Consider the following 115,343-nt stretch of genomic DNA (forward strand, 5'->3'; position numbering starts at 1 on the left):
CCGCCCGGTCGAGCATCCCGCCGACGAGCGTCCGCATGGCCCGGCGGACCCGGTCGAAGGCCTGCTCGGCGTCGGCCTCGATGTCGCCGAAGAGCGTCCACCACCACCAGGCGTTCGTGCACGAGTTCACGACCACGTCGGGCAGCACGGTCACTCCGCGGGCGGCGAGCGCCTCCTCGGCCTCCGGCAGGACCGGCATGTTGGCGGCCTCGGCGATCCAGCGGGCCGTGATCAGCCCCTGGTTCCCGGCGTCGACCGCGTACGAGACGGCCGCGGGGACCAGTACCTCCGCCTCCGCCGTGAGCCAGGCGTCCCCCGGCTCCTCCCGGTCGCCGGGGCGCAGCGCGGAGCGGTCGACGGTGCCGTGGGCGTCGCGGGACGCGAGCAGAGCCTCGACGTCGAGTCCGCCGGGGTTCACGATCGTGCCCAGGACGTCGGCGACGGCCACCACGCGCAGTCCGGCCCGCGCCAGGAAGCGGGCCGTCGCCGCGCCCATCGTGCCGAGCCCCTGCATCGACACCCGGGTCCCGGCGTACTCCCGGCCGGCCCGGTCGAGGGCGACGAGCACGGACTCGGCGACCCCGAGGCCACCGACCAGCTCGTCGAGGCCGATGCCGTCGACCTCGATCGCGAAGGCGTCGGCGAGCCGCTTCCGGGCGGACGCCTCGTCGTCGAGCAGCGGGTACACGGCCTGGATCGAGGAGACGAGCCCCGCCTCGGCCACGGCCCGGTCCACCAGGTCCTGGGTGAGCCCCAGGTCCTCGCCGGTGGTCCAGAAGCGCTCCACGTACGGGCGCATCGCCCGCAGATAGCGCACCAGGACGCCGTACGCCTCGGGGGAGCGGGGATCGCAGTCGATGCCGCCCTTGGCGCCGCCCAGCGGGACGTACCGGGCCCGCGGGTCGTAGTGCAGGGCCTCCTTCATGGTCATGCCCCGCGCGAGCCCGGCCACCTCCTCCGCCGTGCAGCCCTCCCGCATCCGGAGGCCGCCGCTGGCCACCCCGCGGACCAGCCGGTCGACCACCAGGTGGCCCCGGTGACCGGTCACGTGGTCGGTCCAGCCGACGGCGAGCAGGGGTGCGGCAGCAGTCATCGTGCGTCTCCTCGGAAAGGGCGGCGGACCCGTGAAAAGGCCGGGCGGACCGGCGGTCGTACTGAACGGCGGTTCAGTATGGCCGACCGTCCCGACCGTTCGGGGCGCGGGCCGCCCATAATGGAACGACCCCCAGAGATCAGGAGGTCCTGTGACCGGTACCGGCTCCGACCGATCGCCGCGGGCCCGGCTGCGCGAACTGCGCCCCGAGTCCTTCGGCGCGGATCCCACGGGCGAGCGCCTCGCCCGCATCCACCGCTCGCCGAACTTCGCGGACGGGATCTTCCAGAACCCCGAACCGGCGCGACGCGGCCCCTCGGGCTCCGGCATGGAGTTCGCCAAGATCTACTTCGACAAGGAAGGGCGGTCGCGCCGAGCCCCCACCGGCACGATCCCCGTCCACCCCACCACCGTCGCCGATCTGGCCAGGCCCCCGGCCACCGGGCTGCGGCTGACCTGGATGGGGCACTCCGGCGTCCTGGCCGAGATCGACGGCCACCGGGTGCTCTTCGACCCTGTGTGGGGCGAGCGCTGCTCCCCGTTCCCCTTCGTGGGGCCCAAGCGCCTCCACCCCGTACCGGTGTCGCTCGCCGCCCTCGGCCCGGTCGACGTCGTCGTGATCTCGCACGACCACTACGACCACCTCGACCTGCCGACGATCAAGGCGCTCGCCACCACCGACACCGTCTTCGCGGTGCCGCTGGGCGTCGGGGCGCACCTGGAGCGCTGGGGCGTACCCGCGTCCCGGCTGCGCGAGCTGGACTGGAACGAGTCCACCGAGATCGGCGACCTGCGGCTCACCGCGACCCCGGCCCGGCACTTCTGCGGCCGCGGCCTGCGCAACCGGCAGATGACCCTGTGGGCCTCCTGGGTGGTGACGGGACCCGCCCACCGGATCTTCCACAGCGGTGACACCGGCTATTTCTCCGGCTTCAAGGACATCGGCGCGGCCCACGGGCCCTTCGACGCCACGATGATCCAGATCGGCGCGTACTCGGAGTTCTGGACCGATATCCACATGACGCCGGCGGAGGGCCTGCAGTCCCATCTCGACCTGCAGGGCGGCGGTCCCGGCGGGGTCCTGCTGCCGATCCACTGGGGCACCTTCAACCTGGCTCCTCACGCGTGGGCGGAGCCGGGGGAGTGGACGAAGGACGCGGCGGAGGAGGCGGGCCAGGCGGTGGCGTTCCCCCGTCCCGGTGAGCCGTTCGAACCCGCGGGCAAGCTGCCTGGAGAGCCGTGGTGGCAGCGGGTGTCCCACCCGGCCGCACGCCCGTGGCGCCGCCCCCGGGGCGGCGAGGTCGCGGCCGAGGAGACGCGCAGCGACGATCTCGACCTGGCGGGCGAGCGGTGACGTCGGTCGGGAGGTCGCCGCTCAGCGGGTTCGGACCGTTGCCGCCTCCGAAGGGATCGTCGCGAGTAGTGCTCGGAGCGCACATCGCCGGTTGCTGATCCGAGGTTGGCGGGGTCTCCCCCGCCAACCCACGCGCTCCCTGGCCGGGCACCGCAAGATGCGGTTCATTCGTCTTCTCGGGTCAGGTCTTCGTGGCGCCGTGCTGCCATTCTGTTCGGGGTGGTCGCGGCCGCCGGCCGCCGGCTCGACGACGTGGTCCACCTCCAAGACCGGCTGTCCGCCGCCCCAACTCGACAGCGCGGGCCGGGGCACGTTCCACCGCTCCGAGTACTCTCTCCGCCCTCGACACGTCCGCCGAGCGGGGGCGATCGGGCCGTTCAGTAAATCGGGGTCGGCATCAGGACCCACGTGGACGCAGGCGGCGATCAGTCCGAGGCGCGTGTGCCGGTCCAGCAGATCCGCTGCACGCGCCAAAGAGCCCGCCTCCCACCAGGAATCGTCGTCGCTGAACGCCACGTACGGCGTACGCGCGTGGCGTACGCCCAGATTCCGGCCCGGAGCGCCGAGATTGCGGCCGGGCACCAGGAGGGTGACCTCCGGCCACAGCCGGGCCACGCCGGAGTGGGCTCCGTTCCAGTTCGTCGCCTTCTAGTGCTCAATGCGACTGAATGTCACCCCAGTTGACAGATGATCATCTGAACGATCACTATCCGTGCGCCGTTGCTGTCAGCTCGTACTCACGTGGGTACGGGCCTGTCCGCACGGCACTGTTCCAGGCGCGTCGGAATCCTCCGGCGGGCTCATTCGGCGTGCCGTTTTCCGTGCGGAGGGACCTTTCGCATACGCGGGATCCGGCCTGCCGCACGGAAAGGCATTGAGGTGCAGAGCTCCTACAGGAGGTACGTCTCCTGTCTCGTGGTGTCGGCGGTGGCGGGAACGCTACTGCCGCAGGTCGCGTATGCGGCACCACCCCCCGGGCCGCCCGGTCAGGACGACGGCAAGGGCGTCTTCGAAACGGCTCTGGGCTGGTTCTCGGACGACGACGAACGGCAGGACGCGAAGCCGCCGTCGGACGACAGGCCGGAGATAGCCAGCCGGGAGAAGCTGCCGGCCGGTAAGGCGGCGGCGAAGCCGAAGCGGGTTGCCGAGCTGACGGGGAAGCGTTCGGCGAACGCGCGGTACTGGATGCTGTCCGACGGGCGGGTGCAGGCCGAGGTGTCGGCCGTGCCGACCGGTTACCGGGCGGGGAAGTCCTGGAAGGACATCGACCCGACGGTCGTCACCTCCGATGCCGAGGGTTTCGCGTTCTCCAACACGACGAACGCTGCCCGTAGTTCCTTCGGTGCGGATGCCGGTCGGTTGCTGCGGTTCGAGGCCGGCGGTCACACGGTGACTCTGGGTCTGGTGGGTGCGGGGAAGCTCGCTCCGGTGGCCAAGGGTGACACGGTCACGTACAAGGACGCGGTCCGCGGTGCGGATCTGTCGTATGTGGTCGGGCCTGGGCGTGTGAAGGAGAACATCGTCCTGGACGCGAAGCCGTCCGGTCCGGTGTCCTTTACCTTCACCCTTGATGCCGGTGGGCTGACGCCGAAGGCGAACAAGGACGGTTCCATATCGTTCTTCGGTGAGGGTGCGGATCCGGTCCTTGTGATTCCTGCGGCGTTCATGACGGACGCGAGGAAGGACGCCTCCTTGCCGTTCGGTTCCGGTTACAGCTCGGCCGTGCGGCAGAAGCTGGCGAAGGCCGGTGGGGGCTGGACGCTGACGGTGACTCCGGACGCGAAGTGGCTTGCGGCGCCTGAGCGGCAATATCCGGTCACGATCGATCCGACGATCTCGATCGCTCCGACGCCGTCGACGGCGCAGGACGTGATGATCTCGTCGGACGGTCCGACGACGAATTACAAGGACAACTGGCGTCTGTCGGTCGGTAACACCAGCACGGGTGCTTCGCGTGCGCTGCTGCGGTTCCCTGTGGGCGGTATTCCGGCCGGGACGAAGATCGATTCGGCTGATCTGAAGCTGTACTTCGATCAGTTCCATACGACGGGTGACTCCGAGGTCCAGCTGGAGGCGCACCGTGCCACCAGTGCGTGGACCGAGGAGAGCGCGACGTGGAACAGCGCGAGCACGTTCACCGGTGAGCTGTCGGGTACGTCGGTCGTCGTGGACAACGGTGAGGCCGGGCGTACGGCGGCGGTGGGTGCGTGGCCGGCGTCGGGGAACACGGCGTACACGCAGTACGCGGTGAACCAGACGTACATGTACAACAAGGACGCGGTCGCGGGCGACACGTACTCCTGGCAGCCGAGCCTGCCCGAGGACGGCACGTACCAGGTCGAGACGCATTACATCCCGGCGTCCGACCGTGCGGCGAACGCTCCGTACACCGTGACGTATGACGGTGGGTCGAAGGCGTACACGGTCAACCAGCAGGCCGGTACGGGCGGTGTGTGGAAGACGCTCGGTTCGCATCCGTTCAAGGCGGGCACGCTCGGCAAGGTCGTCCTGGGTGACGGGCCCGTCACGACCGCCACGTCCGTGATCGCGGATGCGGTGCGGTTCACCAAGGGCGGTGTGGTCACCAAGCAGCCCGGCGAGCTGAACGCCTGGCACTCCTTCCCGGTGACCAAGACGGTCCAGCAGTGGATCGACGGCACTTACGCCAACAACGGTTTCGTCATCAAGGCCGGTGACGAGTCCGCGGGCGGCCCCAAGGGCGGACCCCGTTACGAGGGCAGTGAGTTCGGGTACGGCGGCGAGGTCGCCAACTACCCGCGACTTGTTCTGACGTATGGCCGTCAGGGTGTCGAGCTTGCCGCTCCGACCACCATTCATGACACGGGCGCGGAGCTGAACTGGTCCACGTACCAGGACAAGGACCCGGTCGCCACCGGTGACGATCTGGTCGAGTACCAGGTCCACCGCTCCATCAGCCAGACCTTCACCCCGTCGGCCGCGACTCTGGTCGCGCCGGTCGCGCCGGGGACGACGGCGTTCACCGACTCCTCCGCCACGCCGACGAAGGGTGACGACCCCGATCCGTTCGGCCGCGCGTACTACTACATGGTCGCGGTCAAGACGAAGGACGGCCAGGTCGTCGCCGCCCCGACGCAGCTCGTGCGTCTACCGAAGGCCGGCCGTACGACGAAGGTCCTGGACGCGACGCAGGACACCACCCTGTCCTCCGCCCGCACCACCACCACGCACGACACCATCGACGACGGCGGCCCCAAGAACTGGCTGAGCGTCGGCAACAACTCCGCCACCTACGGCGACACCCGCGCGGTCCTGAAGTTCCCCGCCCTCGGCATCCCCACCACCGCCCGGGTCCTGGACGCCAAGGTACGCCTCTGGTCCACCCAGACCGCCCAGGACACCACGGGTGCGGTCTACGAACTCCGGCCGCTGAGCCGTGACTTCGACGAGGCCGCGGCCACGTGGGTGAAGGCCGACGCCACCACCAACTGGACGGCCGCGGGCGGCGACTTCGGTGCTGTCGCGGGCGACACCGGGGCCAAGACCAACGACCCCGCCCGCCACGACTGGAGCGTCACCTCCCTCGCCCAGTCCTGGGTGAGCGCCCCCGCCACCCAGCAGGGCGTGCTCCTCAAGATGGCGGACGAGGCCGCTTCGCAGGAGCGGACGCTGTTCCTGTCCTCCGAGGGCACCGAGCAGCGGCTGCGTCCGCGCATCGTGGTCACGTACATCGATTCGACGACCGAGTCGACGTACTTCGCGCCGCAGACCCCTGCGCGGATGACGCCGAACACCGACTACACGGTCGACTTCACCCTCACCAACACCACCACGGGCGCGTGGAACGCGACGGATCACGTCCTCAGCTACAAGTGGACGCTGCCCGACGGCACGGACGTGACGACCGGGGGCAACCAGGTCCAGACGGCTCTGCCGTCGACCGTCGCGCCCGGTGACAGCGTCGATCTGCGGGCCGTGGTGAAGACCCCGATCAACTCGGACAACGGCAACAAGCGGACCGACTACGTCCTGACCTGGGACGTCTACAACAAGACCACCGGCACCTGGACGTCCGGCACCTCCGGCATCCCCGGCCTGAAGCAGAACGTGGCCGTGGAGGACCCCACCTCCAACCAGCTCGGCCTGGAGAAGTTCTACTCCTACACGGGCAAGAACACCGGCGCCGGTTCCGCCGTCATGAACAACCTGGCCGCCGGTAACGCCGTCTGGCAGTACAACGCCTTCACCAACCCGGGACGCGGTCTCAACACCTTCTTCCGGTTCGCCTACAACTCGCTGGACACGTCCGACACGGTGCTGGGCCACGGCTGGTCCGGTCAGGCGGCCGGACCCATCCGCCTCGGGGCGCCGCTGGAGTTCCACCCGAAGCCGCACCCGACGGAGATCCGCCTCCCGGACGGCGACGGCACCACCCACGTCTTCCGCCAGCAGGCGGACGGCTCCTGGAAGGCCCCCGCGGGCGTCCACTACAAGCTGGCCGCCAAGCCCGGTCTCGACTGCACGCCGCTGAAGGACCCGGTCCCCGACGCCTGGACGATGACCCGGCCCGACGGCACCCGGTTCGTGTTCGGCTGTGACGGCTACATGACGTCGGCGGTCGACCAGAACGGCAACACGCAGACGTACACCTACGTCGAGCGCAAGTCCAACAACAAGCCGACGAAGTTCCTGCGCTACATCACGGACCCCGCCGGCCGTCAGTCGCTCACCGTCGACTACTACAACAAGGGCGACGCCACCTACGAGTACATCAACGACTCGGGCGTCAAGGTCAGCGGTACCAACCTGACCAACTCCAAGATCTACGACCACATCAAGTCCGTCACGGACATCTCCGGGCGGAAGCTCGCCTTCTTCTACACGTCGAAGGGCCTGCTGGGCCAGTTCACCGACGGCGCGGGTTCCGGCCGGCAGAAGGACTTCCGGTTCACCTACGACGCCACGCAGGGCAACAAGAACGTCAAGCTGGTCGCGATCACCGACCCGCGCGGCAACGCCACCGGCATGGCGTACAACGCGCCGCAGACCGGTGACGACCCGAAGTACCACTGGTGGACCAAGACGATCACCGACCGTCTCGACGGCACCACCGGCTTCACGTACGCGGCCGACGCGACGAACCCCGCGTTCACCGCGACCCGGGTCACCGACGCCGAGAACCGGGCCACCGCCCATGTAACGGACGACTTCGGCCGCCCGGTGCAGACCACCAACGCCAAGTCCCAGACGACCAGGATGAGCTGGGACGCGGACAACAACGTCACGTACCTGGAGGAGGCCAACGGCGCCAAGAGCGCCTACTGCTACGACCAGAAGACGGGCTTCCCGCTCTGGCAGCGCAGCGCGGAGAACAACAAGGCGGGCGTCCCGCCGGCGTCCGAGTGCGCTCCCGGCCGGTATCCGGCGAACGCGGCGACGTACACGTACCAGACCCGCGCCGACGGATACGCCGCCGACCTGGTCGCCAAGGCCTCCCCGGAGGGCCGCACGTGGCAGTTCGGCTACGACGGCTTCGGCAACCTCAAGACCGTCACCGACCCCAAGGGCGTCGCCACCGCGACGGCGGGTGACTACACCACGTCGTACGAGTACGACACCCACGGTTTGCTGACCAGGGCGGTCGACGCCAACGGGAACCCGACGTCGAACAGCGACTTCGGGCCGACCGGCTACCCGGCCACGATCACCGACGCCCTGAACAAGTCGACGGCCTTCCTCTACGACGAGCGCGGGCAGGTCACCCAGGTGACCGACGCGCTGGGCAAGAAGACCACGCAGTCGTACGACACGTTCGGCCGCCCGCTGTCCAGGACCGTGCCGAAGGACCAGGCCGCCGGTGACCTGATCACCATCCCGGCGCCGGAGTACGACGCCAACGACAACGTCACGAGGACGAGCTCCCCCGACGGCGCCGTGTCCACCGCGGTGTACGACGACACGGACCAGATCACCTCGGCGACCGCGCCGGCCAACAACCAGACCGCTCCCCGCACGACGTCCTACACGTACGACAAGGTGGGCAATCTCAAGACGCTCACCGAGCCCAAGGGCACGCTGACGACCTCCGTCGCGACCGACTACGTCACGACGAGCCACTACGACGAGATCGACCAGCTCACCTCCGTGGTCAACGCGGAGGGCGCCAAGCTCTCGTACGAGTACGACAACGTCGGCAACGTCACCAAAGTCATCGACCCCAAGAAGAACCAGACCGCCGACACCACCGACTACACGAGCAGGTCGACCTACGACCTCAACCACCGGGTCACCGCCGCCTCGGACGCGGCGGGCAAGACGGCGACGCGGGCCTACGACAAGGACTCGCTGGTCGTCTCGACCACCGACCCCGAGAACAACGTCACCACCATCACCTACGACGAGCGCGGCAAGCAGACCGAGGTGAAGGTCCCGCACACGGGCACCACGTCGATCACGTACCGCACGACGAAGTACGAGTACGACCAGGTCGGCAACGTCACCAAGGTCCTCACTCCCCGGACGACGGCGGCCGGCAGCACGGAGGCCTTCGCCTCGCGCACGACGTACGACGCGCTGAACAGGCCGGTCCGGCAGTACCAGCCGTACGACCCGAACGACGCCCGCTACAACAAGGCGGACGTGTACCGGGAGACCTCGTACGACGCGGTGGGCAGGGTCGCGAAGACCTCGCTGCCGCCGTCGAACGGTGAGACGGTCCGCAACGACACCACCTACGGCTACTTCGACCACGGCCTGGTGAAGTCGGCGACGGACCCCTGGGACATCGTCACCACCTACGACTACGACAAGCTGGGTCAACAGACCGCGCGCACCCTCACCTCGGCGGGCGGTTCCTCGAACCGCACCATGTCGTGGTCGTACTACCCGGACGGCGCGCTGAAGTCCCGCTCGGACGACGGCGTCCCGGTCGGCAGGTCCGTCGTCCTGGCGGACAACTCCGACACCCAGAACACCTCCTCGACCGGCACCTGGACGAAGGGCGACGTCACCGGCCAGCAGGGCTACGACCACTCCCGCCACGCGGCGGGCACGGGTACGGACGCCTTCACCTGGACGCTGAACATTCCGGCGGACGGTACGTACGCCGTGTACGTGCGCTACCCGAAGGTCACGGGCGCGGCGACCACGGCGAAGTACACGCTCACCCACGCGAGCGGCACGTCCGACAAGACGGTCGACCAGGCGTCGAACGCCGGCACCTGGGTCGCGCTGGGCTCCCACGCCTTCCAGCGGGGCAACGCCGGCAAGCTGCGGCTGTTCCAGAACAGCGGCGGGATCGCGGTCGCCGACGGCGTGAAGCTCGTCCGCGACACGACGGGCGAGCCGGCGGACACGGAGAAGAAGACGCTCGTCTACTCCTACGACGTCAACGGCAACATGACCAAGGTGGACGACACGTCGTCCGGAGCGTCGGTCGACGGCTACACCGTCACCTACACCGGCCTCAACCAGATCGAGAAGGTCACCGAGGCGCTGTCCGGCCAGGAGCAGAAGTCGACGTCGTACACGTACGACGCCAACGGCCAGGCGGAGACGGTGGCGCACCCCGCCCAGTTCTCGAAGTACACGTACGACCTGCGTGACCTGGTGAAGACGGTGTCCGTCGGCAAGACGTCCACGGACCCGTCGCCCAAGGTGACGTCGTACACGTACGACGACCGGGGCCTGCCGCTGCGGGAGACGAAGGCCAACGGGAACACCGTCGACCACACGTACTACCTCGACGCGGCGCTGAAGTCGGTCACGGAGAAGAAGGCCAACGGCACGCTGGTCTCCTCTCACGCCTACGCCTACGACCCGAACGGCAGCAAGGCGCAGGACGTCGCGAAGAAGATGAATGCCGACAACCACGCGGCATACCTCGAATCGACCACCGACTACACCTACGACCCGGCCGGACGGCTGGCGAAGTCGGTGAAGACGGGCAACGGCGCCGGCACGGACACCTACGTCCACGACGACAACGCCAACGTCGTCAGCCAGACCGTCGACAACGTCACCAGCACCTACGGGTACGACCGCAACCGTCTGCTGTCCATGGCGACGCCGAACGCCTCCTTCTCGTACAACTACGATCCCTTCGGCCGGCAGGAGTCCGTCACCTCGGACGGACAGGTCATCGAGCGGAGCGTGTACGACGGCTTCGACCGTCTCGTCGAGTCCCAGAAGATGGGCGACACGGGCGCGCTGAAGTCCACCACGTACACGTTCGACCCGCTCGACCGGACCACCTCCAAGACGGCCGACGGCAAGACGACGGACTTCGCCTACCGGGGTCTGTCGTCCGAGGTCCTGGACGAGAAGGTCGCGGACGTCGTGACCAAGTCGTACCAGTACGGCCCCGGGGGCAAGCGCCTGTCGCAGGTCAAGCACAACAGCGACGGCACGACGGAGGACGGCTACTACGGATACAACAGCCACACCGACGTCGAGACCCTGACCGACAGCGGCGGCGACACGAAGGCGACGTACGGATACACCGCGTACGGAAAGGACGACGAGGCCGAGTTCACCGGCATCGACAAGCCGTCCGCGGCCGATCCCACGAAGGAGGCGTACAACGCGTACCGCTACAACTCCAAGCGCTGGGACGCCCAGTCCGGCACGTACGACATGGGATTCCGGAACTACGACCCGGGCCTGAACCGCTTCACCAGCCGGGACATGTACAGCGGCGCCCTCGCCGACATGAACCTCGGCATGGACCCCTTCACCGGCAACCGGTACGCCTTCGCGGGCGGCAACCCGACGAGCTTCGTGGAGATCGACGGGCACGCCCCGTGCGCCGAGGGGATCATGGACGTCTGCGGCGGGGGTGCGACCGGGGCAGGTGCCTGGTGCTCCGTCTGCCTGCAGAACGCCAACCCGGGTATGGACAAGCCCCGGGCGCATATGCCCGCGGTGGAGAACGGTGACCTGAAGAACATCGTCACGGAGCTCTACGCGCGGGACATCGTCGAGGACTCCGACGTCAAGGGCGACGGGCGGACCGCCACGGCACTGATCCACGAATACAACACCGGCAAGCCAGTGGGCAAATGGCACGCGGAGAAGGCCTCCAACAAGCTCAAGGGCCTCGCGGGCCTGCTGGAGCGGGACAGGAAGGCCCGGGTGGGCGGCGGCAACGGCCTGCTCTCGGACTCCGACCTCAAGGTGGCCAAGGCGGAGGCGGCCGACCTGTGGAACGCGCTCAACGCGCGGGACGTCGCGGGTGCGGCGACCGCGCACGTGCAGTCCCACCCGGAGACGCTGAAGGCCATCACGAAGAACCGTGAGGAGATCATCAAGTCCGTCGCCATGGCGGATCTCACGGGCCAGTCCTTCCAGCAGAACCATCCCAAGGCCGCTCCGAGGCCGGTCGGCGAGCCGACGAAGCTGAGCGGCGGGTACAAGGCCTTCGGTGTCGCCGGAGGCGTGGCGAGCGTCGCGCAGACGCCCAGTTACGTGCGCCAGTACGGCTGGAAGCGAGGCGCCTGGGAGTTGTTCAAGGACGTCTTCGACCCCCTCGGCGGGACGGACGACATGGTCGATCCGTTCTATCCTGAGGACACCGGGCCCTGCGGCCCGCGCGGCATCTACTGCCAGGCGTAGACAGGGACGCGGACACATCGAGTGGGGCCCATCACGTATCCGGCGTGGTGGGCCCCGCCCCTTGCGGCCCCGTTCCCCGCGCCATCAGACGATCAGCACCTGTGGAGAGATTCAGTTGGAGAAGATCGAGTTCGCGGACGTCGTGCAGGCGTATCTCCGGACGGTGCCGCACGCCGGCGAGGTGCTGCGGGACGTTCCCGAGCCGCAGCGATCGAGTTTCGAGGCATGGCCCGAGGAGGAGACGGATCTCTTCGACTTCCTCCCCATGGCGTTCATGCGCCCGGTCCTGCTCCCCGCCCTGAGAGAGGAGACGCCCGACCCGGAACTCCTCGGCCACTGCTTCGACTTCGTCGAAGGACTGGCCCGGAACTCGAACGCGTACCTGCAGAACGCGCTGCACTTCGAGGTGTACGAGCAGTTCCTCGAGAGCCGCGAGATCCTGCTGAGGGCGCGGCGGTTCTGCGGTCCGGTCTCGGGCGCGGCCCTGCTCCAGATGCTCAGGGAGAACTACCCGGCGACGCTGGAGAAGCTGACGGGGGAGTCCGAGCCCGACCGACCCTGAGCGAGAGGGCGGTTCGCCCCGGTATGTACGGCGCACGGTGTGGCGGTCCTGAGCGCCCATGGGATCTCCGCGCGCCCTACCGGCGTCCACGGGGGCGGGAAATGATGAGCGCACCGAGCATCTGCACCCCGCGTGCACCACACAAGGCAACGCACCTGCGCCACACAGGCAACGCACCTGCGCCATACCTGCACCGCACATGAACCAGGCGATCCGCATCCCCGTCCCCCGGGCAGGGCACGCGGCGGAAGGAGCTCATGGTGTTGCTTCTCATCTCCCCGGACAGCGTCGAGGAAGCCCGCGACTGCGCGAAGGCGGCGGAGCACCTCGACATCGTCGACGTCAAGAAGCCCGACGAGGGCTCGCTCGGCGCCAACTTCCCCTGGGTGATCAGGGAGATCCGCGACGCCGTACCGGCGGACAAGCCGGTGTCCGCCACCGTGGGTGACGTCCCGTACAAGCCCGGCACGGTGGCCCAGGCCGCGCTCGGCGCGGTCGTCTCCGGCGCCACGTACATCAAGGTCGGCCTCTACGGCTGCACGACGCCCGACCAGGCCATCGAGGTCATGAGCGGAGTCGTCCGCGCGGTGAAGGACCACCGCCCCGACGCGCTCGTCGTCGCCTCCGGTTACGCCGACGCCCACCGCATCGGCTGCGTCAACCCGCTCGCCGTGCCCGACATCGCCGCCCGCTCCGGTGCCGACGCGGCCATGCTGGACACCGCCGTCAAGGACGGGACGCGGCTGTTCGACCACGTTCCTCCGGAGGTCTGCGCCGAGTTCGTGCGGCTGGCCCACGCCTCCGGTCTGCTCGCGGCCCTCGCGGGCAGCGTCACCCAGGCCGACCTCGGTCCGCTGACCCGCATGGGCACGGACATCGTGGGCGTGCGGGGAGCGGTCTGCGAGGGCGGCGACCGCAACGCCGGCCGGATCCAGCCGCACCTGGTGGCCGCCTTCCGGGCGGAGATGGACCGGCAGGCCAGGGAGCACGCCGCCGGCGCCCCCGTCGTGAACTGACCGCCGGCATGCCGACGCCCGAGGCCGACGGCGTCCCCGGACGCCGGTCCTCACGCTTCCCCGTCGTCGACCCGGCCACCGGGGAGACCTTCGACGAGTCCCCCGACCAGCAGCCGGACGAGCTGGACGAGGTGGTCGCCCGCGCCCGGCGGGCCTGGGGCGGCTGGCGCGCCGAGCCGGCCGCCCGCACCAGCGCCCTGCTCGCCGCGGCCGACGCCGTGGACGCGGCCGGCGACGACCTCGCCCGGCTGCTCACCCGCGAACAGGGCAAGCCCCTCGCCGAGTCGTACGCGGAGGTCGCCCGTACGACGGCCCGCCTGCGCTACTTCGCCGAGCTGGCCCCCCGGACCCGCCGGATCGACGACGGCCGGCCCGTGCGCAGCGAGATCCGCTGGCGCTCCCTCGGCCCCGTCGCCGCCATCGTGCCGTGGAACTTCCCCCTCCAGCTCGCGGCGGCGAAGTTCGCCCCCGCGCTCGCGGCGGGCAACACCATGGTCCTGAAACCGTCGCCGTTCACCCCGCTCGCCACCCGGTTGCTCGGCTCCGTCCTCGCCACCGCCCTGCCGGAGGACGTACTGACCGTCGTCACCGGCCGCGAACCCCTCGGTGCCCGGCTCGCGTCGCACCCGGGCATCCGCCACGTCACCTTCACCGGCTCGGTGCCCACCGGGCGGGCCGTCGCCGGAGCGGCGGCGGCCTCGCTCGCCCGGGTCACCCTGGAGCTGGGCGGCAACGACGCCGCCGTCCTCCTCGACGACGTCGACGTGGACGGGATCGCGGACCGGCTCTTCTGGGCGGCCTTCCGCAACTGCGGGCAGGTCTGCATGGCGGTCAAACGCGTCTACGCCCCGGCCCGGCTCCACGCCCAGGTCGTCGAAGCCCTCGCCCAGCGCGCGAAGGCCGTCGCCGTCGGGCCCGGCCTCGACCCCGGAACCCGCCTTGGGCCGGTCAACAACGCCCCCCAGCTGGCCAGGGTCGAACAGATCACGGAGCAGGCCCTGGCGGCCGGCGCCCGGGCGGCGTCCGGCGGCCACCGGCTGGACGGGCCCGGATACTTCTTCGCCCCCACGATCCTCACCGACGTCCCGCCCGGCAGCCCTGTGGTGACCGGGGAACAGTTCGGACCGGTGCTGCCGGTGCTGCCGTACCGCGGCCTCGACGAGGCCGTCGACGCGGCCAACGGGACCGGCTTCGGCCTCGGCGGCTCCGTGTGGGGCACCGATCTCGACCGGGCGGAGGAGGTGGCCGACCGGCTGGAATGCGGAACGGCCTGGATCAACCACCACGCCGAACTCTCCCTCCACCAGCCCTTCGCAGGCGTCAAGGACAGCGGGGTCGGTGTCGCGGGCGGACCGTGGGGGCTCTACGGCAACCTCCGGCCGTTCGTCGTCCACCGCCCGGAGGAGGAGTGACGATGAGGTTCCAGGCGGCCGTACTGCGCTCGTACGACAGTCCGTTCGCGGTCGAGGAGGTGGCCCTGCGGACGGAACCCACCGACGGCGAGATCCTGGTCGAGATAGCGGGCGCGGGCATGTGCCGGACCGATCTCGCGGTCCGGCGCTCCGCCGGCCGCAGCCCGCTGCCGGCCGTCCTCGGTCACGAGGGCGCCGGGGTCGTGGTGCGGACGGGCGGCGGCCCCGACGCCGCGATCGACGTGGGTGACCACGTCGTGCTGAGCTTCGACTCCTGCGGGCACTGCCGGAACTGCCTCGGCGCGGCCCCCGCCTACTGCGACTCCTTCGCCTCCCTCAACCTCTTCGGAGGACGCGAGGAGGAGGAGCCGCGGCTCACCGACGCGGCGGGGAAGGCGCTGGCCCCCCGGTGGTTCGGCCAGTCCTCGTTCGCCGAGTACGCGCTCGTCCCGGCCCGTAACGCCGTCCGGGTCGACCCGGCACTTCCGCTCGACCTGCTCGGGCCCCTCGGCTGCGGCTTCCTCACCGGCGCCGGAGCCGTGCTGAACACCTTCGGAGCGGGCCCCGGCGACACCCTGGCGGTCCTCGGCGCCGGAGCCGTGGGCCTGGCCGCGGTGATGGCGGCCACCGCCGCCGGCGTCCTGACCGTGGCCGTCGACCGGCATCCCCAGCGGCTCGCCCTGGCCGAACGGTTCGGCGCGATCCCGCTGCCCGCAGGAACGGCCGGGCTGCCCGAACGGATCCGACGGCTGACGGACGGCGGCGCGCAGTACGCCCTGGACACCACGGCCTCGGCCCCGCTCATCAACGACGCGCTCCTGGCGCTGCGCCCCACCGGCAGCCTCGGCCTGGTGGCCCGCCTCCACACCGCGCTGTCGTTCGAACCCGGCACGCTCGACCGGGGCCGCAGCATCCGCCACATCTGCGAGGGGGACGCCGTACCGGGGCTCCTGATACCCCGGCTGACCCGGCTGTGGCAGGCCGGCCGCTTCCCCTTCGACCAGCTGATCCGCACCTACCCGCTGGCCGACATCAACGAGGCCGAACGCGACTGCGGCGCCGGCCGCGTGGTCAAGCCCGTCCTGCTGCCGGAGAGGAAGAGCCGATGAGCGAGGCGCGCGACAGCACCGGACCACCCCGTCCGACCAGCGGACACCCCGACATTCTCACTCCCGCCCACGGAGGACACATGGCCGGCACGGCGCCTGAGCAGACGGACGTGGAAGGTGTGGACGGAGGCGTGGGACTCACCGCCCTCCTGGTCGCCGCCGCACGGGCGATCGAGACCCACCGCCACGACAGCCTCGCCCAGGACCTCTACGCGGAACACTTCGTGCGCGCCGCCCCGGCGTGCGCGGGCTGGCCGGTACGCATCGAGCAGGTCCCGGAGGGCGACGGCAACCCGCTGTGGGGCAGGTTCGCCCGCTACTTCGGCCTGCGGACCAGGGTCCTCGACGACTTCCTCCTCCGGGCGGTGCGTACGGACGCCCGGCAGGTGGTCCTCCTCGGCGCGGGCCTGGACACGCGCGCGTTCCGGCTGGACTGGCCGTCCGACCTGGTGGTCTTCGAGATCGACAGGGCGGGCGTGCTGGCCTTCAAACAGCGGGTGCTCACCGGTCTGCCGGCCGCCCCGAAGGTGAAGCGCGTCCCCGTGCCGGTCGACCTGCGCGCGGACTGGGTCACCGCGCTGACCACCGCCGGCTTCGACCCGGCCGTGCCCAGCGTCTGGCTGGCCGAGGGGCTCCTCTTCTACCTGCCGGGCGCCGCCGAGACGTACCTCGTCGACACGGTGGACCGACTGACGACCGGAGGCAGCGCGCTGGCCTTCGAGGCCAAGCTGGAGAAGGACCTGCTGGCGTACCGTGACAGCCCGCTCTACACGGCGACGCGCGAGCAGATCGGCATCGACCTGCTCGACCTCTTCGACCTGGGCCCACGACCCGACTCCGCCGGCGCCCTGGCGGCCAGGGGTTGGTCCACCTCGATGCGTACGCCCTTCGACTTCAGCCGCCTGCACCGACGCGGCCCCCTCCCCGAGCCGAACGACGCGCTGGAGGGGAACCGGTGGGTGTTCGCGCACAAGCCGCGGCCGTGACGGCCGCGGCGCGTCAGACGGCCCGGGCGGTCACCAGCCGGTCGCCCGGGATCCCGGCCATGTCCGGCGCGTAGTAGTCCTGGATGCCGGTGGCCCACGTGGTGACGAGGATGCGGTCCTCGGCGTCCGGTTCGAAGGCGTCGAAGAGCGCGTGGATGTTCTCCACCTCGAAGCCGATCGCCGTCATCAGCGACACGAAGAGCGGGCGCTCGATCAGACCGTCCCCGTCGGGGTCGCCGAGTGCGGCGAGCGCCTCGGCGAACTGGGTGATCGTGGGGCCGAAGCGCTCGGGGTCGAGCACGAACGGACGGAACTCGTCGAGGGTGATCACGCCGTCGCCGTCGGTGTCCAGTTCCATGGCCAGCGTCGTCCACCAGCGGCGGAACGCGGCCCGGATGGCGGCCTTGGCACCGTCGTCCGACGCGACGGCCGCCTCCAGAACACGGCCCGTCATGAGGTCGAAGTCATCGGAGTCGATGACTCCGTTGCCGTTGGCGTCGAAGAGGGAGAAGACCAGCTCGACCCGCTTGGCGGCCTCGGTTCGCATGTCTGTCACCTGTCGTTCACGGCCCGGTGGTCCCGGGCCTGGCTGAATGAGTGCCCCTGCCTAACGGTGCGGGGAGGCAGGCGTGACGGTGAGGCGGTTCCCGTCAACCGGAAGGAGTAAGTCCGCCTCGCTGTGGTGCTCAGGCGTCCGACTGGACTGGTCCGCGCGTCTATTGACGGGCAATCACTTAATCGCACAGTGATACGATCTGCGCGCAAGCGGGGCGGGCGGATGAGCGCAGGACGACACCTCGGACTTCAGGGGTGTCCCGGGCACGCGTCCCGATGCGGGCGATCCGCCGGTGCACCCAATTGACGGGAATTCAGCAACTGACCGTCGGTCGCCTGAAGAGAGTCTTATGACGGAATACATACAGAACCCGGTGCTCTGGGCTCTGTCGCTTCTCGTTCTCGCCGCCATCGCCGTCATCGTCCGCCAGCGCAAGGCGGCCCAGGCGTTGAAGCGGCAGATCGGTGGGCTCCGGAGCCATTACTCCGACCTGGAGAACCACTACACACAGTCCGTCGAGACGGCGCAGGAACAGGCCGAAGAGGCGACGAAGACCGTCCTGAAGTCCGCGATGCGGACGCTTCAGGGCCTCGCCGCCGAACAGCAGCTGGTCGTCTCCCGGCTGCAGAGCAAGTACGGCGAGTCCGCCATGCTCCAGGACCTGCTCGAGATCGACCACACCAACTCCCAGTTCGGCCGGCGCGCGCAGTCCATCGCCGTGCTCTGCGACGGCTGGCTCGGCCGACACCGCGACGCGGCGTCCGTGTACGACGTGGTCCGCAGCGCCCAGGGCCGGATCCGCCACTTCGGTCGCGTGGAGATCCTCTCCCGCGTCGACTTCGGCATCACCAGCCGCGCCGTGGAACCCGTGGCACTGGCGCTCGCCGAGCTCCTCGACAACGCCACCAGCTACTCCAGCCCGGACACCGTCGTCGAGATCAACACCCGCACCGTGCCCAAGGGTGTGTGCATCGTCGTCGACGACGCGGGTGTCGGCATGAGCGACGAGGAGCGGACCCGCGCCGAGGGCCTGCTCGCCAGCAACCGCGTCACCGGCGTCTCCGGACTCGGCAACCCGCCGCAGTTCGGCTTCGCCGTGATCGGCGTACTGTGCGAGCGCTTCGGCTTCGAGGTGTCCGTGGACTCCTCCTCCCCCTACGGCGGCGTCCGCGCGGTCGTCCTGCTGCCGCACGAGCTGCTCACCAGCGTGCCGGTGCAGAAGCCGGCGGCGCCGCCGGTGACCACTCCCGCCGTACCGCACCCGGCCGGGCCCGAAGCCGTGCCCGTGCCCGCCTCGACCAGCGACGGCCTGCCGAAGCGGCGCCGCAAGCGGCCGATGGCCATCGTTCCCAGCGATACGCCCGCACAGGCTCCGAGCCGCTCCGACGCCGAAGCGGCGGCGATCATGGGTGCCTTCCAGCGAGGCACGCAGTCCGGCCGCGCCTCCTACCCGGAGGCACCGGACCGGACGAGCAGCACATCTCGTGCAAGCAGCGAAGGACATGAGGTCTCGTGAACGACGATCTGTCATGGATGCTCGACAGCGCCCTGGAGATTCCCGGGGCGCTGCACGCGGTCCTGATATCCGCCGACGGCCTTCTGATGGCCCGGTCGAACGACTACGACAAGGACAACGCCGACCGCGTCGCGGCCGCGATGAGCGGCGTGCAGTCGCTGAGCCGCTCCCTCGCCTTCTTCTGCGAGGACCCGCGCGCGCAGTGGCGGCAGACCCTGGTCGAGTTCGACGGTGGCTGGGTCTTCCTGATCTCCGCCGGTGAGGGCGCCTACCTCGGCGTCTCCGCCTCCCCGGACGTGGACATGGCGGACATCACCTTCCGGATGCAGCAGCTCGTCGGCCAGCTCGGCAAGGTGCTCATGACGCCGCCGCGCGAGAACCTCGGCACGCGCTCATGACGGGACGCGAGGACTGGGAGCCGGAGGCCGCCGAGCTGGTCCGGCCGTACGTCATCACCAAGGGACGCGGCCTGCCCGACGAGGAGCAGCTCTCCCTGATCACGCTGGTGACGGTGGCGCCGGAGGAGGGCCAGCGGCCCACCCGGCTCTCCCCCGAGGAGCAGCGGCTCCTCGACATCTGCGCCGCCGGCTACCTGTCGGTCGCCGAGATCGCGGGCCACACCCGGCTGCCGCTCGGCGTGGTGAAGATCCTCCTCGCCGCCCTCGCCGAGGGCGGCTACCTCGTCACCCGTTCGCCGGTGCGCCGGGCCGTCCTCGCCGACCGGGAAATCCTGGAGGAGGTGCTGAATGGTCTCCGCTCCAAGTTTGGGTGAGCAGGACTACGTACGCGGTGGGGCTTCGCAGATCCCGGTGAAGATCCTCGTCGTCGGGCACTTCGCGGTGGGCAAGACCACGTTCATCGGCTCGATCTCCGAGATCGAGCCGCTGACCACCGAGGAGCGGATGACGCAGGCCGCCGAGCACGTCGACGACCTCAAGGGCGTCCGCAGCAAGACCACCACCACGGTGGCCATGGACTTCGGCCGGCTGACCATCAGCGACCGCATCGTGCTGTACCTGTTCGGCACCCCCGGCCAGCAGCGGTTCGTGCAGATGTGGCAGGACCTCGCGCGCGGGGCCCTCGGCGCGCTGGTCCTCGTCGACCCCGAGCGGCTCGCGGACTCCTTCGGGGTCATCGACCTGATCGAGCAGTACGGCCTCGAATACGCCATCGCCGTCAACCACTTCGACGGCTCGCCCCTGCGGGACGAGGCGGCGCTGCGCGAGGCGCTGGACCTGCTCGACGACACCCCCGTCGTCACCTGCGACGCGCGCGACGAGAAGTCGTCCGCCGCCGCACTGACCACCCTGGTCCGCTTCTTGCTGGACCGCGCCCGACAGGAGCAGTAAGCCGACATGGACACCCAGACCCCCGCCCCGGTGCCCCCGCCCGGCTGCCCCGCCCACGCCTCGGGCGCCCGCGTCCCGCTGCACGGACCGGAGTTCGCCGCGGACCCCCAGGCGTACTACAGCTACCTGCGCCACTTCGGGCCCACCGCGCCCGTGGAGCTCGCCCCCGGCGTGGAGGCCACCCTCGTCACCGACTACGCGACGGCCCTCCACCTGCTCCAGGACTCCGCGTCCTTCCGCAAGGACGCGCGCCTGTGGCGGGACTTCAACGAGGGCCGGGTCCCTCGGGACAGCCCCGTCGTACCCCTCCTCGCATACCGCCAGAACTGCATGTTCAGTGACGGCGGTGAACACCTGCGGCTGCGCCAGGCGATCACGGACAGCATGGCCCGGGTCGACTCGCACCGGCTGGCCCGGAGCACCGAGCGGATCTCGGAGTACCTGATCTCCCAGTTCGGCTCCCGCGGCTCGGCCGACCTGCTCGGCGACTACGCCAAGCAGCTCCCGCTGTTCGTCTTCAACGAACTCTTCGGCTGCCCGGCCGGCGTCGGCGACCGGGTGCTGTTCGGCATCACCGGGATGTTCGACGGCGTGAACGCCGAGAAGGCGACCGCCGTACTGTTCGGCGCCGTGCAGGAACTGGTCACGCTCAAGCGGAGCCGGCCGGGCGACGACGTCACCTCGTGGTTGATGCAGCATCACGCCAACCTCAGCGACCAGGAGATGGTCGACCAGCTCTCCCTGCTCCTCGGGGCGGGCGCGGAACCCCTGCGCAACCTCCTCGGCAACACCCTGCACCGGCTGCTCACCGACGACCGCTACGCCGACGGCGGCGGACTCATCGGGGAGGCGCTCGACGACACGCTGTGGGGCAACCCGCCGATGTCGAACTACGCGCCCCACTACGCGGCGTCGGACATGGAGTTCGCGGGCGAGAAGGTGCGGGCGGGGGACCTGATGCTGGTGAGCTTCGCCGCCGCCAACTCGGGCCTCGCGCTCACGGCCGCCCGTACGGCCGGCAACAACCGGTCCCACCTGGCGTGGAGCGCCGGACCGCACGGCTGCCCGTCCAAGGAGCCGGCCCGGCACATCACCGTCACGGCCATCGAGCACCTGCTCAACCGGCTGCCGGACGTCGAACTCGCCGTTCCCGAAGACAGTCTGAGCTGGCGTCCGGGTCCCTTCAACCGGGCCCTGGCCGCGCTGCCCGCCAAGTTCACCCCCGTACCCTCCTCGGTACGCGGCGAGGCGAGGACCGGCCCGGCCGGCCCGGCGTCCGGCGCGTTCGCCGACCAGGCGGACGGGGACGGCAAGGGCGAACGGAAGGGCCGATGGAGCCAGTTCCTGTCCTGGCTCACCAACTGATCCACAAAACCTCCATCGCCTCCTTCTCCTCTGCATACCTGTTCGATCACGCGGGTAGTGATCTCCGCGGTATCAGTGTTGCGTAAGAGGCAGAGGAGCTGTCGTGGACCACATATCCACCGACACCGCTTGGTCAGAGCCACCATCCGGCGTCGACGCGCACCGGGATACCCGCCCTTGCCGGCGGGTATCTTCATGCGCACCCCGATTTCTGGCGGGGAGCCGGTGACCGGCTTGCTGCCCGACATCACCCCGGATCCGCCGGCCGGCACGCTCGGCGCCTTCACCCGCGCTCAGCTGGTACGCCTCTGCGAGGTCGTGGGGCTTTCTCCGGCCGACACGGAGGCGTACGCGCGGACGCTGGTGGAGGCGCTCGGCCCGGCCGCCGAGCGGTCGTTGACCCTGCCGCCCCCGACGCGGACCTTCCTGTCCGACGACCACACCCCCGTCGAGTACTCGCTCTCCTTCAGCCCCGGCCGGGCCCCGGTGCTGCGCGTGCTCGTGGAACCGGGCTGCGGCGCGGACACCCGGGTGGAGAACGGCCGGATCGGTCTGGACGTCGTCCGGGCGATGGCCCGGCGCTGGGACTTCTCCACCGAGCGGCTCGACGAGATCGAGGACCTGTTCTTCCCGGCCCGGCCGAAAGGTCCGCTGGCCCTCTGGATCGCGCTGGAGCTGGTGCCCGGCGGCGTGCCCAAGGTCAAGGTGTACCTGAATCCGGCCGCGTCAGGGGCGAAACGTTCCGCCAAGACCGTGAGGAAGGCCCTGCGCCGACTCGGTCACAAGCGGGCGTACGCGGCGCTGCCCAAGGCCGACGGCCACCCCTTCCTCGCCCTGGACCTGGGCCGGTGGGAGACGCCGCGGGTGAAGGTCTACGCCCGGCACCTCGACCTGTCGGCCGCCGAGGCGGGCGGCCTGTCCCGTACGGGCTCCGGCCCGGGGCCTGCGGAGATCCAGGAGTTCTTCCGGGCCACCGCCGCCACCGACGACCTCGACCGGCGGCCGGGCCTGTCCTGCCACTCCTTCACCGAGACGGAGACCGGCCGCCCCAGCGGCTTCACCGTCCACATCCCGGTGCGCGACTACGCCCGCGACGACGGTGAGGTCCTCGAACGGGCGGTGGACGTCCTGCGGACCCACGGCATGGACCCCGCCCCGCTGGTCGGCTCGCTGTCCGCGCTCACCACGCGGCGGCCCGAGGACGGGGTGGGCCTCATCGCCTACCTCGCGCTCGCCCACCAGCAGGGCCATCCGCCCCGGGTGACCGCGTACCTCTCGTCGGAGGCCTACGCCGTCCGGCCGCCTGCGGAGCAGGGGCGCCGCGCGGCGGCGGAGGTCGGGGCGGAGCGCTGACGCCACCCCGACGGTGAAGCCCTGATGGTGAAGCCCCCGGCGGACATCCGCCGGGGGCTTCACCATCAGGGCTTCACCGTCGGGGCCGCCGGGCCGGGAGTCCGGTGCCGCGCCCCTCAGACGCTCTGGAGCCCGCGCATCTCCTGGAGGTAGGGACCGACGTCGACCTGGATGGAGGTGCCGCCCTCCGCCGTCCCGTAACGCGCGGAGATGCCGCCCAGGTACGTGTCGATCTCCTCGCGCATCGCGTCCGCGTCCGGCAGGGCGACCTCGCCGCCGATGATGCGCGCGACCCAGTGCGTCTGGCCCTCCACGAGCCGGGTGATCGCGCCCATCGGGCGGACCAGGCCGACGAAGTACAGCCCCGGCCGGCCGGGAGCGACGACCCGCCGGTACAGCTCGACCGACCCGCCGGGTCCGACCGGGCATCCCTGGGGCAGGAACGGGAAGTCCATGCGGTAGCCGGTGCAGTAGACGATCGCGTCGGCCTCCTCGGAGGTCCCGTCGGTGAAGACCACCCGCCTGCCGTCGAGGTGGTCGATCGCCGGCCTGGGCGTCACCGCGCCGTGCCGTATGCGGCTGAGGATCTCGTCCGAGATGGTCACGGGGGAGGAGAAGAGCGGGTGGTCCGGCTCGGGCAGGCCGTAGTCGGACAGCTTGCCCCGCGCGACCCGCAGGGCGTTCTCGGCGAACTCGACCTGCTCGGGCAGGGACATGGCGGTGAACCACGGCACCTCGGCCATCTCGTCGACCGACATGCCGTAGAGCTGCTTGGGGACGATATGGAGCCCCCGGCGCACCGAGAGCACGGTGCGCGCGGCATGCCGGGAGAGGTCCGTGGAGATGTCCACCGCCGACGCTCCGAGGCCCACGACGACGACGCGCTGCCCGGCGAAGTCGGAGCCCTTCTGGTAGTCGACGGCATGCAGGATCCTGCCGCCGAACCCGTCCGCACCGGCCGGCGCGGGCTTCGGCAGCGTCGGCACCGTGTTGTGCCCCGAGGCGACGACGACATGGGCGAACCGCCGCGACCGCAGGGCCCCGTCCGCCCCCCGGCTGACGACCGTCCAGGACGCGTCGTCGCCCTCCTCGCCCGCCGGCTCCCGCACCGACACGACCTCGACGCCGAACTCGACGCGGTCCAGCACCCCCGCCCATTCGGCGAAGGAGCGCAGATAGGCCGCGACCTCGCTGTGCCGCGGGTAGAGGGGGTACGCGTCGGGCATCGGGAACTCGGTGTACCCCGTCAGCTGCTTCGCGGTGTTGAGGTGCAGCGACTGATATCCGGGCCCCGGCTCACCGGCCCCCGGCTGCCGCCAGATCCCGCCGACGTCGGCCGCCCGCTCAAGGCAGACGAAGTCGATCCCCCTGGCCGCCAGAGCGTGTGCGGCCGCCAGTCCCGACAGCCCCGCACCGATCACGCACACACTCAAGGTTTCTCCCACGGAACAGACACTCTTCACTCGAACGATCATTCACTGCCCACGTGCCCTGCGCCTCACACGCGCAACACGGCGAGGAACCTGTCACGCCTGTCACACCCGCCACACTGGTCACGCCGTCGCGTACGGCGGCAGGCTACCGGGTCGCACGAACGACCGACCTCGCCGCGTATGCTGACGCCACGTCAATCGCTGGGGGGCGGTATGCGACGGGGTGAGGTCCTGGCGGGTCGGTACCGCCTGGAGGAACGGATCGGCGCCGGGGGATTCGGAGTGGTCTGGCGGGCGTACGACCCGCAGGTCCAGCGCGACGTCGCCGTGAAGCTGGGCGTGCCGCGGTCGTCCGCCGAGGGCCTGCGGATGGTCCGGGAGGCCAGGCTCAACGGCAACCTCCCGCATCCGAACATCGCGACGGTGTACGACTTCGGCGAGACGGACCGCGACGGGGAGCGCACGCTCTACCTGGTCATGGAGCTGATCGAAGGAGCGCCGCTGTCCGGCGTCCTCGAGCAGGGGCCGCCGCCGCTGGACACCGCGCTGGCGTGGGCCGCGCAGGTCTGCGACGCACTGGCCACCGCGCACGACGCGGGGGTGATCCACCGGGACATCAAGCCGGCGAACGTGATGATCACGCCGTCCGACGTCGCCAAGGTCCTCGACTTCGGCATCGCCCGCGAGCAGGTCGAGCAGCCCGGTGCGCCGCGGTTGACCAGCGAGCACACGATCATCGGCTCGCTGCACTACATGGCGCCCGAGCGCTGGACCGACAAGGGGGTCGACGGACGGGCCGACCTGTACGCGCTGGGCTGCATGCTCCTTGAACTGTGCACGGGGCACCTGCCCTTCCCGGGGGAGGAGTGGCAGGAGCTGTGCGTACGGCACACCACGGCCGAACCGCCGGTCCCGAGCGCGCTCAGGCCCGGGCTTCCGGCGGCACTGGACACGCTGGTCGCGGAGCTGCTGGCCAAGGCCCCCGCGGACCGGCCGGACCACGCGCGGGAGGTCGCCCGCCGGCTGCGGTCTATCCGCGCCACGGCGGCGGCCGCGACGGTGACCGGCACGGCCGCGTCGGACGCGGTCGCTCCGACTCCGCCCCGGCGAAGACGCAGGACCCTCGTGTCCGGTGCGGTGGCGGCGCTCGCCGTGCCCGTGATCGCCGTCTCGGTCTGGCAGCTGGCGCCGTTCGCCGGGGCCGGTGCGGGCCATGCGGCCAGGACGCCGGACAGCGCCACGACCGGCACGAACGCGCCATCCTCCGTCGCACCGCCCCCGGCCGGACCGTCCTCCGCCGCGCCGTCCTCCACCGGGCCCGGCGTCACCGCCTCGCCGTCGGCGAGCGCGAGCACCGGCGCACCGCCGGCGCCCTCGGAGCGGCCGGCCACCTCGGCGCCGCGACCGAAGCCCACGCCCACGCCCACGCCGGAGCCCGTGCCCACTCCGACTCGGACGGCGGCACCCCAGCCGCCTCCGCTGCCGACCGGATGGATCCGGCTCACGAACGCGGCGAGCCGCATGTGCCTGGCCGTGCCCGACGGCAGCACGCAGGCGGCCGAGGGCCTTGTCCAGGCCCGGTGCAACGGCGGACCCGAGCAGTTCTGGGAGCTCACGAAGGAGAGCGGCGGCAGCGGGACGGTCTACTCGCTCCGCAACGGCGCCAGCGGTCAGTGCATGTCCGTCGACGCGGCCCGCAAGCAGGAGGGCGCGCTGGTCACCCAGTACCTGTGCGGGAACGAGAACGGACTCTTCGCCGACCAGTTCTGGACGTTCCGCTACGACGGTTCCCACCGCGCCTGGCAGTTGGTCAGCCGCAACAGCGCCAAGTGCGTAGCGGTGCGTGAGGGCGGCGGCGACATGGAACAGGCACTGCAGCTCGCCTGCGGAAGCGCCGGATGGGGGCTGTGGCGTACCTGACCGGCTCTCTCACCGACGGTCACGAGGAGCCCGCGAGGCATCGTGGAAGCCGTGGCGTCATGAGCGGGCCGCGCGATCGGCACCCCTCCGGGGGATTCCGGTCGGGGACCGTTTCTCTGGAGGACGGAGGCGTGGAGACGCCTCCGCCTTCTTCCGTTCCGGAGGTCCGAGTACCCTCCCACGTCCTGACATCGGGTTTCGGCCAAAGCCTCTCGGCCTGCCGTACGAGGGCAATACCAGACCGGGCCGATCTCCGGGTAAGTTTGCCAACTGCGCGCCGCACATGAACGGTTGACGACTACAGTGTGTGGTTGCTGATCATCGGTAGGCTCATCGCACCCTCATCGCACCCTCGTCGTCCACACCCCCCGAACGCACCGCAGTACGCCGATTCCTGGGCACGTACCAAGGACACTCATGTCTCAACTTCGCGCACCCGCCTCGCGGCCAGATCGACGCGAGGGCGGGCGGCACGGCCGGTCAGGCACCCGCTCCGCTCCCGGCGGCGGAACCAAACCCCCGGCGCAGTCCTCCGCGCAGCACACGACGGAAGCCCGCATACGCCCCCAACTCCTGCGCACCTCCGTGCTCCCCGCCGTCGCGGTGGCACTGGGCGGGGCCGCGGCCGTCCTCTTCACCATCCGCTCCACCGGCGCCACCCCCACCCCCGGCCTCTGGGCCGCGCTCACCGGCGCCGCGGCCCTGACCGTCGCCTCGGTGACGGCCGCGACGCTCGGCGCGGACCGGGCCGCGAAGGCGGTGCTCGACCGCTGCAACGCCCTGCGCCGCACCAGCGCCCGCGGCCAGAGCGAACTGCGTACGGTCGTCGAACAGTTGCGCAGGGGAGAGGGGCTGCCGCCCCGCCCCGCGCTGCCGGCCGGCGCCGCCTCCGGCGACGAGTTCGACCTGCTCTCCCACGAGCTGACGCGCTCGCACGAGGCCGCCGTCGCGGCCGTCGTGCAGGCCTCCCGGCTCTCCAGCAGCGTCGGCAACGAACAGAAGGTCGAGGTCTTCGTCAACCTCGCCCGGCGCCTGCAGTCCCTCGTCCACCGCGAGATCCAGCTCCTCGACGAGCTGGAGAACGAGGTCGAGGACCCGGAGCTGCTCAAGGGCCTGTTCCACGTCGACCACCTGGCCACCCGCATCCGCCGGCACGCCGAGAACCTCGCCGTGCTCGGCGGCGCCATCTCCCGCCGCCAGTGGTCCAACCCGGTCACCATGACGGAGGTGCTGCGCTCCTCCATCGCCGAGGTCGAGCAGTACCCGCGCGTGAAACTCGTACCGCCGATCGACGGTACGCTCCGGGGTCATGCCGTGGCCGACGTCATCCACCTCCTCGCCGAACTCGTCGAGAACGCGACGCTGTTCTCCGCGCCGCACACCACGGTGCTGCTCCGCGCGCAGTACGTCACGGCAGGCCTCGCCATCGAGGTCGAGGACCGCGGTCTCGGCATGCCCGTCACCGAGCAGAACAAGATGAACGCCCTGCTCGCCGACCCCGACCAGGTCAACGTCGCGCACCTGCTCCAGGACGGCCGCATCGGCCTCTTCGTCGTCTCGGCGCTCGCCCGACGGCACGGCATCGCCGTACGACTGCAGTCGAACATCTACGGCGGAGTCCAGGCCGTCCTCGTGCTCCCGCAGGGCCTCCTGGGCGCCGACCCCGAGGGTCTCGCCCAGCACGAGCGCCAGGCCGCCGCGACCGCGGGTTCCGCCGCGGTACCGCCGAACCAGGTACAGATGCAGCCCCAGCAGACCGGGCAGCCGCAGCACCACACGCCGCCGCAGCCCGCACCCGCGGTCACCGCCCCCGTCACCGCCCCGGCCCCCATGCCGGCCCCCACGACGGCACCCGCCCACCCCCAGCCGCCCGTGCCCGCCGCCATGAGCGCGGTCGCCCCCGCGTTCGTACCGCAGCCCGCGCCCTCCCCGGAGCGGGCCGCCGTCCGTCACGAGGAGACCCCCGCCTCCGGCCCGTACGCCCCTCCCCGTACGAGCGAGCGGTCGGACGGGTACGCGGACTCCGGTCGCACCCCCGCGATACCGGCCCGGTCGGCCGGCGCCGAACACACGGGCCCGCCGGCCTCCCTCATGACGCCGCTCCCCCCGGCGCCCGAGGCCAACGGCAGGCCCCTGCTTCCCAAACGGCGCGCCCAGGAGCACCTCGTCCCGCAGCTGCGCGACGAGCCCGCGGCCCGCAGGCCCGAGGAGCACACCCTGCACGACCCCGGCTTGATGGCCGCCTTCCAGCGCGGCATCGGTCTCGCCGAGTCCCAGCCCGCCCCCCATGAATCGCTGCGTCCAGGCGACGCGCACAAGGAGTAGATGCACCATGGCGAGCAATGTGCCGACCGGCCATTCCTCGGATCTCGACTGGCTGCTGAGCGGTCTGGTCCAGCGGGTCCCGTACACCCGCAACGCGGTTCTGCTCTCCTCCGACGGCCTCGTCAAGTCCGTCCACGGCCTCGACCCCGACGCGGCCGACCACATGGCGGCCCTCGCCTCCGGGCTCTACTCGCTCGGCCGCAGCGCGGGCGCCCGGTTCGGCGACGGCGGTGAGGTCCGGCAGGTGGTCGTCGAGCTCGACTCGACGCTCCTCTTCGTCTCCACCGCCGGATCCGGCACCTGTCTGGCGGTCCTCGCCGGACGCGAGGCGGACGCCGCGGTCCTCGGGTACGAGATGGCGATGCTCGTGAAGAGCGTCCGCCCGTACCTGGTCACCCCCGCCCGGCAGGCCGCCGGCGCGGTCGGTGGCACTGGGCAGTGACCGTGACGTCCTCCCAGGAAGGGCCCTGGCTCGACGACGCCGCCGGCCGGCTGATCCGCCCGTACACCGTCAGCGGTGGCAGGACCAAGCCGACCACCGCCCTCGACCTGCTGTCCATGGTGATGGCGACCGGGTCGTCGCCCCAGGCGCACATGGGTCCCGAACACAGCCTGGCCCTCGGGCTGTGCGACGGCCCCACCTCGGTGGCCGAGATCGCGGCACACTTACGGCTCCCGGCCGTGGTCACCAAGGTCCTGCTCTCCGACCTCGTGGACTGCGGGGCGCTCACCGCCCGCGCTCCCCGGTTCCACGCCAATCCAACCGACCGTTCCTTGCTGGAGGCAGTGCTCGATGGCCTACGACAACGGCTCTGAGCGCAACGACAGTTTCGCCACCGACCCGTTCCCCACCGCGCTCAAGATCCTGGTGGCGGGGGGATTCGGCGTGGGCAAGACGACCCTGGTGGGCGCGGTCAGCGAGATCGAGCCGCTGAGCACCGAAGAGCTGCTGACCTCGGTCAGCGCGGGCACCGACAGCCTCGTGGGAGTGGAGTCCAAGACCACGACCACCGTCGCCATGGACTTCGGCCGCATCACGCTCGACGACCGCCATGTGCTCTATCTCTTCGGCACCCCGGGCCAGGAACGCTTCTGGTTCATGTGGGACGAACTCTCCGAGGGCGCGCTCGGGGCGGTCGTCCTCGCCGACACCCGCAGGCTCCAGGAGTGCTTCTCCGCCGTGGACTTCTTCGAGCGGCGGGGCATCCGGTTCGTCGTGGCGGTCAACGAGTTCGACGGTGCCTACCGCTACGAACCGGACGAGGTACGGGCAGCGCTCGACCTCAAGCCGGAGGTACCGGTCGTCCTCTGCGACGCCCGGATCTCCAGCTCCGGCATCCGCACCCTGCTGACCCTCGTACAGCATCTGATCACCACCATCCCGGCCACCGTGCCGAGCTACGGAGCCACGCCATGACGTACGACCCCACCGGTCACCTCCTGCTCACCCCCGTCGACAAGGACGCGCCCGCCCGCGTGGAGCGGCTGCGTGAACTCGGTCTCGGGGAGCGGCCGGAGCCGGCGTTCGACGAGTTCGCGCACCGCCTCGCCGACGTGACCGGGGCCCCGTTCTCGATGGTCAACTTCATCGACGAGAACCGGCAGTTCTTCGCGGGGCTGCACACCCCCGAGGGCACCCACTCGGGCAGCGACCTGGGCGCGGCCGCCGCGGGCGCGGGCGGCGTGAGCCGTTTCATGGCCCGTGACCACGGCTACTGCCCGCACGTGGTGGTGCGGCGCAAGGCGCTCGTCCTGGAGGACGTCTGCGACTACCCGCGGTTCGCGGGCAACCCGGTCGTGGACGAGATCGGCATCCGCTCCTACATGGGCGCTCCGCTGATCGACCGTACGGGAGTGGCCCTCGGCACCATCTGCGTGGTCGACACCGACGTCCGGCCGTGGGGACGCGCGGGCCTGGAGACGATCAAGGCGATGGCGGCCCAGCTGATGGAGCAGATCAACCGTCGTGAGGACGGCAGGTTCTGACCGCCGCCACCCGCAGGAACGCCGGGAGCCCCGGTACGGCCGACAGCCGTACCGGGGCTCCCGGCGTCCGGGGCGTCAGGCGTGCACCGGCTCGGTTTCGGGCGTGCGGACCAGTTCGGACAGGCGTTCCGACCAGCTGCCCTTGTCCTGGCCGAGGGCGACCTCGGCCAGCCGCAGGAGCTGGATGTCGGAGGTGCCAGCCGGGGCGAAGATGTGGTGGGCGTCCCGGAGGTACCGCTCGATGGCCCGGTCCGTGAAGAGACCGGCGGCGGCGTGGATCTCCATGGCGTTGCGCCCGGAGTCGATCGCCGACTCGACGTTGACGAGCTTGGCGTTCATCAGCTCGGCGTCGCAGGACAGGCCCTGGTCGAGCAGGTGCACCGCGTGGTACGCGGCCAGCCGGGCGGTCATCAGCCGGGACTGCATCTGCCCCAGCTTCAGCTTGACCGTGGGCAGGTCGTGGAGCGGCTTGCCGTACCGGATGCGCTCGGATGCGAACCGGGTGGTCTCCTCCAGGATCGCCTGGTGGATGCCGAGCGAGACGGCGGTGAGGTTGGCCCGTCCGTAGAGCACGCTGGAGGAGTACGCGACGGAGAGGCCGTCGCCCTCGTCACCGAGCCGGTTGGAGGCCGGCACCCGGCAGTTCTCGAAGATGAGCTCGCCGAAGCTGAAGCCGTGGAGACCCATGGCCTGCTGCTGAGGACCGGTCCTGAACCCCGGGCGATCGGATTCGACCAGCAACGCGGTGAGCCCCTTCGACCCGGGACCGGTCCTGACCACGACGCCGTGCAGATCGCCGACATGGCTGTTGCCGACGAAGACCTTGCTCCCGTTGAGGATGTAGTCGTCGCCGTCGCGTACCGCGCTGGCGCTCATCCCCAGGACGTGGCCACCGGATTCGGGTTCTGTGACCGCGATGGTCGGCAGGCACTCGCCGGCCGCGATGGCCGGAAGCCAGGTCTTCCGCTGCTCGTCACTGCCGAAGTGCACGATCTTGGCGGTGCCCAGCTGCGAGGCCTGGACCATGGCGCCCATGGCGCCGGAGACCCGGGAGAGCTCCTCGATGATGATGGTCTTGGCCAGATGACCTGCGCCCATGCCGCCGTATTCCTGGCCGATGGTCGCGCCGAGCCAGCCCTGCACGGCGATCAGCCGGGACAGCTCGTGGTGGACCGTGCGGGATGCCTCCATCTCGGCTATCCGTGGCCGGACCTCACGCTCTGCGAAGTCACGGACCGTCTCCCTGAGCTGATGATGCAGCCGGCTGCTGAAATAGCCGTCCATACGAGTCCTCCCCTGCGAAACGCCTGATCGGTTGTCCGGTCAGGTGGTGCATCGGCAGTGGTCCCGTCCCGAACAGGCCGACCACTTCATGGTGTTGATCTTTCCGGGACGGAGCAATATCGCCACCAACTTTGTCCGAAATTCGAGCGGTTGACGATTGAATCTGTCTGTGTTTCGTGTGGTCTTGCCCTGCTCGGCCCGATCCGCAGGACATTCCCCCTGTGCATCTTTCTGCCACATGCCAACGGCAACGAAGTCGTGGGCATATGGCTATGAGGTGGCCTGGTTCACCACATGCGCACCTTCCTCCCCAAAGGGTCGGCATGCCGGAAGCTCTCCGGTCCCGTTCCTGCCCAGGTGGAGCCGCGCTGCGCCCCCGGAACGCTCCGTTCGGGCTCCCGGGGGAGGCGCGCGGGCGCACCCACCGGCGCGCAGGCGCATCACACAGAGTGAGCGACCCGCTGCGGGAGCACGCCCCCTCCCGGGCGCGGGGAAAGGGTTCGTGACCATCAGGGAAAGTGCGGTATTGTTCTCATGCGCGTCCAGCCAGGGGAAACCCCAGGTCAGACGGGCAGCGGGACGTGGCGCAGCTTGGTAGCGCACTTGACTGGGGGTCAAGGGGTCGCAGGTTCAAATCCTGTCGTCCCGACTCGAAAGAGTCGTTGACAAGGGGCCGTTTCAGAGTGATCTGAAACGGCCCCTTGTCCGTTCTCGGGGCCGGCCGAACGGGCGGCCGACCGGCTGTCGGCGAGCGGCCGTCAACGGGTGGTTGTCACCGGACGGGGCGCTTCCTGCCCAGGATGATCTCCGTGGCGATCGAGCCGAGGACGAGGGCCGACCCGAGCAGTGCCGTCAGCCCGGCCCCGAGAAGGCCGGAGCGGTCGTCGAGGGCGCGCGCCAGGACCGCGCCCTCCGCGACGGTGCCCGACCGGTCGTCGAGGAAGTACCGGGAGTCGTTGGAGTTCGCCCGGTGGTCGCCCAGGAGGAAGAGCCGTCCCTCAGGGACCACCACGTCATAGGCGGGGGCCGGCCCCGACGGGTCGCCGCCGTTCAGGTACGGCTCGGTCAGCGGCTCCCCGTTCACGGTCACCGGCCCCCCGGGCCGCTGTGCGACCCGGTCACCGCCGACGCCGACCACCCGCTGGAGCACGGCCAGGCCGCCGTAACGCCCGGCGGTCCGCTGGAGCACCACATCGCCCCGCCGGACCGATCCGGCCTCGGTGCGCTCCAGGAGGACACGGTCGCCGGGCGTGTACGTCGGCCGCATGGCGTCGCTCGACACCTTGGCGGTCGTGTACCCGGCGCCGACGTGCACGACCGCTCCCACCGCCAGGACCAGCCCCGACGCCCCCAGTATCCGGAAGACCGTTCTCACAGTTCTCGCTGTTCTCACAGTTCTTGCTGTTCTCACTGTTCCGCCCGGTCGATCGCCTCGATCATGCCGCCCAGGACCCCGTGGTAGGCGTTCTTCCGGAATGCGGGATACCGCTCCGCGACGCTGTGGAGCGCGTCGAGGGAGAAGCGGTACGCGCTCTCCAGGAACTCGGCCGTTCCGCACACACCGGGAACGGGGTCCCATGACCGCAGGACCTCCAGTCCTGCGCCCGCCGGAACGAATTCGATGAGCATGCTGCTGTCGGTGAAACCGATACGGCCCGGCCGCCCGTCCGAGACGGCTCGTGCCGCCAGGAGCACGCAGTGCGCGAAGTCGAGCAGCGGAACCCTCAGCCGCTCGGGTTCAAAACCCGCTGCCGTCATGGACACCCGCGTCCCGAAATAGGCGTAGCGCAGGTTCATCTCACTCGTTTCCGCCAATTCGGCGGCCTCCTTCTCGGAAGGCTCCCGGACCGAGTCGGGATCGAATTCAAGGAGGAACATGGAATGAAGAAACCTTTCGCCTCTGTGGACTCCGCAGGTCGCCGAGCGGTCGTCGTGGACTCGGCGGCACCGGGATTATCGACCTGTCGAATGATCATCTGTCAAATGGCCGGACAATACGCCTCAGACGTCTCGTCGCTCTCGTGAAACCACTCGGGGGGAGAGGCCGGAAAAAACCCTTGGACGGCTCGCGTTCCCGGGCGGAACACTGTCGACCCTGTCCCCGTTCGATACGACAAGACAGGGTTGGGATGGGAACGCCTGAATCGCGCGAACGTTCACCTGGCAGGGGTCCCGTACTCCTCGCCCTCCGCTACTACGCACGGGAGTTGGCCCGGCTCAAACGACTGACCGTGCCGGCGATGCTGCTTCCGGCACTGGGCAACATCGGAATCTTCTACATCGTGCCGCTGGTCGTGGCGAAGCTCGTCGGGCACATCGCCGGGGACCCGGGCGGCGGCTTCGGCCCGATGCTGCCCTACGTCCTCGGCTTCGCGGGAGTGCTGCTCCTCGCCGAGGCGCTGTGGCGCGTCGGACTGCACTGTCTGAACCGCCTCGACGCCCTCGGCATCGAGCACCTGTACGTGATCGGCATGGACGAGCTGTTCGCCAAGGACGCCGCCTTCTTCCAGGACAACTTCGCCGGCTCGCTGACCAAGCGGGTCCTGAGCTTCGCCTCCCGGTTCGAGGAGTTCGTCGACACGCTCACCTTCTCGGTCATGGGCAGCTTCGTCCCCCTGGTGTTCGCGTCGGTGGTCCTCTGGACGTACGAACCCCTGCTCGTCGTCGGGCTGCTGGTGATGATCGCGGTGACGGGCCTGTGCGTAGGGCCCCTGATCCGTCGCCGCCAGAAGCTCGTCGGGCAGCGGGAGGAGGCGATCGCCCGGGTGTCGGGCCATGTCGCCGACAGCCTGATGAACATGGACACGGTCCGCTCGTTCGCCGCCGAGGAACGCGAGGCCGCCGAACACCGGGCCCGCGTCGCGGAGTCGCGCCGCCTCACGCTGCGGTCCTGGGACTACGGCAACCTGCGCATCGACACCCTCGTCGCGCCGATGTCCGTGCTCACCAACGTCCTCGGACTGCTGCTCGCCCTCTCGCTCGGCGCGGGGGAACGCGGAGTCGAGGCCGTCGTCGTCGCCTTCACCTACTACTCCAACGCCACCCGGATCATGTTCGAGTTCAACCAGATCTACCGGCGTCTGGAGAGCTCGATGACCGAGGCCGCGCAGTTCACCGAATTGCTCCGCACCCCGCCGACCGTACGGGATCCGGCCGTGCCGGAGCCGCTCCGGTCCCGGGACGCGGACGTGCGCTTCGAGAAGGTGACCTTCGCCCACGCGGGCGCGAAGCCCCTCTTCGAAGGTCTCGACCTGACCGTGTCCAGCGGGGCGAAGGTGGGATTCGTCGGCAGGTCCGGCGGCGGCAAGACCACCCTCACCCGCCTGCTGCTGCGGATGACGGACATCGACGGCGGCCGGATCACGATCGGCGGACAGGACATCAGCCGACTGCGCCAGGCCGAACTGCGCAGCCTCATCGCCTACGTGCCGCAGGACCCGGCGATGTTCCACCGCACGCTGCGGGAGAACATCGCCTTCGCCCGGCCGGACGCCACCGACGCCGACATCCGGCGGGCGGCCGAGGCCGCGCACGTCACGGAGTTCGTCGAGACGCTACCCCGAGGCTTCGACACGATGGTGGGCGAGCGCGGAGTGAAGCTGTCCGGCGGCCAGCGGCAGCGGGTCGCCCTCGCACGGGCGATCCTGCGCGACGCGCCGATCCTGCTGCTCGACGAGGCGACCAGCGCGCTGGACTCCGAGAGCGAGATCCTCGTACAGGACGCGCTCTGGCGCCTCATGGACGGGCGGACGGCCCTCGTCGTGGCCCACCGGCTCAGCACGGTCGCCACCATGGACCAGCTCGTCGTCCTCGACAGCGGGCGCATCGTCGAACAGGGCACCCACCACGAGCTGCTCGCCGCGGAAGGCGCCTACGCCAAGCTGTGGCAGCACCAGTCGGGCGGCTTCCTCGACGGCGCCCCCGACGTGTCCGCGCCTACGGCCGACGGGCCCTCGGTCATGGCCCGCGGCGGGCTGCCCCGTCAGGAGTAGCCCTTCGTCCCGTCGAGGAGCTCCCTGACGATGTCCGCGTGACCCGCGTGCCGGCCGGTCTCCTCGACGAGGTGGACCAGCATCCAGCGGAGACTGGCTCCGCCCGACCGGAACTCGGTGTCACGTCCGACGTCGTCCAGGCTCGCGGCGGCGACGATCTCGTCGCTCCGTTCGCACTGCGTCTCGTACTCGGCGAGCAGCTCCGCCAGGGACCGGCCCCCGACCCGCCAGTCGGCGTCCCTGTCCTCCTCGTCGAAGGAGGGGTTCTTCGTCTTGTCCCCGCCCAGGAACAGCACCTCCAGCCAGGTGTGTTCGACCCACCGCATGTGCGATATGAGCCCGGCCATCGTCATCAGGGGCGAGGTCGGCAGTACGACCCGGTGCGCGTCCTGATCGCTCAGTCCCTCGCACTTCCACCGGAGGATCCGGCGCTGGAGCTCCAGCCAGCCGAGCAGGGTGGTGCGTTCGTCCCCGACGAGGGGAGGTCGTTCCAGTTCAGCGCTCATGCGTCGGCACGTTAGCCGAGCGCCTTCCGCGGGCGCGAGGCCGCGCGGCCCTCAGCTCTTCCGCACCGAGAAGCGGAGCAGCCTGCCCGACCACGTGGCGTAGAGGTGATCACCGGCGATGTGGGTCGACCAGGAGCCGGAGCCGCCGTCGACCGCGTGATGCCAGACCTGTTCGCCGGTCTCGGCACGGAACGCGTACAGGCCCTTCTCGCCCGAGACGAGGAAGAAGCCGCCCAGGGCGCCCAGGAGTTCCGGGTCGCCGAGACCGGAGCCGGCCGTCCAGCGCTCCGCGCCGGTCCCGGCGTCGACGCCGTGCAGGACCTTCTCGTCCAGAAGGCAGACGGTCGCCCCGGAGCGTGCGAAGCCGCGGTTGCCGCGGGCGGCGGTCCGTACGGTCCACAGGGTCTTGCCGTTCTCCGGGTCGAACGCGACGAGCAGGCCGCGCGTCGAGCCGTTGGCCCCCGTGCCCGGGTAGCAGAACAGGGTTCCTTCGAGCAGGCTCAAAGAGTGTCCCCAGAGGAGGATCTCGCTGTTCGTCGGCGGAAGCTTCGTGGGCGCGCTCCACAGCGTCCCGCCGTCCACCGGGTCGAGGGCGAGCAGGTTCATCCTGCCGTCGACGGCGTAGAGCACCTTGCCGTCGTCCGGCGGGTAGAGCATGACGAGGTCCTTCGCCCACACGCGCTCGCCCGATTCCGCGGCGAGGACGGCGTACCCGCTGGTGCTCGCGGCCGGATCCGTCGTCGAGGAACTGCCCCAGGCGATCACGGCACCCTCCCGGGTGCTGCCGATGACCGACAGGGCGTTCTTCACGGCGGACGACGTCCAGCGCACCGTGCCGGTCGGCGCGTCGAGCGCCTGGAGACGGCCGCCGCTCGTCGTGACGACCAGCGTGCCGTCGCTGAACTCGAGCCGGGGCGCGTCGTTCTCGTCGGGGGCCGCGCTCCACAGCTCCTTTCCGGTCCTGCCGTCGAAGGCGTGCACCTTGCCGTCGGTACGTACCGTGTAGACGCGTTCGTCGTCGGTGAGCGCGTCGGTGTTCTGCCCGCCGGAGTCCTGCCACAGCAGCGCGCCCGTGGCCCGGTCGAACGCGGCCCCGGAGGTCTGCCGGGTGCACAGCAGCGTGGTCCGGGTCACCGCGCCGAGGGACATGCCGGGACCAGGAAGGTCACGGGTCCAGTCGAGTACGGGGAGGGCACCCGTGCCCCGGCCGCCGTCCGGGCGCAGGAACCAGGCCGAGCCGGCGCCCGCCGCGGCCACGGCGAGCACCCCGCCGCCGATCAGCAGCCGACGGCGGCTGAGCAGCGGGGGGCGTACCGCGTCGCGCAGGGTGCGTTCGTCCTCGGTCACCTGGAGCTCGACCGCGCCGAGCCAGCCCGCCGTGGTCTCCGGCCGGAGCCACGACTGCAGTTGTCCGACGCTGGGGCGACGGGCCGGGTCCTTGGCGAGGCACGCCGTGACGATCCCGAGCAGGCCCTGCGGAACGCCGTGCAGCTGCGGTTCCTCGTAGGCGACCCGGTAGAGCAGGGCATGGGCCGCACCGGTGCCGAACGGCGGTATGCCGGTGGCGGCGAAGGCGAGCACGGCGCCGAACGCGAACACGTCGCTGGCGCCCGTGAGGGGGGCGCCCTGCGACTGCTCGGGCGACATGAAGCCGGGCGAGCCGGCGACCTGGCCCTCGGCGGTGAGGACGGTGCCGTCGACGGCCCGGCTGATGCCGAAGTCGATCACCCGGGGCCCGTCGAGGGTGAGCAGGATGTTGGACGGCTTCAGGTCGCGGTGGACGAGCCCCGCGCGGTGGATCGCGGCCAGCGCCTCGGCCAGTCCGCCGCCGAGCACGCGCAGCGTGGCCTCGGGCATGGGACCGTGGGCGGCCAGGGCGTCGGACAGCGACGGGCCGGGGATGTAGGCGGTGGCCAGCCAGGGCTGCGCCCCCTCGGGATCGGCGTCGACGACCGGCGCGGTGAAGGCACCCGAGACCGCGCGGGCGGCGTCCACCTCTGCCCTGAAGCGCCTCCGGAAGTCCGGGTCGGCCGCCAGCTCCTGGCGTACGACCTTGACGGCCACCGCACGGCCGCTGCGCGAGGCGGCGAGGTGGACGCGCCCCATCCCGCCCGCACCCAGTTCGCGGATGATCCGGTACGGACCGATGTACGCGCCGGTGGAGCCGGCGTGCGGGGGTGGCGGGGCCGAGGGCGGCGGTGGCGGGGTGGGGGGCGTGGGCTGCGTGGTCACGACGTGGTGCTCCGGAAGGCGTAGAGGGTGGTCTCGGACGCGGCGAAGAGGGTCTCGCCGGAGGTCTGCAGGTGCCAGCTGTCCTTGCGCCCGCTCTCGCTGCCGCCGGGCTGGTGCGCCCAGAGCAGCTTGCCGTCCGAGGCGCGCAGGACGACGAAGCCGGGGACCTCGCCGGTGGCGAACGTGGGGACGGCCACCACGGACGAGGAGACGACAGGGCCTGGGGACATCGCACCGCCGGAGGTCGTCAGGTTCAGCGGGCTCGCGGTGTGCCACTTCTGCTCGCCGCTCTTCATGTCCAGGGCGAACACCGTGTCCTGACCGTCGAACACATAGGCCCGTCCGCCGCGGACCGTGGCCGGGCTGATGTTGGTCGTCTCGTTGACGGCGGTCCACAGTTTCGCGCCGTCGGAGGCGCTGAAGGCCTGCACCTTGACGCTGACGACGAGCAGCGTCGTCCCGTCGGAGGCCAGGCGCGGGTAGGCGCCCGGTTCGATGACGTCCGGGACGCTCCACCGCTCGGCGCCGGAGCGCAGGTCGAGGCCCCGGAGGGTGCCGTTGTCCTGCAGGAAGCAGTGGCGTCCGACGGCGTGTGCCTGGAAGTCGCTGCCGCGGATCCCGCGACGCGACCACAGGACCCTGCCCGAGGTCAGGTCGACCGCGACGATTCCGTAGCCGTCGTCACCACTGAAGGCGAGGACGGCGATCGAACCGGCCACGGACTGGACGCTCTGGACGTAGGGCACGCGGCCGTCGGCGCCCGCCCGGGTGACCGCGTACGCGAACTTCTGCCTGCCCGTGGCGTCGACACCGAACAGATAGCCGCTCTCACCGCTCCAGCCCTCGGCGAACAGCGTCGAACCCTGGACGCCCAGCCACTTCGGCGTACTCGTGACCTCGGAGGGCGGCCGGAGCGAACCCGTCCAGCGCTGCTTCCCGGTCGCCGCGTCGTAACCGAAGGCGTGGGTCGTGTCCCAGTGCACCAAGGTGTTTCCGACAAGCCGGAGTTGCCCGCTCTCCAGCTTCTTGAGCGGGGCCGTCCAACGTGGCTTCGGTCCCGCCGGGACCTTGGGCTCGGCGAGTCCGGTGGTGCCCGCCCCGCCGCCCGTGCCCGTGCCGCCGCCGGACCGGGCCGGGTCCTCGCCGGTCCGGGACCGCCATGCGGTCAGCGCTGCGGAGCCCCCCGCCGCCACGGCGGTGGTGCCGCCCGCGGCGATCCACAGGAAGGCCCGGCGGCTCGGCCCCTTCGCCCCGGCGGGGACGGGGGTCGCCGCCAGGGGTGCCTCGGGGACGGGCGGTGCGGTCACCAGGACGGCGGCGTGCGCCGCCCGCCGCGCCAGGTCCTGCCGCAGGCCCTCGGTGAGCAGCGCGGCCGGATCGGCGGCCCCCAGCGTGGCGAGGACCGAGGCGGCGGGCGGCCGGCGGGCGGGGTCCTTGTCCAGGCAGGCGCCGATCAGCGGGCCCAACGCCGGGGGGAGGCCTCCGAGTCGAGGAGGATGGTGGACGGCCCGGTAGAGGATCTCGGCCGTCCCTCCGGCGCCGAAGGGGCCCTGCCCCGTGGCCGCGAAGACCAGGACACAGCCGAGGGAGAAGACGTCGGCCGCCGGTCCCGCCTCGCGGCTCGACACGATCTGCTCGGGCGCCATGAAGCCCGGCGTCCCCATCACCGAGCCCGTCCGGGTCACCTGGGTCGCGTCCACGGCCCTGCTGATGCCGAAGTCGATGACGCGGGGCCCGTCCTCGGCCACGAGCACGTTGCCCGGCTTGAGGTCGCGGTGGACGATGCCCGCCTCGTGGATGGCGAGCAGTGCCTCGGCGAGGCCGGTGCCGAGGGCGCGAAGGGCGGGCTCGGGCAGCACGCCGAAGCGGCGGACGACCTCGTGCAGCGAGGGCGCGGGGACGTAGGCGGTGGCCAGCCAGGGCTGGGGGGCGTCGGCGTCCGCGTCGAGCACCGGCGGGGTGAAGAACCCGCTCACGCTGCGGGCGGCTTCGGCCTCGCGCCTGAAACGCCCACGGAAGTCCGGCGTCTCGGCGTACTCGGGCCGGATCACCTTCAGGGCGACCAGACGCGATCCCGGAGACCTGGCGAGGAAGACCCTGCCCATGCCGCCCTCGCCCAGGAGCTGGAAGATCTCGTAGGGGCCGATACGGGCAGGGCCCGGCTGCTGGGGGACCTGGCCGTGCGAAGGCGCGGGGACGGCGGTGAACGGTCGGGTGGCCGGGTCCGGCGCCCGCCGCACCGTGGTGAACGGAGGCTGCCCGGCCGTGGGCTCGGCGCCCCCGGAGGAGGGTGTACGCACGTCGTCGGGGCGGTTCAGCTCAGCGAACCGAGGACGTCACGGGCGACGGCGACGGCGGCGTCCTCGGCCTGCTTCTGCGTCGTGGTGGAGTCCTTCCGGCTGAAGGTGTACTCCGAGGTGACCACGGCGTTGCCCTCGCGGACGATCACCTGCGCCTGGGTGAGGGACCCGTCGGAGTCCCCCGCGTACACGACGAAGGCCTCCTGGCCGAGCCCGCTGACGGGCTTGGAGTCCATCACCTTGCGCAGGGTGCCCATGTCCTTGAGGGCGACTTCCTTCTTCATGTCGTAGTTGCCCTTGGCCGCCACCCCGACCGTCAGGTGCACGTCCAGGTTCTGGAACGGACCGTCATGGCCCGGCCTCTCCCAGCTCGGGCCCCTGGTGATCATCGACGCCAGGTCCTTGTCGTCGAACAGCCCCGGCGTGCACGCGGCACCCGGGATGATCGCCTCGACCGTGGACGCCTTGACCAGCTCGCACCCCTTGGGCACGTTGGTGAACGCCTTCTCCGCCGGCTCCTCGGCCTTTCCCGCGCCGCCCGGCTTGCCTGCGGACGGCGGTCCGGACGCCGTGCCCTTGTCGTCGCCACCCGACAGGGCAACGACCACACCGACGGTCACGGCCACGGCGAGCGCCGCCGCGCCGGCGATCAGCCACACCCGCGCACCGCCGCGCGGCCCTGCGCCGGGACCCGCGGGAACCGGCTGCGCCCAGGCCGAGGGCGCCTGCGGCGGCACCGGCGGCGGGGCGTGCGGCGGGACCGGCGGCGGGGCCTGGCCGGGCACTGGGGCCGGGCCCTCGCCGGGGCCCTGGGCCGCGGGGCGCCAGCTCGGATCGGCCTGTCCGAAAGGCTGGGTGGGACGGTCGCCGAAGCCCTGCCGGGGGTCCACGGGCGGGGTCTCGCTCACGGGGCAGCCCTCTCTTCTTCTCGTACGGTTCTCGCTCGCGGGCGACGAGGTTGGCCGGATCCCGGCATGACTTGGCAGACTCTGTCGCGTGGTGCTGCGATGCCGATGAAATCCTGCTGAAGCAAGCTGTTGAGAACCGCGCGGTCACGGGGCACGCGCGGGGGACGTGGGGACTTCGACGTGGGCATGGATCCGGCGGATACGGACACGGATGCGAATACCGGGCGGCTGACGATCGACCTGCTCGGTCCGGTCCGGGCACGCAGGGACGAAGCGCCGCTGTCTCTCGGTCCGGTGCGACGGCAGGCGTTCCTCGCGGCCCTCGTCCTGCGCGGTCCCGACCTGGTGACGTACGGGCAACTCCTGGACGACGTATGGGGAAGCGAACTCCCGGGCACCGGCCACCGCGTCCTGCCGAGCTACGTCTACCCGCTGCGCAAGGCGCTCGACACGGCGGGCGCGGGGCCCGCCCGGTCGGTGATCGTCGGCGGGCGCGGCGGCTACCGCTTCGCGGCCGGCTCCGCCGCCACCGACCTCGACGACCTCGCGGACGCGGCCCTGCTCGCCCGGCGGGCGAAGGCCGCCGGTGACCACGACGCCGCGCTGGGGCACGCCGGCCGGGCCCTCGGCCTGTTCCGCGGCGAGCCGCTGACCGGCCTGCCCGGGCCGCTCGCCGACTCCGAACGCCGACGGCTCTCACGGCAGCGGCGCGCCCTGCACCAGGACCGGGTCGAGTGCCTCGTCCTGCTCGGGCGCCACTCGGAGGCCCTGGACGAGCTCATGGCGGTGCCCCTGGCCCGGCCGCACGACGAGCCCCTCGCCGCACTGCGGATGCGCGCGCTGTACGGCAGCGGCCGGCAGGCGGAGGCGCTCGCCGTGTACGGGGAGACGCGCGGGCGACTCCTCGACGAGCTGGGCGTGGAGCCCGGTGAGGAACTGCGCCGGATCCATCAGGCCGTCCTGCGCCGCGACGACCGGGTGCTCCTGGGCCGGCCGGGCGGACCGGGCGCACCGCGCGGACCGCGCGCGGCCAGGGCCGCCGTGACCGCTCCACGAGACGCCGGGAACGTGCACGCCGGGAACGCGGACGCCAGGAACGAGGTCACGGGGAACGAGGTCACGGGGAACGAGGGCGCCCTGCGCCGGGACCAGCTGGATTCCCCGCCCCGCGGCCTCACCCCCCGATCCGGCCGTCCCCGCCACAACGAACTCCCCGGCGACACCGCCTGTCTCGTCGGCCGCGAAGCCGAACTCGCCCTGCTCACGGCCCCCGTGCCGCCCGGGGCGGTGTCCGTGGCGGTCGTCGACGGCACCGCCGGCGTCGGCAAGAGCGCCCTGGTGGTGCGCGCCGCCTGGACGCTCGGCGACGCCTATCCCGACGGCTCCCTGTACGTGGACCTGCGCGCGCACGGAGCCGGCCACGAGCGCGTCGACCCGCGGCGGGCCCTGCGCCGGCTTCTGCGCGCGGTCCGCGGCACCGGCGACGGCCTGCCGGAACACGGCCCCGACGAACTGGCCGAGCTCGTGACGGCCTGGCGGGCGGCCACCAGCGCCCTCCGGCTGCTCCTGGTGGTGGACGACGCCCGCAGCGCCGAACAGGTACGGCCGCTGCTGCCCGCCGGCCCGGGGAGCCGGGTCCTGGTCGCGGGCCGGCAGCGGCTGCCCGGTCTCGACGCCGATGTGCGGCTCACCGTGGAGCCCCTGGACACGGTCGGTTCCGTCGGCCTGCTGCGCACGCTGCTCGGCCCGGAGCGGGCGGACCGCGAGCCCGAGGCCGCCCGCGCACTCGCCCGGCGCTGCGGCGGTCTGCCCCTTGCGCTGCGCATCGTGGGCGCCCGGCTGCAGAACCGCCCGTCCTGGACGCTGGAGCACCTGGCCGCCCGGATGTCCGACGACGCGCGCGGCCTCGGCGGGCTGAAGGCCGAGGACCGCAGCATGGCGGCCGCGTTCCGGATGTCGTACGACCAGCTCGCCCCCGAACTGAGGCGTGGCTTCCGGGCCGTGGGCCAGTCCCCGACGGCCCGTTTCGACGGCCTGACCCTCGCCGTCATGCTGGGCCGTTCCCGTGAAGACGCCGACGACCTCCTGGAGGACCTGGTCGACGCGAGCCTGCTGAACCAGCCGCAGCCCGGCCGCTACCGGCTGCACGACCTCGTACGGGCCCACGCGCGGCACCTCGCCGCCGAGTCCCCCGCGCAGGCCGCCGCGGACCGGGCCGCCGTCCTGGGCCTCTACACGGCGGCGGGCCGCATCGCGGGCGGCTGGGGCTCCGAGGCCTTCCCGACGGGCCCCGAGGTCACCGCGGCGCCCTTCGCCGACTGGCGGGAGGCCACCGCGTGGCTGGACGCCGCGGGCGGCGAACTCGTCGACGTGGTGGCGTACGCGGCCGAGGCCGGGGAGTACGACCACGCCTGCTGGATCGCCGAGGCCCTGGCCGACCACCTGGTCCGCCAGGGCCATCACCAGGAGGCCCGTACCGCCCTGGAGACGGCCCTGAGCTGCGCGGACATGGCCGGTGACAGGCGGATGCCCGCTTCACTGCGCAACTGCGTCGGTCTCGTCGACGTCCACCGGGGCAGGTTCCGTCAGGCGCACGCCTGGTTCGCCGACGCGCTGCGCCTGAGCCGCGTTCAGGGGGAGCCGTGGGACCGGGCCCGGGCCATGGCCGGGATGGGTGTCGCCCGGTGGCCGCTGGGACACGTCGACGAAGCGGTCGCCCACCTGAGCGAAGCCCTTGAGCTGGCGGGCCGGCTCGACGACGGCTGGCTGGTGGCCACCGTGACCTGCAACCTCGGCGCCATCCACGCCACGGACGGACGGCACGAGGAGGCCCTGGGGCACTACCGCACCGCGCTCTCCGTGGCGGAGAAGAACGGCCGGCCGGGGACGATCAGCGCTGCCCTGTGCTTCGTGGCCGACGCCCACCTGACCCTCGGCCGCCCCGAGGAGGCCACGAGCCTGCTGCGACGGGCGGTGGACCTGGCCCAGGAGGCGGGCGACGCGGCCCTGCGCGCCAACGCCCTGTCCCGCCTCGGCGCCGCCGAACACGCCCAGGGCGACCCGCGCGCGGCCGTCGACACCCACCACGAGGCCCTGTCGGCCCTCACCGAGCGCACGAGCACCTGGCTGGAGATGCAGATCCGCACCCGCCTCGGCCAGAGCTACGCGGCGGTCGGCCGCCGCACCGAGGCGCGGCGGGAGTTCCGTACGGCTCAGTCCCTGTCGGGGGCCACCGACCATCCCCACGCCTTCGGTCTGGCGCGCGACGGACTGGACAGCTGCTGAGGCGGGGGAGACGGCCGCGCCGCCGACTTCCACTGACCGTTCCAGTGACCGGTACAGGTGAGTGAGCGTGTCCGTCCGGGCCGCGGCCCGTTGTGAGGGTGTGACCTCAACCCGACGCATCTCCTCACTCCTCGCCGTCGCCGCCGCGTTCTCGTGCCTCGGCGGCACCGCGGCGCAGGCCGCCGCCCCCGTCGGCCCGCTCGGACCGCCGGTGAACCCGGTCAGCGAGCTCGACGCCCTCACCATGACCGGGATTCCCGAGGAGTCCCGCGCGCAGTTCCCCGGCATCGCCGGTCAGCTGGGCGGCCTCAACCGTGTGAACGACCTGAACCAGATCCACCAGCTCACCGACCTGGCCGCGCCGGCCACCGGGCTGCTGCCGGAGATCTCCACCTGACCGACACCGCCTGACCGATCCACCGCCAGGACGAGCCGGCAGCGTGCGACCGACCGCACCCTGCCGGCTCCGTCATGCACGGCGGCCGCAGTCACCGGCCGAGCCGGGCCCCATGGCACCGGCTCCTGCCGGGGCGCGCGTCACCAGCCGAAGCGCCGGTCCACGACGGTGGCGAACTCCTCGAACGACAGGACGCGGTCGCCGTTCTGGTCGGCCGCGTCGAACAGGGCGGAGGCCTCGTCGGCGGTTCCCACGGCCCAGAAGGGGATCACTCCCCGGGCTGCGAGGGTCGGTCCCTTCTCCCGCAGGGCGTTGATGACCTCGACCCGTGTCAGGGTCCCGTCGTGGTCCAGGTCGAGCGCGTCGAAGAGAGTGCGGGCCTTGTCGCTCATGCTGTGTCCTGTTCCCTGTTCCCTGTGGCCGGGGCCGTCGTGTCGGCCGCTGCGTCCCTGTACGGAAGGACGCCGGGTTCGCCCCGCACGTTGCCTCCGGCCTGTCACCGCGCACTCTCCTCCGGGGCGGGGCGGAGCCGCCAGGGGGTTGTCCACAGGTTCCACCGGACGCGACCGGGGTGTCCGTGGGGCCCGATAGGGTGGGTGAATGGTCCTTTCCGACGGTTCCGCCGTGATCTCCGACGCGGCGGAAGTCCTCCACCGCGTCTTCGGCTACAGCTCCTTCCGAGGGGAGCAGCGGGAGATCATCGAGCAGGTCGTCGACGGCGGCGACGCCCTCGTACTGATGCCCACGGGTGGCGGCAAGTCGCTCTGCTACCAGATCCCGGCCCTGGTCAGAGAGGGCACGGGCGTGGTGATCTCGCCGCTCATCGCCCTGATGCAGGACCAGGTGGACGCGCTCAGGGCCCTCGGGGTGCGGGCCGGATTCCTCAATTCGACCCAGGACACGTACGAGCGGCAGGCCGTGGAGCAGGCCTTCCTCGCCGACGAGCTCGACCTGCTCTACCTGGCTCCGGAGCGCCTGCGCACCGAGGGCACCCAGCGGCTCCTCGACCGGGGCAAGGTGTCGCTCTTCGCGATCGACGAGGCGCACTGCGTGGCCCAGTGGGGCCACGACTTCCGGCCCGACTACCTCGCCCTGTCCATGCTGCACGAGCGCTGGCCCAAGGTGCCGCGGATCGCGCTGACGGCGACGGCCACGGAGGCCACGCACAAGGAGATCGCGGCACGGCTAGGTCTGGAGGACGCCCGGCACTTCGTCGCGGGCTTCGACCGGCCGAACATCCAGTACCGCATCGTCCCGAAGAACAGCCCGCACAAGCAGCTGCTGGAACTCATCAGGACCGAGCACGAAGGCGACGCCGGAGTCGTCTACTGCCTCTCACGGGCCTCGGTGGAGAAGACCGCGGCCCTCCTCGCGGAGAACGGCATCGACGCCGTGCCGTACCACGCCGGCATGGACGCCCGCACGCGCGCCGCGAACCAGGCCCGCTTCCTGCGGGAGGACGGGGTCGTCGTGGTGGCGACGATCGCCTTCGGCATGGGCATCGACAAGCCGGACGTGCGCTTCGTGGCCCACCTCGACCTGCCGAAGTCGGTCGAGGGCTACTACCAGGAGACCGGCCGCGCGGGCCGCGACGGGGAGCCGGCCACGGCATGGCTGGCGTACGGACTCCAGGACGTCGTCCAGCAGCGCAAGATGATCGACGGCTCCGAGGGCGACGAGCAGCACCGGCGCTCCCTCGCGATGCACCTGGAAGCCATGCTGGCGCTCTGCGAGACGGTCGACTGTCGTCGGGTGCGGCTGCTCGCCTACTTCGGGCAGAAGGGCGAGCCCTGCGGCAACTGCGACACGTGCCTGACCCCGGCGGAGTCGTGGGACGGCACGGTCCCGGCGCAGAAGCTGCTGTCCACCGTGTGGCGGCTGGCCAAGGAGCGGCGCCAGAAGTTCGGTGCCGGGCAGATCATCGACATCCTCCAGGGCAAGAGGACGGCCAAGGTCATCCAGTTCGACCACGACGGGCTGTCGGTGTTCGGCGTCGGCGCGGACCTGGGGACCGCGGAGTGGCGCGGCGTCGTCCGTCAGCTCCTCGCACTGGGGCTCCTCGCGGTGGAGGGCGACTACGGCACGCTCGTGCTCACGGAGGACAGCGGCGAGGTGCTCGGTGGGCGCCGCACCGTCACGATGCGCAAGGAGAAGGCGCCGGCCGCCCCGTCCCGCAAGGAGTCCGGGGGTCGCTCGGCGAAGGGCGCCCGCGTGCCGGTCGACCTTCCGGCCGCCGCCGTGCCGGTCTTCGAGGCGCTCCGCGCCTGGCGTGCCGCGACGGCCAAGGAACAGGGCGTACCGGCGTACGTCGTCTTCCACGACGCCACCCTGCGGGAGATCGCGACGCGGCTCCCCACGACGGTCGCGGAGCTGGGCACCGTCGGCGGCGTCGGCGAGGCCAAGCTCACCAAGTACGCCGAGGGGGTCCTGGAGACGCTGGCCGAGTCCGGCGGCGCCGGTACGGGTGCCGGTTCAGGAGCCGGACCGGCTCCCGCGGCGGCCGGTGCGGTCGCCGCGGGAGCCCGCGTGCCCGCCGCCCCGGCGCCCGACGCTCCGCCGTCGTACGACGAGGAGCCGCCCTTCGACATGGACGAGTCCGAGCCGCCGTGGGACGAGGACGAGTAGACCGGATCGCTCCGCGGGTCTCTTCCGGGCCGTCGTCACGACGGCCCGGCTCACCGCCCGGTCACGGCCGGCGGTCGGGGAGGTCGATCCGTTCGTCGCCGCAGTAGACGTTCATCGACGCCCCGCGCAGGAAGCCGACGAGGGTGAGTCCGCTCTCGGCGGCGAGGTCGACGGCGAGCGACGAGGGGGCGGAGACCGCGGCGAGCACGGGGACGCCGGCCATGACGGCCTTCTGCACGAGCTCGAAGGAGGCCCGGCCGCTGACCATCAGTACGGTGCCCCGCAGCGGGAGCAGCCCTTCGCGCAGGGCGTGGCCGACGACCTTGTCGACGGCGTTGTGCCGGCCGACGTCCTCGCGGACGACCAGGAGCTCGCCGTCGGGGCCGAAGAGGCCGGCGGCGTGCAGGCCACCGGTCGAGTCGAACACCCGCTGGGCCGCACGCAGCCTGTCCGGCAGACCGGCGAGGGTGTCCGTCCCGATGCGCAGCGGGTCCTCGGCCACGGTCCAGGCGGCCGTCGTACGCACCGCGTCGAGGCTGGCCTTGCCGCACAGCCCGCAGGAGGACGTGGTGTAGAAGTTCCGCTCCAGGGAGGCGTCCGGGGCGGCCACGTGAGGGGCCAGACCGACGTCGACCACGTTGTACGTGTTGCCTCCGTCGGCGGTGGCGCCCGCGCAGTAACGGATGCCCGCCACGTCGTCGGCGGTGTGGACGACGCCTTCGCTGACCAGGAAGCCGACCGCGAGGTCGAAATCGTCGCCGGGGGTACGCATGGTCACCGTCAGCGGGCGCCCGCCGACCCGGATCTCCATCGGCTCCTCGGCGGCCAGCGTGTCCGGACGGTAGGACGAGTCCCCCTCGCGTACGCGCAGGACGCGCCGCCGCGCGGTCACTCGCCCCATGTTCACTCCTCTGACGTTCGGCCTCACCCCAGACTCTGCCACGGGGTGGGTGCCGGGCTGCGCATCGGATCATGCCCGCCTAGGCTGGCGCTGTCCTTTTCGCGCTTTCTATCCGTAAAGGTTCTCGCGGGAGTCCCATGGTCGTCGTCCAGCCCGTCGTCGTGCCCCCCGAGCGGGCGGCCCTCTTTCTGGTGGCCACCGTCAACCCCGGCGGTGAGGCCACGGTGGCGGAGGCCCTCCAGGAGCTGACGGGGCTGACCCGGTCGGTGTCCTTCCGCTACCCCGACGACGGGCTCAGCTGCGTCGTCGGCATCGGCTCCGAGGGCTGGGACCGGCTCGTCGGCGGCCCGCGCCCCCGCGAACTCCACCCCTTCCCTGCCCTGCGAGGGCCCCGCCACCGCGCCCCGGCGACCCCCGGTGACCTGCTCTTCCACCTGCGCGCCCGCCGTATGGACCTCTGCTTCGAGCTGGGCCGGCTGATCGTGGAACAGCTCGCGGGCGCGGTGACCGTCGTCGACGAGGTGCACGGCTTCGCGTACTTCGACGAGCGCGACCTCCTCGGCTTCGTCGACGGCAGCGAGAACCCGGCGGGCCAGGTGGCCTCCGAGGCGGTCCACGTCGGCGACGAGGACCCCCCGTTCCGCGGCGGCAGCTACGTCGTCGTGCAGAAGTACCTCCACGACATGGCGGCCTGGGACGCGCTCACCGTCGAGCAGCAGGAGCACGTCATCGGGCGGGCCAAGGCGTCCAACGTCGAGATGTCCGACGACGTCCAGCCGGCGGACTCGCACGTCGCACTGACCACCGTCGTCGACGAGGACGGTGTCCAGCGGCAGATCCTCCGCGCGAACATGCCGTTCGGGCGGGTGGGCAGCGGAGAGATCGGCACGTACTTCATCGGCTACGCGCGCACCCCGGCCGTGACCGAGCTCATGCTGCGCAACATGTTCCTGGGGGACCCGCCGGGCAACACCGACCGCATCCTCGACTTCTCCCGGGCCGTCACCGGCGGCCTCTTCTTCGTGCCGACCGCCGACTTCCTCGACGACCCGCCCACCGCGCCGCCGCCCGCCGCCGGCCGGGGGGACTCCCTGGGCATCGGCGGCCTGAAAGGAGCCTGATTCCATGACGACCCCCGACGCCCCGAGCGATCCGTACCGCGGCACCGACACGAACAACCTGCACCGCGAACTCGCCCCGATCACCCCGGCGGCCTGGGCCGAGATCGAGGAGGAGGCCCGCCGCACGTTCCGGCGCAACGTCGCGGGCCGCCGCGTCGTCGACGTCCCCGACCCGGTGGGACCGGAACTCGCCGCCGTCGGTACGGGCCACCTCACCGACATGAGCCCGCCCGCCCCCGGGGTCTCGGCCCGACTGCGCGAGGCCACACCCCTGGTCGAACTCCGGGTGCCGTTCACCGTGGACCGGGCCGCCGTCGACGACGTCGAGCGGGGCGCGAAGGACTCCGACTGGCAGCCGGTGAAGGACGCGGCACGCGCCATGGCCTTCGTCGAGGACCGGACGATCTTCGACGGGTACGGGGCGGCGGGCGTCGACGGGCTGCGCGCCCGGTCCTCGAACCCGGTGGTCCGGCTGCCCGCCGAACCGCGCGACTACCCCGACGCGGTCAGCAGGGCGCTGACCTCCCTGCGGCTCGCGGGCGTCGACGGCCCGTACGCGCTGCTCCTCGGAGCCGAGGAGTACCGGGCGGTCAGCGAGACCTCCGACCACGGGTACCCGATCGCGGCGCACCTCGGGCGCATGCTCGACGGCTCCCCGATCTGGGCGCCCGCGCTGAGCGGCGGCTTCGTCCTGTCCACCCGTGGCGGCGACTTCGAGCTGCGCCTCGGCCAGGACCTGGCGATCGGCTACACGTCACACGACGCGACCAGCGTGCAGCTGTACTTCCAGGAGACCCTGACCTTCCGTACGTACACGGACGAGGCCGTCGTCGTACTGGAGGCCTGACCGGAGTCAGTTCGCGCCGGGGCTCGTCGCGGGCGGCGGGGCGGGGATGTCGTAGACGTGGTCCGGGGTCACGATGCGCGTGATGGCCCGGCCGAAGTGGGTGCTGGGCGCGCTGTTCTCGTGGACGATGTCCGTGTTGAGCAGCACCACCAGGGTGGCCTCGGCCTCCGGCAGGTAGATCGTCAGGGACTGGTAGCCCGGCAGGGAGCCGTTGTGGCCGATCCAGCCCTGGATGTTGAAGAGCCCCAGGCCGTAGCCGCTGCCGGGGGCGCCCGACGGGTAGACCTTGAGGCGTTCGGCCTGGGTCTCCGGGGTCAGCAGGGTGCCGGTGGCGAGCACCCGGGCCCAGGTGCGCATGTCCCGGAGGTCGGAGATCATCGCGCCGGCGGCCCAGCCCCAGGAGGGGTTCCAGTTCGTGGCGTCCTCGACGCCGCCCGACGCGGTCTGGTCGGTGTAGCCGTGGGCGTGCGGGCTCGGGAAGGAGGCGTCGGTAGGGAAGAGGGTGTGCCGCAGGCCCGCGGGCTCGACCACGTTCTTCTGGACGAACTCGTCCAGCGGCATGCCGCCGGCCTTCTCCACGACGAGCCCGAGCAGGATCGTGTTCGTGTTGCAGTAGTCGAACCTGGACCCCGGCGGGAACTGCACCGGGTGGCTGAACGCGTAGTCGAGCAGCTCCTGAGGGGTGAACTGCCGGTCGGGGTCGGACGTGAGGGCCTCGTAGAAGTCCTCGTCCGCCGAGTAGTTGAACAGGCCGCTGCGCATGGCGGCGAGGTCGCGCAGGGTGATCTTGTCGCCGTTCGGAACGTCGTCGACGTACTGGGAGATCGGGTCGTCGAGTTCCACCTTGCCCTGGTCGACGAGTTCGAGCAGGGCCGTCACCGTGAAGGTCTTGGTCTCGCTGCCGATCCGCATGTACAGGCCGGGGTTCATGGGCCGGCCCGTGGCCTTGTCGGCGACGCCGAAGGAGCGGATGTACGTGCCCTTGTCGGGCGCCGAGAGGGCGACCGTGACTCCGGGGACGCCCGCCTCCTTCATCACGTCCTTGATCGCCTTGTCCAGGCGGGCGGCGACGGCCGGGGTCAGCTCGGGGAAGTCGGCCTGCGCCGGGGCCGCCGCCAAGTACGGTGCCGGGAAAGGCGGTTCGGCGGCGAACCCGGCGCCCGCGCCCAACGGGGCCGCGCTGATGACGAGAGCGGCCAGGGCCGCGCGGACACGTCGGTTCCGTGTGTGCCGGTTGATCACGGCGGGCCTCCTGCCGGCCGGCGGACAACACTCCGTCTTCAGGCTAGGCCGGGCGGCACCGGCTCGCACGGTGGCCCGAGGGACGGTCTGTTACGTTGCCGGGGCCCGGACCACGGACGAGAGGGAGACCCGCGCGATGGCCGTCATCCACCACACGCCCATGAAGCCCACCAAGCTGGAGCTGATCGCGGAGTGGCTTCCCACGCGGGAGTGGTCCTCCGGCGCGGAGGCCGCGCCGGAGAAGGCCGGGGGCTTCCGGCTCGACGACCCGGCGGGCGAGGTCGGCATCGAGTTCATGGCGGTGGCCGACGGCGAGGGCGACGAGGCCGTCACGTACCTCGTCCCCATGACGTACCGCTCCGGTCCGGTAGAAGGGGCGGGGAACGCCCTCATCGGGACCATGGAGCACAGCGTCCTCGGCAAGCGCTGGGTCCACGACGGCGCCCATGACCCCGTGCTGATCGCCCAGTTGTACGCGTTCCTCACCGGTCGCGCCCAGGCGCAGTCCCAGTCCCTGACCGACACCCCCGACCCCACCGTCGTCGTCTCGCCCCTCGCGGCGGGCGGCGCGGCCGACGTGGACCTGGTGCGGGTCACGGAAGGCCCCGACCACACCGACGTGGTGGTACGGACGCCCGGCGGGGCCGCCCCGCTGACGCTGCGGCTGCAGCGCGTCCTGCGTGCCGGAACGGACCGGGCCGCGGGCGGCGCGAACGAGGACACGAACCAGGACGCGGACCAGGTCTCCGGTCAGGTCGACGGCCGGATCGTCGGGCAGGTCACCGGAGAGTGGCGGCTCCCCGACGGAACCACCGCCCGCGGCGTGTACGTCGTCGCCTTCACCGACCACGGATAGCCCTTCGCCCGTCCGAGAGGTCCCGCTCTAGACCCAGTTGACTCCCGCCGCCGCGAGCAGCGGGTCGTCGACCAGCTCCCAGAGCGGGACGGCGAAGTTGCCCGTGCGGTAGCGGCCGCCGAAGTGGAGGCCGAGGACGCGGTGGTCGGTGAGGTCGAAGACCGGCGAGCCGCTGTTGCCGCCGAGCGTCGAGCAGTCGTGCTTCATCACCAGACCGCCCGGGGTGAACTCGGTCGCCGCCCCCGGCTGGAGCCGCTTCACGTTGTAGACGTCCATGAAGATCCGGCGCATCGACTCGGGTTCGTTGCGCCGGCCGTCCCAGGCCGGATACCCGACCACGTACACCGGGCGGCCGGGAACGCTCGCGGGCGCGTCCGCCGCGACCGCCAGCGGGGTGGGCAGGCCGCCGTCCGCCGAGGGCTCGACCCGCAGCAGGGCCATGTCGACGTCCGGGTGGATGCCGATGATCTCCGTGACCTCGTACGGGACGGAGGCCCCCGGCGGATCGCCGTCGACCGGCAGCTCCTCCGCCGGGTCGACCCGCGCCGACATCCCGTACTCGAAGGTCCAGTCGACGCCCTCGCCCTGGAGACGGCTGAACTCCACCGCCACATGACGGTTCGTCATCACGACGCCGGGCCCGACGACGAAGGCCGTGCCGACCCAGTCGAGACGCGGGTGGCCGGTGACCTCGACCCGGCCGACCCGCGCCAAGGACTCACGGATCGCCACCCGTTGGGAGTCCAGGACCGCCCACTCGTCGCGCTGCGGGGCGAAGTCCTGGCGCTGGACCAGGATCGCGGGACGGCCCTCCAGGAGGACGATCGCCTCCACGCCGAAGCTCTCGTCCCCGTCGAGCTCGTCCTCCCGGTGCGCGGCCAGCTTCTCCAGACCGCTGACACCGGCCTCCAGGACACGGGCCCGCTCCTCGCGGGCGAAGCGCGAGATCTCGGCCGCCGGGGCCGCGTCGGCAGGCAGCTCGAAGGTGGACTCGGCGATCTCCGCCTCCAGGTCCCCCCGCACCCGCGCGGCGACCTCCCGCAGATCCCCGAAGATCCGCTCCGTCGCGGTCGCGACCGGCGACACGCTCCCTGGTCCGTTCGGCATGGTCACTCACCTCGGCCTTCCGTTCGTCACGTTCCCCGGGGCGGGCCGCCCCGACTGGGCCGCCATGATCTCCCCGTACAACTCCGGCCTGAACTCACTGAGATGGGCCAGGATGCCGCTCATCTGCGTCCCGACGTTCACGAACCTGGTCCTGGCACCCTGGAACTCGACCTCGTCCACCTTCCGTGTCCCGCGGTGCAGCCCCACCACCGTCCAGTCGTCGAGGCAGACCGGTGAGCCGGACGAGCCGCCGCGGGTGTCGGTGAAGTACAGGAGGTCGTGCTCGTCCGCCCGGTAGACCAGGTTGTTGCGCAGCGCGACCCGCTTCGGCAGGCCTCCCGGGTGCTGGATGATGTTGACGGGAACGCGCTGCCGTTCCCGGACGAGGAGCGGCCGGGTGGAGACCCGGAGCGTCGGGCGCCGCTCCTGGTCGGAGGAGAGCCGCACTATGGCGTAGTCGAGCGTCGCGTCCCAGGCGGCGAGTTCACCGGCCGTCGCCTCCGGCGCGGCCGCCGTGTTCTCGACGAAGTCGAAGCGGGAACGGGACATGCGCGCCTGCAGCATCAGGTCCTCGTCGCTCACGTACGGCCGGACGCCCGACTCCCACGAACGGGCCATCACCACATGGTGGTTGGTGATCAGCAGGCCGGGAGCGATCATCCAGCCCGTGCCGCCGTGCGGATAGGACGGCAGCAGCGGGGCGCCCGACTCGTACGGCGGGATCCTCAGCAGGGCGACCGAGGACCCGGCCCGGATGCCGCCGTGCAGGAACTCGTACGGCACGGTGTCGTCCTGGAGGATGACCTCCTCCTTCATCTCCCCGGGCATCATGTCCGCGGGCAGCTCCGCCTCGCCCGTGATCGCGCGGGCCACGGTGTCGAGGGCGCCCTGCAGGACGGCGCGCGGGCCCGGTTCACGGGTCAGTTCGATCGCGTTGTGCAGCCAGATCTCCAGCGGCACCAGACCGTCGATCAGCCGCTCGACCTGGTTCATCGCGTTGAGGTCGGCGTGCACCTGCTCCCGGGGGTCGTCCAGCGCTTCGAGCGTGGACGTGAAGTGCCCGGGGACGCCGTCGAGCAGGGCGGGGCGCAGGGACCGGTCCGCGAGACCGGCCTCCATGGCGGCGTTGCGGAGCCTGACGAGCTCGGGCTGCGGCAGGAACGGCTCCTTGCGGAGCGCGGCCCCTGCGGCGGTCGGCGGCGGGCGCGTCCACAGCCCCGTACCGCCGTGGCGGGGGCGGGGGCCCGCCCAGACGTCGGGCTCCCCGCTCCCGGGCGCGCGAGCGCGCGACGACGCGCCACGTGCGGCTCCGGCCAGGCGTGCCGCGCCGCGCGGCAGCGGGCCCGCGTCCATCGCGGAGGCGACCCCGAGCAGCAGGTCGCCGCTGCCGTCCCGGAGCGTCAGCGCCTGCCGCGCGACGCTGTCCAGGGTGCCGCGCCGCCGTGCCTCCCGCAGGTCCCGCTCGATCCGGGCACGGTCGAGACGGTCGTCCCCGGGGTACGGCTCACCGGCCGCCGCCTCCAGGATGCGGGCCAGCGGCCCGCGGAGCCCCGGCTCGTCGCCGAGGGTGGTGTCGATCCAGTGGGCCAGCTCCGTCACCACCGCCTCCTCGTCCGCCGGCAGCCCCACGAGCCGCAGCGTGTGCTCCAGGAGCCGGGGGTCCGCCGGGCAGGCCGCGGCCGCCGCCGTACGGGCGAGGGACGGCTGCCTGGCCAGGTCGGCGTCCGGCATGCCGCGCAGCGTCCGGGCGAGCCGCTCCCGCGCCGGAGCGGCGTCGACGTCCGCGAGCGACGCGAGCCGCGAGCGGGCGACGAGCACGCCCAGGGACTCGTACCGCAGTCCGAGGCCCGCCGCGATCTCCTCCGCCTCCTGGAGGTCCCGGTCCGCGTCCGCGAAGGCCCCCTCGTCCTGCGCGAGCCGCGCCGACAACTGCAGCAGTTCGAGCTGGGTCTCCGCGCAGCCCGCCTCCGCCGCCCCGTCCACGGCCCGCCCGGCGCTCGCGCGCGCCTCCGCCGTCCGGCCGGACCGGGCGAGGGTCTCGGCGAGCAGCGCGTGGAGCCGGCTGCACGGCGTCCACGGGCGCCGCTCCGCGAGGCGCTGCGCCGCGGCCTCCACGTACCCCTGGGTGAGGAGGTCCTCGACCTCGCGTGCGGCGATCCGCTCCCAGTCCTCCTGGTCGGCCTCGGCCATGATCTGGTCGGGCACGTGGCCGCCGATCCTGCCGAGGAGGAACGCGGCCGGGCGGTGCGCCATCTCCAGGTGCGTCTGCCCGCCCAGGTAGGCGTCGACCCCCGGTTCCCAACGGGCCTCCACCGTACGGGGGTTCTCCCCGAGCCTGAGCCGGTGGTAGATCTCCTCGGCGCGGTTCCGGGTCCCCTCGCGGACCGAGTAGTACGCGACGGCGCTGCGGTCGACCGCCCGCATCAGATCGGTGCGCGCGCTGTCCGAGAGCCGCAGCATGATGGCGCGCAGATCGGCCCTGTGCCGGATGGCCTCGGGCCCCGCCGGCTCCATCAGGTCGACCCGTGAGGTGAGCAGCCCGTACAGCCGGCGGGCCTCGCCCGCGGAGTCGACGCGGAGCCCCGCGGGACCGGCGAGCACCTCCCTCACCAGGTCGGGGGTGATGAAGCGGAGGGCGAGGCCCGCCTGGACGAGGGCCCGGACGTCGTCCTCCGCGATGTGCTTGAGAATGCGGTCGTACAGCGTGCCCTGGATCAGCATCTGGTCGACCTGGCGGTCGAAGTACCGCCGCCGGGAGGGCAGTCCGCGCACGAGGGAGCCCAGCGAACGGGAGTCGGTGCCCAGGGCGACCGCCGTGCCGGCCGCCAGCCTCAGGCTCAGCGGATGACCGCCGATCCGGTCCGCGAGGTCCTCCGCGAGCGCCTCGTCGAGGACCCCGGACGACATCAGGAGGTCCACGGACGCCTCGTGGTCCAGCTCGGTCAGCTCCCTGGTGCGCGGCGCGAGGACCCGGGCGGGGTGGTCGATCGGCGCCCGACCGGAGACGATGAACCGCAGCCGCGAGTACGCCGCCCGCAGCGCCGTCCAGATGGCCCACATCCGGCCGAGGACGGGGGAGCCCCGGTACTGGGCCTCCTCGAAGGAGTCGATCACGACGAGCAGCGGGGGTGCCTGCCCGTCGGGCGCGGGCCGGACGGCCTCGGCGACCAGGGACGCGACCCGGTGGGCGAGTTCCTGCTCGCGGGCGCTGGCGCGGGCGTGGAAGTCGGACGTGTAGTCGCGGGCGAGCGTGGCCCGGGTGCCGGCGAGGCGGTGGAGGTCGTCGAGTTCGTTGCGTTCGCCCCGCTGGGCCGCCGCCGTCCGCTCGCACTCGTCCGCGAGGGCCTCGAAGGCGGCCCGGTGACCGGCGTGGTGGACGGCGAGCTGCCGGGCCATCTCAGCGATGACGGTGGCGGGTTCGTGGACGGAGAGCGTGGGGCGCGCGAAGTCGATGTAGACGAAGGGGAATCCGGTGGGGGACGCGGCCAGTGCGTCGACGAGGAACTTGGCGAGCAGGGTGCTCTTGCCGATGCCGCCGACCCCGTGCAGGAGCACCGGGGGCTCCGCCGGCTCCTCGGGCAGCGCGAGATAGGCGTGCAGGTCGTCGAGTTCGGCGGTGCGGCCGTGGAAGGTCCCCTGGATCAGCCGGTGCAGCGGCTGGAGCAGCCGGGCCGCCTCCAGCCGGTGCTGGATCACGTCGACGGGAGGCAGCCCGGTGACGCCCGGTACCCGGCTCAGCCAGAGCACGGCCTGAAGGGTGTCGGACAGCTCCTCGACCTCGTCGCCCGCCGGCGGAGGAGCGCCGGGGGCGGGGGCGAGCGGGGGGCCGGTGCCGGAGAGCAGGGCGAGGGCCGTGTGCTCGGGGCCGGACCCCTCCGGGCGCAGGCCGATGTTGGCCCGCAGGGCGCTCAGCGCGGCACCGGGCCCGGCGAGCCCGGCGAGCGTCGCGTCGCGGACCTCGGGCTTGAGCGTCCACACCGGGGCGCCGGGGGAGGGCAGGGCGGTGCAGTCGTCGACGAGTTCGAGGACGGCGCGCCCGGTGGACCGTTCCTCGCCGGGCAGCCGGAGCAGCGCGGGGTCGAACTCCTGGAGCAGGCAGGCGGCCTCGCGGTAGGAGCGGCGCGGGTCGGGCAGCGCGGCGGCGGGAGCGGAGAGGGTCGCGCGCAGGGTGTCCCGCAGCAGCGGGGCCGTCTCCCCGGGCGGCGCCGGCGTCCGGGGCAGCGCCCGGTGGAGTCGTACGACGTCCTCCACCGCCGTGCACAGCCTGCGCATGTGACTGTCCCCGTCGGGCGGGGAGCCGACGGCGCGCAGCACCTCGCTCACGGCCGTCTCCGTCAGGTCGCGGACGGACTCCTCCCAGCCGGGGGCGGTGGTGTCGGCCGCGTCGGTGAAGAACTCCTCGAAGAAACGGCGGAGATCGTCGGCGCCGGCCGGACGGGCGGTGTCCCGGCACTCGTTCTTACGGATCTCGTACGGGAGTTGGCGCATGGTCGCGGCGTAGCCGAGCAGTACGAGCCGGGGCACGGTCTCGGCCCGTACCGGAGTGTGCTCGTAGATCGCCCGCGCAAGCACACCGATGGCGTCCCACACGTCGGCGTGCGGGTCGAGCCGGTCGCAGTCGTCGAGGACGAGCCAGAAGCGGTCCTCCGCGGCGGTGGCACGGGCGACGATCTTGTGGGCGGCGTCCTCGAGCGCGGGCAGTGGATCGTTCAACCGTGTGGGATTCAACGGAAATCCGTCGGCCTCCGGCCCCGCCACGAAGGCCGCGAGCCGCTCCATCAGGCGCGCCGCCGTCGACGTACGGGACAGGGTCACCCGGACCGGACGGAAGCCGAGGTGCTGGCCGAGGTGGCGGATGAGTTCGTACGTGTACGAGCGCCCGCTGTCCGGGGGACCGTCGACGATCAGGACCGTCTGCTCCGGGTCGGCGACGAAGCCCCTCAGCTTCTCGCGCAGCTCGGACCGGTCGAGGAACACCTCGGTGCCGTGCTTCAGGAGCTGACTGTCGAACGGGTCCCGCCGCGCACGCCGCAGCCCTTCGTCCTCGCGCAGCCGGGTGAGCAGGTTGCGGGCCTCCGCGCCCTGCTCGTAGCCGTGGGGGTCGTCGATGGCGGCCAGCGCGTCGAGACCGGCGAGGACGGCGAGCAGCCGTCGCTGATGGGCGATGTCCCGGCGGGCGGCCTCCACCACGAGGGCGGCGTTCCGTTCGGCGTCCGGGGTGAGCGGCAGGTCCTCGACGAAACCGGCCGGGAGACCGGCGCGCAGCAGCCGTTCGCGGGGGTCGGGGGTATCGAGGAGGTGGTCCCGCACCCAACGGGCTACGAGCCCCCACTCCGTCTCGGTGAGCGGCATTCCGCACCTGTCCGGCGCTCTCGGCGCAGCGCCGGTCGCTCCGGCGCCGGGACGTGACGGACCGGGTCAGAACAGCACCCGATCCCCTCCATCGTTTCACCGGCCCCAGGCGGCCGCAATCGCGAGCGGGCGCCTGCGGGAAGGGCCGGCGGCGGGGACGGGCCCTTCGGCCTCAGGGGTGCAGCACGATGTCCTCGAACGACTCCAGGCGCCGCCAGCGCTCGTCGGGCGCCCGCGTCGGAGGCATCACGTCCACGTCGGGCAGCGGCCCGAACTCCAGCTCGGTGATCTCCGCGACGTCCGCGACCGGCACCTGGTACGTACGGAACGGGCCCAGCGGCGGCGGCGCTCCGGCCGTCGCCCCCGCGAGCGCCCGTTCCGCGTCCCGGCTCAGGTCGGGACTCTGGTCCAGGACGTACCCGGCGGCGGCGAGCGCCCCGTCCTGGAGGAACGCGGCCACCTTCCAGAAGCGCATCGGCACCTGGATCCCCCGGTACGGAGGATCGGAGTCCTGGAGCACCGGACCCGTCAGCACCGTCAGCCTCCGGTCGAACGCGGCGGCGTGGTCGAGGAGGTAGTTCTCCAGGCCCTGCCAGATCTTCTTGCCCTGGTTGAAGACGTCCGCCTGGGGTGCGGCGTTGGTGAAGTGGAAGGTGTCCGCGTCGGCCGCGAGCGCCACGGCGGGGGACCCCCAGACCGGATCGAGCCTGCGCACCAGATGACCGCGGTCGAGACTGTTGTTCCGGTAGACGTCGTCACCCGCCTGCTGCTCCTCGGGCAGCCGGGGATCCAACCGCCAGACGTCGTTCCTCGGCACGTCCTCCCGCAGTTCCCGCCCCTCGACGCACACCGCCGTCGAGGCGGCGAGGCGCCGGTCGGGCCGGAAGACCACGGTGAAGTGGGTGTACGGCAGGATCACCGTCCCGACCGTCGGCCGGGCGGGCAGCGGCAGCGGGACGACCGGGCCGAGGAAGCTCTCGTCGTACCCGGTGCGGTCGGCGGGCGCGGCACGGCCGGCGCCGGCGCCGCCCGTGGGGAGCGGGGGATCGGAAGCGTTCATACGATGTAGGTACCGCGTGGAGAGGGCCGCGCTCGGCGCCGGACCACAGGCCACTCGATCAGACGCCCCGGTGTCCCCTCCGCTCCCGCCAGGAGGCACACCCGCCAGGAGGCACCCATGGCCACCGGACTCGCCCTGCACATCGGACTCAACCGGGTCGACCCCGCCCGCTACGAAGGCTGGGACGGCGCCCTGGTCGCCTGCGAGAACGACGCCCACGACATGGAGCGCCTCGCCCGCACCGCCGGATTCGAGAGCACCGTACTGCTCACCCCGGACGGCACCGTCGCCAATGTCACGGCCGTGCTCAGCGAGGCAGCCGCCCGGCTCGGCCCCGGCGACATCCTGCTCCTCAGCTACTCCGGCCACGGCGGCCAGCTGCCCGACGCCACCGGCTCCGGCGACGAGCCGGACGCCCTCGACGAGACCCTGGTCCTCTACGACCGCCAGTTCCTCGACGACGAGGTCAGGCGGACCTTCCGCGCCTTCGCCGACGACGTGCGGATCGTCGCCTTCTTCGACTGCTGCCACAGCGGCAGCAGCATCGAGGTCCCCGGCGGCGAGGCGGCCGGCGTCAGGGCCCGCTATCTGCCCGAGCCCCAGCAGCACCGGCTGTACGAGCGGGACCGGGACTTCTTCGACGAGCTGCGGCGGTCACTGGCGAAGGACGCGCCGACCGACGGCGCGGCCAGGGACGCACTCCTCGTGTCGGCCTGTCAGGACAACCAGTTCGCCGCCGACGGCGACGTCAACGGAGCTTTCACCGGTGCCTTGTTGCAGGTGTGGGAGGACGGCGCGTTCCGGGGCGGCTACCGCGACTTCCACCGGGCGATCCAGCGGCGGCTTCCCCCGACCCAGAGCCCGAACCTGTACGTGACCGGCGCACCGAGCGAGGAGTTCCTGAACCAGCGGCCGTTCACGGTCTGAGGCGGCGAAGGTCCTGGGAAAGACAAAAGGCAAGGAGGTAGACCGCTCCTTGCCACTCTCAAGGTATAGCGCACAGGGGGCCTTGCCGCAAGGCCCCCGTCGTGCTGCAGAATCTCCGCTCGTAGCCAGTGACTGTGGCTGTTCTTGCAAGGCAGTTCTTCGAACGGGGCGTATGAATGTTTGACGTGATCGTGGCCGGCGGCGGACCCACCGGCCTGATGCTGGCGGCGGAGCTGCGGCTGCACGACGTGGCCGTGCTCGTGCTCGAGAAGCGGGACGAGCCGACCGACGAGTCCCGCGGACAGGGCCTCCACGCCCGCAGCGTCGAGATGATGGACCAGCGCGGCATGCTCGACCGGTTCCTCGCGGTCAGCGAGAAGTTCCAGGTCGGCGGACTCTTCGGCGGCGTCATGAAGCCGTGGCCCGAGAGCCTGGACACCGCTCACCCGTACGGCGTCGCCGCCCCGCAGCCGGTCACCGAGCGGCTGCTCGGCGAGCACGCCCTCGAACTCGGCACCGAGATCCGGCGCGGCCACGAGGTCGTCGGGCTGCGCCAGGACGAGGACGGCGTCACCGTCCAGCTCGCGGACGGCACGGAGCTGCGCTCCCGCTACCTCGTCGGATGCGACGGCGGCCGCAGCGCGGTGCGCAAGCTGATCGGAGTCGACTTCTCCGGCGAGCCCGCCACCGTCGAGACGCTCCTCGGCGACATGGAGGTGACCGCGGACCCGGAGACGATCGCCGCCGCCGTGGAGGAGGTCCGCAAGACCCAGCTGCGGTTCGGCGTCACCCCCGGGGAGAACGGGGTCTGCCGGATCGTCGTACCCGCCGACGGGGTGGCCGAGGACCGTGCGGCGCCGACCCTCGACGAGTTCAGGAAGCAGCTCCGGGCCTTCGCCGGCACCGACTTCGGTGTGCACTCGCCGCGCTGGCTCTCCCGGTTCGGCGATGCCACCCGGCAGGCCGAGCGTTACCGCGTCGGCCGGGTGTTCCTCGCGGGCGACGCCGCGCACATCCACCCGCCGACCGGCGGACAGGGCCTCAACCTCGGCATCCAGGACGCCTTCAACCTCGGCTGGAAGCTGGCCGCCGAGGTGGCGGGCTGGGCGCCCGAGGGGCTGCTCGACACGTACGAGGCCGAACGGCACCCGGCGGGCAGGCGCGTGGTGGAGAACACCCGCGCGCAGATGACGCTGCTCGGAACGGACGCGGGTGCGACCGCGCTGCGCGAGCTGTTCTCGAAGCTGATGGACTTCGAGGAGGTCAACCGGTACGTGACGGCGATGATCACCGCCGTCGACGTCCGCTACGACCTGGGCGAGGGCCACGAGCTGCTCGGCCTGCGGATGCGGGACGTCGTACTGAAGCGGGGGCGGCTCTACGAGCTGATGCGCGGCGGCCGGGGCCTGCTGCTCGACCAGACCGGCCGGCTCTCGGTCGAGGGCTGGGCGGACCGGGTCGACCACGTCGTCGACGTCAGCGAGGAACTGGACGTGCCCGCGGTGCTGTTGCGCCCGGACGGCCACGTCGTGTGGGTCGGCGGGGACCAGCGGGAGCTGCTCGGCCGGCTCGGCGAGTGGTTCGGCGCGGCCACCACCGGCTGAGCGGGGCACGGTGGCTCCTGCGGCGCGCGTACGAGCCACCGGCGCCGCCACTGGCACCGCCACTGGCACCGCCGCCGGCTACGGCCTGAGGGCCGTCGCCAGCTGGGCCCGGGAACGGACGTCGAGCTTCTGGTAGATCCGGGTCAGCCGCGCCTCGACCGTCTTCACGCTCAGGTACAGCTTCGCCGCGGCCTCCTGGTTGCTGGCACCCTGGCCCACGAGGCGGGCGAGGCGCAGCTCCGCCTCCGTCAGCGCGGAGAGCGCGGGCGGCGCCTCCTCGCCCCCCGAGCCGCCCCCGGCGCTCTCGCCCGCGGCGCCCGCCGGGGTCTCGCTCGCCAGGGCCAGCCAGGGGGCCGCCCCGGCCCGTTCGAACACCGCGGCCGCCGCGTGCAGGGCGCCCTGCGCCGCCGACCTGCGCCGTCTGCGGCGCTCCACCCGGGCGAGCGCGATCAGTGCCCGGCCCCGCTCCAGGGGAAGCCCGGCACACCCGAAGGCCTCGGCCGTGACGGTGAGAAGCTCCGCGGCCTCGTCCGTCCGTCCCTCCGCCGCGAGCCACAGGGCGTACGCCCGGTCGCAGCCGAGCAGGACCGTGGACCGTCCGAGCCGGGACGCCACCGGCCGTACCTCGTCCAGGAGGGCCAGGGCCTCGGCGCCCGCGTCATGGGCGATCAGGGCCTCGGCCAGCTCCTCGTGCCAGCGCAGCATCGACGGGTCCACGGTCGACTGGGCGCGTTCGTCGGCCTGGACCCGCCGCAGCGTCTCCAGGGCCGCGGCGACGTCCCCGTTGATGAGCTGGACCCGGCCGAGCGCGTACCGGCTGCGGGAGAGGAAGACCCGGTCGCCCTCCTCCTCCGAGGCCTGGACGCTGCGCCGGGCGTAGCTCGCCGCCCGTGCGAAGCTGCCGCCGGCCGTCTCCGCCAGCGCGAGCGCGTACCAGGCGGGGCCGGGGGAGAGGCCCGCCTCCAGAGTGAGCGCGAGGGACTGCCCGGCGTGCGCGAGCGCCGCCCCGCAGGGCCCGATCCGCGCCTCGATCTGGGCGAGGGTGCCGTAGAGCTCGATGGCGTCCTCGACGGAGCCGCGCCGCTGGACCAGGGGCAGCAGTGCGTTGACGTCGTCGCGGGCGTCAGTGAGCCGGTCGTCGAACAGGGCGTGACGGATCGTCAGGATCTGAGCCGCGTTGCGGATCCCGAGCGGGCGCTCGGCCCGTTCGAGGGCGCGGGCCTGCGCGAGCACGGCCTCCGCGTCCGGCGATCCGAGGGCGCGTTCCATCCGCGCCTGTACGGTCAGGGCCTGCGCCGCCGTGCGCGGGTCGCCCATGGACGCGGCGAGCGCCGCCGATTCGACGGCCGCCGTGCGCGAGCGTTCCGGGTCGCCGTCCGCGAGCACGTACTTGACGGCGAGCCGGAGCTGGACGGCCGCGCGCAGGGCGGTGTCCCCCTCCGAGTCCTCCATGGCGTGGACGTACATCTCGTCGAGCCCGGTCAGTCCCTGGCCCGCGGTGTCGAGCACGGCGAGCCGGGCCCTGACCCGGTCGGCGGGTGCCGCGTCCCGGGCGAGCAGATCGGTGGCGGCCCGCATGGCGAGGTCGGCGCGGGCGGCGCGGGCGGCCTCCTCCGCGGCGTCGACGAGCCGCGCGATGCGCCGCGTGCCATGCCGTCCCGGAGTCGACTCGGCGGCCAGCAGGGCGAGTTCGGCAGCGAGCGCGCTGTTGCCGCGTCGCCGGGCCAGATCGGCGGCGGCCGCGACCTCGGCGGCGAGGTCCTCGTCCGGGCTGTCGGTGGCGAGCGCCCGGTGGCGTACCGCCTCCACGGGGTCGTCCACGACCTCCGCGAGCGCCGCGTGCCCGGCACTGCGCTCGGCCCAACAGGCGTCGTGCACGAGCGTGGAGGGCAGCAGCCCGGCGGTGAAGGTCACGGACCCGTCCTCGGCGAGCGACACGAGGCCCGCCCGCTCCGCCGCCGCGAGGTCCGCCTCGGCGTTGGGCCGCCCGGCCCGTCGCACCAGGGTCGACGACGGGCGCAGCGCGAGCGCGGCGAGCAGCAGCGTCGCGCGGACGGCGAGCGGCGCGGCACCCAGGAGCTGGCGGGCGAGGTCACGGGCGCGCCCGGAGAGGGTCAGCGCCTCCGCGTGGTGCACGGGGGTCCGCGCGTCCGCGAGCGAGCGGCCCACGGCGAGCGCGAGCCGCGGATTGCCGCCGCTGGCGCGGTGGATGCGGCCGGCCATCCGGGAGGGGAGCCGGTGGTGGATGAGGAGTTCGGCGATCTCGTCGGCGTGCAGCGGGGGCACGAGCAGCACGTCAGCCTCGGACGGCACCCAGAGATGGGCGGCGTGCGGGTCCTCGGGACGGTGGTGCTCCCGGTCGGGCTCCTTGGCCTCTCCGTACGGCTCCGGCGTCTCGACGGCCACCACCCGCAGCGCGGGCGGTGCGAGGTGGAGGGCGAACCGCAGCAGGTCCGCGCTGTCCGCGTCGACGTGCTGGACGCCGTCGACGACGAGGAGGACCGGTCCCCGGCAGGTCAGGGTGCGCAGGATCTGCGCGATGCCGAGCCGGAGCGCGATGGGGTCCCACCCGCCCGCGTCGATCGGCGCCTCGCGGCAGAGCATGGCGACGGCGGTGCGCTGGGGGCCGGGCAGCTCGTCGAAGACCCAGGAGGTCTCGGGCCGGTCGGCGCCGAGTCCCGGCCAGGTCGCCGTCGTCGCCACCGAGGCCACGAGCGCGGCCGCGGCCGCTCCCGGTATCTCGCGGTCGGACGGCAGGGTCGCCAGCCACAGGACGGTCTCGCCGCGTGCTTCGGCACGGGCCGCGGCGGCCAGCGCGACCTCGGTCTTGCCGACGCCGGCGGGTCCGGTGAGCAGGGCGCGGCCCCGGATGTGCAGCGCGCGCTCCAGCCGGGCGAGGAGTTCGTCGCGCCCCACCGGCGCCGGGGATGCCCCCGCGCCCGCAGGGCGCAGAGCGACGTACGGAGCTGTCGTCACTGTCCACCCACCTCCGCCGCTCCGGGCCCCGGCCCAAGAGCCCCGTGGGCAGAGAATACGGAGCCATCCGGCGGAGTCCAGGCCCCTTGTCCGGCATACGGACAGGACGCCCCGGCGGAGCGGTGCGGCCGAACACCAGGACGCGCCCGTGGTGTAGACCACGAGCGCGCCGCTGACCAGCAATGATGCTGTTGTGGGGGGTGGTTCGGGGGTGGAACTATGGTGCCTTAGAAGGTGAGGCTCCACGAGTCGATGTAGCCGGTGTCACCCGAGGCCACATCGCGGACCTGAAGCTTCCAGGTGCCGTTGGCGAGCTCGCTCGACGCGTCGACCGTGTACGTGGTCAGGACGTTGTCGGCGCTGTCCGAGGAGGAGGACGCCTTGAGGTTGCGCACCGTGCCGTCGGGGGCGATCAGGTCGATGACCAGGTCCCCGCGCCAGGTGTGCTTGATGTCCACGCCGACCTTGAGGGCGGCGGGGGCGTTGCCGGTGCGGCCGGTGACGGCGATCGAGGACGACACGGTGGTGTTGTCGGAGATCGTCACGTTCGTGGCGTTGGAGAAGACCGTGCCGGTCGGCGGCGTGGTGGTGCCGGTGACGGCGTCCACGGTCTTCGCGGTGTCCGCGATGCCGGTGCCGCAGCCGCCGGTGCAGGTGCCGGGCAGCGCGCGGGCGTTGGTCTTGATCGCGGACTCGATCTCGGCCGGGGTGAGGGTGCTCTTGGCCGACTTCAGCAGGGCGGCGAGGCCGGCGATGTGCGGCGCCGCCATCGAGGTGCCCTGGTACGGCTTGTAGTTCTCGACCGACTGGGTCGTCGTGCCCGAGTTCAGCGTGGAGTAGATGCCGTTCTCGGGGGTGGTGACGGTGCCGGGCGTGTCGGTGGAGCGGCGGGTCTCGCCACCGGGCGCGGACACGTCGATGATCGTGCCGTAGTTGGAGTAGTACGACCGGTTGCCCTCACGGCTGGTCGACGCCACGTTGATGACGTTCGAGCAGTTCGCGGGGGTGAAGCCGGAGGCGTTGGCGTTGCTGTTGCCCGCGGCGACGACGACGGTGGTACCGCGCTGGACGGCGCCGTTGATGGCGGTCTGGTAGACGCTCGGGCAGGTGGAGCTGGCGCCGCCCAGGCTCAGGTTGATGACCTTGGCCGGGGTCGCGTTGGCCGGGACGCCCGGAACGGAGCCGCCGGACGCCCAGGTGATGGCGTCGGCGATGTCGGCGGACGAGCCGCCGCACTTGCCGAGCACCCGCACGGGCTGGATCTTCGCGTTGTACGCGATGCCCGCGATGCCCTTGGTGTTGTTCGTGACGGCGCCGATGGTGCCGGCCACGTGGGTGCCGTGCCAGGAGGAGTTGGAGGCGCGGGAGCCGGTGCCGCACTCGCCGTCGGTCGCGTTCCAGTCGCCCTCGTCCTTCGCGTCCGCGTCGCGGCCGTTGCCGTCGCGGGCGTCGGAGGAGGTGGAGATGAAGTCGTAACCGGCGACGGTGTTGGCCGCCAGGTCCGAGTGGGCGGCGTAGCCGGTGTCGATGACGGCGACGGTCACGCCGGAGCCGGTCGTCTTGTCCCAGGCTGCAGGAACGTTCATGCCACCGGTGGGCTCGAAGAGGTCCCACTGCTTGGCGTAGTCGGTGTCGTTCGGCGTGACGGCCATCGCGTAGGCGCGGATGTCGGGCTCGACCGAAGCGACGGACGGGTCGGCGCGGAACGCGTCCATGACCTCCGTCAGGTCCTGCTTGGTGGCGCTGTCGCCCAGGTCGACCAGGGCGCCGCCGCCGGCGAGGCGACGCTCGAAGGAGAGCTGCTCGCCCGTCTTCGCGGCCTTCTCGGCGGTGTCGCTCTTCGCGGCGGTGTTGGAGCCGGCCTCGGCGGCCTGGCTCTTGTAGGTCACGATGACCTTCTCGACCGGGGCGCTGGGCAGCGCCCCCATCGTCTGCGAAGCCGGTGCGGGCTTCGGGGTGGCAGCGCCCGGGGCGGCGGCGATCGCCCCGGTCGTGGCAGCGGCGCCGAGGATCGCGGCGCTCGCGACCACGGATATGACTCTCCGCCTGGAACCGTTCAAGGTGTGGCCCTTTCGAGTACGACGTAACTGCGGAGCAGTGGCGGCGGCGCGGGACACACGGGGCAAGTGGGGTCGCTGTCCGTCGGTCCCTGGGCTTGGGGAGCCCGTGCGCCGCCACCGGCGCGACGGCCCGGGTCAAGGCCGTCCCCGGCGGATGCCACCCTCCTCATGCACCTGTCAGGGTGCGTTCGGGGGATGATATCTGCCGGTGCGGAGGACAGTAGGGAACGGGGGGATGAACCCGATACGGGGAAAACCCTTGTCACCCCTCGGGGGGCGGTGGGGGGTCGGTGAGGGGGAGCGTGAACCGCGGCCGCGCGGACGGGCGGCCGGGGCCCGTCGGCGGGCCCGTCCGGGGGAGGTGGGGGCCGCGGAAGGGCGCGAGGGTAGCTCGCGAGGGTGCAGGGGCCGCCCGAGGGGTGGGGGGTCCCGCCCGAAGGGCAAAGGTTGTCGCGTGCGGGGAAGCGGGAAAAGGGTCGCTCAGCCCAGTTCGAGCGTCGTGACACCGTAGACGCGCTCGCGTGCCACGGGCCGGACCGGACCCGTGTACATCCGGGCCGTCTCGAACGTCGGCGTCAGGCCCCGCTCTTCGGCAAGCCGCGCCGCCGCCGGATTCGACTCCGGCATGTCGACCGCGATCCGGTCCGCGCCGAAGTGCCGCGCCTCGGCGGCGAGCGCGTCGAGCAGGGCCGCGGCGTCGGCCCGCGTGTCCGCGAACAACGGCCCGATCCGCGCCTCGTCCTGGGCCGGACGTACCACCCCGTACCCGGTCAAACGCCCCTCGGTGACCCGTACCAGCGCACGATGGCCGGGGGTGGTCAGCCAGGCGCCGAGGAAACGCGGCCGGTCCGCGTGGTGGCAGGCGGCGTCGTACGCGGCCAGAGCGCCCGGATCGACCTGCTCGGCGGCCACCACGCCGGCCACCGGTCCGTCCGGGGCGGGCACCTCGCCCACGTAGCGCGCCGTGCGGTACGCCGTGGAGAAGCCGGAGCGCCGGTAGTTGTCCTGCTGCGCGGGCACCCCGTCGAGGCCGACGGAGCGGGTCCCGGCGTGGGCGAGGGCGGCCTGCCAGGTGGCCAGGCCGTGCCCGAGGCCGCGGAGTTCGGGACGTACCAGATAGAAGCCGAGGAAGGCGTACGCGTCGTCATAGGTGACGACGGAGACGGCGGAGACCGGCTCCCCGTCCAGCCGGCCGAGGAAGAAGCCCCGGGGGTCCTGCGCGAAGAACGCCCGAGCGTCGGAAAGGCCGGGATTCCACCCCTCCTCGGCCGCCCAGGAGCGCACGAGCTCCCAGTCCCGTTCCGTGGCGCGGGAGACGGACAGCGAGCCGGAGGAGCCGGAGGTCATGCGGGTCCCTTCAACAGCCGGGAGCGAGCGGGCGTTCGGCCACGGGCGGGTCGGCCGGTGGTCAGGGGGCCGGATGGCCGGTCGGATGGCCGGTCGAGTGGTCAGCCGATGAACCGGTCGGCCGGATGGTCGGTCGGTGGTCGGTGGTCGGGTGGTCTGCCGGTCGGTCGGGTGGTCAGCCGACTGCCTACCGGACGAGGCGCGGTGAGCATAGCGCCGCGCGGGACCGCTCCCACCCGCGGCCGAACGATTCCGGCCGCGGGCGCCCGGGCGACCGCCGGGGCCTCAGTGGACGAGACGCAGGCGCGGACCCGCGACCGAGAGGCTGACGGTCTGACCCCATGTCAGCTCCAGGGCGTCCGATTCGACACCGTCGCCGAACGCGACCAGACGGTCCGACTCGACGGTGAGGCGCAGGGCCCGGCCCGGGTCGAGGAGGCCCTCGACCCGGCTCGTTCCGGTCGCCGGCGACGGCCAGGCCTCGCGCACGAACCAGGCGAGCCGGGCGTCCGCGGGCCCGGGCAGCGTGAGCGTGCTGGAGCGCTGTTCCCACAGGGACCGCAGCCAGCCGGTGGCCCCCGTGCCGGTGCCGACCAGCACGCCCGACGAGGCCTGCGGCTCGGGCGGCGCCTCCGCCGCGTCCAGGTCGAGCGTGTAGCGCGCCGTCTGGTGACCGCGCGGGCCGACGTAGATCTCGTTCAGGGCGAGCAGCCGCTGCGCGTCGTCGGTGACGGCCTCCACCATCGTCAGCTCGTCGACCGCCGCCCCGGCCCCCACCGCGTACGGCAGCAGCCGGCGCGCCCGGTCCGCCCGGTGGCGGACCAGGACGCCCGGATTGCGCCCGGGGTCGGCGTCGATCCCGATGACGGGCTGCCCGCTCAGGTACTTCGCCGCGTTGGCGACCAGACCGTCCTGTCCGACCACGACGACCACGTCCTCGGGCCCGAACAGGAACCGGTCCAAATCGGCGCGCTCGACCCGGCTCTGCCGCCATGTCAGCGGCACCGCGCCCGCCACCTCGGCGAGCGCCCGGTGGGCGCGCTCGTGCCGCTCCCGCACGGCCTCGACCGAGCGGCCGCGCGCGGAGAGGAAGAACGCGGCCTGGCCGTGCGTACCGTGCCGGGCGAGCAGCTCCTCGTACTCCGTGGTCCGGTGCACGAGCACCGCGCGCGGCGCGAGGCTCACGGCCGGGCCCCGCCCTCGCCCAGCTTGGCGAGCAGGCCCGTCAGCACGTCGGGAGAGAGCGTCAGGTGCTCGATCCTGGGCAGGTTCTCGGCGGCCGTGGTCACGGCGAGGGCGTGCAGGGTGGCCGGATCCACCTCCGTGTGCGCCCGCAGCCACGCGGACTGCGCCCCGGCGCGCGCCGCGCCGACCTCGCGTGCCGCCTCGGCCTCGGCCTGTGCGAGGCGGACCTTCCGTACGGCCTCGGCCTCGGCCCGCACCGCGTCGGCGGCGGCGTTCTCCTCGGCCTCGCGGCGCGCGTTGGTGCCGCGCTGCTCGACGAGCCGTTCCTCCTGCCGGGCGAGCTCGATCTTGCTGGCGAGTTCGTTCTCGGCGATGGCCCGCTCGCGTTCGACGGCGACCGCGCGGCGCTCGTACGTGGCCCGGTCGGCCTCCTGCTGGATCTGCTCGCGCGCGGGGGTGCGCAGGGCGCGCTCCACCTCGGGCTCGGGACGGATCGCCACCACCCGGACGGCGACGACCTCGATGCCGGTGTCCGGCAGCCGGGGCTCGGCCGCGAGCCCGGCCGTGACGCGGTCCCGTACCGCCGCCACGCCGTCGACGAGCGCCTCGGCGAGCGCGGTGCGGGCGAGCACGTCGAGGGCGTGCTGCTGCGCGGTCTCGGTGAGGAGGGTGGCGATCTGCTCCAGCGGGGCGCCGCGCCACGCGCCGGTGTCGGGGTCGATGGAGAAGTCGAGCCGGGTGGCGGCGGCCGCCGGGTCGCCGATCCGGTACGTGACGGTGGACTGGACGCTGACGTCCTGGAAGTCGGCGGTACGCGCGTGGAAGGCCATCGCCAGCTCGCGGTCGTTCACCGGGACCTCGGAGAGGGCCGCGGTGAGCGGCCGGAACCAGAAGCTGAGCCCTTCGCCGTCGTGCACGAGCCGGCCGCGGCGCTGGTGGCGGATGTGCGCGGTGGGCGCGGAGCGCAGATGGCGCCAGCCGGCCCGCCGGGTGATGTCTGCCATGAGAGAACCCCCCTTGTCGTCATATTGACGATAGGGGGGTGGGGGGCTTTTGGTCAAGGTGACGAATTCGGAAACCTCGTCGAGCCTCAGGCGGTCGCCCGCCCGCTGGCGGCGAGGGCGGAGGCGAGGCCTGAGCCGGTCGGGTCCAATCCGGTCGGACCCGGTACGGCGAGGGCCGGGGTGGCGGGGGCCGGGGTGGCGGGGGCGGGGGCCGCCGCGTCGGTGGACGCCGGGCCGGTGGCGCGCGGCGACGGTACGGGCCGCGTCTCCAGGGCGACCGCACGCGCGCGCGTGGATCCGGCCGGGCCGGGCTCCGGCGCCGGAACGGCCGGCGGGCTGCCCTTCGTCAGCAGGACGACGCCCCGCGCCGCGACCAGCGAGGCGCCAGCCGCGACCGGCCAGCCCCACGCGCCCGCCCGGAACGTCTCGCCGAGCAGCGCCACCCCGATCACCGCGGCGGCGGCCGGGTTGGAGAGGTTCACCACGGCGAGGGGCGCCGCGAGGCCACCCTGGTAGGCGGCCTGCGAGAGCAGTAGCCCGCCGGTCGCGAAGCCGGAGATCAGCACCGCAAGCAGCGTCGTCTGCCACCAGGCCGGGGTGCCACCGGGAAGTTCGAGTGCCAGCGCGGCCGTCAGGGTCTGGGTGAGCGCGGAGGCGACGCCCGAGGCGATGCCGGAGGCGGTGGCGTGACCGAGCCCGCGGGCGCTCCTGCCCCCGGTCGCGGCCTGACCCGCGCCGTGCTCGCGCCCGTACAGCCGTCCCGACGCGAGTACGGCGATGAGGAGCGCCGTCGCCGCCGCGACGATCAGGGACTCGCGCAGGCTGAGCGCCTCGCCGGGCGTCGTCGGTCCCGTCACGGCGACAAGTCCGACGAGACCGCCCAGGGTCCACAGGGCCCCGCGCCACTCGGCCCGCGTCACGCGACGCCCCGCGCAGTACGCGCCGAGCGGCAGCGCCGCCACGAGCGTCAGCGCGCCGAGCGGCTGGACCAGGGTCAGCGGGCCGTAGTGCAGGGCGGCCACGTGGGCGAGGGCTCCGGCGGCGTTCAGGCCGACCGCCGCCCACCACTGCCCGCGGGCGAAGAGCCCGCGCAGCGCCCCGCGCCCGTCCTGGACGGGGGAGGCGGCGGCGAGCCGGGACTGGGCGACGGCGGCGAGCGCGTACCCGGCGGCGGACACGAGCGAGAGGAGGACCGCGAGGGCGGTGCCGGCGGCGGGGTTCATCGGTGGGCTCCGACTGGGAGAGGTGCCGTACCGAGGGTGCGGGGTACGGGTGGGGGCGTCGTCCGGCGCCCCGGGGTGCGGACCGCGAGCAGCGCCAGGCCGAGGAGCGCGGCGGCGGCGAGCGCGTCGAACCAGTAGTGGTTGGCGGTGCCGACGATGACGAGCAGCGTGAGCAGCGGGTGCAGCAGCCACAGGATCCGCAGGCGGGACCGGGTGGCGGCGATGAGGCCGATCGCGACCATCAGGGCCCAGCCGAAGTGCAGCGAGGGCATGGCCGCGAACTGGTTCGCCATCGAGTCCGTCTCCGGCGTCGCCCCGTACACCGAGGGGCCGTAGATCCGGGCGGTGTCCACGAGCCCGCCGGCGGCGAGCAGCCGCGGCGGCGCGAGCGGCATCAGCAGGTGCAGGGCGAGCGCGGCGCCGGTGAGGAGCGCGAGCACGCGGCGCGACCACACGTAGTGGGCGGGGCGCCGCAGGTAGAGCCAGACGAGGAAGGCGAGCGTGGCCGGGAAGTGCACGGCCGCGTAGTAGGTGTTCGCGGCCCGGATGAGCGGTTCGCCGTGCAGCAGCAGCTGCTGGATCGTTTCCTCGCTCGGCAGGTGGATCGCGCGCTCGGCGTCCCAGACGCGGTCGGCGTTCCGGAAGGCACGAGTCTCGTGGCCGTTGGCGAAGAGCCGGCCGCACTTGTAGACGAGGAAGAGGGCGGTGACGAGCGCGAGTTCGCGCAGGAGGGGCGGTCTGGCGGTCTCGCCGTCGTCCCCCTCGCCGCTTTCGCGTATCCCGGCAGCCATGGTGCGGCCCTCTCGTCAGTGCATCGGTAAGCAGTCAAACCGCCAACAAACGAAGTGAGCGTAGATCCGATTTCATCGAGACGCAAACGTCTCGATACGTTTGCGTCTCGATTGTGCACCCCCTACTCTCGTATGTGCAGACAGAGGTGTGTCCCGGAGGGGTCCTGGAGGGATCGATGTCCACAGAGGCGGCTACCGCGGCGGCCCGGCGCAGCAAGATCACGCCGGAGCGCGAGACGGAGCTGTACGACGCCGTGCTCTGCCTGCTGCGCGAGGGCGGCTACGACTCCGTGACCATGGAGGGCGTCGCGGCCCGCACGAAGTGCGGCAAGGCCACGCTCTACCGGCAGTGGGGCACCAAACCGCAGCTCGTCACCGCCGCGCTCGCCCGGCGGCGCTGCACCGTCTTCGCCGGCATCGACACCGGCACCCTCGCCGGCGACCTGCGCGAGGCGGCCCGCGTCGCCGCCTCCCACCGCGAACGCGACGCCGAACTCATGGAGGCCGTCGCCCAGGCCTTCATCCAGCACCCCGACCTGCGCGCCGCGCTCCGCGAGACCGTCATCGCCCCCGAGGTCGCGGCCATCGACGCGGTGGTGGCCCGGGCCGTCGAGCGCGGCGAGATCGACGCCGGCAACCCCGCGATCGGTTTCGTCGCCCCCTGCTTCATGGGCATGCTCCGCATCGAGCGCCTCTTCGAGGAACGCTTCGCGGACGCCTCCACCATGCGGGCCTTCGTCGACGCCGTCCTCCTCCCGGCGCTGCGCGCCTAGGGCGGGCGTCGTCCGGCACCCTGGGGCCATGGCCACACGCACTCCCGAGATCCGCGTCCGCCGGGTCTACGACACCCCGTCGCCCGACGACGGCGTACGGGTCCTCGTCGACCGGCTCTGGCCGCGCGGACTCGCCCGAACGGACGCCCGCATCGACGAATGGCCCAAGGCGCTCACCCCGTCGACCGAACTCCGCCGCTGGTACCACGGACCGGACGGCGAGTACGAGGAGTTCCGCCGCCGCTACGAGGCCGAACTCGCCGCCCCCGAGGCCGCCGCGGCCCTCGACCGGCTGCGCGACCTCGCGAGCAAGGACACCGTCACCCTCCTCACGGCCACGAAGGACCCGGCCCTCAGCCACACCTCGGTACTGCTCCGCGAACTGGACCGGCCGGCGACGTAGGGCCTGGCGTCCGGATCACACCGGGCTCGCGGGACCAGGCCCTGACCGTCAAGCCCACCGTCAGGCCCTGACCGTCAAGCTCTGTCCCCGCGCAACCCCGGCGCCTCGGCTGCCGCGTCGACCGCGTCGACCGCGTCGACCGCGGCGGGGTCCACCGCTCCCGCACGGCCGGCCAGATCCCGCGCCCAGGCCACGAGCCCGTCCACGTCGATCCCGTACGCCTCGGCGGCGCCACGCCCGGCCATGAGCCGGTCCGCGCCGCGGCGCAGCAGCCGCGCCCCGCCCGCCGCGTTGCCGCGTGCCGTGTGCGTCAGGCCCACGGCGAGCTGCGCGAGGCCCTGCCACAGGTCCCGCTCCGACGCCGGACCGGACTTCCAGGCGTCCTCGAAGACCTCGTGCGCGTGGAACGGCATTCCCGCGTCGAGCAGCCGCTGCGCCTCGCGCAGGGTCTCGGCCGGGGCGCGCACGACCCCCTCGGGCTGCCGTGGCACCCCCTCCGCCCCGTACGGCAGCGGCCGGCCGAGTCCGTCCCGGGGACGAGAGCTACGGGCCCGCCCCTCGTCGTCACGGTCCCTGCCCCGGTCGTTCCCTGTCCGTTTCACCCGTCCATTGTCGCCCCCCGGAACGATCAGGACCGCTAGGCTGGTCGGTCCAGCGCCTCACTGGTCCGCGTGGGTCGCGCGGGTCACGTCATGGCAGTTGCTCGTGTGGGGGAGTGAGACCGGTGTCGTCGGAAGCGGAACAGTCGCCACCTGCAAGGCCGTCGGAGGCGCATCCCGGTCAGGGACACCCGGCGGCCACCGTCGCCCAGGACCACGGCGCCCTGCTCGAACGCGGCCCCGAACTCGCCGCCGCGGCACACGCCGTCGACGAACTCGTGGCCGGAGCCGCGGCCGGCGGACCCGCCCAGGGCGGCATCCTCGTCTACCGCGGAGAGCCCGGCATCGGGAAGACCGCACTCCTCGCCGAGATACGCCGAACCGCCCAGGACCGGTGCACCGTCCTGACCGCCCGCGGCGGCGAGACCCTCACCTCGGTCCCCTTCCACCTCACCCGACAGCTCCTCCAGCCCGCCCTCGACCCCTTCGGCGCCGAGGACGTCCACCACCTCTTCGGCGAACACTTCGACCTCCTCGCCCCCGCGCTCGGGCTCGCGCCCCCGCCCACGGACGCACCCGCCGACCCGCAGGGCGTACTCCTCGGACTCGCCCGGCTCCTGGAGCGCCTCGCGGAACGGCTGCGGGACCGGCCGCCGGTGCTGCTCGTCGACGACGCGCACTGGGCCGACGCCGAATCCCTGGCCTGGCTCGACGCCTTCACCCGGATCCGGCGCGACCGACGCCTGCCCGCCCTCGTCGTCCTCGCCCACCGCCCCCTGCCGCCGGGACCGTGCGAACCGGGCGCGCCCGCCACCCTCGCCGCGCTCGGCGACCGCGCCGTCCTCACCCTCGGCCTGCACGCCCTCACCACCGAGGCCACCACGGCACTGGCCCGCGACGTGCTCGGCGGACACGCGGACGAGCCGTTCTGCCAAGAGCTGTGGACCGTGACCTCCGGCAACCCGTACGAGACGGTCGAGCTGCTCGCCAAGGCCCGCGACCGGATGCTCGAACCCGTCGCCGGATCGGCCGGCCTGCTCCGCGACCTCGGCGCGGGCGCCCGCGGCGGTGGACTCGTCAGCCGCCTGGAGGAACTCGGGGCCGGACCGACCCGGCTCGCGCGGGCGATCGCCGTCCTCGACGCGGACAGCACGCCGGAACTCCTCGCGGAACTCACGGGCCTGCGCCCCGGAGACGTGGCCGACCACACCGAACGGCTCCGGGACGCCAGGATCGTCCAGACCAGGCCCGCCGCCCCGGACTCCGCCGCAGACTCCCTGGAGTTCACCCACCCGCTGATCGCGACCGCCGTCTACGGATCGATCCCTCCGGCCACCAGGACCGCCCTCCACGGGCGCGCCGCCTGGGCGCTCACCGAGGCGGGACACGGCCCCGCCGCCGCCTCACGACACCTCCTCGAAGTCCACCCTGACGACGACGAGGACGTCGTCAGGCAACTGCGCGCCGCCGCCGTCGAGCACCTCGCCGTCGGAGCCCCCGACGCGGCCCGCCGCTGCCTGGGCCGCGCCCTCGCCGAACCGCCCCGACCGGAGACGTACGCCCGCGTCCTGTACGAACTCGGCTGCGCCTCCCTGCTCACCGCACCCGGCGCCACCGTCCGCCACCTGCGCTCCGCGCTCGAACTGCCCGGTCTCGACGACGCCCTGCGCATCGACGCGACCCACCGGCTCGCCCAGGCCCTCGCCCACGACAACCAGCTCCAGGAGGCGGCCAGGACCGCCGGCGCCGCCGCCGCCAGGACCCCGTCCGGCATCGGCCGCCGCCGCCTCCAGGCCGCACACTTCATGTTCGAGGGGTTCCAGGCCTCCGAGGAGGACGGCCCCGGCCGCTCCCGCCGCCTCGCCGAGCTCACCGAACACTTCACCTGCGCCGACAACTCCGAGCGGGCCCTCGTCGCCGTGCGGGCCTTCGACGGCATGATGCGCGGCGAACCGGCCGACGAGGTCGTACGCCTCTGCGACCGCACCCTCGTCGACGGCGTACCCGCCAGGGGCCTCGGCTGGACCGACACCACCTGGGGCTTCGAGATCCCGGCGCTCACGGGCATCGCGTACGCGTTCTCCGACCGTCCCGACCGCGCCCAGGCCCTCTTCGGCGAGGCGGTCCGGGCCTTCGAGATCTCCGGCTGGAGCGGCGCCCACCTCGCCTTCGCCCACACCCTCCTCGGCCTGGTCCACCGGCGCCGCGGAAACCTGCCCCGGGCGCAGCACCACCTGGAGGAGGGACTGCGGCTCGCCGACCGGGTCGGCACCGGACTCCCCGTCCACTGGGACACGGCCTGTCTCCTCGTCGACACCCTGCTCGCCCGCGGCCGTACCGCCGAGGCCCGCCAGGTCGCCGACCGCTACGCCTTCGGCCCGCCCTGGCCGGGCGCGATCGTGCTGCCCGACGGCCCCAGCGTCCTCGGCCGGCTGCTGCTCGCCGAGGGCCGGACCGAGGAGGCGGTGGCCACCCTCGAAGCGGCGGCCGAGTCCCTGACCGGCCGCGGCAGGCACCACGGCGTCTGGGCCCCCTGGCCCTTCGACCTGGCCCGCGCCCTGGCGCCGAAGGATCCGGACCGGGCGGCCCGTATCGCCGTCGAGGCCCACGTCCACGCGGAACACCTCGGCACACCCACCGCGCTCGGCGAATCCCTCCGCTGCCTGTCCCTCTTCGCGGACCCCGAGGAGTCCCGCCGGCTCCTCACCCGGGCCGTCGAACACCTGGCCGCGTCCCCCGCCCGCTACGAGGAGGCCCGCGCCCGCCGGGACCTCGCCCACGCGACGGGTTCGGCCGCCGCCCTCGCCGAAGCGACGTCCCTGGCCGCCGACTGCGGCGCGGACACCCTCACCGCCGACCCGTGACAGCCCGTGCGTCAACCCACCCTCCGGAGTGAGGTAATGTTTTCCCTGCACGCCGACGCAGGGGAAACCCGGCGGAGACGCGCACCGGGACGTGGCGCAGCTTGGTAGCGCACTTGACTGGGGGTCAAGGGGTCGCAGGTTCAAATCCTGTCGTCCCGACTCGAAAGAGTCGCAGATCAGGGGTCGTTTCAGAGCAATCTGAAACGACCCCTGACTCGTTTTTGGGGACCACTTGGGGACCAACTCGCCTTGACCGCGTCAGCGGGCGACCACAATCGGGCTTGGCAGGGACCGGGGCGCGCGGAGCACGCTGAGTTGTGCCGAGAGTGCGGCGCCGGCTGCGGTGATCTTGTGCACGTCGGGGTGCAGGTATCGCTGGGTGGTGGTCAGCGAGCCATGGCCGGCGATCTTGCGGAGGACGTGCACCTGGACCCCGGCGTCGGCGAACCAGGTGAGTCCGGTGTGCCGGAGGTCGTGGCGGCGAAGGTGCTCGTAGCCGAGCTTCAGGACGACGTCGTCCCGGTGGGTGGCGTCGCGCAGGACCGCCGTGGAGATGCGGCCTCCTCGGGGGCCGGTGAACATGCGCGCGTCGGGAGCGGGTCCGGCGGCCAGCAGGTGCTGCGCGACGAGGGGACGGATCTCCTCGATGATGGGGACCTTGCGGGCTCGCTTGCCCTTCGTCCCCTTGTCGACGAGGCCGCCCGGAGCCGGGGTGGTCTGGCGCCGGACGGTCCAGATCCAGTTGGTGGTGTCGATGTCCCCGACCCGGCAGCCGGAGACCTCGCCGATGCGCGCGGCCGTGCAGGCGGCGAAGAGGACGACATCGCCCCAGCCTCGGTACTCGTCATGGGAGGCGGCCACGAGTGCCTCGGCCAGCTCGACGAGCGCCTCCCAGCCGGGGAGGGCGAGTGCCCGTGGGTCGAGGAGTTCGTCCTCGGCCTTCTTGTAGAGCTTCTGCCGGCCCGTCACGCGAGCCGGGTTGAACTTGATGATGCCGTCCCGGACTGCCTGCTCCATGACGCGGACCAGGACGGCGATGGTGTGCTTGACGGTCGAGCGACTGTGCTCGTCGGCGATGCAGTACTGGACGGTCCTGTCGATGGCCCTGTTGGTGATCATCCGGACCGGCAGGTGCCCGAGGGACGGCACCACGCGCACTCGCCATCCTGCGAGATACGGGTCGCGCGTCTTCAATTCCAGCCCGCGTAGAGCGAGTTCCATGTTCGTGGCACCGTATTCGGCGAGTTTCATGGTGGTCACCGAGGGGGGAAGGCCGGCCTGCGCAGCCTCGATGATGGTCTGGATCCAAGCCTGGGCTTCTTCTTCGCTGTCCTTTCCCTCGGACAGGTACTTCCGACGCTAGGTCACGGGGCCGAACCAGCGGACACGGGCGCGGTACGGGTTGGCTCTGTCGGGTCGGTGTTCGACGTCCGTGGTAAGGCGTACGCCGACAGGAACGGCCTCTATGTGGGCCATCAAGCTGCCTCGTTGGGGGCGGTGCGGCGGCTGTGCAGCCATTCTTCGACGTCGGTCGCGCTGTACATGACGACGCGTTCGGAGACGCAGGCGAAGGGTGGCCCTTGCGGCGGTCGAGAGGTACGCCAGCGGCGCAGCGTGGAGGGATCGAGTCCCAGCATTCTCGCTAGATCGTTGGTGGTGTACCAGGCTCCGCCGAGAAGCGGCGAGGGGACTCCGGGGCGGGATGAGTTCACGGTGTGTGCGGCTGTCTCCATGTCGTCGGTTCCTGCGAGCTGCTGGTGTGGCGTCGGGTGCCACAGGTATGTGGGGGCGGGGGAAGAGGAACACGTCGCCCAGGACGTGATCGGGCCGGACCCGGGGCCGCCCCGGTCCGATCCGGGGCATTTGGATCGCCTCCATCACGGTGGTGAACCGGTGCAGTCGTTGGTGTTGCCGCCCGTGACGACGAAGGCGAGCAGACGGCCCCCGCCGTCGCAGGCCAGGTGGATTTTGCCGGTCAGGCCGTCTCGGGACCGGCCGAGGGCCGGGTCGCGGAGCCCCCTTTCCGAGCCCCGGCCGCATGCTGGTGAGCCCGGACGACGGTGGAGTCGACCGACACCAGCCACTCGATATCGCCCGCCGCATCCGCCTTCGCCTGAGCGGCCCGCAGCATCCGGTCGAACGTAGCGTCCGCCGCCCACCTGCGGAAACGCGTGTGCAGCGCCGCCCACGGACCATAGCGCTCGGGCACGTCCCGCCAGGCCGTCCCGGTCCGGAACTTCCACACGATCCCGTTCAGGACCCGGCGGTCGTCCAGCCGCTTCCGCCCCCGCAACGACTCGGGAAGCAGCGGCCGGACGAACTCCCACTCAGCGTCCGACAGTTCATGACGAGGTATCACGACACCATGATCCACCAGCGGTGATCATTTGAAGACACTGTCTAGGACGGTGTGCCTCGACCCTACCTACGCGATCACCGCATCTGACCGGCTTCCCGGCGACTGGCTCTGTCCGCCAGAACGGGCTCTGGCACAACTTCTGTGACGATGTCACCGTAAGTGACCGTCTGGTTGCCCCATAGCTCGGGGGATCAGCAGCGTCGGCGCCGTTCGCGTGCGTCCACTGCGGTCTGCCAAGGCGTGAATCGAGCAGCAAACTTGGTGGTAGCCATCCTGGCCGTACGAGATGCTGCCAAAGTGATTGAACGAGATGCCGCGGTTCAGATCGTTGAGGAAGAGCTGGAACGCGACTACCAGCGAGAGCTTTCGCTTGGGCTTGTCCCGATGCGCATGGCTGTGTCGCATGTAGAGCAGCATGAGCTGGTATGGATAATTTCCTGGACATCTGAGGAGTACCTGCGCACCCGAAACCCGGACTTCGCGCTGGCCGGGAATGGGCCGTACCTTGTTGACCGCGTCGACGGGAGCCTGCATCAGATCGGTGTCGTCTCCGCAGTAACGGACGCGTGGGAGGCGGACTACCGAGTCCGCGTTCGAAGACAGGTCACGCGGACCGCAGTGGACGATCTGCATGATGAGGTCCGGGCGGTGGCAGGCGCTCGTGGGAGGGTTCATGCCATGCACATCCTGCGCCAAAGAGTGCCCGTGCTCTCCCACGCTCAGATCATCGAGTACGTGACCGCCTTGCAGCATGGTGATGCTCCGGCGCACCTTGTAGAGGTCTCCTCCAGGGAGCTGGTGCCGCCTACCGACCCGTTCTTGTCCGTGGTCACCATTCGCAGAGCCGCGAACCGTTGAGGTGCTGACAGCAGCAGCTGCCCTCACGAAGCGAGGAGGACTCGCTTGCGCAGCAGCGAGAAGCCGGCGCGGCCGTACATCTGGCGCTTGAGCATTTTGATCCGGTTGACGTGCCCTTCCGCGACACCTGAGCTCCAGGGCAGAGTCAGGCCGGCGATGACGGCGTCGCGGTCGCGGCTGATGCCTGCGGCGAGGGTGTGGAGGTTGGGCAGGTCGTCTTGCCGGACGGCGTCGAGCCAGTCGGGCAGGCGCTCGCCCTGGCGCTCGGTGAGCATGGTCGCGAAGGAGCGGACGTGCCTGGTGAGGGCGTCGATTTCGGGGCAGTGCGTCCGGACGGCCTTGAGTTGGAGTTGCTCGGGTTCGGTGAGGGTGTCCGGACGGCGGAGGATCCATCCGGCGACGGTTCGGGGCGCGGGCGGCCGGGCGCTCACCGGCTGCGGTGAGGTGCGTTTGTCGTGCAGGTAGGCGCGAACGCGCTGGTAGCTGCCCTTGTAATGGAGTGGCACGATCTCCTCCCACAGCTTCCAGGCGTTGGTACAGCCCTCGCTCCAGCGGTCGTCCAGATAGGGCTTGTAGTCGTCGAGGACGGAGGGCCGGTTCTGCCACTGACCGGTGAACGGCTCCTCCGGCATCGCGGCGTCTGCGAGCTGCTTGACGGTGCGGTAGGTCATCCCGAGCTGCCGCTGCACCGAGCGCTGGCTGTGTCCCGCTGTCGGCAGTGCGTGGACGGCGGCATGCCGTTCCCGGGTCCGATCGGCGAATCGGTGCCCGCGCGGCCAAGGAGAACCGTGCGAGTCCGTTGCCAGGATGGCCTCGGGTTCGGGAGCGGGAACCGTGGGAACCAGCGCGCGGAGGCAGCGACGGTGCTGGGCGACGCTCCGCTCGGCGGCCTCGCTGAGGTTGTGCCAGAGGTGCCACCGGTCCGCGACCTGGACAGCCTGCGGTGCACCAGCGGTGGCGCCCTCGGCGAAGAACGGCGCCCGGTCCCGGCACACGACCTCGACGCCGGGCCGATCGGCGAGCCAGGCCGCCAGGCTCGATGCCTCCCTGTCGGGCAGCAGGTCGACAGGGCGGCGGGTCTCGACGTCGACGAGAACGGTGCCGTAGTGGCGGCCCTTGCGGGTTGCGTACTCATCAACGCCAACCACACGCGGGGCGGGAACTTCCGGCTCGGGCAGGGCGTCGACCAGGCGCAGGACGGTGCTCCGGCTGACGCATACCCCGAGCGCGGAGCTCAGACGGGCGCCGGCGCGGCCCGCCAAGGCGAGACCGACCGAGGCCAGCGTCGCGCGCAGCCGCTCGGTCCGCTGACCGTGCCGACGGGTCAGGCCGGGTATCTGCTCGACGAAGGTGCGGCGGGTGCATTCCGAGTTCCGGCAGGCAAACCGGCGGACCTTCAGCTGGAGAACAACACTTCGTCCGGCACTCGGCACATCAGTGGGAAACCGCAGGTAGGAACCATGAACCCGGTTCGACCAGACCCGGCACGCCGGGCAAGCGGCACCGTTCCCAGTGCATTCCGCGTCGACCCGCACCATCGCGATGCTCACGTCCACCGACAGCACCGCGACATCCGCGATCGACGGGAACAACAGCTCCTTCAACCGGAGCACGATCTCTTCCACGGACCCGAACTGTGAGCCCAGCTGCTTTGACCACGGCTGATTTTCGGGCGACTTCACGCACTGCCCGGAGAAGCTCAGCCGTCACCCAGCGTGGTCGCGTCACAGAAGTTGCGCCAGAACCGAAACCGGTGAACAAAGCCACGCCGACACTTCGTCACACGCGGTCGACATCAGGACGCGGCCCGGACGAACGGCGGCACCGGGGGTGGCGGGCCACTCGGCTGCTTCCTCCACGTGCGCAGCGTGGCCGGCGTCAAACCGCTCGATCAGACCCAGCCACAGAATCCAGCGACAGCCGACGTGGCCGGGCTGGTCTGGGACATTCGCGACCTGACCGCCGCCCAGGACCAACACATCAGCGACAAGGTCAGGGCTTTGAAGCAGGACTGACCGCACGCACTACACGAACGACGCCAACCTTCACAGGAACAGGCCCGAAGGGCCCTGTCGGACCCCTCCGCTAGGGTGCGCGGATGATATTCGGACGAGGGCGGTTCCCGGCCGCCGTGGCAGCTTTCGAGACGGCGGTCCGTTCCCAGGACGCCGACGCCGCAGAGAAGGCCTTCGGGCGGCTGACCGCGACGGTCGACAAGTCCAAGGACGCGGAACTCCATGCGGCCGGGCCGCGTCTCGCGGCCGTCCTGGCCGAGGTCCCGCCCGGTCCGCGCGGGATCATCGCCGTGGTGGTCGGAGCCTGTGTCGAACGGGGCGCGGACGCGGCCGCCTGCGCCCCCGCCGTCTTCGCACAGGCGCGTGGGGCCTTCGACGCGGCTGCGGTGTTCTGCGAGAAGTGGACGGCGGCCGGCCGTGGCGAGCTGCCCGACCCCGAGGGCGAGGGCCTTGAGGAGGCGGACTTCGAGCGGATCGGCTTCGAGCCGGTCATGGCCTGGCAGTCGCTCCCGCAGTTCGAGATGGCCTGTGTGGCCATGCTGAACTCGCCCGTCGTGCGACGGAGCACCCCCGGGAAGGCCGAGCTGCGGGCGTCCGTGGCGCGGGTCTCGGAGCTGTCGGGTGATCCGTTCAAGTGCCTGGCGTACGCCCTCGCGGTCCTCGACGACGAGCCCGTCGTCGCGATCGACCGCGCCACCGGTGCCGGGTTCGCGCTGCGCGCGTCCGGCATCGGCGACAACTTCCAACTGCACACGCTTCTCGCCGACGCCCTTGTCGGTGGCGGACACCTCCCGGGCCGGGCACCCTCGGCCGAGGCTGTCGCCATGTGCCGGGACCTGCCAGGGCAGACGTCCACCACGGGGTCGTTCAACCTGGTCGGCGCGGACGGCGAATGGATCTGGAACGAGGGCTGCCCCGCCGACATCCCGGTCGTGGACGGGGCGCGCCTCGTCGTCCTCGACCCGCCCTCGTACGAGCGGAGCTGGCTGGCCGGGAGGTTCTTCCCCGGCATGACCGGCGGCCTGGTCCTGGAGCGCGTTCTGGCGGCGGAGGAGAGCGGCGCGCTGCTCGCCCAAGTGGCCCAGCCCGTCCGCTGACACGCGGCAGGCACACGGCCTGTTCGCGGGGGAGGTCGGTGGGTGAGGTGCGCGGGTAGGGATGGCCATCCCTGTGGATGGAGGGGGCACCAGCAGGGCGATGCCGATTCCGAGGAGGAGCCACTCGTCGGCGAACGAGGGCGGGAACGGGACGGCGGCGAGGGCCGCGGCGACAAGCCCCGCTAGGGAGAGCGCGGGCTGTGCCCCCTCAGCGCTGCTCACCGCCCCGGCCGGCATCGCCCCGCTCGCCGGTGTAGCGCTCGCCCAAACGTTGGGTGGGTACCCACACCTGTTCGCTGTGCTGGCCCTGGTTTCCGCTGCGGCGGCTGCGCTTGCGCTGGGCGGAGCACCTGTGGAGTCGAGGGGAGCCGGCGAGCGCGGCGGGAGAAGTCGCCGGGTTGATCTGCGCTCCCCGGGCCCTTCGTCAGAAGGACCCGAGGAGCAGGATGAGGCGCGCGTCCAGCAGGAACCGCACCGCTGGAGCTTGGTCATCGGACACGAGGGCGAGGAACAGGAACGGAAACGGTGATGTGGGCGGCGGACGCCGGTTGCCGGTGGCGAGCAGGCGGCTGTACGACGGTCCCGTGCAGGACCGCCGCCGTGTCGGCGAGCTGACCGAGGAGCACGTGGGGGACGCCGGTGGAGAAACCTACGACCCATGCCGCCCTGTCCAGGTGGTTCCCTCCGTACAGGACCCACTGGGCGTCCGTGTCGTGAAGCACGTGCTCGAAGGTGAGGGTGCGGTCCGGCGCTCGCCAGACGGTGCGGCCAGGGTGGCTTGCCCGGTGCCATCCGGCGTCGCGCAGCTTCGCGGAGTACGGCTCCGTGGCGCACGGAGGGAGCGGCGAGTCGAGGTGCTGCAGAACCGCGTGGACGAGGGGGACGGTCGTGCCGGCGGGTATGGTGGCGAGCCAGAGCCGTTCGCCGACAGGCCCGTCGTACTCGAAGATCGTCCATGCGGTGTCGGTGCGACGGCGGGCTTCGTGGTCGAACACAGCCCGAGCGGTCAGGGTCTCGTGGGAGGCGATGGTCGTGTCCTCGCTCCAGGTTCTGTGAACCTTCGCCAACTTCGAACGTGCTGGTCGGAGGGGCTGGCGTGAGGGGTGTGGGGCGTACTCACGCTGGCCGTGAGTGCGAGTCTGCGGTCTTCATCATTTGACGGGGTGTCTGGGGGGACTTTGCGGTTTCCTCCGCGCCGCGGCCTCGGCGCCGCTTACTCTCCGCTTCATGGTGGAGTCCGAGATCGCGGAACGGATCGCCACGCGCCGCGCGGAACTGGACGAACTCGAAGAACAGCTGGTCAAGCACCTTGATCAGGTGCGGGACGAGCGGGACGAACTCGCCGTCGCCGAGCGGGTCTGGCGGCGCATGGCCGAACGGATCGCCGGCGAGCGGGTGGCAGCCGCACCGGCCGCGGTGCAGGTGGCGGGACGTGCGGTGTTGCTGGTCCAACACCGTGAGGGCGGCGTGGACGAGGCCGTGCTGCCGCCGGAGTACCAGCGCATCCTGGCCGCGGTCCGCCAGGCCGGGGCGCCTCTGGCGACCCGGCTCGCCGAGCGGGGCTGGCTGCGCAAACAGCCAGACGGCCGGTACTCCGTGCGCCTTTAATAATCCGTTGCCTGGGCAGGTGGGGACAGCTCACGATGCCCGGATGCGTTTCTCGATCAATATCCCGAACTTCGGCGACTTCGCCGACCCCCGAAACGTGGCAACCGCCGCGGCGGCAGCCGAGGAGTCCGGGTGGGACGGGCTCTTCGTCTGGGACCACGTCCATTACCGGGGGTACTCGGGGCGGCCCTTCGGGGACGCGTGGATGCTGCTGACCGCGGCCGTGCTCGCGACGTCACGGATCCGGGTGGGGACGCTGCTCACTCCGGTGGCTCGCTATCGGCCTCAGCAGCTCGCGCGGCAGGTGGCCACCCTGGACAACCTCAGCGGAGGCAGGGTCGTCTTCGCCGCGGGGCTGGGTGGGCCGGTCGAGGACGAATACGGCAGCTTCGGCGACTCCACCGATCGACGTGTGCTCGCCGAGCGGCTGGACGAAGGGCTTGAGTTGTTGGGGCGGTTCTGGACGGGTGAGGCCGTCGACCATCACGGTCGGCACTACCAGGCGCGGAACGTGAGCCTGCAGCCCGCCACCGTGCAGCGGCCCCGGCCGCCGGTGTGGATCGGAGGATTCTGGCCGAACCGTCCGCCCATGCGACGGGCCGCGCGGTGGGACGGCGCGGTGCCTTTGTTCAAGAACGCCCTGCACGGAACCCCGCCGGACCCCAAGGACGTGCGGGAGTTGATCACCTATGTGCGCGATCATCGAGAAGGCGACGCCCAGCGCCCCTTCGACCTCGTCGTCGGCGGCGCCACTCCGGCGGACGCTGCCAAGGCCAAGGATGTGATCGGCCCGCTGCGCGACGCGGGTGCCACCTGGTGGGACGAACGGCAACTCGATCCCGGCCCCGATGTGGACTGCCTGGCTCCGGTGCTGCGGCGCATCGAGGCGGGGCCGCCGGTACTCAATTAGCTACCAGCGCCGCGGACCCTCCGGCCCGGGTGAGGATGGCCGGTTGTGGGACGTAACTGCGGTGCCCCCCGGCGGTCGTTGAGATCGTGTGAGCAATAACAAAGAACGCGCCCGGGGACGCCGTCTCCCTCGTGTATCAGTGCCGCCTGCCCATGTCCACGAGCACTGTTGTCCACCTCGCCGACCCGTTACGGACTCGTCTGAAGGCGGTCCGCTCCCCGTTTCGGATCCTGCCGCCGGGCCGGATCGCGGTGCTCGTGCTGGCGATGCTGCGGCACGACCAGCGCCTGCTGGATCTGGCCGGCGGCAACAACGTCGCGGAGTCCACGCTGCGCCGCTGGCGCGACGAGATGATCGGTCTGCTCGCCGCGAAGGCCGAACGGCTGGACCGCGCCCTGCGCAAGATAGCCCAGCGGGGCGGTGAGGTGGTGCTGATCGACGGCACCTTGATCCCCACCGTGCGCCGCACCGGGAAAGACGACCGGCCCTACTACTCGGGCAAGCACCACCGCCACGGCCTGCACTTCCTCGCCCTGACCGACGAGAACGACAGACTGATCTGGACCTCCGCCTGCCGGCCGGGACGCACCCACGACGCACCCACGACGCCACCGCCGCCCGCCGCGACAAGATCGTCGAACACCTCAAGGCCGCCGGCCTCGGCGCCCTGGCCGACCTCGGCTTCCACGGCGTCGACAAGCCTGACGACCCCGACGACCTGGTCATCGTCACCGGCTACAAGGCCACCCTGGCGAGAAAGCTCACCCCCGGCCAGAAGCAGGCCAACCGCCTCCTGGCCGCCGCCCGCGCCCCCGTCGAACACGGCTTCGCAAACCTCAAAGCGTGGCGCATCCTCACCGTGTGCCGACGCGGCAGCCCCAACCGCAGGCACCGGAGAGCGCGCGAGCGGCTTCTCTGCGATCGGGGTCCACCAGATGTGTGCGCCGTCGTGCCACTGCTCGACAACCGGGATCCGGTCGGCGAGCACGGTGGCGGACAGCGGGCGGGCGATGCCGGCCAGGACAGCCTTGGGGAGGGTCGACAGGCTCTGCGCCGGCGGCGGTGCAGGCGGTCGACCTGTGCGGGTACCCGCTGCGACCCGGCGGGAAGGCAATCCCGGTGCAGACCGTCGCCTGGGTGACGGCGTCCACGAGCGCGGAGAGCGGGTGCCCAGGCCGGCGCTGAGCTCCACCGCCCCGTCCTCTCCCGCCGGAACGGTCAGGGGACCGTCGTTCTGGACGATCGACCCGGCCTCCGACCGTAGTGACGGCGGCCGGGATTGCGTGACATGACCCCAGCGGTCGATGCCGACGAGCCCCGGCTGCGCCGGGTCTGTCCACTGAGTGAGGAGAGGCCCACGGAATCCATGAATTGCATAAGTTTGCAATTTCATAGATGCTGTGGGTGCTGTGTCCGCAGGTAGCCGCGGGCACGGCGCCAAACGTCAGCCCCGGCGCCCGGGGTGGCGAGAAGGGTGCGAGACCGTGCCGGTTCCGCTGTATCAGGCCAAGGCCGAGTTCTTCCGGATGCTCGGGCACCCCGTGCGGATACGGGTCCTGGAGCTGGTGCAGGACGGGCCGATGCCGGTACGGGATCTGCTGTCCGCGATCGAAGTCGAACCGTCCACGCTGTCGCAGCAGCTGGCGGTGCTGCGGCGTTCGGGGATCGTCACCTCCGTGCGTGACGGTTCAACCGTGGTCTATGCGCGGCGGATCTTGACCGAGGTCCTGGCGGGGCAGAACGAGCTGCTGAAGGAGCTGCGGGAGTCCGAGGTCCCGGCCTCGTGACCCTCCACACCTTCCTTCCTTCCCTGCTCGTGCGGGTCCGCTCGCTGCTGCCGACCCGGCGCGACTTCGCGGTCATGGGCCGCAGCCCCCGCCGAGATCTCCTGGCCGGACTGACCGTGGCGATCGTCGCTCTGCCGCTCGCGCTCGGCTTCGGGGTCTCGTCCGGTCTCGGCGCCGAGGCCGGACTGGTCACCGCCGTGGTCGCCGGCGCGCTCGCCGCACTGTTCGGAGGGTCGAACCTCCAGGTGTCCGGGCCCACGGGTGCGATGACCGTGGTGCTGGTGCCGATCGTTGCCCAGTACGGGCCCGGCGGCGTGCTGACCGTCGGGCTGATGGCCGGTGTCCTGCTGACCGGCCTCGCGCTGCTGCGGGCCGGGCAGTACATGCGGTATGTGCCCGCGCCGGTGGTGGAGGGGTTCACCCTTGGTATCGCGTGCGTGATCGGTCTCCAACAGGTACCCAACGCGCTCGGGGTGACCAAGCCGGAGGGCGAGAAGGTCCTGCTCGTGGCCTGGCGGGCACTCGACGACTTCTTGGCGTCCCCGAACTGGACCGCGATCGGCCTCTCGGCCGGCGTTGCGGCGGTGATGCTCGCAGGAGCTCGCTGGAAGCCGACGATCCCGTTCTCGATCGTCGCGGTGATCGCCGCGACGGTGCTCGCACAAGCCTTCCACCTAGGCGGGACGGAACCGATCGGAGATCTGCCCTCGGGCCTGCCCGCCCCCTCTCTCGCCTTCCTCGACGTCTCCGCGCTCGGCTCGTTGCTCGCCCCGGCCGTCGCGGTGGCCGCCCTGGCCGCTCTGGAGTCGCTGCTGTCCGCGACGGTCGCGGACGGCATGACGGTGGGGCAGCAGCACGACCCGGACAAGGAGCTGTTCGGGCAGGGCATCGCAAACCTGGCGGCCCCGCTGTTCGGCGGCGTCCCGGCCACAGCCGCTATAGCGCGGACCGCGGTAAACGTCCGTACCGGTGCCTCCTCCCGCCTGGCCGCGCTCACCCACGCAGCGGTGCTCGCAGTCATCGTGTTCGCCGCCGCCCCCCTTGTTTCGAGGATCCCCCTGGCGGCGCTGGCAGGCGTGCTGCTGGCGACGGCGATCCGCATGGTGGAGGTCGGCTCGCTGCGGGCGATGGCGAAGGCGACCCGCTCGGACGCCGTCGTACTGATCCTCACAGCCGCTGCCACACTGCTTCTCGACCTCGTCTACGCGGTGATCATCGGTCTGGTCGTCGCCGGAGCCCTCGCGCTGAAGGCGGTGGCAGGCCAGGCACGGATGGAACAGGTCGACTTCCGGCCGGATCTGCCGGGCGAGCACAGCGAGGAGGAACACGCCCTGCTGGCGGAGCACATCGTCGCGTACCGCATCGACGGCCCGGTCTTCTTCGCCGGTGCGCACCGCTTCCTCCTGGAGCTGTCCGAGGTCGCCGACGTGAAGGTGGTGATCCTGCGCATGTCGAGGATCACGACGATGGACGCCACCGGCGCCCTCGTCCTCAAAGACGCCGTGGAGAAGCTGCACAGGCGGGACATCGCCGTCATGACATCCGGTATCCGGCCCGGCCAACGCCAAGCCCTGGACGCGGTGGGCGCTCTGGACCTGCTCCGGCACGAGGGACGCGAGTACGCCACCACCCCGGAGGCGATCGCCGGGGCCCGCAGACACCTGGAGCAGGCAGGGCTGCTGCCCGGGAGGCACCGACCGCACCTCACCCGGAAGGCCACACGATGACATCCCCCGCCGACCGTCACAGGACCGAGGTCTCCGGCACCGAGGCCGTGTGGCTCCCCGCAGGATCCGGGGACGGACGGCTTGCACGGGGCCCGGGCGGCGAGCCGTCCCCACTCCATCACGTGTGCGGCGGGGGCGGACGACGGCTCTCTGCTACGCCCGCACCCCGGTGTCCGGGTGCCGCCTCGCCCGCACCGCGGCGGGACAGTGAATGTTCAGGTCGTGGCGGCCGCCCCGGGCGGCGCCCCGGCCCTGGTGGTCGAGCTGACGATGGGCTGGGCGGCACAGCCGTCGTCCGCACCGATGCGGACGGGCGCGGCAAGGCCGTCTACATCACTCTCCCCCTGTGAAGCCGAGGAACTGAGGAATGACGATGACGATCGAATGGCGGTACACCGCCCATGAGCATGTGGGCGTGCTGTCCCTGGCGGGATATCTCGGCGCGGACGCCACCGGCCGGTTCACCGGCGCCATCGGGTGGGCGCTCGCCCGCGGTACCGGCCCGGTCATCCTGGACCTGACCGGCCTCCTGGGCTGGTCGGCCGACGGGCAGATCGCCGTCGCCCGGGCAGCGCGCCACCTCGTCGAGAACGGCCGCCATCTGGAACTCGCGGCCATACCCGCGGACGGATCTCTCGTACCGGACGCCACGTGCCCTCCCGTCGCCGTGCACTGCGACCTCGCCACCGCCCTGGCCTCCCACGACGCCCGTGTCAGGGTCAAGCAGTGGCGCAGCGATGACTGGCCGGACACGAACGATCCGGCCGCACCCGCCCTCACCTGAACGCCAGCGACAGCGCCAAGGTCAACAGCCGGTCCTGAAGAGCGAGTTCCTCAAGAAGGTCTGAGCGGCGAAGCACCCTCTCGCGGGGGTCGGGGCGTCATCAAGGCCGCCCACCGGGCCCAGGAGTTGCAGGGATCTGCAATTGTGGAGGTCACAAGGTGCGAACAGGGGCGATCAGATGCCCTATGAAGGAACGGTTCTGGGTGGATGAGATGGGTACTCAAGGCAGGGGTACGCAGGTGAGCACACCGCTATACCAGCTGAAGGCGGAGTTCTTCAAGACCCTGGGGCACCCGGTCCGCATCCGCGTCCTCGAACTCCTGGCCGCACGCGAGCACGCGGTCGGCGAAATGTTGCCGGAGGTCGGAGTGGAGGCCGCGAGCCTGTCACAGCAGCTGGCTGTCCTGCGCAAGGCCAACTTGGTGGTCACCCGCCGGGAGGGCTCCACGGTGTACTACAGGCTTACCCACCCGCAGATCGCCGAACTGCTGCTGGTCGCCCGCGGCATCCTCTCCGGCGTCCTGCAGGGCCAGGCCGAACTGCTCGCCGACCTTCGCGCCACCAGCCAACCTTAGGCAGCCCATGGGGCGCAGGTCTCACCGGACCCGCGCCTCGCCTTCGGCGGCCTACCTCCGTCAGCGTGGGTTCAAGGCGCTTCTGACACCGGGTGACGGCCGCCCCTCACTTCTGGGCGTGCTGGCCGACGTAGAAGAGCAGCCACACGAAGCCGGCGAACAGGTGCGTGCCGAAGATGTAGAAGAAGGCCCTCAGCGCGATGCCCTTTTCCAGCCACCGCTCGTGCCTCGCCTCCTCGCTCTCCACGGGCTTGTCGTCCGTCATGACGGCTGATCTCCTATCCGAGTGTCGGTTCGTCCTGGGCTGGGGAGTGCGGGCGGATGAGCACCTTCACGCCGTGCTCGCCGACGTGCTCGAAGCGGACGATGACCGTTTCGCCGCGTCCGCCCGAGGCGGCTTGATACGGACATCGCCACCGATGGTCCGTGCCAGGCCCGCCACCGTGCGCAGCCCCTGCCCAGCGGCCCGATCGGCCTCGGCCAGCGTTACGGGGCGCGGGTCCAGTTCTGGGACGGCGGCGGCGTGTGGTCGCCACTTGGAGGGTGACCTCGGCTTCCGGGGACTGGTGGGCGCGGCGGACGGGGTTGGCGACGAGAGGCGCCGGGGGCATGGACGCGGCCTCGCACGAGACCGCGCCGCCATCCGATTCACTGGACATCTTCGCCGATGGCCACGCCGTGATCGTGGGCCACGCGCAGCGCGTCCTCCAGCTCCTCCTCGGCCTGCGCCTCTTCAAAGACGTCGTCAGCCTCCCTCGCGGCCCGGACACGAGCCCGCGCCATCCGGACCCGCTCCAGTGCCGCTTCCTCGAAACGAGCCACACCGCATCCCATCCACCGAATCCAGAACTAGCAAATTGCATAACTCTGCAAGTGTAGCGGGGTGGTTTCGAGTCTCGAGCTGCCGCATGGTGAGGTTCGCGCCAAGCGCACGGCTATCAGCGGCACCCGGCCGTCGGCGGTCGGCGCCACGGCCGGCCCCCGCCCCGCTCCCGGACGCCTTCAGTAGCCGCTCGAACTGCCACACCCGCAGGCCGGTGAACGTTTCCACCCACAACGGATCAGCCCCTCGATCGAAGTGCCCCTGGCCATCGCATGGGCATACTGGACTTCTGAGGCCGTGAAGGGAGTCGCCTTCCATTTCCCGGGCGTGCGATGTGTCGCGGGGCCCGAAACCCGTGGCTGGGGAGAAGGTTCGCGCCTCCATGTCCGAACGGAGCGCGCCATATGTCCGGTCCCGTGATCGTCGGTGTGGACGGGGCGCCCGAGGGCGTCGCTGCCGCCGCATGGGCCGCGCGGGAATCGGTGCTGCGAGGAGTCGGGCTGCGTATCGTCTACGCGGACCCGGGGCCGGGTGCCGGGACGGTGCAGCCCGGTAGCGCCGAAGCACGACGCCGCTGGGTCCAAGAGCTGCTGGACGAGGCCGCCGAGGCAGTGCGGCTCGAGCACCGCTCTCTGAACATCGAGACTCGTCATGTGTCCGGCCGTGCCGCCGAGGTCCTGGCCGACCAAGCGGCCGAGGCCGGTCTCCTGGTGCTCGGCTCACGCGGGCTGGGCGGGGTGCGGGGCTTCCTTCTCGGGTCGGTCGGCATGGCGACGATCAGTGTCACGGATCGACCCGTCGTACTCGTAAGGGCACCGAGGTGGTCGGACGGTCCGGACGGGGCCGCCCTGGCCGGTGGTACACGAGACGTGGTCGTCGGCGTGGACATCGACCAGTTCTTCGCCCCCCTGCTCGACTTCGCCTTCCAGGAGGCGGCGGCGCGGGGCGACGGGGTACTCGTCCTGTACGGGTGGTCGATTCGACCTGTGGTCCGCGACGCCTCGGCGCTCGTGGCGGCCGAGCGGGAGATGGGGCCCGACATCGCGCGGCGCCTTGCGGACGCCCTGAGCCCATGGCGGCGCAAGTTCCCTCCTCTGCGGGTCGTCGAACGAACGCCCGTCGGAGGCCCGGCGCAGCTGCTGCTGCGCGCCGCGGACAACGCGGACCTCGTGGTGGTCGGCCGATGCGTACGCAGGGGCTCTCTGGGCGCCCACATCGGCTCCGTCACCCACGCCGTGATGCACCACTGCCCCGTGCCCGTCGCCGTCATCGCTCATGATTGACGCGTTCGCCGCCAGGATCACGCCCCCGTCGCGGCCCGTCGCGCACACCGCCACGGCGGCCGGAGTGCTCGCGGGCGCGATGTGCCCGCTCCGACTGATCTCTCGTGTGTCGCGTGCGGGCTGTCCAGCGGCGGCGGTCAGGAGCCTCGGTCCATGAACATCGTGATCGCGGTGTCGAGTGCCTTGCTCGCCGCCGTGTGTTTCGGAGTCGGGTCGGTGCTGCAGCACGAGGCGGCGCGGCAGGCGCCGATGCGGAAGTCGCTTCGGCTGCAGCTCCTGCTCGATCTGGCGCGACGGCCCAGATGGCTCGTGGGGCTGGTGCTCTCCGTCTCCTCCTTCGCCTTCCTGGGCTTCGCGCTCGCTTTCGGCCCCTTGGTCCTGGTTCTGCCCCTGGCGGCCGCTGACCTCGTCTTCGCACTGCCGTTCCTGGCCTTGCGGCGTCGGCAGTCACTGACCCGTCTGGAGAAGACCGGGATCGTCTGCACCGCGGGGGGTGTGGCCGCGTTCCTGACAGTGCTGCCGCTCTCTCCCGGAACTGCTGTTCCGGCGGTGCATGACTGGGCTCCCGCGTTCGCGGCGGCGATCGGTGTCGTGGCACTGCTGGCGCCCATGGGAGCGTGGCGCCCCGGGCGAGCTCGGACGGCCGCGTACGCGGTCAGCGCGGCAATGATGCTGGCGCTCCTCGACGGCCTGACCAAGAGCACGGCCAGCCGGTTCCGGACCGGCGGTTTCGACGTACTCCTCCATTGGGAGCCATACGCGTTGATGGCGGTCGGAGTGACGAGTCTTGTCCTGTCGCAGAGTGCGTTCCAGGCCGGCTCCCTGGCCATCAGTCTGCCCATCATCGACACTCTGGAGCCGATCGGCGCCGTCGCGATCGGTATCGCCGTCTTCGGGGAGCAGCTCGCCCTCACAGGATGGGCTCTGACGGTGCAGGCGTTGGGCGCGGCGGCAGCCGTGACGGGCATCGTGCTCCTGGGGCGGTCGCCGCTGGCCACCACGGAATGATGCGGCGAGGGCCTGGAGCGGTCGTATGTGGCAGAGGTGGCGGGGCGGTCGGGCGACGCCACCACACCGCGGGACCTGCCCCGGTTGGCCGGGTGACGGCATCGAGGTGAGGCTGGAGGCAGGGGCTGAGCGAAGGAGAGCCGTGAGCGGACTGGTGATCGTGGGAGCGGACGGTTCGGCGTCGAGTCTCGTCGCCGTGGAGACGGCCGCCACGGAGGCACGGTGGCGCGGTGCGGGGCTGCGCATCGTCCACGCCTTCCGCTGGCCGCCGACGCAGATGCCGATGGGGCCGCCAGTGCCGCCGCCGGACGAGGACGAGATCTGGAGGATCGTGCAGGGTCTGGTCATGGAAGCAGTGGAACGGGCCAGGGCAACGGCGCCGTCGGTGGACGTCACGCACACCGTGGTGACGGGCGAGCCACTCACGGTGCTGGAAGCCCAGTCGCGTGCCGCGGAGCTGGCGGTCGTCGGCTCCCGTGGCATGGGAGGCTTCGTCGGGCTGCTGGTGGGCTCCACGGCGGTGCACCTTGCGGCGCACAGCCGATGTCCGGTGCTCGTCGTCCGCGAGCAGTCGGAGCCCACCGGGCCGGTCCTCCTGGGCGTCGACGCTTCCCTGGCCGGCGCGGCAGCGGTGAACTTCGCGTTTGCAGAGGCCGAGCTGCGCGGCGCCGGTCTCCTCGCCGTCCACGCCTGGACCACATGGAACGCCCCGGTGCCTCCGCCGCAGGATCCCGCCGAACCGTACGCGAGCAGCCCGGGCATGCTCGCCCAGTCCGAGGAGCGGCTGCTCGCCGAGGCGGTCGCCGGCCATCGAGAGAGGCACCCCGACGTCCCGGTCGAGCTCCGGGCCGTGCACCGTGCCACCCGCGAGGCACTCATCGAGGCGAGCAGTGCCGCGCAGCTTCTGGTCGTCGGCGCCCGTGGCCGCGGAGGTTTCGCGGGGCTGCTTCTGGGCTCCGTGAGTCAGGCGGTACTGCACCACGCGCACTGCCCGGTCGCCGTGGTGCGGTCCGGAGCGAACTGACCGCCTGACGCCGGCACGCCCTCGAAGGCGATGACCCTGCGCACCTGGCCGGGCCTGAGCATCGGTGTGCCCGCATCGAGGCCGTAGACGGTGCGGCCGCCGACGACTGGTGCGACGCTGGGACACGGAGGAGGTGTCATGGTCTCCGTCCGAGTCCTCTACGCGTCCGAGCATCACTCCACGCAGGAGATCGCCGACCGGATCGGCAAGCGATTGCGCCTGAACGGACACCCCGTGGAGATCCTGGCGCTGCGTTCGGCCTCCAACCAGTGGCCCTCGCAGAGCGGTGCGCTTGTGCTGGGCAGCGCGGTCCACGACGGCGCTTGGCTGCCGGCTGCGGAAGGCTTTGTCAGGAACAACGCTGATCGCTTGGGTGATCAGCCGACGTGGATGTTCAGCGTCGGCATGACCGCGGCTCTGCGCGGGCCGTTGCGCACGCTTGCCGAACGCATGGTGCAGCCGCGTATCGCTGCTCTCGTCGAGGTCGTCCGTCCTCGGGGTCACGGGCGCTTCTCGGGCGTGATCCGGCGTGAGCACCTCGACCGGAAGGGTGCCTTGTTGTTTCGGTTGCTCGGCTGCCGCTACGGGGACCACCGGGACTGGGCGGCGATCGACGCGTGGGCGGACGACATCGCCCGGGAGCTCGACACGTGACGAGCCAGCACGGGTCGGTGGACCGTCCTGGGCCGCTCGTCATTCGGTGACGCGGACCGCGAGCGCCGGGCGGATGGCGGCCGCGCGCCGTGCCGGGCCGATCGTGGCCAGGAGCGACGCGGCGAAGGTGGCCGCTGCCAGGCCGCCGATACTGGCCCATTCGACCGGGAATCCTCCTTCGAGGCCCTCGAACGCGGCGCTGTTGCTGTACATCAGCCAGGTCGTCAGGACGCCCAGCAGCGACCCGAGGACGATCCCTTCCACGGCGATGAAGGAGCTCTCCCACAGGAAGGACCGCTGGACGGTCCGTGCGCGGAAGCCGAGGGCCCGCAGGATACCGATGGTGCGGCGGCGTTCGCGTACGGCCCGGACCATGACGACGCCGAGGCCGGTGATGCCCACACCGAGCCCGAGGGCGAGGAAGCCCTGCATGAGGCGGAAGAAGGCGGTGCTGGAGTCGAACTGGCGGCGGATGTCCGACTCGATGGGCGTGGCGACCAGACTGGACGAGAGCTGCTCGCCCTGCAGTCGGGTCGCCAGGGCGTCGGGTGAGGTCCCGGGGCCGGTTCTCACCAGCGCGGAGGCGTTCTGCGCCTGGGCCCCGAAGAGCTCGCGCGTCGCCCGCTCGCCCAGCACCACGGGATACGTGGTCGAACTGGCGCCGGTACCGGGGTAGAAGACCCTGCCGTTGTCGAGCACGCCGGCGATGACCTTCTGTTCGCTGCGGCCCGTGCGGGGGTCCGTCAGGGCCAGGGTGTCCCCGGGGTCGTAGTAGTCGCCGGCCGGGCCGCCGGTGCTGCCGAAGAAGCCGTCCAGCACGACGTAACGGGAGTCGGAGGCGAGAGCCCGCCACACCGCGGCGTCGTCGGCCAGGCCGGGGAGCCGCTCCCGGAACGTGATGCCGGTGATCGCCCCGTCGGGCACGCCGACGACGGCGGTGTCCAGCGGTCGAGTGCCGCGGTGTCCCGGATCCGTGGCCCGCCCCGTGGCGTTGAGCAGCGGTGTCACGGCGGAGATCCCCGCGGCCGACGGGCCGCCGCTGAGATCGGAGATGAGCCGGTCGCCGGCGACCTGGGGGTTGTAGTCAAGGCGCAGGGAGTATCCGGCGGTGGCGTCGGCGACGACCCCGTCGACCCCGGCGCGCAGCACGCCCGAGATCTCCGTCAGGAGCACGAGGACGAACACGATCAGGGTGTACATCACCAGCGTCGCCCCGGTCCTGAACCGCTTGGCCAAGGGGTACGCGACCGCGAGGCGTGCTGCCAGGCCGCCCTCCGTGGGCCGCTGGAGGAATCGGCGTACGGGGCGGAGCAGCGTCTTCTGGTTGTCGCTGACGAGCACCACGGCGGAGAAGGCGGCCAGGGCGCCCTGGATGACGTACACGGACATCGACGGCGTGTCGAAGATCCGCGGGCGTACGACGGGTGCCAGGAGCGTCCAGACGAGAACGCCTCCCGCGACCAGGGTGGTGACCGTGTGACGGGGAAGGACCCGCAGCAGCGCCGGAGTCGCGAAGGCGAGGGCCAGCGCCGGCATGAGGTACGTCGCGTCGGGCTGGCTGCGCGCCACCGCGGGGACGGCCACGAACGCGCACAGGACGGCCAGGGTGGTGGAGACCGCGAGCAGACGGCGGCGTGGTCCCCGTCCCGGCGTGGCGGGGAGGTCGCGGATCGCGGCGATGATGTTGAACCTGCTGATCCGCACGCTGGTGGCGAGGATTGCCGCGAAGGCGATGAGCAGGCCCATGGCGAGCCCGTTGAGGACGCTCGTGGGGGTGACGGCGAAGGCGATCCGGATGCTGCTGCCGCCGACCGACCAGCCCTGGAAGATCTGCGCCGCCACCACGGCGACACCCCAGCCGACGGCGACCCCGATGGCCACGCCCGGCAGGGCGGACAGCAGCGCGTAGGTCGCCCCTTCCAGAGTGAAGGACCCGACGAGCCGCGAGCGCTTCATCCCCACGGCCCGCACCATGCCCATCTGGGACTTCCGCTCCTCGCCGAGCATCACGAAGATGTTCACCAGGAGCAGTGCGCCGGCGATGATGCTGAAGCTGCCGATCATGAGGAACAGGGCTCCGAGGGAGTCCCCGGCCTGTTTCGCGTCCCGCAGGACCGTGTGCTTCGGCGTGTCGATCGTCGTCTGGCCGGCGAGCGGTCCCAGAGCCTGCCGGATGTCGGCGGTCACCCGGTCGGTCAGGGCCTCGCCGCCTTCGACGCCGCCGCGATTGGACACGAAGGTGACCGAGCGCGGCTCCGCTCCGGCGCCGCGGGCGGCGGAGTCCAGGGCCTTCGGCGGCAGGAACACGTCGCGGTTCAGCCTGCCGCCCAGGCCCACACCGGCAAGACCCTGCTCCGGGACCACGCGCTCGACCCGGTACGTCTGCGGTGTTCCGAACAGGTACACCGTGATCGGATCCCCGGCTCCCACGCTCAGGGACCGGGCCAGCGGCTCGTTGACCACGACCTGGCCGGGCTTCGGGTTCGGTCCGTCGAGGCCCGAGTCGCCCCCCGCCGCACCGAAGCGGGAGGCCTCGTCGAAGTCGATCTGCCACGCCAGTACACGCGGTTCGGCGGCCGTGCGGTCATCCGTACCGCTGATGGCGGAAGCCTGGGCGGCGCGGGCGTTCAGGACCCCGTCGACGTCCGGATCGCCCGCCAGTACGGCCAGCCGTTCGGTGACGGCGCGTCCGGTCGGCCCGGGGGGCGCGACGACGCGCTCGTCCACCGGGCCCAAGCTGCGGTACGCCTCCTGCCGTACGGAGAAGTTCAGGGTGTCGCCGACGACCAGGGCCCCGATGACGATGGCCGTTCCGAGCATCGATCCGCCGATCACCAGCGCTGCCTCGGTGCGCCGACGGGCGACCTGCCGGAAGGCGAGGCGTCGTGACACCGGCTGCCGGACGGCGACCACCACGAGGGCGGCGAGAGCGAGGGCGAGGGCGATGAGCAGCGGGAAGAGGAGGTTCGGGTACATGGTCAGCCCGTGGGGAAGTCGCGGATCGCGGCGGGAGCGGCGACGGCCTGGCGGACGTCGTCGACCAGCTGCCCGTCACGCATCCGGATCAGTCGGGGGACGCGGGCGCCGATGGCGCTGTCGTGGGTGACCAGGACGATCGTCTGGTCCTCGTCCTGGTTGAGCTCGCACAGCAGGTCCATGACCTGGTCGGCCATCGCGCTGTCGAGGTTGCCGGTGGGTTCGTCCGCCCACACGATGGCCGGGCGTCCGGCCAGGGCGCGGGCGATGGTCACTCGCTGCTGTTCACCGCCGGACATCTCGCTCGGCCGGTGCTCGACCCGGTGGCCGAGGCCGACCCGGTCGAGCATGTCCAGAGCCCTGCGACGCGCTTCACGCGGCCGGGTGCCCACGAGCAGCAGGGGCAGTTCGACGTTCTCGACCGCGGAGAAGACCGGTATGAGGTTGAACGCCTGGAAGACGAAACCCATGGTGTGGGCCCGGTGCTCGGTGCGCGCCGCGTCCGGCATCGCGAAGAGGTCGTGGCCGTCGACCTCCACCCGCCCGGCGTCGATGTCGTCGAGTCCGGACAGGCAGTTCAGGAGCGTGGTCTTTCCGGAACCGGACGGTCCCATGACCGCCACCATCTCCCCGTGGCGTACGACGAGATCCAGGTCGAGCAGGGCGGTGACCTCCACGGAGCCCGTCCGGTAGATCTTGCGGACTCCGGTGGCGACCAGGAGTGTCCGGTCGGTGTTCATGCCTTCCATACCAACCTCCGGAAGGGTCGAGAGGCTACGGCCACCCGGGCCCGGAAGGGGGGCCGAAGGGTCCCATCGTCAGGTCACGAGGAGGCCCGCTTCGAGCGTGTTCGCCGCCCTGGTCAGGCGTCCGCGCTCGTCCGGGCGCGTCGTCGGACAGCGGTGGAGGCCAGCGCTCCCGCGCCCGTCGCGGTGAGGGCGAGGAGGACGAATCCCCAGGTGTAGTCGCCGGTGGCACTAACGACCGCTCCCATCACGAGGGGCGGGAAGAAGCCCCCGAGCCCACCCGCCGCTCCGACCACTCCGGTCACCGAGCCTACGCGCTCTGCCGGAACCAGACGCGCGACCAGCGCGAAGACGGCCCCTGACCCGGCTCCCAGGCCGGCGGCCATGCCCAGGAAGGCGGCCGTTCCCACGGGGATCAGCTCCGCCTCGAACGAGGCGACCAGGGCGCACACGGCGACGAGCCCGTACGAGGCCGTCAGCACCGGTACGGGACGGGTACGGTCCGACAGCCAGCCGCCCACGGGCCGCATCGCCACGGCGAGGACGACGAATCCAGCGGTCCGCAGTGCCGCGTCGGAGCGGCTGAGCTCGAAGGCCCGGGTGAGATAGGTCGGCAGGTAGACGCTGAAGGCGACGAACCCGCCGAAGGACACGGCGTACAGGAACGCCAGCTGCCATGTGGCGGCCGTACGCACGGCCAGTGCCGTCCGCGAGCGGAGCGACCCCGCCGCCGTCGCGCGGTCCGGCCTGTCCCTGAGCAGGAACCAGGCCACCGCGGCGTACAGGGCGAGGCAGCCGGCCACGAGATCGAAGGGGAAGGAACGTCCGACGGCATCGCCGAGCTGGACGGTGGTGAACGCCGAGAGTGCCGTCCCGCCGGTGCCGATGCCGAAGATTCCGAGGGCGACGCCCCTGCGTGCCGGCGGATACCAGGCGTTGACGAACGGGACGCCGACGGCGAAGGCCGTTCCCCCGAGTCCGAGGAGGAAGCCGCCCGCGAGGACCTCCGCCAACGAGTCGGCCAGATGCCCCAGGTACAGCACAGGAACGATCGTCAGCCCCGCGACACAGGGGAAGACCCGGCGTGCCCCCCAGCGGTCTGTCAGCGCCCCTGCGGGGATCCGTCCGAGCGCGCCGACCACCACGGGAACGGCGACCACCAGCGACTGCTCGAAGGAGCTGAGGTCCAGCTCGTCCCGGAGCCGTGGGCCGAGAGGGGCCAGCAGCGCCCATGCCCAGAAGCAGAGGGTGAACCCGGCTGTGGCGAGGAGCAGCATATGCCCGGGGCGCGGTGTGCGTGCGGCAGGCCGGCTTTCCGAATGCGGGACCATGGTGGCCTCCCGGCAGCGATGCGCGTGGGCGGCGTGAGCCGTGCGGTTCCACTCTCCGGCCGCCGGGCCCGCGGCTCCATGGGCCACGTGTTCCCATCTGTGACCGTCCGGCCCCCGGTCGGGGACCGGTCGGCCCTGTGCGCGCCTCCCGGGGCCGGGCAGGGTGGAATGGCGGACGGGCCGGCGCCAGGGGCGTCCCGTTCCTGCAGGCCAGGCCGCCGGGAGCGTGAGTGGCGATGATGTTCTGGTACGGCGACGGCATGAACGGATGGGGCTGGTTCGCCATGTCGGCCGGCATGGTGCTCTTCTGGGGCCTTCTCATCACCATCGCGGTGATGCTCTTCCGCACGCTGGACCGCGCCTCGGGGCGCCCACCGGGATCTCGGCCCGCCACCTCGGCCGAGCAGATCCTCGGCGAACGCCTGGCGCGCGGTGAGATCGACGAGGAGGAGTACCGCCGGCGCCTGACCGCCCTGCGCAGCGCGGAACCGTGAGCCCATGACCGGCCGGGATGCGGGCCGGAGCGTGGCCGGTCACCCTGGGAGCATGACCGGTCGGACGCCCGAGGAGCCGGGCCCACGCCCTGACGCGCTCCGTGAGCTGACCGAACGGCACGGAGGACGTGGGAGCCTGCTGCCCGCCGCGCTGGAACGCGCCAGGTCGGGCACCGCCGAAAGCCCCGAGGCGTGGGCTCCCCGAGTCGCCGAGGCAGCCGGGCTGCCGGCCGTCGCGGGTCTCGGTCCCGCCACCTTCTTCGCCGATCTCGCCGCCCCGCGCGGCGAGCGGCACGTGCGGGTGTGCACCGCGACGGCATGCTTCGCCGCGCGGGGCGGGGAGCATCTGGACGAGGTCGAACGCGCTCTCGGCGTGGCGGCCGGCACGGTCGACGAGACGGGTTCGACCTCGCTGCAGACCGTGCACTGCCTCGGCTACTGCTACGCGGGCCCGGCCGCCCTCGACGGCACCCTGCCCCGCACGGGCCCGGACCTGGGCGACCAACTCGGCGGGAAGGCGGAACCGAGCGCGCCGGACATTCCCGCGACGGACACCACCGGGGCGCCCGTCCTGCTCGCCGGGATCGTGGGAGGGCAGAGCGCCTGGGACGTCTGGCGCGGGGCGGTGGCAGACCTCCGGCCCGAGGACGTACGGGAGGAGGTCGCGGCCTCGGGGCTGCGCGGTCGAGGTGGCGCGGGATTCCCGGTGGCGGCCAAGTGGGCCGCGGCGGCAGGGAAGCGGGAGACGGTCGTGGTCGCCAACGGGGACGAGGGCGACCCGGGCTCGTACGCCGACCGACTGCTCATGGAAGAGGACCCCGACCGGGTCCTCACGGGCCTCGCCCTGGCCTGCTTCGCCTGCGGCGCCCGGCGCGGGACCGTCCTGGTGCGCTCCGAATACCCGAAGGCCATGGCCCGGCTGCGCAGGGCGGTCGAGAGCGCGACGCGGACGGGAGACCTGGCCCTCTCGGCCGAGACGGCCGGTCCCCGGCCGTTCGTCGAGATCGTCGAAGGAGCCGGTTCCTATGTCGCCGGCGAGGAGACCGCCCTCATCGCCCGCCTCGAAGGCGCTCGCGGCTGTGCGCGCCCCAGGCCCCCCTATCCCACGGACCACGGCCTGTGGGACGAGCCGACCGTGGTCAACAACGTGGAGACCCTGGCGGCCCTGCCCTGGATCGTCGCCCACGGCGGAGCGTCCTACGCCCGACGCGGCGTACCGGACGAGACCGGCACCGAACTGGTCTGCCTGTCCGAGCGGTTCGCCAGGCCCGGGGCCTACGAGGTCGAACTCGGCACTCCAGTGGGCGAGATCGTCACCCGGTTCGGCGGTGGCCTCAAGGGTGGCCGCCAGCTCGTCGCCCTCCAGATCGGCGGCCCTCTGGGTGGTTTCCTCTCCGGGCACGCGCTCGACGTTCCGCTCACCACGGCAGCGCTCGCCGGGCAGGGTGCCGCCCTCGGACATGCCGGCATGGTCGCCTTCGACACCGGCACCGACCCGTACGCACTCCTCCGGCACGTATGGGAGTTCGCCGCCGACGAGAGCTGCGGAGCGTGTTCGCCCTGCCGGGTCGGTACCCGGCGGGGGCTCGAACTCGCCCAGGGCCGGGACGGGCCGGGGGAGACCTACGAAGGTCTGGCGAAGCTGATGGGCGAGGCAAGCCTCTGCGCCTTCGGCCGCCGTGTCCCCGCCGCCGTCCGAAGCCTGGCCCGCGCCTTCGGGCCGTCCCTGGAAGGATGGGACCGATGATCCGGCTCCAGGCCGATGGCATCGCGGTCGACGTTCCCGTCGGAGCCTCGCTGCTCGACGCGGTGCGTGCCACCGGAGCCGACCTGCCCACCCTCTGCCACGACGACCGTCTCCGGCCGGCGGGCTCCTGCCGGACCTGCCTGGTGCACGCCGACGGGCGGACGGTCGCCGCGTGCGTCACGCCCGCGACGCCGGGCCTCACCGTCGACACCGCCGACGAGGCCGTTCGCGATCTGCGCCGGGACGCGGTCGCTCTGATCGCCTCGGCGCTCCCGCCGCACGCGCTCGGCGACAGCGCGCACAGTGAACTGGCCGAGGCGTGCCGGGACCTGGGGATCCCGGCGGACATCGCGGCCGGTGACCCCACGCGCGGGCGGGACGAGAGCCACCCGTACGTCCATCTCGACCGTGACCTGTGCATCGCCTGCGGGCGCTGCGTCCGGATGTGCTCCGACGTCCAGGGCACGTTCGCGCTCACCCTCACCGGACGCGGTGCCGACACGGTCGTCGCACCGGGAACCGGCGGCCCCTGGGCCGAGTCCGACTGCGTGTCCTGCGGCGGCTGCGTCGACACCTGTCCCACGGGGGCGATCACACAGCCGGGACCCGGTCAGGGCCTCACCTCGCGGCAGACCCCCACGGACCGCGTGCGCACCACCTGCGGCTACTGCGGAGTCGGCTGCACCCTCGACGTCGTCGTCCGCGAAGACCGTGTCGCCGCGGTGCTTCCAGCCCGGGACGGGCCCGTCAACCGCGGCCACGCCTGCGTCAAGGGCCGCTTCGCCCACGGGTACCTCGGCTCCGCCGCACGTCTCACCGAGCCCCTGGTCCGCGAGAACGGAGCGCTTCGATCCGCGAGTTGGACCGAGGCGATCGCCCTGGTCGCCGACGGACTGCGCGCCGCGGTACGTGCCGGCGGCCCCGACGCGGTCGCCGCGATCTCCTCCGCCCGTGCCACCAACGAGGAGAACTACCTCGTCCAGAAGTTCCTGCGGACCGTCATCGGCACCAACAACGTCGACAACTGCTCCCGCCTCTGCCATGCCCCCTCCGCCGCGGGACTCACCGCCTCCTTCGGACGTGCCGGGGGCACCGATCCCTTCGACGACGTCGAGACCGCCGACTGCCTCCTGGTCGTCGGCGCCAATCCCGTCGAAGCCCACCCCGTCGTCGGCGCCCGCCTCCTCAGGCGGGCACTCGCGGGTGCCTCCCTGGTCGTGGCCGACCCCCGGGCCGTGGGCCTCGCCCGTCATGCCGACGTGCACCTGCGTCCCCGCCCCGGTACGAACGTCGCCCTCTTCCACGGTCTCGCCCACGTCCTCGTCGACGAAGGCATGACCGACCCTGAGTTCCTCGGCGCCCGCGCCACCGGACTGGACGAACTCACCGAGCTGCTGGCCGACTACCCGCCCGAACGGGTCGCCGAGATCACCGGCGTCCCCGCCGACGACATCAGGAGAGCCGCCCGGCTCTACGGCCTCGCCGAGCGGCCGGCCGTCCTGTACGGACTCGGGGTCACCGAACACCTCCACGGCACCGACGGCGTCCGGAGCCTGGCGAATCTTCCCATCCTGCGCGGGGCCGTCGGCGGCACCGGCCGCGGGTTCGGCATCAGCCCCCTTCGCGGCCAGAACAACGTGCAGGGCGCCTCCGACATGGGCGCCCTGCCCGATCTGCTGCCGGGCTATGGCCGTGTCATCGACCCGGAGGCCCGCGCTCGCGCCGAGGCGGCGTGGGGGCGACCGGTCCCCGAGCGGCCGGGCATGCGCATCCCCGAGATGTTCGCGGCGGCTCGGGAGGGCCGGCTGCGCGCGCTGTGGATCATCGGCGAAGACGTGTGCGCGACCGATCCCGACAGCCGACACGTCGCCGAGGCCCTCGACGCCTGCCCGCTCGTCGTCGTCAACGAGCTCTTCCTCGGCGAGACCGCCCGCCATGCCGATGTCGTCCTGCCCGTGGCCTCCTGGCTGGAGAAGGACGGGACCTTCGTCAACTTCGACCGCCGCTTCCAGCGGGTGAGGCAAGCGGTGGCTCCGCCCGGAACGGCGCGCTCCGACTTTGAGGTCGTGCACGCCGTGGCCGACGCCCTCGGTGCCGACCTCGGCTGCCCCACCCCGGCGTCCGCTCTCGCCGAGTGCGGACGCGTGACGCCTCTCTTCGCCGGCCTCTCGCACGAGCGGATCGACCAGGAGGGGGCAGTGCCCTGGCCCTGCCCAGCACCGGACCGGCCGGGCGAAGGCACCTTGTACGTCGACGGGTTCGCCACGCCCGACAGGCGCGCCCATCTGGCGGCGCCCCCCTATCTCCCGCCCGGCGAGGCGCCGGACCACGACTATCCGCTGGTCCTCGTCACGGGGCGCCGATGGGCCCACTACAACTCCGGGAGCATGACCCGGCACGGTGGCAACCTCCTTCTCGACGCGTACGACCACCTGGACCTGCACCCCGAGGACGCGGCCCGTTACGGGCTGCGGGACGGCACTCCCGTGACCGTCGAGAGCCGTCATGGACGGGCGCGACTCGTCGCCCGTGTCGGGACGGAACTCGCCGCCGGGCAGGTCTTCTGCGCGTTCCACTTCCCGGCCAGCGGCGTCAACTCCCTCACCTCGGAGCACGCCGACACCGTGACCTCGTGTCCGGAGTACAAGGTCACGGCGGTACGGCTGCGGCCGACGGTGTCCGGCGACTGACCGGCTCCGAGGTCAGTCGTGGGGGACGAGGGCGACCGGCGAGCGACTGTGGTGCAGCACCGCGTGGGCCACGCTGCCGATGCGGGTACCCGGCGTCGACCCCGGGGTTCGACGGCCGATCACCACGAGAGCCGCGTCCCGAGCGGCCTGCACCAGCTCCTGGCCGGCCGACCCGATCGTCACGTGCCCGGTCGCCGTCAGGTCGGGGAACTTCGCCCGCCAGGGTTCCAGGAGATCGTCGAGCGAACGCTGGATCTCGGGGCCGACGGTGAGCCGGATGTCCGGGACCATGGGAGGGCCGAGCGTCGCGTAAGCGGGTAGCCGCTGGGCGTAGACGACCCGCACCCGGGCGAGCCGGCGTGCCGCCTCCTCGAAGGCGAAGCCCAGAACGGTGTCCACGGGTTGCCGCAGGTCGACGCCGACCACGATGGCTTCCTGCGAAGGTGACGTGTCGAGGGCCCGTACGAGGACGACCGGACGTGCGACGAGACCGGCGACGGACATCCCGACCGAGCCGATCAGGTATCCGGCCACACCGCTCAACGCCCGTGAGCCGAGGACGAGCAGCTCGCCCTCATCGGCCGTGGCGACGAGGCTCCCCACGGGCTCCGACGGCAACAGCACCGTGGTCACCGACAGACCCGGATGACGATCGCGCAGTTGAGCGGCCGTGCGGGCGAGCAGGTCCTCCGCCCATGGCTCGCCGGGCTCTCGCGCCGCGAACGGCAGCAGGGCCTCCGGCGGCGTTCCCCTCACATGCACCAGGTGCAACCCACTACCGCGCAGCACCGCCTCCTGCGCCGCCCACTGCGCGGCGGCGTTCGCCTGATCCGTGCCGTCCAGGCCGACCACGATGCCCTGCGTCATGATCGTCCACCTCCTTGTCCGGTGTCGTCGATGTCGTAGGTGAGACGGGTCGAGGAGACCGAGACCACTCCGTCGACCGTCGCGCACATGCGCTCGACGGCCGGGATCATGCCGCGGAACGGCAGCCTCCCCGTGAGGTCGACCCGCCCGTCACGCACGTCGACCGTGAGCGAGGCCGCGTCGAGACGCAGAGTGTCACCGAGCACGTCCTCGACGATCTCCCGGCGGATGTCGTCGTCCTGGCGGAGGAAGATGCCCAGGAGGTCCCGGCGGCTCACGATGCCCGCCAGCCGGTCCTCTTCGTCGACGACCACGAGGCGCTTGACACCCTGGACCTCCATCAGCCGGGCCGCCTCCGCCACGGTCCAGTCGGGGCCGGCGCACACCGCGGGGGCGGACATCAGCTCCTCGGCGCGCGTCCCCTCGGCCTTCGCCCGCTCCCAGGCCTCGACACCGAGTGCGGTCGGCAGGTCGCCGGGACCGGCGGCCTGGTCGGCCGTCTTGCGCAGCAGATCCCCTTCCGACACCACCCCGATCACCCGGTTCAGGCCGTCCACCACCGGCACCGCCGTCACGCGCTGCTGTGACAGCACCTGGGCGATCTCCTTGAACGGGGCATCACCACGCACGCTGACCACTTCACGGGTCATCAGTTCGCCGATCCTGCGATGACGCATCATCCGCTCCTTCCGTGTGAGGGCGCATCCGCCTCGGCCACCAGGCGAGCGGCGCAGCCGGGTGGTGGTGCCAGCGGCCGGATGTGCCAGTGGTGGAACCGCGACCCCGTCCCGCGCTCCTGCGGCGGCTCGCCGCCGTGTGCGGTGGCCATCACGGCTCCTTCCCGGAGTGCCCGGAGTGCCCGGCCGGGTCGGGTGTCTCGAGCGTCGACACATCGCCCTCGGGCAGGCCCAGTTCGCGGGCCCGCAGCAGACGGCGCATCACCTTTCCGCTGCGGGTGTGGGGCAGACTCTCGACGAACTCGATCTCCCGGGGGGCGACGGCCGGGCCCAGGCGCCGACGCGCGAACGCCAGCATGTCGCGACGCAGCTCGGTGTCGGGCGGATACTCGGGGCGCGGCAGCACGAACGCCTTGACGATCGCACCGGCCAACGGATCGGGGCGTCCGATGACACCGGCCTCGGCGACCGCCGGATGCTCCATGAGGGCGCTCTCCACCTCGAAGGGCCCGATGAGGTGCCCCGCGGACTTGATGAGGTCGTCGGCGCGGCCCGCGAACCAGTACCAGCCGTCGGCGTCGCGGCTGACGAGGTCGCCGGTCAGGTACCACCCGTCCGCGAAGGACGCCTCGTAACGGTGCGGCTCGTGGAGGTAGCCGCGGAACATCGACGGCCAGCCCGCCCGCAGGGCGAGCTCGCCGTGGGCACCCGGCTCCTGGAGGATCCGCACGTGACCGCCGGTGACCGCGGCCCGGCCGTCGTCGCCGCACGCCAGAACGGCGGCCTCGACACCCGGAAGCGGCCGGCCCATCGAACCGGGCCGCACCGGATCGGCCGCGAAGTTGGCGATCATGATCGCACCGGTCTCGGTCTGCCACCAGGTGTCGTGCACCGGAAGCCCGAGCGCCTCGCGGCCCCAGTGCACGGCCTCGGGGTTCAGCGGCTCGCCGACGCTCGCGACGAACCGGAGCGACGAGAGGTCGTGGCGTGCGGCGGGCATCCGGTCGCCGCCGCGCGGTGCGGCCCGCATGAGCATGCGGAGCGCGGTCGGGGCCGTGTACCAGACGGTGACGCGCTGGTCGGCGAGGATCCCGTACCAGCGAGCGGGGGCGAAGTCCCCCTCGTCGACGACGGTCGTCACACCGAGGGTGAGCGGAGCGATGATGCCGTACGACATTCCGGTGACCCAGCCGGGGTCGGCGGTGCACCAGAAGACGTCGCCCTCGTGCAGGTCCAGGGCGTAGGCGGCGGTGACGTGATGGGCGACGACCGCCTCGTGCACGTGTACCGCGCCCTTGGGGGTGCCCGTCGTGCCGCTGGTGAAGTGCAGCAGTGCCGGCTCCGACGGATCGGTCGGTCCCACCGTGTACGCGTCCGGCGCGGCGTCCGCGAGTGCGGGGAAGGAGAGGGTGGCCGGGGGCGGGTCGGCCCCGGGGTCGAGGAGCAGGACGTGCCGCAGGTGCGGAAGCCGGGACCGTACCGGGGCCACCTTGCGCTCGTACAGCTCCCGGGTCGTGACCAGCGCCCGGGCGTTGCCCAGCTCCAGTCGCAGGGCGACCGGCTCGGGACCGAATGCGGTGAACAGAGGGCACAGGACTCGTCCGGCACGCAGCGTTCCGAGGACGGTGCCGTACAGCTCGGGCCGACGGCCGAGCAGGGTGAACACCCGCTGGCCGCGTTCCACGCCGAGCGTCTCCAGCACATGCGCGAAGCGAGAGCTCGCGACCGCGAGCCGGGCGAAGGACGTCGTCGACACGGATCCGTCGCGGGCGACGCATCGCAGCGCGACGCGGTCGCCGTGGCCCTCGCGCAGGTGCCGGTCGACCGCCTCGTACCCGATGTTGATGCCGCCGTCCGGCAGCCCGGCGAGCCGGGACCGCTCGCGTCGCCAGGAGAACGTGGCCCGGGCGCTGTCGTAGTCGGGCATGACCGGTGCCACCCACAGGGCGTTCATCGCGGTGGCTCCACGTCGAGCGCGAGGTTGTCGTAGGCGTACTCGATCGATTCGTGCAGGGCGACCACTCCGTCGACCGAGCGGCACAGCCGCATGATCACGGGGACGTCGGCGCGCTCGTCGACCCGGCCGGTCAGGGTGACGACCCCGTCGTCGACGGTCACACGGATCGTGTCCGGGGCGAGGCGCAGAGTCTCGCCCAGGACGTCGTGCTCGATCTCGTCACGGATCGCGGTGTCACCGCGAAGGAAGGGCCGCAGCAGGTCGGCGCGGCTGATGATCCCGACGAGCCGGCCGGTCTCGTCGGTGACGGGCAGCCGTTTCACGCCCTTGCGGTGCATCGTCCGGGCCGTCTCGACGAGATTCCAGTTCGGCTGCGCCGTGATGGCCGGCGAGGTCATCAGCTGGGCGGCCGTCTCCGCGTCGGGCAGCCCTCGCTCCCGGGACAGAAACCGGACGCCCGCCGAACGGCCCTCCAGGTCGGGGAGCTCGGCGGTGGCACGCAGCAGGTCGGCCTCCGAGACGACGCCGAGCAGGCGTCGGTCGGGATCGACGACCGGGACCGCGGAGACGTCGTGGTCGGCGAAGAGCCGGGCGATCTGCTTGAAGGGGGTCTGCGGGGCGGCGGTGACCACGTCGTGGGTCATCACTTCGAAAACCGTGCGGTGCTGCATGACGGTCCTCCTTCACAGGGCGCGGCGGCCCTGGTAGATCCCACCCTCCTGCGCGAACGCCATGTCGGGGCAGTGCCGAATGGTCCCCTTCCGGGACTGTTCGCCCCTATGGCGGCCGGCCGGGCGAGACGCACGCTGGAAGGCGAGAGCGTGGGTCTCGGGAGGGCCGCGGCCGGGCGCTCGGGCCGGGAGGCGAACACCATGACCGCGACAGGATCACGGCAAGGCCAGGAGGAGCCCCACTCCGGTATGTGGGCTCGCGTCGGCGACCGGCTGATCGTGGGCGGTGCCACGGTCGGGGACGAAGGGCGTGACGGTGAGATCGTCGGACTGCACCATGAGGACGGCACTCCGCCGTTCGACGTCCGTTGGTCGGACACGGGCCGGGTCACCGAGGTGTTCCCGGGCCCGGACGCGCGGGTGCACCACTTCCCGCCGCACGACACGAAGGCCACCACGCGGTCGTGAACTCCGCCGCCGCGTCGCCTCGGACACCACGCGGGCCACCCGCCCTACGGGTCCCTCCTCCCGCCGTGTCGCCTCTCCCCGTGGCCCGAGCGGGGCCGTGACCGGGACCGACCGGCCCTACCCGGCCCCTCCAGCCCGGTGCGAGCGTGGCAGCAGGCCACCACACGAAGCGGAAAGGCGGTGGGCACGATGGAATCGCCCCTGGTCGTAGGAGTCGACGGGTCCGACGCCAGCCTCACGGCCCTGGACTGGGCAGTCGACGAAGCCGTACGGCACGGGCGTCCCCTGCGGATCGTCCATGCGTCCCTGTGGGAACGGTACGAAGGAGTCGTTCCTCCCTGGGTCACGGACCGGCCCTCGGGCCAGATCCTCGCCGAGAACATCGTCGGCACCGCGGCCGAGCGCGCCCGGCGCCGCGCACCAGGGCTTCCCCTCACCACGGACGTCCTGGCCGAGGACGCGTCCACCGCGCTGCTCAGGGAGGGGCGGGAGGACACGATCCTCGTCGTCGGATCCCGGGGGCGCGGCGGGTTCGCCGATCTCCTGCTCGGATCCGTCGGCCTGATCGTGGCCGCACGGGCCCACTGCCCGGTCGTCGTCGTCCGGGGGGACCGGCATGCCCTGGAGGCACGCCACGGGCGCGTCCTGCTCGGCGTCGGAGACCACGACCTGGACTCACCGGCCGTGCGGTTCGCCTTCCGTGAGGCAGCGGTCCGGGACGCGGAACTCGACGTCGTCCACACCTGGCGGCGGCCGGCCCACGAGCCGGCCGACCACCTGCTGATGAGACGCTCCGGGGCGGCCTACTTCTCGGAAGGGGCTTCCGACCTGCTCGACAAGGCCCTTGAGGCATCGGCGTCCGAACATCCTGGGGTACGCCTGCGCAGGAGCACCGCCGAGGGACCTGCCCACCGAGTGCTGACCGAGCGCACCGCCGCAGCCGACCTGCTGGTGGTCGGGGCCCGTCGCAGGGACGGGCTCGTCGGTCTGGAGCTGGGCAGGGTCGCCCACCGGGCCCTGCACCACTCCGTGTGTCCGGTCGCCGTCGTACCCCAGCGGCGTCTCGAGAACACGGAAGGAGAGCAGTGATGAACCAGGCCGATGACAGGCATGAGTCGCATGCCAAGACCGACCTCGGCCGCCGCGTCGCGGCCAGGCGCAATCAACTCGGTCTGTCCCGGGAGGACGTGGCGGAACGCGCCGGCTCCACGCCCGGCTACATCGCCTATGTGGAGGAGCGGGTGCCCACCCCGGGAATCGAATTTCTGGTCAGGCTCGCGAACGCCCTGGAGACCACCGTCCAGGAACTCACCGGATACACGACGGACCTCTCGCCGGGCACGCCCCGTGCCGGGTACCAGGCACGGATGGAGGAGATCGGCGAGGCCGAGTGCTGGGAGCTGCTCGACGGCCACGGCGTCGGCCGGGTCGCCCTCGAAGGGTCGGACGGGCTGATCGTGATCCCCGTGAACTACGAGGTCGTCCGAGGGGAGATCGCCTTCATGACCGCCGCGGACTCGTCCCTCGCGCGCGCCGGTGCGGCCGGTGCGGAAGTCGCCTTCGAGGAGGACCGCCTGGACGAGGCCTTCAGCCAGGGCTGGAGCGTGCTCCTCGTCGGTCCGGTGCGCATGGTGTCGGAGGAAGACGCGGTGCTGCGGAGGATCACGGACGCCGGCCACTCGAAGCCGTGGGCCGGGGCAGGGCGCGACACCATCGTGGCGCTCTCGCCGCGCAGGGTGACCGGCCGCCGCATCCGGGTGCCGGGCGCGCCCGGCACACCGTCCGGGGCTTCAGGCCATGGGTCGTCCCGGCAGTGATCTCTGTGCCGGGCGGGCCTGTATCACCTGCGGTGGGCGTGCCCGGACGTCTGACGCAGGGAGCTTGGTGCACACTGCCGACATGGCCGAGGACGAGGCGCAGCTCAGCCCACCTGAGTCGCTGTTGCAGTTGATCGACAATCTCGCGCGGTTCCATCGTGAGCATGAGGAGTACTACGCACAGGCGCCATTGCGGCAGTCCGGCGAGCTGCAGGCGCGGTCTCGGGCTCTGAAGACTCTTGCCGACCGGTGGAGCGTGATCGGCGTGGGTGAGCATGCGCCGGCGATCGCGTTCGTCGGCGCGGAGGACTTGAACGCCCCCGGGCTCGTCGCGGAGTCGGGGATTCTCTTCATGGAAGGGGAGGGCGAGCCGGCCGAACTGCAGAGGCTGAAGCGTGAGGTCGGGCTGCTGGCGGGCGACCTTGAGCAGACGGGTGTCTGGCTGGCCGGGGCGATGGAGCAAGCGTGGGAAACGGCCGGGGGCCTGGCTGCCTACCCCGCGCTGGCCGACCTGCTCGGAGAGCGGCACCGGATCATCGCCAACGACTGGCAGTCGGCGGGTCTGCAGGCCCTGGTCGCGCGACTGCTGCGACGTGCCCTTGACCTGCTGGACACTGTCGACTTCGCTCCGGTGGCGCTGCGGGCCGACCTGGGCGGCAAGAGGACGGCCCCTGCCTACCTCTATTCGGCTTCCGAGCTGCTGGACCGGGCGGCCGATCTCCTGGTGGAGTCGGCGACACTGGTGCACGACAACGAGCGACGCTGGCGCGTCTTCCGCGCCCGGGTTCGCGAGTTGCAGTCCGCGTAGGCCGAGTCTCGGAGGGACACGCCAGACAGGGCGATCACGAGTCGCGGGCGCCCGTGACCGCGGGGTCCGGCCGCCCACCACGACCGGCTTCGACTCGGTCACCGGCAAGGGCATCCGTGCCACGGCCGACGGCCACACCCTCCTGGTCGGGACCTCCCGCCTCCTTCACGACACCGGGGTCGACACCTCCCCTCTCGACGCCGTCGCCTCGGACTTCGCCGCCGAGGGCAAGACGGCCGTCCTCGTCGCGGTCGACGGTCGGCCCGCCGGTGTGCTCGCCGTCGCCGACACCGTCACGGAGCATTCGGGTGCTCACCGGCGACAACGCCCGCCCCCTACCCCCTGTGGGGCGTCCGCCTCAGCCCGATCATCGCCGCGGCCGCCATGGCCCTGTCCCTCCCGTCCGTCGTCACCAACGCCTCCCGCCTGCGCCGCTGGCACCCCGCGCCGCTGCCCGAAGCGGGCAGCACACCGACGCGACCGGAGTGAGCGAGACGGCCCGGGCAGCCGCTCATGCCAAGGGGACGACGGCTACCGGCGCGGGGCTGTGATGGATCACCGCGTGGGCGACATGGCCGAGACGCGTGCCGACGGGGATTCTCCGGCTCCGGCGTCCCACGATGACGAGGCGTGCCGTCTGTGCCGCCTCGACCAGCTGGTACGCGGCCGAGCCCATCACCACATCGGTCGCCACGTCCACCCCCGCGTACCGCTTGCGCCACGGCTCCAGCAGGTCGTCCAGTTCCCCCTTGAGGTGGCTGCCCAGTTCCTCGCCGATCCCCGGGTCGATGCCGGCCGCGTAGCCGTACGAGACAGGCAGCGGCCAGCTGTGCAGGAACCGCAGGGGCGTACCCCTGCGGGCAGCCTCCGTGAACGAGAACGCGA

At 71.9% G+C, this 115,343-nt stretch carries 93 protein-coding genes, 2 tRNA genes and 2 pseudogenes (2 of these 97 cut by a window edge); 55 read left to right on the forward strand and 42 right to left on the reverse strand.

What is annotated here, in order from left to right:
- Positions 1-1,093, reverse strand: the 5' portion of a protein-coding gene (locus ACIA8N_RS12085; RefSeq protein WP_365784516.1) for a Glu/Leu/Phe/Val dehydrogenase dimerization domain-containing protein. 89 nt of this gene lie to the left of the window's left edge; the window shows 1,093 of its 1,182 coding nt (coding positions 1-1,093); it begins with the start codon at positions 1,091-1,093; its stop codon lies off the left edge, out of view.
- A 151-nt stretch (positions 1,094-1,244) separates the two neighbouring features.
- Between ACIA8N_RS12085 and ACIA8N_RS12090 the strand changes: the two genes are divergently transcribed.
- Positions 1,245-2,447: an MBL fold metallo-hydrolase gene (locus tag ACIA8N_RS12090; protein ID WP_365784518.1), complete on the forward strand. Its 1,203-nt coding sequence runs from the start codon at positions 1,245-1,247 to the stop codon at positions 2,445-2,447.
- Between the two features lie 21 nt (positions 2,448-2,468).
- On the opposite strand, the gene ACIA8N_RS12095 is transcribed toward ACIA8N_RS12090, so the two are convergent.
- The gene (locus ACIA8N_RS12095) at positions 2,469-3,062 is read right to left on the reverse strand and encodes a glycosyltransferase (RefSeq protein ID WP_399416204.1); all 594 of its coding nucleotides are present in this window, start codon (positions 3,060-3,062) and stop codon (positions 2,469-2,471) included.
- Positions 3,063-3,632: 570 nt separating this feature from the next.
- Here ACIA8N_RS12095 and ACIA8N_RS12100 point away from each other — a divergent pair.
- From ACIA8N_RS12100 to ACIA8N_RS12125, 6 genes are all read left to right on the forward strand, one after another.
- Entirely contained in the window at positions 3,633-12,038 is an 8,406-nt protein-coding gene (locus ACIA8N_RS12100) for a DNRLRE domain-containing protein (RefSeq protein ID WP_399416415.1), read from the forward strand.
- A gap of 115 nt (positions 12,039-12,153) precedes the next feature.
- On the forward strand, positions 12,154-12,600 hold the full coding sequence (locus ACIA8N_RS12105; protein ID WP_365787801.1) for a hypothetical protein: 447 nt from the start codon (positions 12,154-12,156) through the stop codon (positions 12,598-12,600).
- Between the two features lie 260 nt (positions 12,601-12,860).
- Positions 12,861-13,616, forward strand: a complete 756-nt coding sequence (locus ACIA8N_RS12110; protein ID WP_365787821.1) for a (5-formylfuran-3-yl)methyl phosphate synthase — start codon at positions 12,861-12,863, stop codon at positions 13,614-13,616.
- An 8-nt stretch (positions 13,617-13,624) separates the two neighbouring features.
- Positions 13,625-15,028: an aldehyde dehydrogenase family protein gene (locus tag ACIA8N_RS12115; protein ID WP_365787803.1), complete on the forward strand. Its 1,404-nt coding sequence runs from the start codon at positions 13,625-13,627 to the stop codon at positions 15,026-15,028.
- 2 nt (positions 15,029-15,030) lie between these two features.
- Positions 15,031-16,137, forward strand: a complete 1,107-nt coding sequence (locus ACIA8N_RS12120; RefSeq protein WP_365787805.1) for an NAD(P)-dependent alcohol dehydrogenase — start codon at positions 15,031-15,033, stop codon at positions 16,135-16,137.
- Positions 16,138-16,217: 80 nt separating this feature from the next.
- The gene (locus ACIA8N_RS12125) at positions 16,218-17,123 is read left to right on the forward strand and encodes an SAM-dependent methyltransferase (RefSeq protein WP_365787807.1); all 906 of its coding nucleotides are present in this window, start codon (positions 16,218-16,220) and stop codon (positions 17,121-17,123) included.
- Positions 17,124-17,136: 13 nt separating this feature from the next.
- Here the strand turns inward: ACIA8N_RS12125 and ACIA8N_RS12130 are convergent, their stop codons facing one another.
- Positions 17,137-17,670: an EF-hand domain-containing protein gene (locus ACIA8N_RS12130; RefSeq protein ID WP_365787809.1), complete on the reverse strand. Its 534-nt coding sequence runs from the start codon at positions 17,668-17,670 to the stop codon at positions 17,137-17,139.
- A 358-nt stretch (positions 17,671-18,028) separates the two neighbouring features.
- Here ACIA8N_RS12130 and ACIA8N_RS12135 point away from each other — a divergent pair, with 358 nt between their 5' ends.
- The 6 genes from ACIA8N_RS12135 to ACIA8N_RS12160 all read left to right on the forward strand — a co-directional run bounded on the left by ACIA8N_RS12135 (position 18,029) and on the right by ACIA8N_RS12160 (position 23,262).
- Positions 18,029-19,195 carry an ATP-binding protein gene (locus tag ACIA8N_RS12135; protein ID WP_365787811.1) on the forward strand — a complete coding sequence of 389 codons (1,167 nt, stop codon included), beginning with the start codon at positions 18,029-18,031 and terminating at the stop codon, positions 19,193-19,195.
- A complete protein-coding gene (locus ACIA8N_RS12140) occupies positions 19,192-19,593 on the forward strand; it encodes a roadblock/LC7 domain-containing protein (RefSeq protein ID WP_365787813.1) in 402 nt (133 codons plus the stop codon). Before ACIA8N_RS12135 ends, ACIA8N_RS12140 begins: the two co-directional genes overlap by 4 nt.
- On the forward strand, positions 19,590-19,967 hold the full coding sequence (locus ACIA8N_RS12145) for a DUF742 domain-containing protein (RefSeq protein ID WP_030555487.1): 378 nt from the start codon (positions 19,590-19,592) through the stop codon (positions 19,965-19,967). Before ACIA8N_RS12140 ends, ACIA8N_RS12145 begins: the two co-directional genes overlap by 4 nt.
- Positions 19,942-20,544, forward strand: a complete 603-nt coding sequence (locus tag ACIA8N_RS12150; protein ID WP_365787815.1) for an ATP/GTP-binding protein — start codon at positions 19,942-19,944, stop codon at positions 20,542-20,544. Before ACIA8N_RS12145 ends, ACIA8N_RS12150 begins: the two co-directional genes overlap by 26 nt.
- A 6-nt stretch (positions 20,545-20,550) precedes the next feature.
- Positions 20,551-21,909 (forward strand): cytochrome P450, encoded by a 1,359-nt coding sequence (locus ACIA8N_RS12155; protein WP_365787817.1) that lies wholly within the window; start codon positions 20,551-20,553, stop codon positions 21,907-21,909.
- Between the two features lie 225 nt (positions 21,910-22,134).
- Positions 22,135-23,262, forward strand: coding sequence for a tryptophan dimethylallyltransferase family protein (locus ACIA8N_RS12160; protein ID WP_399416208.1), 1,128 nt, complete (start codon positions 22,135-22,137; stop codon positions 23,260-23,262).
- A gap of 116 nt (positions 23,263-23,378) precedes the next feature.
- Here ACIA8N_RS12160 and ACIA8N_RS12165 read toward each other — a convergent pair whose 3' ends face one another.
- A complete protein-coding gene (locus tag ACIA8N_RS12165; RefSeq protein ID WP_365780142.1) occupies positions 23,379-24,695 on the reverse strand; it encodes an FAD-dependent oxidoreductase in 1,317 nt (438 codons plus the stop codon).
- A gap of 213 nt (positions 24,696-24,908) precedes the next feature.
- On the opposite strand from ACIA8N_RS12165, the gene ACIA8N_RS12170 reads away from it, so the two are divergent.
- The 6 genes from ACIA8N_RS12170 (at position 24,909) to ACIA8N_RS12195 (ending at position 30,926) form a co-directional block, all read left to right on the forward strand.
- Positions 24,909-26,615: a protein kinase gene (locus tag ACIA8N_RS12170; protein ID WP_365780143.1), complete on the forward strand. Its 1,707-nt coding sequence runs from the start codon at positions 24,909-24,911 to the stop codon at positions 26,613-26,615.
- A gap of 417 nt (positions 26,616-27,032) precedes the next feature.
- Entirely contained in the window at positions 27,033-28,940 is a 1,908-nt protein-coding gene (locus ACIA8N_RS12175; protein ID WP_365780144.1) for an ATP-binding protein, read from the forward strand.
- A 7-nt stretch (positions 28,941-28,947) separates the two neighbouring features.
- Positions 28,948-29,382: a roadblock/LC7 domain-containing protein gene (locus ACIA8N_RS12180; protein ID WP_030215966.1), complete on the forward strand. Its 435-nt coding sequence runs from the start codon at positions 28,948-28,950 to the stop codon at positions 29,380-29,382.
- Positions 29,379-29,756 (forward strand): DUF742 domain-containing protein, encoded by a 378-nt coding sequence (locus tag ACIA8N_RS12185; RefSeq protein WP_030555500.1) that lies wholly within the window; start codon positions 29,379-29,381, stop codon positions 29,754-29,756. Before ACIA8N_RS12180 ends, ACIA8N_RS12185 begins: the two co-directional genes overlap by 4 nt.
- Positions 29,734-30,357, forward strand: a complete 624-nt coding sequence (locus ACIA8N_RS12190; protein WP_030555502.1) for an ATP/GTP-binding protein — start codon at positions 29,734-29,736, stop codon at positions 30,355-30,357. The genes ACIA8N_RS12185 and ACIA8N_RS12190 overlap by 23 nt, the downstream gene beginning before the upstream one ends.
- The gene (locus ACIA8N_RS12195; RefSeq protein ID WP_365780145.1) at positions 30,354-30,926 is read left to right on the forward strand and encodes a GAF domain-containing protein; all 573 of its coding nucleotides are present in this window, start codon (positions 30,354-30,356) and stop codon (positions 30,924-30,926) included. The genes ACIA8N_RS12190 and ACIA8N_RS12195 overlap by 4 nt, the downstream gene beginning before the upstream one ends.
- A 75-nt stretch (positions 30,927-31,001) precedes the next feature.
- Here ACIA8N_RS12195 and ACIA8N_RS12200 read toward each other — a convergent pair whose 3' ends face one another.
- Complete coding sequence (locus ACIA8N_RS12200; RefSeq protein WP_365780146.1) at positions 31,002-32,210, reverse strand: acyl-CoA dehydrogenase family protein; 1,209 nt, start codon at positions 32,208-32,210, stop codon at positions 31,002-31,004.
- A gap of 575 nt (positions 32,211-32,785) precedes the next feature.
- Between ACIA8N_RS12200 and ACIA8N_RS12205 the strand changes: the two genes are divergently transcribed.
- Positions 32,786-32,859, forward strand: a tRNA-Pro gene (locus tag ACIA8N_RS12205).
- A gap of 123 nt (positions 32,860-32,982) precedes the next feature.
- On the opposite strand, the gene lepB is transcribed toward ACIA8N_RS12205, so the two are convergent.
- Positions 32,983-33,585, reverse strand: a complete 603-nt coding sequence (lepB, locus tag ACIA8N_RS12210) for a signal peptidase I (protein WP_365780147.1) — start codon at positions 33,583-33,585, stop codon at positions 32,983-32,985.
- 32 nt (positions 33,586-33,617) lie between these two features.
- A complete protein-coding gene (locus ACIA8N_RS12215) occupies positions 33,618-34,088 on the reverse strand; it encodes a hypothetical protein (protein ID WP_365780148.1) in 471 nt (156 codons plus the stop codon).
- A 251-nt stretch (positions 34,089-34,339) separates the two neighbouring features.
- Between ACIA8N_RS12215 and ACIA8N_RS12220 the strand changes: the two genes are divergently transcribed.
- The gene (locus ACIA8N_RS12220) at positions 34,340-36,202 is read left to right on the forward strand and encodes an ABC transporter ATP-binding protein (protein ID WP_365780149.1); all 1,863 of its coding nucleotides are present in this window, start codon (positions 34,340-34,342) and stop codon (positions 36,200-36,202) included.
- Here the strand turns inward: ACIA8N_RS12220 and ACIA8N_RS12225 are convergent.
- Genes ACIA8N_RS12225 through ACIA8N_RS12240 form a run of 4 tightly spaced genes read right to left on the reverse strand, consistent with a single transcriptional unit; the run spans position 36,193 to position 42,148 of the window.
- Positions 36,193-36,708, reverse strand: a complete 516-nt coding sequence (locus ACIA8N_RS12225) for a DinB family protein (protein ID WP_365780150.1) — start codon at positions 36,706-36,708, stop codon at positions 36,193-36,195. The two genes, ACIA8N_RS12220 and ACIA8N_RS12225, sit on opposite strands and share 10 nt — an antisense overlap.
- A gap of 51 nt (positions 36,709-36,759) precedes the next feature.
- Positions 36,760-38,940, reverse strand: coding sequence for a PQQ-binding-like beta-propeller repeat protein (locus ACIA8N_RS12230; RefSeq protein WP_365780151.1), 2,181 nt, complete (start codon positions 38,938-38,940; stop codon positions 36,760-36,762).
- Complete coding sequence (locus ACIA8N_RS12235) at positions 38,937-41,240, reverse strand: PQQ-binding-like beta-propeller repeat protein (protein WP_365780153.1); 2,304 nt, start codon at positions 41,238-41,240, stop codon at positions 38,937-38,939. Before ACIA8N_RS12235 ends, ACIA8N_RS12230 begins: the two co-directional genes overlap by 4 nt.
- Positions 41,241-41,254: 14 nt before the next feature.
- Positions 41,255-42,148 (reverse strand): hypothetical protein, encoded by an 894-nt coding sequence (locus ACIA8N_RS12240; RefSeq protein WP_365780154.1) that lies wholly within the window; start codon positions 42,146-42,148, stop codon positions 41,255-41,257.
- A gap of 294 nt (positions 42,149-42,442) precedes the next feature.
- Between ACIA8N_RS12240 and ACIA8N_RS12245 the strand changes: the two genes are divergently transcribed.
- Complete coding sequence (locus ACIA8N_RS12245; protein ID WP_365780155.1) at positions 42,443-45,433, forward strand: BTAD domain-containing putative transcriptional regulator; 2,991 nt, start codon at positions 42,443-42,445, stop codon at positions 45,431-45,433.
- A 100-nt stretch (positions 45,434-45,533) separates the two neighbouring features.
- On the forward strand, positions 45,534-45,830 hold the full coding sequence (locus tag ACIA8N_RS12250) for a hypothetical protein (RefSeq protein ID WP_365780156.1): 297 nt from the start codon (positions 45,534-45,536) through the stop codon (positions 45,828-45,830).
- A gap of 140 nt (positions 45,831-45,970) precedes the next feature.
- On the opposite strand, the gene ACIA8N_RS12255 is transcribed toward ACIA8N_RS12250, so the two are convergent.
- Positions 45,971-46,222, reverse strand: coding sequence for an EF-hand domain-containing protein (locus tag ACIA8N_RS12255; RefSeq protein WP_365780157.1), 252 nt, complete (start codon positions 46,220-46,222; stop codon positions 45,971-45,973).
- Between the two features lie 208 nt (positions 46,223-46,430).
- Between ACIA8N_RS12255 and recQ the strand changes: the two genes are divergently transcribed.
- Positions 46,431-48,455: a DNA helicase RecQ gene (gene recQ, locus ACIA8N_RS12260; RefSeq protein ID WP_365780158.1), complete on the forward strand. Its 2,025-nt coding sequence runs from the start codon at positions 46,431-46,433 to the stop codon at positions 48,453-48,455.
- Positions 48,456-48,516: 61 nt separating this feature from the next.
- On the opposite strand, the gene fdhD is transcribed toward recQ, so the two are convergent.
- Positions 48,517-49,356 (reverse strand): formate dehydrogenase accessory sulfurtransferase FdhD, encoded by an 840-nt coding sequence (fdhD, locus tag ACIA8N_RS12265; RefSeq protein ID WP_365780159.1) that lies wholly within the window; start codon positions 49,354-49,356, stop codon positions 48,517-48,519.
- Positions 49,357-49,493: 137 nt separating this feature from the next.
- Here fdhD and ACIA8N_RS12270 point away from each other — a divergent pair, with 137 nt between their 5' ends.
- The gene (locus tag ACIA8N_RS12270) at positions 49,494-50,477 is read left to right on the forward strand and encodes a Dyp-type peroxidase (protein WP_365780160.1); all 984 of its coding nucleotides are present in this window, start codon (positions 49,494-49,496) and stop codon (positions 50,475-50,477) included.
- A gap of 4 nt (positions 50,478-50,481) precedes the next feature.
- Entirely contained in the window at positions 50,482-51,324 is an 843-nt protein-coding gene (locus ACIA8N_RS12275) for a family 1 encapsulin nanocompartment shell protein (RefSeq protein ID WP_365780161.1), read from the forward strand.
- 6 nt (positions 51,325-51,330) lie between these two features.
- Here the strand turns inward: ACIA8N_RS12275 and ACIA8N_RS12280 are convergent, their stop codons facing one another.
- Positions 51,331-52,566 (reverse strand): serine hydrolase domain-containing protein, encoded by a 1,236-nt coding sequence (locus tag ACIA8N_RS12280; protein WP_365780162.1) that lies wholly within the window; start codon positions 52,564-52,566, stop codon positions 51,331-51,333.
- Between the two features lie 136 nt (positions 52,567-52,702).
- Here ACIA8N_RS12280 and ACIA8N_RS12285 point away from each other — a divergent pair, with 136 nt between their 5' ends.
- Positions 52,703-53,422 carry a 1,4-alpha-glucan branching protein gene (locus ACIA8N_RS12285; RefSeq protein WP_365780163.1) on the forward strand — a complete coding sequence of 240 codons (720 nt, stop codon included), beginning with the start codon at positions 52,703-52,705 and terminating at the stop codon, positions 53,420-53,422.
- A gap of 27 nt (positions 53,423-53,449) precedes the next feature.
- On the opposite strand, the gene ACIA8N_RS12290 is transcribed toward ACIA8N_RS12285, so the two are convergent.
- The 3 genes from ACIA8N_RS12290 to ACIA8N_RS12300 all read right to left on the reverse strand — a co-directional run bounded on the left by ACIA8N_RS12290 (position 53,450) and on the right by ACIA8N_RS12300 (position 60,941).
- Positions 53,450-54,529, reverse strand: a complete 1,080-nt coding sequence (locus ACIA8N_RS12290) for a serine protease (protein WP_365780165.1) — start codon at positions 54,527-54,529, stop codon at positions 53,450-53,452.
- A gap of 6 nt (positions 54,530-54,535) precedes the next feature.
- Entirely contained in the window at positions 54,536-59,881 is a 5,346-nt protein-coding gene (locus ACIA8N_RS12295; protein WP_365780166.1) for a trypsin-like peptidase domain-containing protein, read from the reverse strand.
- A 172-nt stretch (positions 59,882-60,053) separates the two neighbouring features.
- Entirely contained in the window at positions 60,054-60,941 is an 888-nt protein-coding gene (locus ACIA8N_RS12300) for a DNA/RNA non-specific endonuclease (RefSeq protein WP_365780167.1), read from the reverse strand.
- A gap of 117 nt (positions 60,942-61,058) precedes the next feature.
- Between ACIA8N_RS12300 and ACIA8N_RS12305 the strand changes: the two genes are divergently transcribed.
- Positions 61,059-61,868 (forward strand): caspase family protein, encoded by an 810-nt coding sequence (locus ACIA8N_RS12305; RefSeq protein ID WP_365780168.1) that lies wholly within the window; start codon positions 61,059-61,061, stop codon positions 61,866-61,868.
- A 176-nt stretch (positions 61,869-62,044) separates the two neighbouring features.
- A complete protein-coding gene (gene rox / locus ACIA8N_RS12310; RefSeq protein WP_365780170.1) occupies positions 62,045-63,472 on the forward strand; it encodes a rifampin monooxygenase in 1,428 nt (475 codons plus the stop codon).
- Between the two features lie 78 nt (positions 63,473-63,550).
- Here rox and ACIA8N_RS12315 read toward each other — a convergent pair whose 3' ends face one another.
- From ACIA8N_RS12315 to ACIA8N_RS12345, 7 genes are all read right to left on the reverse strand, one after another.
- Positions 63,551-66,448 carry a LuxR family transcriptional regulator gene (locus tag ACIA8N_RS12315; protein ID WP_365780171.1) on the reverse strand — a complete coding sequence of 966 codons (2,898 nt, stop codon included), beginning with the start codon at positions 66,446-66,448 and terminating at the stop codon, positions 63,551-63,553.
- Between the two features lie 227 nt (positions 66,449-66,675).
- Entirely contained in the window at positions 66,676-68,376 is a 1,701-nt protein-coding gene (locus ACIA8N_RS12320; protein WP_365780365.1) for a S8 family serine peptidase, read from the reverse strand.
- Between the two features lie 612 nt (positions 68,377-68,988).
- Positions 68,989-69,855 (reverse strand): GNAT family N-acetyltransferase, encoded by an 867-nt coding sequence (locus ACIA8N_RS12325; RefSeq protein WP_365780172.1) that lies wholly within the window; start codon positions 69,853-69,855, stop codon positions 68,989-68,991.
- A 285-nt stretch (positions 69,856-70,140) separates the two neighbouring features.
- The gene (locus tag ACIA8N_RS12330) at positions 70,141-71,040 is read right to left on the reverse strand and encodes a hypothetical protein (protein WP_365780173.1); all 900 of its coding nucleotides are present in this window, start codon (positions 71,038-71,040) and stop codon (positions 70,141-70,143) included.
- The gene (locus ACIA8N_RS12335) at positions 71,037-72,044 is read right to left on the reverse strand and encodes an SPFH domain-containing protein (protein WP_030555555.1); all 1,008 of its coding nucleotides are present in this window, start codon (positions 72,042-72,044) and stop codon (positions 71,037-71,039) included. The genes ACIA8N_RS12330 and ACIA8N_RS12335 overlap by 4 nt, the downstream gene beginning before the upstream one ends.
- 86 nt (positions 72,045-72,130) lie before the next feature.
- On the reverse strand, positions 72,131-73,267 hold the full coding sequence (locus ACIA8N_RS12340; RefSeq protein ID WP_365780174.1) for a DMT family transporter: 1,137 nt from the start codon (positions 73,265-73,267) through the stop codon (positions 72,131-72,133).
- Positions 73,264-74,058: a phosphatase PAP2 family protein gene (locus tag ACIA8N_RS12345; protein WP_365780175.1), complete on the reverse strand. Its 795-nt coding sequence runs from the start codon at positions 74,056-74,058 to the stop codon at positions 73,264-73,266. Before ACIA8N_RS12345 ends, ACIA8N_RS12340 begins: the two co-directional genes overlap by 4 nt.
- Before the next feature lie 176 nt (positions 74,059-74,234).
- Here ACIA8N_RS12345 and ACIA8N_RS12350 point away from each other — a divergent pair, with 176 nt between their 5' ends.
- A complete protein-coding gene (locus ACIA8N_RS12350) occupies positions 74,235-74,831 on the forward strand; it encodes a TetR/AcrR family transcriptional regulator (RefSeq protein ID WP_365780176.1) in 597 nt (198 codons plus the stop codon).
- Positions 74,832-74,859: 28 nt separating this feature from the next.
- Positions 74,860-75,234: a DUF488 family protein gene (locus tag ACIA8N_RS12355; protein WP_365780177.1), complete on the forward strand. Its 375-nt coding sequence runs from the start codon at positions 74,860-74,862 to the stop codon at positions 75,232-75,234.
- A gap of 74 nt (positions 75,235-75,308) precedes the next feature.
- On the opposite strand, the gene ACIA8N_RS12360 is transcribed toward ACIA8N_RS12355, so the two are convergent.
- Positions 75,309-75,836, reverse strand: a complete 528-nt coding sequence (locus tag ACIA8N_RS12360; RefSeq protein ID WP_365780178.1) for a DUF309 domain-containing protein — start codon at positions 75,834-75,836, stop codon at positions 75,309-75,311.
- Between the two features lie 221 nt (positions 75,837-76,057).
- Here ACIA8N_RS12360 and ACIA8N_RS12365 point away from each other — a divergent pair, with 221 nt between their 5' ends.
- Both ACIA8N_RS12365 and ACIA8N_RS12370 read left to right on the forward strand, forming a co-directional pair.
- A complete protein-coding gene (locus ACIA8N_RS12365; RefSeq protein WP_365780366.1) occupies positions 76,058-78,697 on the forward strand; it encodes an AAA family ATPase in 2,640 nt (879 codons plus the stop codon).
- An 85-nt stretch (positions 78,698-78,782) separates the two neighbouring features.
- Positions 78,783-78,856: transfer RNA gene (locus tag ACIA8N_RS12370), tRNA-Pro, on the forward strand.
- A gap of 99 nt (positions 78,857-78,955) precedes the next feature.
- Here ACIA8N_RS12370 and ACIA8N_RS12375 read toward each other — a convergent pair.
- The 3 genes from ACIA8N_RS12375 to ACIA8N_RS12385 form a co-directional block, all read right to left on the reverse strand.
- Complete coding sequence (locus tag ACIA8N_RS12375) at positions 78,956-79,849, reverse strand: site-specific integrase (RefSeq protein ID WP_365780179.1); 894 nt, start codon at positions 79,847-79,849, stop codon at positions 78,956-78,958.
- A 323-nt stretch (positions 79,850-80,172) separates the two neighbouring features.
- Positions 80,173-80,430, reverse strand: coding sequence for a helix-turn-helix domain-containing protein (locus ACIA8N_RS12380; protein ID WP_365780180.1), 258 nt, complete (start codon positions 80,428-80,430; stop codon positions 80,173-80,175).
- A gap of 242 nt (positions 80,431-80,672) precedes the next feature.
- Entirely contained in the window at positions 80,673-81,056 is a 384-nt protein-coding gene (locus ACIA8N_RS12385) for an IS5 family transposase (protein ID WP_399416222.1), read from the reverse strand.
- A gap of 297 nt (positions 81,057-81,353) precedes the next feature.
- On the opposite strand from ACIA8N_RS12385, the gene ACIA8N_RS12390 reads away from it, so the two are divergent.
- Entirely contained in the window at positions 81,354-81,914 is a 561-nt protein-coding gene (locus ACIA8N_RS12390) for a YrhB domain-containing protein (RefSeq protein ID WP_365780181.1), read from the forward strand.
- Positions 81,915-81,937: 23 nt separating this feature from the next.
- Here the strand turns inward: ACIA8N_RS12390 and ACIA8N_RS12395 are convergent, their stop codons facing one another.
- Positions 81,938-83,539 carry an ISL3 family transposase gene (locus tag ACIA8N_RS12395; protein WP_365780182.1) on the reverse strand — a complete coding sequence of 534 codons (1,602 nt, stop codon included), beginning with the start codon at positions 83,537-83,539 and terminating at the stop codon, positions 81,938-81,940.
- Positions 83,540-83,773: 234 nt separating this feature from the next.
- Here ACIA8N_RS12395 and ACIA8N_RS12400 point away from each other — a divergent pair, with 234 nt between their 5' ends.
- Together ACIA8N_RS12400 and ACIA8N_RS12405 are read left to right on the forward strand one after the other, a co-directional pair.
- Positions 83,774-83,929, forward strand: a complete 156-nt coding sequence (locus ACIA8N_RS12400; protein WP_365780183.1) for a hypothetical protein — start codon at positions 83,774-83,776, stop codon at positions 83,927-83,929.
- An 83-nt stretch (positions 83,930-84,012) separates the two neighbouring features.
- A complete protein-coding gene (locus ACIA8N_RS12405; RefSeq protein ID WP_365780184.1) occupies positions 84,013-85,026 on the forward strand; it encodes a hypothetical protein in 1,014 nt (337 codons plus the stop codon).
- 488 nt (positions 85,027-85,514) lie between these two features.
- Here the strand turns inward: ACIA8N_RS12405 and ACIA8N_RS12410 are convergent, their stop codons facing one another.
- Complete coding sequence (locus ACIA8N_RS12410; RefSeq protein WP_365780185.1) at positions 85,515-86,021, reverse strand: hypothetical protein; 507 nt, start codon at positions 86,019-86,021, stop codon at positions 85,515-85,517.
- A 232-nt stretch (positions 86,022-86,253) separates the two neighbouring features.
- On the opposite strand from ACIA8N_RS12410, the gene ACIA8N_RS12415 reads away from it, so the two are divergent.
- The 8 genes and pseudogenes from ACIA8N_RS12415 (at position 86,254) to ACIA8N_RS12450 (ending at position 92,417) form a co-directional block, all read left to right on the forward strand.
- Positions 86,254-86,634 (forward strand): hypothetical protein, encoded by a 381-nt coding sequence (locus ACIA8N_RS12415; RefSeq protein ID WP_365780186.1) that lies wholly within the window; start codon positions 86,254-86,256, stop codon positions 86,632-86,634.
- A gap of 43 nt (positions 86,635-86,677) precedes the next feature.
- On the forward strand, positions 86,678-87,544 hold the full coding sequence (locus ACIA8N_RS12420; RefSeq protein ID WP_365780187.1) for an LLM class flavin-dependent oxidoreductase: 867 nt from the start codon (positions 86,678-86,680) through the stop codon (positions 87,542-87,544).
- Positions 87,545-87,894: 350 nt separating this feature from the next.
- Positions 87,895-88,062: pseudogene (locus ACIA8N_RS12425) on the forward strand (IS5/IS1182 family transposase); the annotation flags it as partial.
- Positions 88,063-88,175: 113 nt separating this feature from the next.
- A complete protein-coding gene (locus ACIA8N_RS12430) occupies positions 88,176-88,685 on the forward strand; it encodes a transposase family protein (protein ID WP_365780367.1) in 510 nt (169 codons plus the stop codon).
- A 343-nt stretch (positions 88,686-89,028) separates the two neighbouring features.
- Positions 89,029-89,331, forward strand: coding sequence for a metalloregulator ArsR/SmtB family transcription factor (locus ACIA8N_RS12435; RefSeq protein WP_365780188.1), 303 nt, complete (start codon positions 89,029-89,031; stop codon positions 89,329-89,331).
- Between the two features lie 74 nt (positions 89,332-89,405).
- Positions 89,406-91,058 (forward strand): SulP family inorganic anion transporter, encoded by a 1,653-nt coding sequence (locus tag ACIA8N_RS12440; protein ID WP_365780368.1) that lies wholly within the window; start codon positions 89,406-89,408, stop codon positions 91,056-91,058.
- A gap of 367 nt (positions 91,059-91,425) precedes the next feature.
- Entirely contained in the window at positions 91,426-91,842 is a 417-nt protein-coding gene (locus tag ACIA8N_RS12445) for an STAS domain-containing protein (protein ID WP_365780189.1), read from the forward strand.
- A gap of 239 nt (positions 91,843-92,081) precedes the next feature.
- A complete protein-coding gene (locus tag ACIA8N_RS12450; protein ID WP_365780190.1) occupies positions 92,082-92,417 on the forward strand; it encodes a metalloregulator ArsR/SmtB family transcription factor in 336 nt (111 codons plus the stop codon).
- Positions 92,418-92,523: 106 nt separating this feature from the next.
- On the opposite strand, the gene ACIA8N_RS12455 is transcribed toward ACIA8N_RS12450, so the two are convergent.
- The 3 genes and pseudogenes from ACIA8N_RS12455 to ACIA8N_RS12465 form a co-directional block, all read right to left on the reverse strand.
- Positions 92,524-92,682, reverse strand: a complete 159-nt coding sequence (locus ACIA8N_RS12455; protein ID WP_365780191.1) for a DUF6126 family protein — start codon at positions 92,680-92,682, stop codon at positions 92,524-92,526.
- A 383-nt stretch (positions 92,683-93,065) separates the two neighbouring features.
- A complete protein-coding gene (locus ACIA8N_RS12460) occupies positions 93,066-93,239 on the reverse strand; it encodes a hypothetical protein (RefSeq protein WP_365780192.1) in 174 nt (57 codons plus the stop codon).
- Between the two features lie 137 nt (positions 93,240-93,376).
- Positions 93,377-93,474: pseudogene (locus ACIA8N_RS12465) on the reverse strand (IS5/IS1182 family transposase); the annotation flags it as partial.
- A 170-nt stretch (positions 93,475-93,644) separates the two neighbouring features.
- Here ACIA8N_RS12465 and ACIA8N_RS12470 point away from each other — a divergent pair.
- The 4 genes from ACIA8N_RS12470 (at position 93,645) to ACIA8N_RS12485 (ending at position 97,209) form a co-directional block, all read left to right on the forward strand.
- The gene (locus tag ACIA8N_RS12470) at positions 93,645-94,523 is read left to right on the forward strand and encodes a universal stress protein (protein ID WP_365780193.1); all 879 of its coding nucleotides are present in this window, start codon (positions 93,645-93,647) and stop codon (positions 94,521-94,523) included.
- A gap of 153 nt (positions 94,524-94,676) precedes the next feature.
- Positions 94,677-95,531 carry a DMT family transporter gene (locus tag ACIA8N_RS12475; protein ID WP_365780194.1) on the forward strand — a complete coding sequence of 285 codons (855 nt, stop codon included), beginning with the start codon at positions 94,677-94,679 and terminating at the stop codon, positions 95,529-95,531.
- Positions 95,532-95,673: 142 nt separating this feature from the next.
- Positions 95,674-96,555 carry a universal stress protein gene (locus ACIA8N_RS12480; protein ID WP_365780195.1) on the forward strand — a complete coding sequence of 294 codons (882 nt, stop codon included), beginning with the start codon at positions 95,674-95,676 and terminating at the stop codon, positions 96,553-96,555.
- A 138-nt stretch (positions 96,556-96,693) separates the two neighbouring features.
- Entirely contained in the window at positions 96,694-97,209 is a 516-nt protein-coding gene (locus ACIA8N_RS12485) for a flavodoxin domain-containing protein (protein ID WP_365780196.1), read from the forward strand.
- Positions 97,210-97,248: 39 nt separating this feature from the next.
- On the opposite strand, the gene ACIA8N_RS12490 is transcribed toward ACIA8N_RS12485, so the two are convergent.
- The 3 genes from ACIA8N_RS12490 to ACIA8N_RS12500 all read right to left on the reverse strand — a co-directional run bounded on the left by ACIA8N_RS12490 (position 97,249) and on the right by ACIA8N_RS12500 (position 102,208).
- Positions 97,249-100,185 (reverse strand): FtsX-like permease family protein, encoded by a 2,937-nt coding sequence (locus ACIA8N_RS12490; protein ID WP_365780198.1) that lies wholly within the window; start codon positions 100,183-100,185, stop codon positions 97,249-97,251.
- A 2-nt stretch (positions 100,186-100,187) separates the two neighbouring features.
- Complete coding sequence (locus tag ACIA8N_RS12495; RefSeq protein ID WP_399416228.1) at positions 100,188-100,925, reverse strand: ABC transporter ATP-binding protein; 738 nt, start codon at positions 100,923-100,925, stop codon at positions 100,188-100,190.
- Between the two features lie 122 nt (positions 100,926-101,047).
- Positions 101,048-102,208: an MFS transporter gene (locus ACIA8N_RS12500; protein ID WP_365780200.1), complete on the reverse strand. Its 1,161-nt coding sequence runs from the start codon at positions 102,206-102,208 to the stop codon at positions 101,048-101,050.
- Between the two features lie 290 nt (positions 102,209-102,498).
- Between ACIA8N_RS12500 and ACIA8N_RS12505 the strand changes: the two genes are divergently transcribed.
- Genes ACIA8N_RS12505 through fdhF form a run of 3 tightly spaced genes read left to right on the forward strand, consistent with a single transcriptional unit; the run spans position 102,499 to position 107,193 of the window.
- Positions 102,499-102,756, forward strand: a complete 258-nt coding sequence (locus ACIA8N_RS12505; protein WP_365780369.1) for an SHOCT domain-containing protein — start codon at positions 102,499-102,501, stop codon at positions 102,754-102,756.
- 52 nt (positions 102,757-102,808) lie between these two features.
- Positions 102,809-104,503 carry an NAD(P)H-dependent oxidoreductase subunit E gene (locus ACIA8N_RS12510; RefSeq protein WP_365780201.1) on the forward strand — a complete coding sequence of 565 codons (1,695 nt, stop codon included), beginning with the start codon at positions 102,809-102,811 and terminating at the stop codon, positions 104,501-104,503.
- Complete coding sequence (fdhF, locus tag ACIA8N_RS12515) at positions 104,500-107,193, forward strand: formate dehydrogenase subunit alpha (RefSeq protein WP_365780202.1); 2,694 nt, start codon at positions 104,500-104,502, stop codon at positions 107,191-107,193. Before ACIA8N_RS12510 ends, fdhF begins: the two co-directional genes overlap by 4 nt.
- 12 nt (positions 107,194-107,205) lie before the next feature.
- Here fdhF and ACIA8N_RS12520 read toward each other — a convergent pair whose 3' ends face one another.
- From ACIA8N_RS12520 to ACIA8N_RS12535, 4 genes are all read right to left on the reverse strand, one after another.
- Positions 107,206-108,060, reverse strand: coding sequence for a universal stress protein (locus tag ACIA8N_RS12520; RefSeq protein ID WP_365780203.1), 855 nt, complete (start codon positions 108,058-108,060; stop codon positions 107,206-107,208).
- Positions 108,057-108,737: a CBS domain-containing protein gene (locus ACIA8N_RS12525; RefSeq protein ID WP_365780204.1), complete on the reverse strand. Its 681-nt coding sequence runs from the start codon at positions 108,735-108,737 to the stop codon at positions 108,057-108,059. Before ACIA8N_RS12525 ends, ACIA8N_RS12520 begins: the two co-directional genes overlap by 4 nt.
- Before the next feature lie 151 nt (positions 108,738-108,888).
- A complete protein-coding gene (gene acsA / locus ACIA8N_RS12530; protein ID WP_365780205.1) occupies positions 108,889-110,691 on the reverse strand; it encodes an acetate--CoA ligase in 1,803 nt (600 codons plus the stop codon).
- Positions 110,688-111,365 carry a CBS domain-containing protein gene (locus tag ACIA8N_RS12535; protein ID WP_365780206.1) on the reverse strand — a complete coding sequence of 226 codons (678 nt, stop codon included), beginning with the start codon at positions 111,363-111,365 and terminating at the stop codon, positions 110,688-110,690. Before ACIA8N_RS12535 ends, acsA begins: the two co-directional genes overlap by 4 nt.
- Before the next feature lie 249 nt (positions 111,366-111,614).
- On the opposite strand from ACIA8N_RS12535, the gene ACIA8N_RS12540 reads away from it, so the two are divergent.
- The 4 genes from ACIA8N_RS12540 (at position 111,615) to ACIA8N_RS12555 (ending at position 114,458) form a co-directional block, all read left to right on the forward strand.
- Positions 111,615-111,833 (forward strand): DUF1918 domain-containing protein, encoded by a 219-nt coding sequence (locus ACIA8N_RS12540; protein ID WP_399416232.1) that lies wholly within the window; start codon positions 111,615-111,617, stop codon positions 111,831-111,833.
- Positions 111,834-112,022: 189 nt separating this feature from the next.
- Positions 112,023-112,922 carry a universal stress protein gene (locus ACIA8N_RS12545; RefSeq protein WP_365780207.1) on the forward strand — a complete coding sequence of 300 codons (900 nt, stop codon included), beginning with the start codon at positions 112,023-112,025 and terminating at the stop codon, positions 112,920-112,922.
- Entirely contained in the window at positions 112,922-113,650 is a 729-nt protein-coding gene (locus ACIA8N_RS12550) for a pyridoxamine 5'-phosphate oxidase family protein (protein WP_365780208.1), read from the forward strand. Before ACIA8N_RS12545 ends, ACIA8N_RS12550 begins: the two co-directional genes overlap by 1 nt.
- A gap of 82 nt (positions 113,651-113,732) precedes the next feature.
- The gene (locus tag ACIA8N_RS12555; RefSeq protein WP_365780209.1) at positions 113,733-114,458 is read left to right on the forward strand and encodes a hypothetical protein; all 726 of its coding nucleotides are present in this window, start codon (positions 113,733-113,735) and stop codon (positions 114,456-114,458) included.
- Positions 114,459-114,492: 34 nt separating this feature from the next.
- Here ACIA8N_RS12555 and ACIA8N_RS12560 read toward each other — a convergent pair whose 3' ends face one another.
- Both ACIA8N_RS12560 and ACIA8N_RS12565 read right to left on the reverse strand, forming a co-directional pair.
- Entirely contained in the window at positions 114,493-114,783 is a 291-nt protein-coding gene (locus ACIA8N_RS12560) for a hypothetical protein (protein WP_365780210.1), read from the reverse strand.
- Between the two features lie 186 nt (positions 114,784-114,969).
- Positions 114,970-115,343 carry the end of a universal stress protein gene (locus ACIA8N_RS12565; RefSeq protein ID WP_365780211.1) on the reverse strand. The gene runs 484 nt beyond the window's last position, so only the last 374 of its 858 coding nucleotides appear in the window; its start codon lies off the right edge, out of view; its stop codon occupies positions 114,970-114,972.

The sequence above is a fragment of the Streptomyces sp. NPDC051822 genome, assembly GCF_044452745.1.
Taxonomy (GTDB): domain Bacteria; phylum Actinomycetota; class Actinomycetes; order Streptomycetales; family Streptomycetaceae; genus Streptomyces.

Coding starts and splice junctions, on each gene's coding strand:
- ACIA8N_RS12100 (WP_399416415.1), top strand. CDS start 3,633: ATGCTGTCCGACGGGCGGGTGCAGGCCGAGGTGTCGGCCGTGCCGACC.
- ACIA8N_RS12115 (WP_365787803.1), top strand. CDS start 13,625: ATGCCGACGCCCGAGGCCGACGGCGTCCCCGGACGCCGGTCCTCACGC.
- ACIA8N_RS12120 (WP_365787805.1), top strand. CDS start 15,031: ATGAGGTTCCAGGCGGCCGTACTGCGCTCGTACGACAGTCCGTTCGCG.
- ACIA8N_RS12125 (WP_365787807.1), top strand. CDS start 16,218: ATGGCCGGCACGGCGCCTGAGCAGACGGACGTGGAAGGTGTGGACGGA.
- ACIA8N_RS12130 (WP_365787809.1), bottom strand. CDS start 17,670: ATGCGAACCGAGGCCGCCAAGCGGGTCGAGCTGGTCTTCTCCCTCTTC.
- ACIA8N_RS12135 (WP_365787811.1), top strand. CDS start 18,029: ATGACGGAATACATACAGAACCCGGTGCTCTGGGCTCTGTCGCTTCTC.
- ACIA8N_RS12145 (WP_030555487.1), top strand. CDS start 19,590: ATGACGGGACGCGAGGACTGGGAGCCGGAGGCCGCCGAGCTGGTCCGG.
- ACIA8N_RS12150 (WP_365787815.1), top strand. CDS start 19,942: ATGGTCTCCGCTCCAAGTTTGGGTGAGCAGGACTACGTACGCGGTGGG.
- ACIA8N_RS12155 (WP_365787817.1), top strand. CDS start 20,551: ATGGACACCCAGACCCCCGCCCCGGTGCCCCCGCCCGGCTGCCCCGCC.
- ACIA8N_RS12170 (WP_365780143.1), top strand. CDS start 24,909: ATGCGACGGGGTGAGGTCCTGGCGGGTCGGTACCGCCTGGAGGAACGG.
- ACIA8N_RS12175 (WP_365780144.1), top strand. CDS start 27,033: ATGTCTCAACTTCGCGCACCCGCCTCGCGGCCAGATCGACGCGAGGGC.
- ACIA8N_RS12180 (WP_030215966.1), top strand. CDS start 28,948: ATGGCGAGCAATGTGCCGACCGGCCATTCCTCGGATCTCGACTGGCTG.
- ACIA8N_RS12190 (WP_030555502.1), top strand. CDS start 29,734: ATGGCCTACGACAACGGCTCTGAGCGCAACGACAGTTTCGCCACCGAC.
- ACIA8N_RS12195 (WP_365780145.1), top strand. CDS start 30,354: ATGACGTACGACCCCACCGGTCACCTCCTGCTCACCCCCGTCGACAAG.
- ACIA8N_RS12200 (WP_365780146.1), bottom strand. CDS start 32,210: ATGGACGGCTATTTCAGCAGCCGGCTGCATCATCAGCTCAGGGAGACG.
- ACIA8N_RS12215 (WP_365780148.1), bottom strand. CDS start 34,088: ATGTTCCTCCTTGAATTCGATCCCGACTCGGTCCGGGAGCCTTCCGAG.
- ACIA8N_RS12220 (WP_365780149.1), top strand. CDS start 34,340: ATGGGAACGCCTGAATCGCGCGAACGTTCACCTGGCAGGGGTCCCGTA.
- ACIA8N_RS12225 (WP_365780150.1), bottom strand. CDS start 36,708: ATGAGCGCTGAACTGGAACGACCTCCCCTCGTCGGGGACGAACGCACC.
- ACIA8N_RS12255 (WP_365780157.1), bottom strand. CDS start 46,222: ATGAGCGACAAGGCCCGCACTCTCTTCGACGCGCTCGACCTGGACCAC.
- recQ (WP_365780158.1), top strand. CDS start 46,431: ATGGTCCTTTCCGACGGTTCCGCCGTGATCTCCGACGCGGCGGAAGTC.
- fdhD (WP_365780159.1), bottom strand. CDS start 49,356: ATGGGGCGAGTGACCGCGCGGCGGCGCGTCCTGCGCGTACGCGAGGGG.
- ACIA8N_RS12270 (WP_365780160.1), top strand. CDS start 49,494: ATGGTCGTCGTCCAGCCCGTCGTCGTGCCCCCCGAGCGGGCGGCCCTC.
- ACIA8N_RS12275 (WP_365780161.1), top strand. CDS start 50,482: ATGACGACCCCCGACGCCCCGAGCGATCCGTACCGCGGCACCGACACG.
- ACIA8N_RS12285 (WP_365780163.1), top strand. CDS start 52,703: ATGGCCGTCATCCACCACACGCCCATGAAGCCCACCAAGCTGGAGCTG.
- ACIA8N_RS12290 (WP_365780165.1), bottom strand. CDS start 54,529: ATGCCGAACGGACCAGGGAGCGTGTCGCCGGTCGCGACCGCGACGGAG.
- ACIA8N_RS12295 (WP_365780166.1), bottom strand. CDS start 59,881: ATGCCGCTCACCGAGACGGAGTGGGGGCTCGTAGCCCGTTGGGTGCGG.
- ACIA8N_RS12300 (WP_365780167.1), bottom strand. CDS start 60,941: ATGAACGCTTCCGATCCCCCGCTCCCCACGGGCGGCGCCGGCGCCGGC.
- ACIA8N_RS12305 (WP_365780168.1), top strand. CDS start 61,059: ATGGCCACCGGACTCGCCCTGCACATCGGACTCAACCGGGTCGACCCC.
- rox (WP_365780170.1), top strand. CDS start 62,045: ATGTTTGACGTGATCGTGGCCGGCGGCGGACCCACCGGCCTGATGCTG.
- ACIA8N_RS12320 (WP_365780365.1), bottom strand. CDS start 68,376: ATGGGGGCGCTGCCCAGCGCCCCGGTCGAGAAGGTCATCGTGACCTAC.
- ACIA8N_RS12325 (WP_365780172.1), bottom strand. CDS start 69,855: ATGACCTCCGGCTCCTCCGGCTCGCTGTCCGTCTCCCGCGCCACGGAA.
- ACIA8N_RS12335 (WP_030555555.1), bottom strand. CDS start 72,044: ATGGCAGACATCACCCGGCGGGCCGGCTGGCGCCATCTGCGCTCCGCG.
- ACIA8N_RS12340 (WP_365780174.1), bottom strand. CDS start 73,267: ATGAACCCCGCCGCCGGCACCGCCCTCGCGGTCCTCCTCTCGCTCGTG.
- ACIA8N_RS12345 (WP_365780175.1), bottom strand. CDS start 74,058: ATGGCTGCCGGGATACGCGAAAGCGGCGAGGGGGACGACGGCGAGACC.
- ACIA8N_RS12350 (WP_365780176.1), top strand. CDS start 74,235: ATGTCCACAGAGGCGGCTACCGCGGCGGCCCGGCGCAGCAAGATCACG.
- ACIA8N_RS12355 (WP_365780177.1), top strand. CDS start 74,860: ATGGCCACACGCACTCCCGAGATCCGCGTCCGCCGGGTCTACGACACC.
- ACIA8N_RS12380 (WP_365780180.1), bottom strand. CDS start 80,430: ATGGAGACAGCCGCACACACCGTGAACTCATCCCGCCCCGGAGTCCCC.
- ACIA8N_RS12405 (WP_365780184.1), top strand. CDS start 84,013: ATGATATTCGGACGAGGGCGGTTCCCGGCCGCCGTGGCAGCTTTCGAG.
- ACIA8N_RS12415 (WP_365780186.1), top strand. CDS start 86,254: ATGGTGGAGTCCGAGATCGCGGAACGGATCGCCACGCGCCGCGCGGAA.
- ACIA8N_RS12420 (WP_365780187.1), top strand. CDS start 86,678: ATGCGTTTCTCGATCAATATCCCGAACTTCGGCGACTTCGCCGACCCC.
- ACIA8N_RS12440 (WP_365780368.1), top strand. CDS start 89,406: ATGGGCCGCAGCCCCCGCCGAGATCTCCTGGCCGGACTGACCGTGGCG.
- ACIA8N_RS12445 (WP_365780189.1), top strand. CDS start 91,426: ATGACGATGACGATCGAATGGCGGTACACCGCCCATGAGCATGTGGGC.
- ACIA8N_RS12455 (WP_365780191.1), bottom strand. CDS start 92,682: ATGACGGACGACAAGCCCGTGGAGAGCGAGGAGGCGAGGCACGAGCGG.
- ACIA8N_RS12470 (WP_365780193.1), top strand. CDS start 93,645: ATGTCCGGTCCCGTGATCGTCGGTGTGGACGGGGCGCCCGAGGGCGTC.
- ACIA8N_RS12475 (WP_365780194.1), top strand. CDS start 94,677: ATGAACATCGTGATCGCGGTGTCGAGTGCCTTGCTCGCCGCCGTGTGT.
- ACIA8N_RS12485 (WP_365780196.1), top strand. CDS start 96,694: ATGGTCTCCGTCCGAGTCCTCTACGCGTCCGAGCATCACTCCACGCAG.
- ACIA8N_RS12490 (WP_365780198.1), bottom strand. CDS start 100,185: ATGTACCCGAACCTCCTCTTCCCGCTGCTCATCGCCCTCGCCCTCGCT.
- ACIA8N_RS12495 (WP_399416228.1), bottom strand. CDS start 100,925: ATGAACACCGACCGGACACTCCTGGTCGCCACCGGAGTCCGCAAGATC.
- ACIA8N_RS12500 (WP_365780200.1), bottom strand. CDS start 102,208: ATGCTGCTCCTCGCCACAGCCGGGTTCACCCTCTGCTTCTGGGCATGG.
- ACIA8N_RS12505 (WP_365780369.1), top strand. CDS start 102,499: ATGATGTTCTGGTACGGCGACGGCATGAACGGATGGGGCTGGTTCGCC.
- ACIA8N_RS12510 (WP_365780201.1), top strand. CDS start 102,809: ATGACCGGTCGGACGCCCGAGGAGCCGGGCCCACGCCCTGACGCGCTC.
- fdhF (WP_365780202.1), top strand. CDS start 104,500: ATGATCCGGCTCCAGGCCGATGGCATCGCGGTCGACGTTCCCGTCGGA.
- ACIA8N_RS12520 (WP_365780203.1), bottom strand. CDS start 108,060: ATGACGCAGGGCATCGTGGTCGGCCTGGACGGCACGGATCAGGCGAAC.
- ACIA8N_RS12525 (WP_365780204.1), bottom strand. CDS start 108,737: ATGCGTCATCGCAGGATCGGCGAACTGATGACCCGTGAAGTGGTCAGC.
- acsA (WP_365780205.1), bottom strand. CDS start 110,691: ATGAACGCCCTGTGGGTGGCACCGGTCATGCCCGACTACGACAGCGCC.
- ACIA8N_RS12535 (WP_365780206.1), bottom strand. CDS start 111,365: ATGCAGCACCGCACGGTTTTCGAAGTGATGACCCACGACGTGGTCACC.
- ACIA8N_RS12540 (WP_399416232.1), top strand. CDS start 111,615: ATGTGGGCTCGCGTCGGCGACCGGCTGATCGTGGGCGGTGCCACGGTC.
- ACIA8N_RS12545 (WP_365780207.1), top strand. CDS start 112,023: ATGGAATCGCCCCTGGTCGTAGGAGTCGACGGGTCCGACGCCAGCCTC.
- ACIA8N_RS12550 (WP_365780208.1), top strand. CDS start 112,922: ATGAACCAGGCCGATGACAGGCATGAGTCGCATGCCAAGACCGACCTC.
- ACIA8N_RS12555 (WP_365780209.1), top strand. CDS start 113,733: ATGGCCGAGGACGAGGCGCAGCTCAGCCCACCTGAGTCGCTGTTGCAG.